The organism is Polynucleobacter sp. UB-Tiil-W10, assembly GCF_018881605.1.
GTDB lineage: Bacteria > Pseudomonadota > Gammaproteobacteria > Burkholderiales > Burkholderiaceae > Polynucleobacter.
The window spans coordinates 1,765,966-1,881,308 of record NZ_JACVPZ010000001.1; the positions used below are offsets into that span (position 1 = coordinate 1,765,966).

109 protein-coding genes, 7 tRNA genes and 1 riboswitch (1 of these 117 running past the window's edge) are annotated in these 115,343 nt (G+C 45.1%); of the genes, 73 read left to right on the forward strand and 43 right to left on the reverse strand.

Annotated features, from left to right (window positions below):
- The 12 genes from ICN33_RS09060 to ICN33_RS10500 all read left to right on the forward strand — a co-directional run.
- Nucleotides 1-1,185 carry the 3' portion of an HD-GYP domain-containing protein gene (locus ICN33_RS09060; protein ID WP_216196272.1) on the forward strand. Its footprint begins 96 nt before the window's first position, so the window shows 1,185 of its 1,281 coding nt (coding positions 97-1,281); its start codon lies off the left edge, out of view; the stop codon is at nt 1,183-1,185.
- 284 nt (nt 1,186-1,469) lie between these two features.
- Nucleotides 1,470-3,371 carry a bifunctional diguanylate cyclase/phosphodiesterase gene (locus tag ICN33_RS09065; protein WP_216196273.1) on the forward strand — a complete coding sequence of 634 codons (1,902 nt, stop codon included), beginning with the start codon at nt 1,470-1,472 and terminating at the stop codon, nt 3,369-3,371.
- 469 nt (nt 3,372-3,840) lie between these two features.
- Nucleotides 3,841-3,933: a K(+)-transporting ATPase subunit F gene (kdpF, locus tag ICN33_RS09070; protein WP_215277305.1), complete on the forward strand. Its 93-nt coding sequence runs from the start codon at nt 3,841-3,843 to the stop codon at nt 3,931-3,933.
- A complete protein-coding gene (gene kdpA / locus ICN33_RS09075) occupies nt 3,930-5,720 on the forward strand; it encodes a potassium-transporting ATPase subunit KdpA (protein ID WP_216196274.1) in 1,791 nt (596 codons plus the stop codon). Before kdpF ends, kdpA begins: the two co-directional genes overlap by 4 nt.
- 18 nt (nt 5,721-5,738) lie before the next feature.
- Complete coding sequence (gene kdpB, locus ICN33_RS09080) at nt 5,739-7,814, forward strand: potassium-transporting ATPase subunit KdpB (protein ID WP_216196275.1); 2,076 nt, start codon at nt 5,739-5,741, stop codon at nt 7,812-7,814.
- A 30-nt stretch (nt 7,815-7,844) separates the two neighbouring features.
- Nucleotides 7,845-8,414, forward strand: coding sequence for a potassium-transporting ATPase subunit KdpC (gene kdpC / locus ICN33_RS09085; protein ID WP_216196276.1), 570 nt, complete (start codon nt 7,845-7,847; stop codon nt 8,412-8,414).
- Between the two features lie 5 nt (nt 8,415-8,419).
- Entirely contained in the window at nt 8,420-11,113 is a 2,694-nt protein-coding gene (locus ICN33_RS09090; protein WP_216196277.1) for a DUF4118 domain-containing protein, read from the forward strand.
- Between the two features lie 19 nt (nt 11,114-11,132).
- Nucleotides 11,133-11,825 (forward strand): response regulator, encoded by a 693-nt coding sequence (locus tag ICN33_RS09095; RefSeq protein ID WP_216196278.1) that lies wholly within the window; start codon nt 11,133-11,135, stop codon nt 11,823-11,825.
- 369 nt (nt 11,826-12,194) lie between these two features.
- Nucleotides 12,195-12,614 carry a hypothetical protein gene (locus tag ICN33_RS09100; RefSeq protein WP_216196279.1) on the forward strand — a complete coding sequence of 140 codons (420 nt, stop codon included), beginning with the start codon at nt 12,195-12,197 and terminating at the stop codon, nt 12,612-12,614.
- Between the two features lie 2 nt (nt 12,615-12,616).
- Nucleotides 12,617-13,690 (forward strand): hypothetical protein, encoded by a 1,074-nt coding sequence (locus ICN33_RS09105; protein ID WP_216196280.1) that lies wholly within the window; start codon nt 12,617-12,619, stop codon nt 13,688-13,690.
- A 229-nt stretch (nt 13,691-13,919) separates the two neighbouring features.
- The gene (locus ICN33_RS09110) at nt 13,920-14,066 is read left to right on the forward strand and encodes a hypothetical protein (protein ID WP_216196281.1); all 147 of its coding nucleotides are present in this window, start codon (nt 13,920-13,922) and stop codon (nt 14,064-14,066) included.
- Nucleotides 14,067-14,077: 11 nt separating this feature from the next.
- Complete coding sequence (locus ICN33_RS10500) at nt 14,078-15,694, forward strand: recombinase family protein (RefSeq protein WP_370623254.1); 1,617 nt, start codon at nt 14,078-14,080, stop codon at nt 15,692-15,694.
- Here the strand turns inward: ICN33_RS10500 and ICN33_RS09125 are convergent.
- Nucleotides 15,653-15,728: transfer RNA gene (locus ICN33_RS09125), tRNA-Asn, on the reverse strand. The genes ICN33_RS10500 and ICN33_RS09125 overlap by 42 nt on opposite strands.
- Before the next feature lie 21 nt (nt 15,729-15,749).
- On the opposite strand from ICN33_RS09125, the gene thiD reads away from it, so the two are divergent.
- From thiD to ICN33_RS09140, 3 genes are all read left to right on the forward strand, one after another.
- Nucleotides 15,750-16,634, forward strand: a complete 885-nt coding sequence (gene thiD / locus ICN33_RS09130; protein WP_216196282.1) for a bifunctional hydroxymethylpyrimidine kinase/phosphomethylpyrimidine kinase — start codon at nt 15,750-15,752, stop codon at nt 16,632-16,634.
- 77 nt (nt 16,635-16,711) lie between these two features.
- Complete coding sequence (locus ICN33_RS09135) at nt 16,712-17,056, forward strand: nucleotidyltransferase domain-containing protein (RefSeq protein ID WP_216196283.1); 345 nt, start codon at nt 16,712-16,714, stop codon at nt 17,054-17,056.
- Entirely contained in the window at nt 17,053-17,439 is a 387-nt protein-coding gene (locus ICN33_RS09140) for a HEPN domain-containing protein (RefSeq protein ID WP_216196284.1), read from the forward strand. Before ICN33_RS09135 ends, ICN33_RS09140 begins: the two co-directional genes overlap by 4 nt.
- 6 nt (nt 17,440-17,445) lie before the next feature.
- Here the strand turns inward: ICN33_RS09140 and thiE are convergent, their stop codons facing one another.
- The 9 genes from thiE to ICN33_RS09185 all read right to left on the reverse strand — a co-directional run bounded on the left by thiE (nt 17,446) and on the right by ICN33_RS09185 (nt 26,607).
- Nucleotides 17,446-18,372: a thiamine phosphate synthase gene (gene thiE / locus ICN33_RS09145; protein ID WP_216196285.1), complete on the reverse strand. Its 927-nt coding sequence runs from the start codon at nt 18,370-18,372 to the stop codon at nt 17,446-17,448.
- Between the two features lie 35 nt (nt 18,373-18,407).
- Complete coding sequence (locus ICN33_RS09150; protein ID WP_216196616.1) at nt 18,408-19,226, reverse strand: thiazole synthase; 819 nt, start codon at nt 19,224-19,226, stop codon at nt 18,408-18,410.
- Between the two features lie 28 nt (nt 19,227-19,254).
- Nucleotides 19,255-19,452, reverse strand: a complete 198-nt coding sequence (thiS, locus tag ICN33_RS09155; RefSeq protein WP_216196286.1) for a sulfur carrier protein ThiS — start codon at nt 19,450-19,452, stop codon at nt 19,255-19,257.
- Nucleotides 19,443-20,591: an FAD-dependent oxidoreductase gene (locus ICN33_RS09160; RefSeq protein WP_216196287.1), complete on the reverse strand. Its 1,149-nt coding sequence runs from the start codon at nt 20,589-20,591 to the stop codon at nt 19,443-19,445. The genes thiS and ICN33_RS09160 overlap by 10 nt, the downstream gene beginning before the upstream one ends.
- Nucleotides 20,592-20,616: 25 nt before the next feature.
- Entirely contained in the window at nt 20,617-22,557 is a 1,941-nt protein-coding gene (thiC, locus tag ICN33_RS09165) for a phosphomethylpyrimidine synthase ThiC (protein ID WP_255530789.1), read from the reverse strand.
- A 37-nt stretch (nt 22,558-22,594) separates the two neighbouring features.
- Nucleotides 22,595-22,704: riboswitch (TPP riboswitch) on the reverse strand.
- Nucleotides 22,705-22,797: 93 nt separating this feature from the next.
- Nucleotides 22,798-23,631, reverse strand: a complete 834-nt coding sequence (locus ICN33_RS09170) for an NUDIX hydrolase family protein (protein WP_216196288.1) — start codon at nt 23,629-23,631, stop codon at nt 22,798-22,800.
- Nucleotides 23,632-23,855: 224 nt separating this feature from the next.
- Nucleotides 23,856-23,930, reverse strand: a tRNA-Arg gene (locus tag ICN33_RS09175).
- Nucleotides 23,931-24,148: 218 nt separating this feature from the next.
- The gene (locus tag ICN33_RS09180) at nt 24,149-25,381 is read right to left on the reverse strand and encodes an MFS transporter (protein WP_216196289.1); all 1,233 of its coding nucleotides are present in this window, start codon (nt 25,379-25,381) and stop codon (nt 24,149-24,151) included.
- Between the two features lie 5 nt (nt 25,382-25,386).
- Nucleotides 25,387-26,607 carry a CaiB/BaiF CoA-transferase family protein gene (locus tag ICN33_RS09185; RefSeq protein WP_216196290.1) on the reverse strand — a complete coding sequence of 407 codons (1,221 nt, stop codon included), beginning with the start codon at nt 26,605-26,607 and terminating at the stop codon, nt 25,387-25,389.
- Between the two features lie 79 nt (nt 26,608-26,686).
- Between ICN33_RS09185 and ICN33_RS09190 the strand changes: the two genes are divergently transcribed.
- Nucleotides 26,687-28,675, forward strand: coding sequence for a DNA topoisomerase IV subunit B (locus ICN33_RS09190; RefSeq protein ID WP_216196291.1), 1,989 nt, complete (start codon nt 26,687-26,689; stop codon nt 28,673-28,675).
- 71 nt (nt 28,676-28,746) lie between these two features.
- Entirely contained in the window at nt 28,747-31,122 is a 2,376-nt protein-coding gene (gene parC, locus ICN33_RS09195) for a DNA topoisomerase IV subunit A (RefSeq protein ID WP_255530841.1), read from the forward strand.
- Nucleotides 31,123-31,138: 16 nt separating this feature from the next.
- On the opposite strand, the gene ICN33_RS09200 is transcribed toward parC, so the two are convergent.
- A complete protein-coding gene (locus tag ICN33_RS09200) occupies nt 31,139-32,098 on the reverse strand; it encodes an XdhC family protein (protein WP_216196292.1) in 960 nt (319 codons plus the stop codon).
- 64 nt (nt 32,099-32,162) lie between these two features.
- Here ICN33_RS09200 and ICN33_RS09205 point away from each other — a divergent pair, with 64 nt between their 5' ends.
- Nucleotides 32,163-32,822, forward strand: coding sequence for an NTP transferase domain-containing protein (locus tag ICN33_RS09205; protein ID WP_216196293.1), 660 nt, complete (start codon nt 32,163-32,165; stop codon nt 32,820-32,822).
- A gap of 15 nt (nt 32,823-32,837) precedes the next feature.
- Here ICN33_RS09205 and ICN33_RS09210 read toward each other — a convergent pair whose 3' ends face one another.
- Genes ICN33_RS09210 through ICN33_RS09220 form a run of 3 tightly spaced genes read right to left on the reverse strand, consistent with a single transcriptional unit; the run spans nt 32,838 to nt 35,413 of the window.
- A complete protein-coding gene (locus ICN33_RS09210) occupies nt 32,838-33,296 on the reverse strand; it encodes a RidA family protein (protein ID WP_216196294.1) in 459 nt (152 codons plus the stop codon).
- Nucleotides 33,297-33,335: 39 nt separating this feature from the next.
- Nucleotides 33,336-34,511: a VWA domain-containing protein gene (locus ICN33_RS09215; RefSeq protein WP_216196295.1), complete on the reverse strand. Its 1,176-nt coding sequence runs from the start codon at nt 34,509-34,511 to the stop codon at nt 33,336-33,338.
- Between the two features lie 32 nt (nt 34,512-34,543).
- A complete protein-coding gene (locus ICN33_RS09220; RefSeq protein WP_216196619.1) occupies nt 34,544-35,413 on the reverse strand; it encodes a MoxR family ATPase in 870 nt (289 codons plus the stop codon).
- Between the two features lie 162 nt (nt 35,414-35,575).
- Between ICN33_RS09220 and ICN33_RS09225 the strand changes: the two genes are divergently transcribed.
- On the forward strand, nt 35,576-35,941 hold the full coding sequence (locus tag ICN33_RS09225) for a cytochrome c (protein ID WP_216196296.1): 366 nt from the start codon (nt 35,576-35,578) through the stop codon (nt 35,939-35,941).
- A gap of 31 nt (nt 35,942-35,972) precedes the next feature.
- Nucleotides 35,973-36,326, forward strand: a complete 354-nt coding sequence (locus ICN33_RS09230) for a c-type cytochrome (protein ID WP_216196297.1) — start codon at nt 35,973-35,975, stop codon at nt 36,324-36,326.
- Nucleotides 36,327-36,405: 79 nt separating this feature from the next.
- Here the strand turns inward: ICN33_RS09230 and ICN33_RS09235 are convergent, their stop codons facing one another.
- Entirely contained in the window at nt 36,406-37,044 is a 639-nt protein-coding gene (locus tag ICN33_RS09235; protein ID WP_216196298.1) for a GntR family transcriptional regulator, read from the reverse strand.
- Nucleotides 37,045-37,138: 94 nt separating this feature from the next.
- On the opposite strand from ICN33_RS09235, the gene scpA reads away from it, so the two are divergent.
- From scpA to ICN33_RS09275, 8 genes are read left to right on the forward strand one after another with little or no spacing between them, the layout of a single operon-like run.
- Nucleotides 37,139-39,313 carry a methylmalonyl-CoA mutase gene (scpA, locus tag ICN33_RS09240; protein ID WP_216196299.1) on the forward strand — a complete coding sequence of 725 codons (2,175 nt, stop codon included), beginning with the start codon at nt 37,139-37,141 and terminating at the stop codon, nt 39,311-39,313.
- Nucleotides 39,314-39,327: 14 nt separating this feature from the next.
- Entirely contained in the window at nt 39,328-40,353 is a 1,026-nt protein-coding gene (gene meaB / locus ICN33_RS09245) for a methylmalonyl Co-A mutase-associated GTPase MeaB (RefSeq protein WP_216196300.1), read from the forward strand.
- Nucleotides 40,354-40,363: 10 nt separating this feature from the next.
- Nucleotides 40,364-41,896: an acyl-CoA carboxylase subunit beta gene (locus ICN33_RS09250; protein ID WP_072582555.1), complete on the forward strand. Its 1,533-nt coding sequence runs from the start codon at nt 40,364-40,366 to the stop codon at nt 41,894-41,896.
- A 27-nt stretch (nt 41,897-41,923) separates the two neighbouring features.
- Nucleotides 41,924-43,948, forward strand: a complete 2,025-nt coding sequence (accC, locus tag ICN33_RS09255; protein ID WP_216196620.1) for an acetyl-CoA carboxylase biotin carboxylase subunit — start codon at nt 41,924-41,926, stop codon at nt 43,946-43,948.
- Between the two features lie 14 nt (nt 43,949-43,962).
- Nucleotides 43,963-44,430, forward strand: coding sequence for a VOC family protein (locus ICN33_RS09260; RefSeq protein WP_215324577.1), 468 nt, complete (start codon nt 43,963-43,965; stop codon nt 44,428-44,430).
- A 45-nt stretch (nt 44,431-44,475) separates the two neighbouring features.
- Nucleotides 44,476-45,180 carry a tRNA (adenosine(37)-N6)-threonylcarbamoyltransferase complex dimerization subunit type 1 TsaB gene (gene tsaB / locus ICN33_RS09265; protein WP_370623241.1) on the forward strand — a complete coding sequence of 235 codons (705 nt, stop codon included), beginning with the start codon at nt 44,476-44,478 and terminating at the stop codon, nt 45,178-45,180.
- Nucleotides 45,180-45,710 carry a ribosomal protein S18-alanine N-acetyltransferase gene (gene rimI, locus ICN33_RS09270; protein ID WP_216196301.1) on the forward strand — a complete coding sequence of 177 codons (531 nt, stop codon included), beginning with the start codon at nt 45,180-45,182 and terminating at the stop codon, nt 45,708-45,710. Before tsaB ends, rimI begins: the two co-directional genes overlap by 1 nt.
- Nucleotides 45,707-46,231 carry a DNA polymerase III subunit psi gene (locus ICN33_RS09275; protein WP_216196302.1) on the forward strand — a complete coding sequence of 175 codons (525 nt, stop codon included), beginning with the start codon at nt 45,707-45,709 and terminating at the stop codon, nt 46,229-46,231. Before rimI ends, ICN33_RS09275 begins: the two co-directional genes overlap by 4 nt.
- A gap of 42 nt (nt 46,232-46,273) precedes the next feature.
- Here ICN33_RS09275 and lplT read toward each other — a convergent pair whose 3' ends face one another.
- A complete protein-coding gene (lplT, locus tag ICN33_RS09280) occupies nt 46,274-47,593 on the reverse strand; it encodes a lysophospholipid transporter LplT (RefSeq protein WP_216196303.1) in 1,320 nt (439 codons plus the stop codon).
- A gap of 74 nt (nt 47,594-47,667) precedes the next feature.
- Here lplT and alr point away from each other — a divergent pair, with 74 nt between their 5' ends.
- The gene (alr, locus tag ICN33_RS09285) at nt 47,668-48,759 is read left to right on the forward strand and encodes an alanine racemase (RefSeq protein WP_216196622.1); all 1,092 of its coding nucleotides are present in this window, start codon (nt 47,668-47,670) and stop codon (nt 48,757-48,759) included.
- Between the two features lie 51 nt (nt 48,760-48,810).
- Here alr and ICN33_RS09290 read toward each other — a convergent pair whose 3' ends face one another.
- Nucleotides 48,811-49,698 carry an outer membrane protein assembly factor BamD gene (locus ICN33_RS09290; protein WP_216196623.1) on the reverse strand — a complete coding sequence of 296 codons (888 nt, stop codon included), beginning with the start codon at nt 49,696-49,698 and terminating at the stop codon, nt 48,811-48,813.
- 20 nt (nt 49,699-49,718) lie between these two features.
- On the opposite strand from ICN33_RS09290, the gene ICN33_RS09295 reads away from it, so the two are divergent.
- From ICN33_RS09295 to ICN33_RS09325, 7 genes are all read left to right on the forward strand, one after another.
- Nucleotides 49,719-50,759: an RluA family pseudouridine synthase gene (locus ICN33_RS09295; RefSeq protein WP_216196304.1), complete on the forward strand. Its 1,041-nt coding sequence runs from the start codon at nt 49,719-49,721 to the stop codon at nt 50,757-50,759.
- Entirely contained in the window at nt 50,756-51,523 is a 768-nt protein-coding gene (gene pgeF / locus ICN33_RS09300) for a peptidoglycan editing factor PgeF (RefSeq protein WP_216196305.1), read from the forward strand. The genes ICN33_RS09295 and pgeF overlap by 4 nt, the downstream gene beginning before the upstream one ends.
- 110 nt (nt 51,524-51,633) lie before the next feature.
- Nucleotides 51,634-53,268, forward strand: coding sequence for a class I poly(R)-hydroxyalkanoic acid synthase (gene phaC / locus ICN33_RS09305; RefSeq protein ID WP_216196306.1), 1,635 nt, complete (start codon nt 51,634-51,636; stop codon nt 53,266-53,268).
- A 32-nt stretch (nt 53,269-53,300) separates the two neighbouring features.
- On the forward strand, nt 53,301-54,041 hold the full coding sequence (locus ICN33_RS09310) for a 3-ketoacyl-ACP reductase (RefSeq protein WP_216196307.1): 741 nt from the start codon (nt 53,301-53,303) through the stop codon (nt 54,039-54,041).
- A 118-nt stretch (nt 54,042-54,159) separates the two neighbouring features.
- Entirely contained in the window at nt 54,160-54,720 is a 561-nt protein-coding gene (phaR, locus tag ICN33_RS09315; protein WP_216196308.1) for a polyhydroxyalkanoate synthesis repressor PhaR, read from the forward strand.
- A gap of 2 nt (nt 54,721-54,722) precedes the next feature.
- A complete protein-coding gene (gene rimO, locus ICN33_RS09320) occupies nt 54,723-56,081 on the forward strand; it encodes a 30S ribosomal protein S12 methylthiotransferase RimO (RefSeq protein WP_216196309.1) in 1,359 nt (452 codons plus the stop codon).
- Between the two features lie 92 nt (nt 56,082-56,173).
- Nucleotides 56,174-57,358, forward strand: a complete 1,185-nt coding sequence (locus ICN33_RS09325) for an acetyl-CoA C-acyltransferase family protein (RefSeq protein WP_216196310.1) — start codon at nt 56,174-56,176, stop codon at nt 57,356-57,358.
- 48 nt (nt 57,359-57,406) lie between these two features.
- Here ICN33_RS09325 and serB read toward each other — a convergent pair whose 3' ends face one another.
- The gene (gene serB, locus ICN33_RS09330) at nt 57,407-58,297 is read right to left on the reverse strand and encodes a phosphoserine phosphatase SerB (RefSeq protein WP_216196311.1); all 891 of its coding nucleotides are present in this window, start codon (nt 58,295-58,297) and stop codon (nt 57,407-57,409) included.
- A gap of 21 nt (nt 58,298-58,318) precedes the next feature.
- Nucleotides 58,319-61,861, reverse strand: coding sequence for a transcription-repair coupling factor (gene mfd, locus ICN33_RS09335; RefSeq protein WP_216196312.1), 3,543 nt, complete (start codon nt 61,859-61,861; stop codon nt 58,319-58,321).
- A 23-nt stretch (nt 61,862-61,884) separates the two neighbouring features.
- On the opposite strand from mfd, the gene ispD reads away from it, so the two are divergent.
- The 9 genes from ispD (at nt 61,885) to ICN33_RS09380 (ending at nt 71,150) form a co-directional block, all read left to right on the forward strand.
- Nucleotides 61,885-62,634 (forward strand): 2-C-methyl-D-erythritol 4-phosphate cytidylyltransferase, encoded by a 750-nt coding sequence (gene ispD / locus ICN33_RS09340; protein WP_216196313.1) that lies wholly within the window; start codon nt 61,885-61,887, stop codon nt 62,632-62,634.
- A gap of 14 nt (nt 62,635-62,648) precedes the next feature.
- On the forward strand, nt 62,649-63,152 hold the full coding sequence (gene ispF / locus ICN33_RS09345) for a 2-C-methyl-D-erythritol 2,4-cyclodiphosphate synthase (protein WP_216196314.1): 504 nt from the start codon (nt 62,649-62,651) through the stop codon (nt 63,150-63,152).
- Between the two features lie 78 nt (nt 63,153-63,230).
- Nucleotides 63,231-63,317 (forward strand) — tRNA-Leu (locus ICN33_RS09350).
- Between the two features lie 57 nt (nt 63,318-63,374).
- Nucleotides 63,375-64,712, forward strand: a complete 1,338-nt coding sequence (tig, locus tag ICN33_RS09355; protein ID WP_216196315.1) for a trigger factor — start codon at nt 63,375-63,377, stop codon at nt 64,710-64,712.
- A 42-nt stretch (nt 64,713-64,754) separates the two neighbouring features.
- Complete coding sequence (gene clpP, locus ICN33_RS09360) at nt 64,755-65,384, forward strand: ATP-dependent Clp endopeptidase proteolytic subunit ClpP (protein WP_216196316.1); 630 nt, start codon at nt 64,755-64,757, stop codon at nt 65,382-65,384.
- Nucleotides 65,385-65,412: 28 nt separating this feature from the next.
- Nucleotides 65,413-66,774, forward strand: a complete 1,362-nt coding sequence (gene clpX / locus ICN33_RS09365) for an ATP-dependent Clp protease ATP-binding subunit ClpX (protein ID WP_216196317.1) — start codon at nt 65,413-65,415, stop codon at nt 66,772-66,774.
- Nucleotides 66,775-66,964: 190 nt separating this feature from the next.
- The gene (gene lon / locus ICN33_RS09370; RefSeq protein ID WP_216196318.1) at nt 66,965-69,397 is read left to right on the forward strand and encodes an endopeptidase La; all 2,433 of its coding nucleotides are present in this window, start codon (nt 66,965-66,967) and stop codon (nt 69,395-69,397) included.
- A 106-nt stretch (nt 69,398-69,503) separates the two neighbouring features.
- Nucleotides 69,504-69,579 (forward strand) — tRNA-Val (locus tag ICN33_RS09375).
- Nucleotides 69,580-69,686: 107 nt separating this feature from the next.
- On the forward strand, nt 69,687-71,150 hold the full coding sequence (locus ICN33_RS09380) for a peptidylprolyl isomerase (RefSeq protein WP_216196319.1): 1,464 nt from the start codon (nt 69,687-69,689) through the stop codon (nt 71,148-71,150).
- 30 nt (nt 71,151-71,180) lie between these two features.
- Here ICN33_RS09380 and ICN33_RS09385 read toward each other — a convergent pair whose 3' ends face one another.
- The gene (locus ICN33_RS09385) at nt 71,181-71,798 is read right to left on the reverse strand and encodes an arylesterase (RefSeq protein WP_255530790.1); all 618 of its coding nucleotides are present in this window, start codon (nt 71,796-71,798) and stop codon (nt 71,181-71,183) included.
- 56 nt (nt 71,799-71,854) lie between these two features.
- On the opposite strand from ICN33_RS09385, the gene ICN33_RS09390 reads away from it, so the two are divergent.
- From ICN33_RS09390 to ICN33_RS09400, 3 genes are read left to right on the forward strand one after another with little or no spacing between them, the layout of a single operon-like run.
- Nucleotides 71,855-72,529, forward strand: coding sequence for an ABC transporter ATP-binding protein (locus ICN33_RS09390; RefSeq protein WP_216196321.1), 675 nt, complete (start codon nt 71,855-71,857; stop codon nt 72,527-72,529).
- A gap of 21 nt (nt 72,530-72,550) precedes the next feature.
- Entirely contained in the window at nt 72,551-76,588 is a 4,038-nt protein-coding gene (gene purL, locus ICN33_RS09395; protein WP_216196322.1) for a phosphoribosylformylglycinamidine synthase, read from the forward strand.
- Nucleotides 76,533-77,363: a spermidine synthase gene (locus ICN33_RS09400; RefSeq protein WP_255530791.1), complete on the forward strand. Its 831-nt coding sequence runs from the start codon at nt 76,533-76,535 to the stop codon at nt 77,361-77,363. The genes purL and ICN33_RS09400 overlap by 56 nt, the downstream gene beginning before the upstream one ends.
- Nucleotides 77,364-77,455: 92 nt before the next feature.
- Here the strand turns inward: ICN33_RS09400 and ICN33_RS09405 are convergent, their stop codons facing one another.
- The 3 genes from ICN33_RS09405 to ICN33_RS09415 all read right to left on the reverse strand — a co-directional run bounded on the left by ICN33_RS09405 (nt 77,456) and on the right by ICN33_RS09415 (nt 80,837).
- Complete coding sequence (locus ICN33_RS09405; RefSeq protein ID WP_216196323.1) at nt 77,456-80,041, reverse strand: bifunctional aconitate hydratase 2/2-methylisocitrate dehydratase; 2,586 nt, start codon at nt 80,039-80,041, stop codon at nt 77,456-77,458.
- A 234-nt stretch (nt 80,042-80,275) separates the two neighbouring features.
- The gene (locus ICN33_RS10505) at nt 80,276-80,560 is read right to left on the reverse strand and encodes a superinfection immunity protein (protein ID WP_370623242.1); all 285 of its coding nucleotides are present in this window, start codon (nt 80,558-80,560) and stop codon (nt 80,276-80,278) included.
- Nucleotides 80,442-80,837, reverse strand: a complete 396-nt coding sequence (locus ICN33_RS09415; protein ID WP_216196324.1) for a DUF2147 domain-containing protein — start codon at nt 80,835-80,837, stop codon at nt 80,442-80,444. The genes ICN33_RS10505 and ICN33_RS09415 overlap by 119 nt, the downstream gene beginning before the upstream one ends.
- Before the next feature lie 171 nt (nt 80,838-81,008).
- Between ICN33_RS09415 and ICN33_RS09420 the strand changes: the two genes are divergently transcribed.
- Genes ICN33_RS09420 through ftsB form a run of 4 tightly spaced genes read left to right on the forward strand, consistent with a single transcriptional unit; the run spans nt 81,009 to nt 85,208 of the window.
- The gene (locus tag ICN33_RS09420; protein ID WP_216196325.1) at nt 81,009-82,670 is read left to right on the forward strand and encodes a CTP synthase; all 1,662 of its coding nucleotides are present in this window, start codon (nt 81,009-81,011) and stop codon (nt 82,668-82,670) included.
- Between the two features lie 9 nt (nt 82,671-82,679).
- Nucleotides 82,680-83,543, forward strand: a complete 864-nt coding sequence (gene kdsA / locus ICN33_RS09425; protein ID WP_216196326.1) for a 3-deoxy-8-phosphooctulonate synthase — start codon at nt 82,680-82,682, stop codon at nt 83,541-83,543.
- A 40-nt stretch (nt 83,544-83,583) separates the two neighbouring features.
- The gene (gene eno / locus ICN33_RS09430; protein ID WP_216196327.1) at nt 83,584-84,870 is read left to right on the forward strand and encodes a phosphopyruvate hydratase; all 1,287 of its coding nucleotides are present in this window, start codon (nt 83,584-83,586) and stop codon (nt 84,868-84,870) included.
- Between the two features lie 32 nt (nt 84,871-84,902).
- Nucleotides 84,903-85,208 (forward strand): cell division protein FtsB, encoded by a 306-nt coding sequence (gene ftsB / locus ICN33_RS09435; protein WP_216196328.1) that lies wholly within the window; start codon nt 84,903-84,905, stop codon nt 85,206-85,208.
- Between the two features lie 4 nt (nt 85,209-85,212).
- Here ftsB and ICN33_RS09440 read toward each other — a convergent pair whose 3' ends face one another.
- On the reverse strand, nt 85,213-86,178 hold the full coding sequence (locus ICN33_RS09440; RefSeq protein WP_216196329.1) for an Hsp33 family molecular chaperone HslO: 966 nt from the start codon (nt 86,176-86,178) through the stop codon (nt 85,213-85,215).
- Nucleotides 86,179-86,243: 65 nt separating this feature from the next.
- Between ICN33_RS09440 and gltX the strand changes: the two genes are divergently transcribed.
- The 4 genes from gltX (at nt 86,244) to ICN33_RS09460 (ending at nt 88,032) form a co-directional block, all read left to right on the forward strand.
- Complete coding sequence (gene gltX, locus ICN33_RS09445; protein ID WP_216196330.1) at nt 86,244-87,641, forward strand: glutamate--tRNA ligase; 1,398 nt, start codon at nt 86,244-86,246, stop codon at nt 87,639-87,641.
- Between the two features lie 78 nt (nt 87,642-87,719).
- A tRNA-Ala gene (locus ICN33_RS09450) sits at nt 87,720-87,795 on the forward strand.
- Between the two features lie 32 nt (nt 87,796-87,827).
- Nucleotides 87,828-87,903 (forward strand) — tRNA-Glu (locus ICN33_RS09455).
- 52 nt (nt 87,904-87,955) lie between these two features.
- Nucleotides 87,956-88,032: transfer RNA gene (locus ICN33_RS09460), tRNA-Asp, on the forward strand.
- A gap of 37 nt (nt 88,033-88,069) precedes the next feature.
- On the opposite strand, the gene ICN33_RS09465 is transcribed toward ICN33_RS09460, so the two are convergent.
- Nucleotides 88,070-88,924: a carboxylesterase gene (locus ICN33_RS09465; RefSeq protein WP_216196331.1), complete on the reverse strand. Its 855-nt coding sequence runs from the start codon at nt 88,922-88,924 to the stop codon at nt 88,070-88,072.
- 59 nt (nt 88,925-88,983) lie between these two features.
- Here ICN33_RS09465 and ICN33_RS09470 point away from each other — a divergent pair, with 59 nt between their 5' ends.
- A complete protein-coding gene (locus ICN33_RS09470) occupies nt 88,984-89,454 on the forward strand; it encodes a DUF4118 domain-containing protein (protein ID WP_216196332.1) in 471 nt (156 codons plus the stop codon).
- 62 nt (nt 89,455-89,516) lie between these two features.
- On the opposite strand, the gene ICN33_RS09475 is transcribed toward ICN33_RS09470, so the two are convergent.
- Nucleotides 89,517-90,116: a hypothetical protein gene (locus ICN33_RS09475; protein ID WP_255530792.1), complete on the reverse strand. Its 600-nt coding sequence runs from the start codon at nt 90,114-90,116 to the stop codon at nt 89,517-89,519.
- Nucleotides 90,117-90,286: 170 nt separating this feature from the next.
- Here ICN33_RS09475 and hyi point away from each other — a divergent pair, with 170 nt between their 5' ends.
- The 5 genes from hyi to ICN33_RS09500 all read left to right on the forward strand — a co-directional run bounded on the left by hyi (nt 90,287) and on the right by ICN33_RS09500 (nt 94,233).
- Nucleotides 90,287-91,066 (forward strand): hydroxypyruvate isomerase, encoded by a 780-nt coding sequence (hyi, locus tag ICN33_RS09480; protein ID WP_216196334.1) that lies wholly within the window; start codon nt 90,287-90,289, stop codon nt 91,064-91,066.
- 19 nt (nt 91,067-91,085) lie between these two features.
- Nucleotides 91,086-91,985 (forward strand): 2-hydroxy-3-oxopropionate reductase, encoded by a 900-nt coding sequence (glxR, locus tag ICN33_RS09485; protein WP_216196335.1) that lies wholly within the window; start codon nt 91,086-91,088, stop codon nt 91,983-91,985.
- A gap of 9 nt (nt 91,986-91,994) precedes the next feature.
- Nucleotides 91,995-92,582 carry a YqiA/YcfP family alpha/beta fold hydrolase gene (locus tag ICN33_RS09490; RefSeq protein WP_216196336.1) on the forward strand — a complete coding sequence of 196 codons (588 nt, stop codon included), beginning with the start codon at nt 91,995-91,997 and terminating at the stop codon, nt 92,580-92,582.
- A gap of 80 nt (nt 92,583-92,662) precedes the next feature.
- Nucleotides 92,663-93,232 (forward strand): HNH endonuclease, encoded by a 570-nt coding sequence (locus ICN33_RS09495; protein ID WP_216196337.1) that lies wholly within the window; start codon nt 92,663-92,665, stop codon nt 93,230-93,232.
- Nucleotides 93,233-93,438: 206 nt separating this feature from the next.
- Nucleotides 93,439-94,233 (forward strand): DUF3108 domain-containing protein, encoded by a 795-nt coding sequence (locus ICN33_RS09500; protein WP_255530793.1) that lies wholly within the window; start codon nt 93,439-93,441, stop codon nt 94,231-94,233.
- Nucleotides 94,234-94,235: 2 nt separating this feature from the next.
- Here ICN33_RS09500 and ICN33_RS09505 read toward each other — a convergent pair whose 3' ends face one another.
- From ICN33_RS09505 to mltG, 6 genes are all read right to left on the reverse strand, one after another.
- On the reverse strand, nt 94,236-94,793 hold the full coding sequence (locus tag ICN33_RS09505) for an ion channel (protein ID WP_255530794.1): 558 nt from the start codon (nt 94,791-94,793) through the stop codon (nt 94,236-94,238).
- A gap of 70 nt (nt 94,794-94,863) precedes the next feature.
- Nucleotides 94,864-95,571, reverse strand: coding sequence for an ankyrin repeat domain-containing protein (locus ICN33_RS09510; RefSeq protein ID WP_216196338.1), 708 nt, complete (start codon nt 95,569-95,571; stop codon nt 94,864-94,866).
- Entirely contained in the window at nt 95,568-96,359 is a 792-nt protein-coding gene (locus tag ICN33_RS09515; protein ID WP_216196339.1) for a TatD family hydrolase, read from the reverse strand. Before ICN33_RS09515 ends, ICN33_RS09510 begins: the two co-directional genes overlap by 4 nt.
- 31 nt (nt 96,360-96,390) lie before the next feature.
- Nucleotides 96,391-97,512 carry a DNA polymerase III subunit delta' gene (locus ICN33_RS09520; protein WP_216196340.1) on the reverse strand — a complete coding sequence of 374 codons (1,122 nt, stop codon included), beginning with the start codon at nt 97,510-97,512 and terminating at the stop codon, nt 96,391-96,393.
- Nucleotides 97,513-98,151 carry a dTMP kinase gene (gene tmk, locus ICN33_RS09525; RefSeq protein WP_216196341.1) on the reverse strand — a complete coding sequence of 213 codons (639 nt, stop codon included), beginning with the start codon at nt 98,149-98,151 and terminating at the stop codon, nt 97,513-97,515.
- Nucleotides 98,152-98,163: 12 nt separating this feature from the next.
- Nucleotides 98,164-99,237: an endolytic transglycosylase MltG gene (mltG, locus tag ICN33_RS09530; RefSeq protein WP_216196342.1), complete on the reverse strand. Its 1,074-nt coding sequence runs from the start codon at nt 99,235-99,237 to the stop codon at nt 98,164-98,166.
- Nucleotides 99,238-99,257: 20 nt separating this feature from the next.
- On the opposite strand from mltG, the gene ICN33_RS09535 reads away from it, so the two are divergent.
- Nucleotides 99,258-100,265 carry a folate-binding protein YgfZ gene (locus ICN33_RS09535; RefSeq protein WP_216196343.1) on the forward strand — a complete coding sequence of 336 codons (1,008 nt, stop codon included), beginning with the start codon at nt 99,258-99,260 and terminating at the stop codon, nt 100,263-100,265.
- Between the two features lie 8 nt (nt 100,266-100,273).
- The gene (locus ICN33_RS09540; protein WP_216196344.1) at nt 100,274-101,131 is read left to right on the forward strand and encodes an NRDE family protein; all 858 of its coding nucleotides are present in this window, start codon (nt 100,274-100,276) and stop codon (nt 101,129-101,131) included.
- A gap of 2 nt (nt 101,132-101,133) precedes the next feature.
- Here ICN33_RS09540 and ICN33_RS09545 read toward each other — a convergent pair whose 3' ends face one another.
- A complete protein-coding gene (locus tag ICN33_RS09545; RefSeq protein WP_216196345.1) occupies nt 101,134-101,616 on the reverse strand; it encodes a PaaI family thioesterase in 483 nt (160 codons plus the stop codon).
- A gap of 54 nt (nt 101,617-101,670) precedes the next feature.
- On the opposite strand from ICN33_RS09545, the gene ICN33_RS09550 reads away from it, so the two are divergent.
- Genes ICN33_RS09550 through ICN33_RS09570 form a run of 5 tightly spaced genes read left to right on the forward strand, consistent with a single transcriptional unit; the run spans nt 101,671 to nt 105,282 of the window.
- Complete coding sequence (locus tag ICN33_RS09550) at nt 101,671-103,137, forward strand: YdiU family protein (protein WP_216196346.1); 1,467 nt, start codon at nt 101,671-101,673, stop codon at nt 103,135-103,137.
- Between the two features lie 36 nt (nt 103,138-103,173).
- Entirely contained in the window at nt 103,174-103,587 is a 414-nt protein-coding gene (msrB, locus tag ICN33_RS09555; RefSeq protein WP_216196347.1) for a peptide-methionine (R)-S-oxide reductase MsrB, read from the forward strand.
- Between the two features lie 23 nt (nt 103,588-103,610).
- The gene (locus ICN33_RS09560; protein ID WP_216196348.1) at nt 103,611-104,159 is read left to right on the forward strand and encodes a septation protein A; all 549 of its coding nucleotides are present in this window, start codon (nt 103,611-103,613) and stop codon (nt 104,157-104,159) included.
- Nucleotides 104,156-104,440 (forward strand): BolA family transcriptional regulator, encoded by a 285-nt coding sequence (locus ICN33_RS09565; RefSeq protein WP_216196349.1) that lies wholly within the window; start codon nt 104,156-104,158, stop codon nt 104,438-104,440. Before ICN33_RS09560 ends, ICN33_RS09565 begins: the two co-directional genes overlap by 4 nt.
- Nucleotides 104,441-104,487: 47 nt before the next feature.
- Complete coding sequence (locus ICN33_RS09570; RefSeq protein ID WP_216196350.1) at nt 104,488-105,282, forward strand: peptidylprolyl isomerase; 795 nt, start codon at nt 104,488-104,490, stop codon at nt 105,280-105,282.
- 16 nt (nt 105,283-105,298) lie between these two features.
- Here the strand turns inward: ICN33_RS09570 and ICN33_RS09575 are convergent, their stop codons facing one another.
- The 4 genes from ICN33_RS09575 to ICN33_RS09590 all read right to left on the reverse strand — a co-directional run bounded on the left by ICN33_RS09575 (nt 105,299) and on the right by ICN33_RS09590 (nt 109,008).
- Complete coding sequence (locus ICN33_RS09575) at nt 105,299-106,456, reverse strand: MFS transporter (protein ID WP_216196351.1); 1,158 nt, start codon at nt 106,454-106,456, stop codon at nt 105,299-105,301.
- Nucleotides 106,457-106,468: 12 nt separating this feature from the next.
- Complete coding sequence (aroC, locus tag ICN33_RS09580) at nt 106,469-107,581, reverse strand: chorismate synthase (RefSeq protein WP_216196352.1); 1,113 nt, start codon at nt 107,579-107,581, stop codon at nt 106,469-106,471.
- Nucleotides 107,582-107,624: 43 nt separating this feature from the next.
- Entirely contained in the window at nt 107,625-108,080 is a 456-nt protein-coding gene (locus ICN33_RS09585) for a CBS domain-containing protein (RefSeq protein ID WP_216196353.1), read from the reverse strand.
- Nucleotides 108,081-108,159: 79 nt separating this feature from the next.
- Nucleotides 108,160-109,008, reverse strand: a complete 849-nt coding sequence (locus tag ICN33_RS09590) for a YhjD/YihY/BrkB family envelope integrity protein (protein WP_216196354.1) — start codon at nt 109,006-109,008, stop codon at nt 108,160-108,162.
- A 22-nt stretch (nt 109,009-109,030) separates the two neighbouring features.
- Here ICN33_RS09590 and wrbA point away from each other — a divergent pair, with 22 nt between their 5' ends.
- The 4 genes from wrbA to ICN33_RS09610 all read left to right on the forward strand — a co-directional run bounded on the left by wrbA (nt 109,031) and on the right by ICN33_RS09610 (nt 111,734).
- Entirely contained in the window at nt 109,031-109,639 is a 609-nt protein-coding gene (wrbA, locus tag ICN33_RS09595) for an NAD(P)H:quinone oxidoreductase (RefSeq protein ID WP_216196355.1), read from the forward strand.
- A 17-nt stretch (nt 109,640-109,656) separates the two neighbouring features.
- Nucleotides 109,657-110,040 carry a DUF2069 domain-containing protein gene (locus ICN33_RS09600; protein ID WP_216196356.1) on the forward strand — a complete coding sequence of 128 codons (384 nt, stop codon included), beginning with the start codon at nt 109,657-109,659 and terminating at the stop codon, nt 110,038-110,040.
- A 2-nt stretch (nt 110,041-110,042) separates the two neighbouring features.
- Entirely contained in the window at nt 110,043-111,458 is a 1,416-nt protein-coding gene (locus tag ICN33_RS09605) for an FAD-binding oxidoreductase (RefSeq protein ID WP_216196357.1), read from the forward strand.
- 90 nt (nt 111,459-111,548) lie between these two features.
- On the forward strand, nt 111,549-111,734 hold the full coding sequence (locus ICN33_RS09610; protein ID WP_015420997.1) for a hypothetical protein: 186 nt from the start codon (nt 111,549-111,551) through the stop codon (nt 111,732-111,734).
- Between the two features lie 66 nt (nt 111,735-111,800).
- Here ICN33_RS09610 and ICN33_RS09615 read toward each other — a convergent pair whose 3' ends face one another.
- The 6 genes from ICN33_RS09615 to ICN33_RS09640 form a co-directional block, all read right to left on the reverse strand.
- Nucleotides 111,801-112,694 carry an alpha/beta fold hydrolase gene (locus tag ICN33_RS09615; RefSeq protein WP_216196628.1) on the reverse strand — a complete coding sequence of 298 codons (894 nt, stop codon included), beginning with the start codon at nt 112,692-112,694 and terminating at the stop codon, nt 111,801-111,803.
- A gap of 50 nt (nt 112,695-112,744) precedes the next feature.
- Nucleotides 112,745-113,008: a hypothetical protein gene (locus ICN33_RS09620; protein WP_216196358.1), complete on the reverse strand. Its 264-nt coding sequence runs from the start codon at nt 113,006-113,008 to the stop codon at nt 112,745-112,747.
- Nucleotides 113,009-113,017: 9 nt separating this feature from the next.
- On the reverse strand, nt 113,018-113,701 hold the full coding sequence (locus ICN33_RS09625; RefSeq protein WP_216196359.1) for a DUF3313 domain-containing protein: 684 nt from the start codon (nt 113,699-113,701) through the stop codon (nt 113,018-113,020).
- Between the two features lie 71 nt (nt 113,702-113,772).
- Complete coding sequence (locus ICN33_RS09630; protein ID WP_216196360.1) at nt 113,773-114,168, reverse strand: hypothetical protein; 396 nt, start codon at nt 114,166-114,168, stop codon at nt 113,773-113,775.
- A 185-nt stretch (nt 114,169-114,353) separates the two neighbouring features.
- Nucleotides 114,354-114,782, reverse strand: coding sequence for a nuclear transport factor 2 family protein (locus ICN33_RS09635; RefSeq protein WP_216196361.1), 429 nt, complete (start codon nt 114,780-114,782; stop codon nt 114,354-114,356).
- 17 nt (nt 114,783-114,799) lie between these two features.
- Nucleotides 114,800-115,282, reverse strand: a complete 483-nt coding sequence (locus ICN33_RS09640; RefSeq protein ID WP_216196362.1) for a cupin domain-containing protein — start codon at nt 115,280-115,282, stop codon at nt 114,800-114,802.
- Nucleotides 115,283-115,343: the final 61 nt, after the last annotated feature.

The window sequence follows — 115,343 nt, forward strand, 5'->3', positions numbered from 1 at the left end:
CTAGCCATCTATGGGGCCGAGAGATTTACGGTTGGCCTTGCCATACAAACTGCCCGTCAATTAATTGAAAAAGATGGTCCATTCGAGGGCGATACTGTTTTTACTAAAAAAGAGGCTGAAATTGCGGTTAAAAATCTAGTTATTTATGGCTTTTTTGATGTTGTGGAAATCTATGATAAAAACTGGATGAGACTGGGTGAGTATGGAAGTGATGCAAGTGAGGCGGTACATCAAGAGTTGGGTATGCATGGCTCCCTAAACGGATTAGTTTCTGAGGCTACTCATGAAGTCCGATATTTGAATGATGGACGTAGGGTTTTTAATGTCGTCGTGCCACTTGGAAAAGATGGTAATGCAAGTCCCAGAGGCTATCTTGAGGCTTTGCGAATCATTCCACCATGGCGAGAAAAGCAATTACTATCAATTGCTTATATTTGCGCTGTAATTGTTGCGATTTCTACGATACTCTCCGGTCTCGCTCTATACCCTTTTATTGCTTCATTAATTCGAGACAGGGAGGCAAAATCAAAAAGATTGCTTAAGTCCAATGTTTTGCTATTGAAGTCTCTTGGGGAGGCTGTGGCTAAACGCGACGGTGAAACCGGCATACATAACTATCGAGTAACGCTCCTTGCAGTCAGAATTGCTGAGGCCTTTGGTTTTGATGTAAGGAAAATGGAATCATTGATTGTTGGAAGTCTGTTGCACGATATTGGAAAGATCGCAATCCCAGATCACATTCTTTTGAAGTCAGGAAAGTTAAGTGAGCAAGAATTTGAAATAATGAAGACTCATGTGAGTCATGGCGAAGATATCGTTAAGAATCGTGAGTGGTTGCATGATGCGCACGATATCGTTAGCGGACACCATGAAAGATGGGATGGGGCTGGTTACCCTAGGGGATTAGCCGGCAATCAAATTCCCTTGGCTGCTCGTATATTTGCTGTTGCAGATGTATTTGATGCCCTATGTTCTAAGCGCCCCTATAAAGAAGCTTTTGATTATGAAACTGCTTTGTCTATTATTCAAAAGGGTAGTGGTTCGCATTTTGATCCAGAAGTGGTTCAAGCTTTTTTGACAATTGTCTACGAACAATATCAGAAACTTAAACGCTCTTCTGAGAAGGAAGTTCACCAAGATCTTGATGGTTGTATTAGTCGCTACCTCACAGCTCAACTTAGCTAAGTTTATCAATTCGGGCCATGACAGAGCCATTGAATATATCCTGACTATGGGGCACTGACTCAGGGTTGATTATGGGTCGGATTAGCTCTATTAGGAGCTTTTGGGTTTAACGGCTCAAACCGGACAATAAGATCTGCTTTGAGCCAACCTAGTCCGCCCATCCATCCTTGGTAGATCAGTACTTGATCTTATTTGCAGTAGCTTAAAGGATACTAAGGGAATTCTTGCATTGACCATATTCGAAACTGCAGTTATGTTGTTGCTATCAATACACTGAAATTTTTATGGTTAAAAGTCCTGCAAAGCGCCTGGTTTTAGTTCTTTCAGCTTCGATTTTTATTAGCGAGAGCTTGATCATGATTGCCCTCAGCCTCTTGCCTGAGCAGTCTATGCTTTCTAATCTTTTGTTGGATTCCTTTGGCTTAGTGATTCTTACTGTTCCAGCAATATACTTCTTGGTGTTTAAGCCCATCACTGAATACGTTAAGCAGTTGCAAAGCGCTCGTAATGAGTTGCGGATTACCTCATCGGCGTTTGAGACGCATGAGGCAATTATGATTACAGACGCCAATCAACAAATTATTCGAGTTAATCAAGCATTTGAGGCTATTACCGGTTACAGGGAAGATGAGGTGCTCGGACAATCTCCCAAAATCCTCCATTCAGATCGACATCCACCAGCATTTCATCAGCAAATTGCTCAAAGAATCAGCGCGACTGGTAAGTGGGATGGGGAAATGTGGTGTAAGCGCAAGGGTGATGAAGTTTTTATAAAGCGAGTAGCTATTTCTGTTATCAAGAACAGTTTGGGCGATGTTGCTAACTATGTTTATTCATTCGTGGACATCACAAAAGAAAAGAAGGCGCAAGAGGAGGTCCTCAGGCTTGCATTTCAAGATCAGCTTACGGGGTTATCTAATCGCAAGCTTTTGCAGCATGAGCTAACAGAGAGATTGGCGATAACACACAAAAACCAAGAATATAACGCCCTGGTTTTATTAGATATTGATTATTTTAAAAGTCTGAATGACACGCTAGGTCATGACTATGGCGATAGCTTCTTGGTGGAGGTGGCAAACCGTCTAAGGTTCATTGTCGATAGTAAGAAATGTATTTACCGCATTGGTGGAGATGAGTTCGTGGTGCTTTTGGATAATTTAGGGGTAGATCCAAAACAGGCGCAGAATAATCTGGCGATTTTGGCCGAGAGAATTCGAGAAGGCTTGGCTGAGGTTTATATTCTGCCGCCTTTTGAGCATCATGCACAAGCTAGTTTAGGTACCTGCCTCTTTACGGGTCATGCTCGCCCAACAAAAGAGCTACTCAAGTGTGTGGAAATTGCAATGTATGAAGCCAAAGGACAGGGCGGCAATAGGGTAGTGCATTTTGACCAGAATATGAAAGCGGGTCTAGAGGAAAAGGCCAATTTAGTGGCAGATCTGCATTCCGCTATCTCCAATAATCAGTTGCAATTGTTCTATCAAATTCAGGTTGATGCCAACCATAAGCCGATTGGCGCTGAGGCGCTGATGCGCTGGGATCATCCCACTTTGGGCATGATCCCTCCTAGCCAATTTATTGCGATTGCTGAAGAGAGCTCCCTCATCGTGGAGCTTGGTGATTGGGGCTTAGAAGTTGCTTGCCGCCAGCTTGGCACGTGGAGAGCAAGTGAGAGCACGCGTAAAAACTTAGTACTTGCCTATAACGTCAGTGCAAAGCAATTTAAGCAGCCCAACTTTGTGGAGAACTTAGAGACCCTGATTCATCGCTACGATGTAGATCCATGCTTGCTGAAGCTTGAGCTAACAGAGACTTTGGCTTTAGATAATCTAGATTATGTGATCTCTAAAATGCATGAACTGAAGGTAAGGTTAGGCGTTAGTCTTTCTTTGGATGATTTTGGTACTGGATACTCTTCACTCTCTTACTTGAAGCAAATGCCGTTCGATCAAGTGAAGATCGATCAAGGCTTTATTAGGGGAATGACATCGGATCCCGGGGATGCATCTTTAGTCAAAACTATGATCGACATGTCTAAAAATCTCAATCTTGAGGTGATTGCTGAAGGTGTTGAAACTCCTGAGGAATTTGCGTTGCTAGAGCAATATGGTTGTGCAAACTATCAAGGCTATTTATTTGGTAAGCCTCTTCCTATCAATGAGTTTGAGAGGATAACCATTCATTAAGTGGGTTGAGTTGGGGCGCATAATACTATGCACTCCTTACGCCGCCAAAGCGGTTGATTTATTGATTGAATCTAAACATAATCAACTAACACCAATTAACTTACTAGTTTGATGAAAGTTGGTGAAGTGAACTCCTAACATAATATGTTTCTCCAGTCTTTGGGGTAGCCTGTTCTTTTTAGAGGTTGTCTTCTATGGGTCGATAAGAGCCTAGTTGCAGAGTCTGCTACAGATGACTCAAATCGGCCATAAGCAGCCATATCCCAGATGACACCTTAAGGCATTATTTTCAGGATTTTTATACAAATCCACTCAAATCTTTATAACTTTTTTACATACTTCTTTATAAGATCAAACCATCTAATTGGATAGAGGTGGATATGAGCTTATTGTTTCTCGGATGCATTTTTATATTTCTTGCACTGACCATTGGTCTGGCTAAGGGTTGTGCACGATTGAGGGGTGAAAAATGAACTTTATTCAGATCATTAGTGGCTTAGCCGCTGTATTGCTTTTAATTTATTTAGTTGCTGCACTATTAAATCCAGAGGACTTCTCATGAGCACCCATGCTATTTTGACAATTGTTCTTTATGTTGGGGTCTTATTGCTTTTAGCTTATCCCCTTGGAGGCTTCATTAACAATGTGATGAGCGGTCAAGCCATTGCCTCTAAGAAACCTTTTAGATCAATTGAAGGTTTCATATACAAGGTATGTGGCATTGATCCAGATGTTGAGATGAGCTGGTTAAGCTATGCAATTGGATTAATTACTTTCAATATCCTTGGTGTTTTATTTGTCTTTGGATTGCAGTTATTTCAGAGTGTCCTTCCTCTAAATCCCCAGGGCTTAGCGAGCATTTCCCCTGATTCATCCTTTAATACAGCCATTAGTTTTGCCACGAACACTAATTGGCAGGCTTATGTAGGTGAGGGAACAATGAGTTATCTCACCCAAATGCTGGGCCTCACAACACAAAACTTCCTATCTGCTGCAAGCGGCATTGTTGTCGTGATTGCACTTATTCGTGGCTTTGCTAGAAATAGCATTAAGACAATTGGTAATCTTTGGGTGGATTTAACCCGCATTACCCTATACGTGTTGGTACCCATTGCAGTTGTATATGCAATCTTTCTAGTTGGTCAGGGCTCCATTCAGAACTTTGATGCATACAAGGATGTCAAAACAGTTGAGGTAACTAAGTTTGATGCGCCTAGGCTTGATGCCGATGGTCAACCACTAAAAGATGAAAAGGGCGCAGCTTTAACAGAGTCAGCTTCGACAGATCGGCAAACCTTGCCAATGGGCCCAGTTGCCTCTCAAGAGGCAATCAAAATGTTGGGCACTAATGGTGGCGGATTCTTTAATGCGAACTCCGCACATCCATACGAAAACCCAACACCTTTATCTAATTTCATTCAGATTCTGTCTATCTTTTTGATTCCAGCTGCATTGTGTTTTACCTTTGGGCGAATGGTTGGAGATAAACGACAAGGATGGGTAGTTTTAGTAACAATGCTACTCATTTTCTTAGCGGTGACTTTTACCGCCGTTCATTTCGAGTCTCAAGCGAATCCAGTTATTACTAGCCTAGGTGTAGATGGCGCTATGGGAAATATGGAGGGCAAAGAAACTCGCTTTGGAATCGATGATTCCAGTATTTTTGCAAGCATAACAACGCTTGCTTCCTGCGGTGCAGTCAATTCAATGCATGATTCTTTTATGCCAATGGGCGGCTTTGTTCCTCTTTGGAACATGATGCTTGGTGAGGTCGTATTTGGTGGTGTAGGAACAGGTCTTTATGGAATGCTTGTCTTTGCCATACTTGCGGTCTTTATTGCTGGCTTGATGATTGGCCGGACACCTGAGTATCTAGGTAAAAAGATTGAGTCATACGAAATGAAGATGGTCGCAATTGCCATCTTAGTTACTCCTATCTTGGTATTGGTGGGCACAGCAATTGCGGTGATGAGTGTCGATGGGGTTGCGGGAATTGCCAATCCTGGCGCTCATGGTTTTTCTGAGATTTTGTATGCGTTTACCTCGGCCGCTAATAACAACGGTAGTGCCTTTGCAGGTCTCTCGGCTAATACCCCTTTCTATAACAGCTTGTTAGCGATTGCAATGTGGTTTGGTCGTTTCGGAGTCATCGTGCCAGTGCTTGCGTTAGCCGGGGCATTCGCAGCCAAAAAGAAAATAGCGGTGAATGAGGGGACTATGCCTACGCACGGACCACTCTTTGTTGTCCTCTTGGCTGGCACCGTGATTTTGGTTGGAGCATTGAACTATGTGCCAGCCCTTGCTCTTGGCCCCATTGTTGAGCAGTTAATGCTCCCAGTGATTCATTAATTAATCTCGGAGATAAAAATGACTAAAAGAAAATTAGGCATGTTTGATGCCGAGTTAGTAAAACCAGCCATTGTGGATAGCTTTAGAAAGTTAAGCCCGTCAATTCAATGGCGAAACCCAGTGATGTTTGTTGTCTATATCGGCAGCATCCTGACTACCTTGCTGTGGATTCAGTCTTTATATGGTGAAGGTGAGGCCTCTTCTAGTTTTATCCTAGGCGTCATGCTTTGGCTTTGGTTCACAGTGCTCTTTGCGAATTTTGCTGAAGCATTAGCGGAGGGGCGTAGTAAGGCTCAAGCAGCATCGCTGAGGGGCTTAAAGAAAGAGACATGGGCTAAGAAGGTAAAAGCGGCCAATATTCCTGAAAATTGGGATAGCCGTCCAGCATCAGAGCTTGTCTCTGCAACACAGTTGCGAAAAGGCGATATTTTTATTGCTGAGGCAAATGATGTGATTGCTGCAGATGGTGAAGTGATTGCAGGGGTTGCGTCTGTTGATGAGTCTGCTATTACAGGTGAATCAGCCCCGGTTATTCGTGAGTCTGGAGGAGATTTTTCTTCAGTAACTGGAGGTACTCGTGTTTTATCTGACTGGATTGTGGTTCGCGTAACCGTTAATCCTGGCGAGACCTTCATTGATCGAATGATCTCGATGGTAGAAAACGCTAAGCGTCAAAAGACGCCAAATGAAATCGCTTTAACAATTTTATTGGTGGCGCTAACAATCGTTTTCTTGGTGGTGGTTGCAACTTTGCTACCGTTTTCTATGTTTAGCGTTGCTGCAAGTGGCAGCGGATCACCAATTCAGATAACAGTACTCATTGCGCTACTGGTTTGTTTGATTCCTACAACTATCGCGGGTTTGTTATCTGCAATTGGAGTTGCCGGAATGAGCCGTATGATGGCCGCCAATGTCATTGCAACCTCTGGCCGTGCTGTGGAAGCTGCAGGGGACGTCGATGTGCTCTTGCTAGACAAAACTGGCACTATCACCTTGGGCAATCGTCAGGCATCCAATTTTGTAGCTGCATCTGGAGTAACCGAGGCAGAACTTGCTGATATTGCCCAATTAGCATCATTGGCAGATGAAACTCCCGAGGGCAGAAGTATCGTTATCCTCGCCAAGCAGAAATTTAATATCAGGGAGCGGGAGATCAACTCCATTGGCGCTCAATTTGTGCCATTTACTGCTCAAACTCGTATGAGTGGCGTGGATATGAATGGCGAGCAAATCCGTAAAGGCGCTGCAAGTGCGATTCAAAAACATATTGAATCCTTGGGTAGCCAATTTCCTCAGGAAGTTCTAAAAGCGGTTGATGACGTATCTCGACGCGGAAGCACACCTTTAGTTGTATCGCAAGGTACACGTGTTATGGGCGTAGTTGAGCTCAAAGACATTGTTAAAGGCGGCATCAAGGAGCGCTTTAACGAACTTCGTCAGATGGGTATTCGTACCATCATGATTACTGGTGACAATAAATTGACTGCTGCTGCTATTGCTGCTGAAGCGGGGGTGGATGATTTCCTAGCTGAGGCAACACCAGAAGACAAGCTTGCTTTGATTCGCAAACATCAATCAGAAGGCCGTTTAGTGGCGATGACTGGAGACGGAACAAATGATGCTCCAGCGCTAGCGCAAGCAGACGTAGCCGTGGCCATGAACTCTGGCACTCAAGCCGCTAAAGAGGCGGGCAACATGGTTGATCTGGATTCCAACCCTACTAAGTTGATTGAGGTTGTGGAGACAGGTAAGCAGATGCTCATGACTCGTGGATCATTAACGACATTTAGTATTGCTAACGACGTAGCTAAATACTTTGCCATTATTCCAGCAGCTTTTGTGGCGACATATCCGCAGCTTGAGGCATTAAATGTGATGCATCTCTCTAGTCCGTCATCGGCCATTTTGTCTGCGGTGATCTTTAACGCCTTGATCATTATTTTCTTGATTCCATTGGCGCTAAAGGGAGTTACGTATAAGCCCTTGGGCGCAGCCGCACTCTTGCGCAGAAATATGACGATTTATGGCTTAGGCGGTCTTATCGCTCCATTTATTGGCATCAAGATCATTGATTTAATTATTTCAGTCATTTGATCGCTAGACGAAATATACAAAGGATAGAAAATGAAATCCATCATGAGAAGTTGTTTAGGGCTATTTGTTTTGTTAACTGTAATTACTGGTGTTATCTATCCAGTATTTGTCACGGGATTGGCGAAGACGCTTTTTCCAAGTAAGGCGGTAGGAAGCATTGTTTATCAAGGCGATCAAGCTATTGGTTCAGAGTTGATTGGGCAAAACTTTACTGATGCTAAGTACTTTTGGGGTAGGCCATCAGCTACTGGGCCCCAACCCTACAATGCCACCGCATCTAGTGGATCAAATCAAGGCCCATTAAATCCAGCCTTGGCAGATGCCGTTAAAGGAAGAATTGAAGCATTGCAGAGCGCTGACACTGCTAATAAATTGCCAATACCAATGGATTTGGTAACTGCCTCAGCTAGTGGCTTGGACCCTGAAATTAGTCCCCAGGCTGCACAATACCAGGCATCTCGAGTAGCAAAGGCTCGCAAAATGAGTATTGATCATGTCAATCAACTCATAGCAGCAAATACACAAGACCGCCAATGGGGAATTTTCGGAGAACCTCGTGTTAATGTATTAAAGCTTAATCTTGCTTTAGATGGAAATTAAACTTAATGCCTGAGTCACGACCAGACCCCGATCAATTACTTGCTCGTATACAGAGCCAAGAAGTTCAGTCTGGTCGAGGTAAATTAAAGATCTTCTTTGGAGCGAATGCTGGGGTAGGTAAAACCTATGCAATGCTTTCTGCCGCTCATGAGCAAAGCAAAAACAAGCGAGTGATTGCTGGTGTCGTAGAGACACACGGTCGAAAAGACACTATAGCATTGCTTGATGGCATAGAAGTTCTACCATTAAAGGAAATTGACTATAGGGGCAAGAAACTCAAGGAATTTGATCTTGACGAAGCCCTGATTGAAAAACCTGATTTAATCCTCATGGATGAGCTTGCTCATTCAAATGCAGTTGGCTCAAGGCATCCGAAGCGTTGGCAGGATGTTGAAGAGCTCTTGGCAGCTGGTATCGACGTCTACTCCACAATCAATGTGCAACATATTGAAACTCTGAACGATATTGTTGGTGGAATTACGGGGGTTAGGGTTTGGGAAACGGTACCAGACCATATATTTGACTCTGCAGACGAAGTTGTTTTAGTTGATCTGCCTCCCGACGAGCTGCTGCAAAGGCTTAAAGATGGGAAAGTGTACCTTCCGCAACAAGCTGAAAGAGCAACTCAAAACTTTTTCCGCAAAGGAAATTTAATTGCGCTACGAGAATTAGCACTACGTCGCTCGGCTGATCGCCTAGATGGCGAAATTATTAAATATCGAAAAGATAACTCGGTATCGAATGTTTGGAAAACGCGTGAGTCTATTTTGGCTTGTATCGGCCCTGGAGATGAGGCAGAGAATGTTATTAGAAGTGCTGCAAGAGTTGCTGCACAGCTTCAAATTCCATGGCATGCCATTTATGTTGAAACTCCTAAATTACAAAACCTCTCTCAAAAGTCTAGGGAACGCATTCTAAAAACTATCTCTATGGCAGAGGAGATGGGGGCAAAAGCAGTGACTGTTGGTGGAAATGATGCGGTTGAGTCCATCATTAATTACGCAAGAGAAAATAACCTTTCCAGGGTCATCGTGGGTACCGGCGCCCTTAGTAGATGGCAAATTTGGAGAAGGGCGTTTTCAGAATCAATTTCTAGACATGCCCCTGATTTAGATGTGCTAAAAATTGCTCAGGGTACAAATTCGACAAGCATTACGCGTGATGGCTTTGATATTGAATCCTTAGTTTGGCAATTAAAAGCTCCTTGGCAATCTTATGCATTGAGCTTGCTAATCTGCGGTATTGCTGGAGTTGTCGCAACACCTCTGAATACCATAGTGGAACTACCAAATATTGCCATGCTGTTTTTGCTGGCAGTCGTTTTGGTATCCGTTAAATTTGGCTTAGGACCATCTTTAATGGCCTCAGTTGTTAATGTACTTGTATTTGACTTCTTCTTCGTGCCGCCACGTTTTTCATTTGCAGTAACTGATGTCCAGTATTTATTTACCTTTGCAGTAATGTTAGTTGTTGGTTTGATTACAGCAAAACTGACTACTGGATTGACTTATCAAGCTAAAGTTGCCAATCGACGCGAACAAAGAGTGAAATCTCTTTACGAGATGTCTAGAGATTTATCGGGTGCCTTGATGACAGAGCAAGTGGCTGAGATTAGTCAGCATTTTGTTGAAATTGAATTCAAAGCTAAATCAACCTTGTTATTGGCTGACGATGATAATCAGTTGTTAGAAATTGCTATAGATAAGAAAGCCAATATTCAGGCAGATTTAGCCATTGCTCAATGGGCTTTTGATAATTCTAAAGAGGCTGGCAATGGCACTGATTCTTTGCCAGGTGCGCCTTTGCTGTACATTCCTTTGCGAGCACCAATGCGTACTCGTGGAATCTTGGTGATTGATGCTCCAAGTTCTACCCGCTTAAAGTCCCCTGAGCAGCGTAGATTACTCGATACATTTGCTCGTTTGCTGGCAATCTCGTTAGAGCGAATTCATTATGTTTCAGTCGCTCAATGTTCAACGGTACAAATTGAATCAGAACGCTTGAGAAACTCCCTGCTGTCGGCTATTTCACATGATTTACGAACTCCACTCACGGCATTGGTTGGATTGACTGATGCGTTGGAGATGTTAGATGCACCGCTGACTTCCGAGCAAAAAGAGATTGCAGTGCTTTTGCGTGAAAAAGCTTTAAAAATGAGTTCACAAGTAAGTAATCTATTAGATATGGCCCGACTTCAGTCTGGTACGGTCCAATTAAATAAACAATGGTTTCTGATTGAAGAGGCAATTGGTGCCGCCATCAAGGCTGTTGAGTCGGCGAGTGAAGGTAGGCATGTCACAGTGACGTTACCTCCTGATTTGCCCCTATTAAATTTTGATGCGGTTCTGATAGAGCGTGTCTTTATTAATCTTCTAGAAAATGCTTATAAATACACCCCTAAAAACAGCAGCGTATCTATAGGTGCTTCAGTCGCTTCTCCACACTCTGTCGAGATTTGGGTGCAGGATAATGGACCTGGTCTTCCCAGGGGGAAAGAGGAAGATATTTTTAGAAAATTTGAGCGAGGCAATAAGGAGGGTGCAATTTCTGGTGTTGGCCTGGGGCTCACTATTTGCAGGGCCATCATTGAGGCGCATGGCGGCAAGATTACTGGAAAGACAATGGAAGGTGGCGGTGCGCGGTTTACCTTTAGCTTGCCCCGGGGTAATCCCCCTAAAATTGATGTTGAAGATCAGTAGAAGTTGATAAGGTAGCTAGATGTCACAACCAATTCCCGTCGCAATCGTTATCGAGGATGAGCCAAATATTCGTAGGCTTATCAAGATGGCGTTAGAGGCGGAGCAATTTCAGGTATTTGAGGCAGCCACAGTTTCTCGTGGACTAATAGAGGCGGGCTCACGTCAACCGGATGTGGTGTTAGTTGACTTAGGTCTGCCTGATGGTTCGGGCATTGACTTCATTCGAGATATTAGAACTTGGTCAGACGTGCCAATTATTGTGGTTTCTGCCAGAACCCATGAGGATGACAAAATAGAAGCTCTTAATATTGGGGCTGATGATTACCTATCAAAACCTTTTAGCCCTGGGGAGTTAGTAGCAAGAGTCCGAGCGCAGCTACGTAGGCGTTCGATGGCATCCGATAAGGGTGAGACGGTTTTTAAATTTGGAAATATCAATGTTGATTTGACAACAAGGATCGTAAAGCGGGAAGAGGAAGTTCTTCATTTAACCCCCATTGAGTATCGTTTGCTAGCATTTTTAGTAACGCATCCAAATATTGTATTGACCCATAGACAGCTTTTGCTGGGTGTATGGGGACCTAACGATGTTGATAATCATCACTACGTGAGAATTTACATGGGGGCGCTTCGTAAAAAAATTGAAGATGATCCCGCGCAGCCAAAGCATGTCATTACTGAAACTGGTGTTGGATATAGGTTTCTTTTCTAGGGTGGCTTGCCGTGAGCGTCCGCTATGGGTCGATTTTTGACCGTCGCCAACATAACTGGAACGACCGCTTTGGCTGATTAACGGAAGGTGGAGAAGGGCTGAAATCTGATTCCTTTTGATTTTCTATCCGGCTCCAGTCTTGTATTTAACCCCCCGTCTAAGTAACACGGGGGTCTATAAATACATAAAGTAGAAAATATATAGAAAAAACAAGTAGTTAAGTATTTCTAATCCTTTTTGCTTCTCGCCCGAGCGCAGCGAGGACGGATGGCAAAAAGACAACACAACAAAATATTTCCTAAATTGATTGTTTATTTTTAAATAATTGTGTAATCTTATAGTCATACAGTTGTATTACAGGATAAATACATGAAAACAGACATTTTGCTAGCTATGTGGGGTGCTTTAGATAACGCTAATCAAGCAACAAAACCGTATTCATTCCGCCTCCCTATTAGCATTGGAGCCAAGATTGATGCGCTCTGTGAGATGTATCCCCAAAGAAATCGCACCCAACTGGTTGCAGATATTTTGAACGCTGCATTAGATGATCTAGAAAGAACCTTGCCGCACACCTTGGGGGAAGAGTTTGACCCAGAAGCTTTAGGGGTAGAGGATTTTGTCAGTCCTGATGAACCCAAGAGATATCACATCCAAGGCCCAAGAAAAGAGTTTAGAAGATTGGCTGATAAGCATTATGAAAAGCTTGAAGCCGAACTTAAATTGCCAATCAGTAGCTTCCTATATGGTGACTTGGTCATGACCAAAGATAGCTACGGCAAGAAATAGCCATGAAATTCAACCATCTCCTTGCGGGTTTTGACACTATTGAGTGTGCCTATTATTTGAGGGCAGATGGTAATGCTGGTTTTATTTTTCCGATGTTGGCTGTTGAAAAAGAACGCTTACAGCAGACTAAATCCAAGGTGCCTAAAGTGATTAAGCTGGGCACTGAAGAATTTTTGTTGTCTTCTCATGGAACAGCCAGTGGGTTTCCGTTTCTACTTGAGAACGAATTATTTCGAATTCAGTGTGGTGAGTTAAATAAACCCAATTTCTTTGTTACTTATTCTTCATATGCTCTTTGGCATCATGGGGCTATAACGCTCCATCAGCGATTCCTTGAATGGGCTCAGTCAGTCGGCTACATTCCATACCGCCCAGAATCCTTATCAAGATTAGATTTGACGTTTGATTATCAAGTTGATGAAATCGATTTTGATGAAGACTCTTTTGTATCTCAGGTCAGTAAAGATGCCCAGCATCGTAAAAATGGCAAGGTGCAAACCTTTCAATTTGGATCTGGCGATTTGGTTTTACGAATCTATAACAAATGCGATGAAATTGCTGAGCAGAGTAATAAAACTTGGTTCTTTCCAATCTGGGGAGCCGAGCATGACGTTTGGCGCATTGAGTGGCAAACTCGCAAGCCTATCCTCAAGCGATTTGGTATTCGTACCTTTGGTGATCTGTCTGAGCGACAAGGTGATATTTTGCGGTACTTAGTCAATGAGCACACTAAGTTAGCTATTCCAAGCGCTGACACCAATCGTTCACGTTGGAATATTCATCCATTATGGGTAGATTTACAAAATCGTATTGAGATGATCGAAGGTCTAGGGGTCTATCGTGAGTGCGATCCTCAAGCAAGACTTGCAGAGCGTGAGATGCGCGTAGCAATTAGTTTGTATGGTTACGCCAAACGCTTGGGAGCGATTCATAGCTTACAGCGTGGCTACAGTGAAATTGGTTTAGATCAAGTCACTGAGCGTATGGCTCTCTTGATGCATCGTGTTCATGATGAATTTGCATGGAAGGTCGACATTCAACAGCGAATTGATGAGATGCGGGTGGGTAAATCATGAATCCACTTGTTGAGCAAATTCAAAAGCTCGTGAACATTCACTTAGACAGAATTTTGGCTTCGGCTGAAGTTGGTCTACCAACACAGCATCAATTTTTAGCATTACGGAAAGTAGCACTAGATGAGTTTGGAAAGAAGGGGCTCTTACCGGAATTGGAGCTTCTCATAAAACGGCATTATGGATCGGATATAGGGCGGGCCAATACTGCACGAAAGGAGGTGCCCTATGAGTGAGCCAAGAACTCAAGATCGAAGTTATCTACATCGAAGGCGACAAACCCGAGACATCATCAGCGCAGGAAATTAGATTAATCAACCAAATCTTGCCCGAATTGCTTTTAATGATTCAGCAAGCCAGTAGCATGAATGACGAATAAGGAGAGGGAATATGGCAGTCGCACTTTACGCAAGAGTCTCAACTGTACGGCAGGCGGAAAAGAATCTGTCTATTCCCGATCAACTTCGCCAAATGCGAGAGTGGTGTGCCTCTAGAGGCTACAGTATTGGTCATGAATACATAGAAGCAGGGGAGTCTGCTACCGATGATCGCAGACCTGAGTTTCAAATAATGATGTCTGAAGCCACGATTAGTCCCTCTCCATTTGAGGCTATTATTGTTCACAGCCTTTCACGCTTTTATAGAGACTCTTTAGAGTTTGGACTGCATGAGCGAACTTTAAATCGTTCCAATGTAAGACTGATTTCAATCACTCAAGAAACGAGTAATGATCCTGCTGGTGAGATGGCAAGAAAAATATTTTCTGTTTTTGATGAATACAGTAGCAAGGAAAATGGCAAACACACTTTGCGAGCAATGAAAGAAAATGCTCGTCAAGGATTTTGGAATGGCGCTCCCGCACCTTTCGGGTATCGCATTATTGAGGTTGAAGTCGTTGGTAATAATGGAAAACGAAAAAGCAAAATAGCAATTGATCCCGTAGAGTCAATTCTAGTTAAGCGAATCTTTGATCTCTATCTGTATGGGGGCACTAAAGGCTCTATGGGTGCTAAGGATATCGCAACGCATTTGAATGAGACTGGGCAAACCTTAAGAGGCACTCTCTGGTCTAGGGCAAGAGTGCACGAAGTTTTGTCTAATGAAATCTACATTGGGCAGTACTATTTCAATAAGAAAAATAATAAGACTAAGTTGCTAAAACCAGAGTCAGAATGGGTGCCAGTGCCAGTAGATCCTATGATTGATAAGGCCATCTTTGAGGCAACTAAAGCTCGCAAGCAATCACGTTCTTTTGATGTAGTACCGCCAAGGGTAGTAACGACTAAAACACTGTTAACGGGCTTAGCCAAGTGTGGGCTTTGTGGCTCCAGCATGACCTTGATGACCGGTAAAGGTGGCAAGTACCGCTATTACAAATGCGCTACCCGCATTAATAAAGGAGCACGTCTATGTACCAATCCTGCTGTTCCTATGGAAAAGCTTGATCAACTGGTGCTTTCTAACCTTGCAAGCCAGGTTTTCTCAGAAAGCCGTGTGAAGTCCATGCTTGCAGAACTAAAACGTCAGATCAAAGATGGACAGGAAGCCGATGGTGCCGAAATCAAGGTATTGCAGAAGGAGCTCGATTTGCTTCAAACTAAGTCCAGTCGCTTGATGGAGGCCGTAGAAAACAATCTCATTCCAATGGATGAGGTATTGCAAAAGCGAAGCCATCAAATTTCTGCAAGACGGCAAGAAGTTTTGTTAGAGATGGCTGGATATAAGCGTAAGCAGTCAATTCCAGCCGTTAAGCCCAATCAGGTAGGCTTGTTCTGCAACGCTCTTCGTTCTAAGCTATTAGACCGTGATAGCGGCTTTGGTAAGGATTATTTGCGTCACTTGGTAAGTGAGATTCGAGTTACCGCGAAAGAGGCTCAGATCTCAGGCAGTAAAGCCGAACTAGCTAGGGCTGTTGGCTTCTCGAAAAGCAGTGCACCTTTGATGGTGCCCACTTCTGTGAATGGGTGGCTCCTCGACCTGGGCTCGAACCAGGGACCTACGGATTAACAGTCCGGCGCTCTACCGACTGAGCTATCGAGGAATAAGCCGATATTATAGCAAGATGAAATCACTTCTTCCCACTTCTGTGCAGATCCCTAAAGTACTGACCATTGCTGGGTCCGATAGTGGCGGCGGGGCGGGGCTGCAGGCCGATCTCAAGGTGATCACCGCCTTAGGTGGCTATGGGATGTCCGTCATCACCGCAATTACTGCTCAAAATACCTTGGGCGTTACGCGTATTCAGGATGTCGATCTTGATGTGGTTGAGGCTCAGATCGACGCTGTTTTGATGGATATTGGGGCGGATATTGTCAAAATAGGCATGTTAGCCAGTCCAGAAATAGTCCGAACAGTGGCTAAATCTTTACGTAAACACGGCGTCAAACGAATTATTCTGGACCCTGTTTTGCGTGCCACTTCTGGAGCAAGCTTAGGTGGTGACGATACCGCCCAGGCAATGATCTCCGAATTATTTCCGCTTGCCTCACTCGTTACACCAAACTTGGATGAAGCCTCCTTATTGCTAGGTCGTGAGATTAGCGGTCCTAATGATTTCAAATTGGCTGCAGAAGATTTGCTCGAAATGGGACCACAAGCAGTTCTGATTAAAGGCGGTCATTTAGATAGCACGCATACCCAAATTACGGATTACTTAATGTGGCGCACGATTGAAGACGGTTTGGAAGTTTTGCAGACTAAGGAATTCAAGCACTATCGCGTGAATACCGTAAACACTCACGGCACTGGATGCTCTTTAGCGTCTGCAATTGCTACCTACCTTGCTGACAGTCATGATCTGGCTCATGCGGTTGCTAAGGCGATCGCCTATGTAGAAGCTGGTTTAGAGGCGGGCCGCTTCTTAAGTATTGGTGAAGGCCCAGGACCTTTGTGGCACATGCATGACTTTTATCCAACTGCTTTGCTGGATGAAAAAAACAAGCTCTAGAGGTGCTTTTAACCTCAAACCAGCGTGGATATAGACCTTGTTTGCTTTGGCGCCTCTTTCTTTGGATAATAGAGGCTATGAGCAATTTCTTCATTGACGATCAAACAAAAGCTGCTACATCAGCTTTTATGGATAAGGTCGCTCAATACTTTCCAATAGCAAAAGCATTGTTGTTTGGAAGTCGAGCTAGGGGTAGTCATCACGCAGAGAGTGATGCTGATGTTGCTATTCTTTTGAAGGGTCTAGCAACTCCGTTTATGGCGACAAAATTTGCCATGGATGATCTTGCTTACGAGGTTCTTTTGGAGACTGGCATACGTATTCAGCCGCTTCCAATATGGCAGGAAGAATGGGATCATCCAGAGGTTTATTCAAATCCAAGTCTTATTAACAATGTGCGAAACGAAGGCATTGTGCTTTGAAGGCAAAAGAGCTTTTTAGTAAAGCTACAACAGCAGCTGCCTCGGCAAAAATACTATTAAATGCTGGTGATTTTGATGGAGCATGTAATAGAGCCTATTACGCAATGTTCGACGCTGCTCGTGGGGCTTTGCTTGCTTCCGGTGAGGTTCAGTCGGTTGAACATACAAAAACCCATAGCGGCCTCATATCTGTTTTTAGCCTTAAATTAGTAAGAACAGGCCATGTCTCAATTGAATTTGGTAAAGCATTAAATAAGGTCGAGGATCTTCGTTTAATGGGTGATTACAAGGGTGATTTGGTAGCTAAAGAAGATGCTCAATGGGCGGTGGCTCAAGCAAGTGCATTTGTTGAGCATCTTTTAGGAAAATTTGATAAGCGCTAATTCGATTTAAGCCTGCATTAATTCTTGTAAATGCTTAACTGCAGCTTGAGGATCTTTGGCTTGGGTAATGGCTCTCACAACAGCTACTGAACCAACACCACTTTTAGCTACCGCATGAATGCTATCTTGATCAATGCCACCGATCGCTACCAGTGGGTAGTGACTCATTAATTTGACGTACTGATAGAGGCGACCTAAGCCTTGCGGTGCAGTAGGCATTTTCTTCAAATTCGTCGGAAAGACTGCGCCCATCGCAATGTAGCTTGGACAAAAGCGATCTGCATAAGCAAGTTCAGCATAGCCATGCGTACTCAAACCCAGTCTTAAGCCTGCAGAACGAATCTCTTCAAGATTAGCGTCTACTAAATCCTCTTGACCTAAATGCACACCATAAGCGCCAGCATCTATTGCTTCTTGCCAATAATCATTAATGAATAAGAGGGTCTTGCTATCTTTTGCAGCAGCTACGGATTCTTTTATCTGTTTTCTGATCTTGGATTTTTCGTCTGACTTAAAGCGCAGTTGTACGGTTGGTAATTCAGCGTCAACCATGCGTTTGACCCAGTCAGCATCGGGCATAACGCCATACAAGCCTAAGCGTTTTGGACACTCTTTAAAGGCGTTGGGATTCATATTGCGAGTCCAAGGCAGCAAATCAAAATGCTCTGGCCTATTAGGCCATTTAAAGGGATTAAACCCACCATCCTGAGTTGTCATGCGGGACCAAGCTTTACCCAATACTTTTGCATCCGGTTCAATAAATCCCATTTCAATACTAGCTAATGCACCCGCCAATTCGTAATGATCAACCGCCGCTTCGTTATCGATGAGTGGAGGCGGGGAGTTGAGGCTAAAGGCCGGAATAGGTATGCACAAATCTTCATTGCGATGCGCGGCAACAATTTGGTCGGCTAGGTCACGAATCAGGCTCATAAGCTCAGTGTACTTAACTTAGTATCTTTATAAAACTACGATTGATGCCAAAAAGGAGTGCCCACCAAAGGAGTACTTGCTTGGGCTGATTCTTGGGGTTTCATGGCGCCAGATAAATAGGCTGCGCGCCCTGCATCCACTGCCATCGCAAAGGCTTTGGCCATCACGACAGGATCATCTGCCAGGGCTACTGCAGTATTGAGTAATACACCATCAAATCCCCATTCCATGACGGTGCAGGCATGCGAAGGAAGCCCAAGACCAGCATCTACCAAGAGCGGAACCTTCAGCCGATCGCGCAATAGTTTCATGGCATAGGGATTTAAAGGTCCTTGACCAGTACCAATAGGGGCTGCCCAAGGCATGATCGCCTGACATCCAACATCAACCAGTCGTTGGCACAAAATCAGATCTTCAGTGCAATACGGCAACACCTTAAAACCATCTTTAATCAAAGTCTCTGCTGTTTGTACTAAACGCAAGACATCGGGTTGCAAAGTGTAATCATCACCAATGAGTTCTAACTTGATCCAATCCGTTTCAAAAACTTCTCGGGCCATTTGAGCTGTTGCAATGACTTCTTGTGGACTATGGCAGCCAGCAGTATTCGGTAGGACAGGTACGGCCATCTTCTTGAGTAAATGCCAAAAGCCACTATGCGCCTCTGCAGTTGAGCTACCTTGACGGCGCAAACTCACAGTAATCATGGCGGGATTAGATGCCTGCACGGCGTTCTCTAAAACCTGCGGTGAAGGATAGCGCGAGGTACCCAAAAGCAATCGACTCGCAAAGCTCTCACCATAGAGGACAAGAGTATCAGCGCTATTGAGCTTGCTTGGTAGGGGTGCGTTCATTTCAACTTCACTCTTATATTCATCGAGATCAGCCACCAGTAACTGGGGCGATGACTTCAATTTGGTCATTCTCATTCAAGACAAAATCAGCGTGCTTCGTCTTGGGAACAAAATTCAGATTTACTGCTACAGCGTATGGTGGTTTTGCATTAATCAAAGCTAGCGCATCGGCAACCATGCTTTTGCTTGGCATCTCATACTCTACTTGATTGACGATTACGCGCATACCGCCTCTATACGATTATTGTCATGGGTAATGCTCAAACCCAATTCCAATGCAGTCTTGCTAGATCCTTGCTCTAAAACTTGCAAGGCGCAATCGAGCACCGCTGGTGAAATCATAAAACCATGGCGATATAAGCCATTGATCATGATCAAATCAACCAGCCCTTTATCTTTTATGGTTCGTATTTCTGGGAGATTATTTTTGAGAGTCGGGCGACACTGCGTAGCCATCTCCAGAATACGTGCCTCAGCAAAGCCACTATGCACTGTGTAGACCGCGCTAAGCAATTCCATGGCCGAGCGCACACTCATTTCCGATAAGTCATCGGATTCAATCTCAGTAGCACCCACTACATAAATATCATTTTCTTTTGGGGCAATATAAATCGGGTAGCGCGGATGAATGAGGCGTGTAGGGCGGCGCAACTTCACTTCTGGAGCATAGAGTCGCACAACTTCGCCACGCACGCCACGTAAGTTATTCGGTGTCTCACTAGAAGACCAAGACGCTTTAGCGCCCGTACCGCGGCAATCAATCACCGCTCTATAGGCAGTTTGTTTGCGCAACTCCTGTGGGTCAATCTCGGTGTGCCAGTGGCATTGAACCTGAAGCACTGCTAATTCATCGACTAGTGCATCCAGTAATTGGCGATTATCCAATTGCCCTTCATGCGGTAAATACAACCCCTGATTAAAGCGATCCGCAACGCCAGGTTCAAGTTCACGCAATGCTTCATTATTGAGTCTTAGCGGTGCACTTAAGTCAGAGTTGCTGCGACAGTTTTTTTCCAGATGCGCAGCAAAGCGTTCTGCATCACTAGCATCTTGTCGATGCCACAAAATTAATGTGCCATCTTGCTGAAAGTAAACCGGCTTAGTCAAACTTGCGATGATCTCTTTCCAGCGAGGCAGACTATGCAAACCCATGCACACCACAGAATCTTCGGTAATTGCAGATTCGGCTAATGGCGCTAACATCGCCGCCGCAATCCGCGCAGCAGCATGGGCTCCATCAGGACCACCCTTATCAAATAGATCAACTTGAGCGCCACCTCTAGCAAGCGCAAGAGCTAGTAAGCGACCCATGAGGCCGCCACCAACAATCGCGTACTTGCTATTAGAGAAGCTTGCGCTAGTCATCAATTACCTAATCACTCCAGATTGCTTACTGATAAATTTCACTACCGCGCTTACGGAACTCAGCAGACATTTCTTCCATACCCTTTGAAGCATCGGTCACTTCGGTAATGGGAATCACCTTAGCTTTAGGGTTGCCATCGGCATCTAAGGTTGCTGCGTAGTCGCGAACTTCTTGCGTGATCTTCATAGAGCAGAACTTAGGACCACACATTGAGCAGAAGTGAGCAATTTTGGCACCTTCAGCTGGCAGTGTTGCATCGTGATACTCACGCGCACGCTCAGGATCTAAGCCAAGATTAAATTGGTCTTCCCAGCGGAACTCGAAGCGGGCTTTAGACAGGGCGTTATCACGTACTTGTGCGCCAGGTAAACCTTTGGCTAAGTCTGCACCATGAGCTGCAATCTTGTAAGTGATGATGCCTTCGCGCACATCCTCTTTATCCGGCAAGCCTAAATGCTCCTTTGGTGTGACATAACAAAGCATCGCTGTACCGTACCAACCAATTTGTGCAGCGCCAATACCACTGGTAATGTGATCATATCCAGGGGCGATATCGGTAATCAATGGTCCGAGTGTGTAGAAGGGGGCTTCTAAGCAATGCTTGAGCTCTTCAGTCATATTTTCTTCAATGCGCTGCATTGGAACGTGACCAGGACCCTCAATCATGACTTGCACATCATGCTTCCAGGCTTTAGCAGTCAACTCGCCAAGCGTATGGAGTTCACCAAACTGAGCAGCATCATTGGAGTCAGCAATACAACCAGGACGTAAGCCATCGCCTAAGCTAAATGACACGTCATACGCTTTCATGATTTCGCAAATCTCATCAAACTTTGTATAGAGGAAGTTCTCTTTGTGATGGGCGAGGCACCACTTGGCCATGATCGAGCCACCACGAGAAACAATGCCAGTAATGCGATCAGCCGTTAGTGGTACATAGCGCAGCAGTACACCCGCATGAATAGTGAAGTAATCAACACCTTGCTCTGCTTGCTCAATTAAAGTGTCGCGGAACATTTCCCAAGTGAGATCTTCAGCAATGCCACCGGTTTTATCTAAAGCTTGATAGATTGGAACTGTGCCAATCGGAACTGGGGAGTTGCGAATAATCCATTCGCGTGTCTCATGAATATGCTTACCAGTAGAGAGATCCATGATGGTGTCTGCACCCCAACGAATAGACCACACCATCTTTTCTACTTCTTCATTGATGGAGGAGGTCACAGCAGAGTTACCCAAGTTGCCGTTAATCTTGACGCGGAAGTTACGGCCAATAATCATTGGCTCTAATTCTGGGTGATTAATGTTGGCAGGAATAATCGCTCGGCCGGCAGCAATTTCAGAGCGAACAAATTCACCAGTAATGATTTCAGGTAAGTTAGCGCCGTAGCTTTTGCCAGGGTGCTGCTTTAAGAGTTGCTTATAAGCTGGATCTTTGCGGAGTTGCTCAAGGCCCATGGATTCGCGCAAGGCGATGTATTCCATTTCAGGAGTAATAATTCCTTGGCGGGCGTAATACATTTGACTGACGTTATGGCCAGATTTGGCTACGCGTGGTGCACTAATGTGAGAAAAGCGTAATTTTTGTGTGGCTTCATCTTGTGAGCGCGCCACGCCATACTCGGAACTAGGTCCGGATAGTTGTACGGTGTCATTACGTTCTGTAATCCAAGCGTCACGCAGTCTTGGCAAACCTTGCTCGAGATTGATGACAACATCTGGATCGCTATATGGACCTGAAGTGTCATAGACAGGTACTGGTGGGTTCGCCATCAACTCTTCACCTACGCGAGTCGGTAATTGCTCAATCATGCGGATTGGCGCTTTAATATCGGGTCTCGAACCTTGCAGGTAAGTTTTTGTCGATGCTGGATAGGCAAACTTTTGCCCAAAGTCGCGTTCCAAACTTTTTAAACTTGGAATCTCGTGTTTAGCGTTTTTAGTTGAGGTATTGCCTGTACTCATGTCCATCTCCTAGCTGTTTTAGATGGACGAAACCGGGTGTCGGTCTGATGTAACTCCCCACGCCAGCATTACCTGGATCGGGTTCTAGGGTCTTTCTCAGCGCCTTCTAAGCTAAATCCGCTTTGAAGGGCACCCCTGTTTCATCCTTAAGTACGATTTAACCACGAATTGACTGATTGCTACATGACGCCAGTCAAGCGGGGTGGATTAAGCTCAAAAAGCTGAATCAGTTCAAATGGACTATTTATTGCGGCGCAATATAAAGTCTGCAGTCACAAAAGCGGCATCAGAAGTAAATTCATCGGCCAAGATACGAGCGGCGGCCTCTAGGAGTGAGATTTCAATAAAGCCACTCACTTCACCATCATGATTGGTGGGAACAAAGTTATCGGCTAATTCCAGGTCGTAAATGTAGAGCTGCTCATCATGAAAACCTCGATCAAGTGAAGGGCGGCGCATATGAATACGCCCCACAGGCTCAATCTGATCTGCAATTTGCTCGGGCACACCAGCTTCTTCCCAAAGTTCGCGACGCGCACTGACCCAAGGGGTTTCATCAGCAGTAATCCCGCCAGCAGCTAAGTTATCTAGCTTGCCAGGATCAGTGGGCTTAGTCTCACTACGTCTTCCCAGCCAAATCGTGTTGCCTTGCGTATAGCCATTGATATGCGTTGCCATACTGCGAAAGCCAAAGGTGCGAAACGCGGCGCGCTCCATGCGAAAGTATTTGTGACCATTTTGATCAACCCAAGCAAAATCCTCGTTACGCCAGCCTGGAATAAATCCGCCCAAGCGCATGCGGTTAGCCAATTGATAAAGGCTATTGGATAAATCTCTGGGCTTGCTTAATTGAATCGTGAGCTTTTCATGGCCCATCACAATCAGTGGAATAGTTTCTTTTTGGAGCGACTCTTGCAAGTAGGGTATGAAATCAGGATTGAGATGACCAATCAGTTGTTCACCTATTGCACCACGGGATAAATAGATCGGCAGATAATCGGCGGGAGCAGAACGTGCCGTGTTTTGGAGCATTTCCTCGAGGGCGGCAAGTGTGCTGGTAGATAGACTGGTCATGGCACTCAGTGTAAGGGAACTTCGCGTTCTATGCCCTTATTGATAAATTGCTTAGCACATAAATACAGAGACACTCATTAAAATATTTATAAGTGAATACGGAAAATAATGAAATACATTCTGCACACAAATTAGGCAAGCTAGGTCAGCCTATACAAATCTGAGACTTACGAAAACTTTTAGTGATTTATCCACAAAACCTGTGGATAAGTATGAGGAAATTTTGGTCCCGCCGACAGGAATCGAACCTGTATCCCACGCTTAGGAGGCATGTGCACTATCCATTGTGCTACGGCGAGTCAGTTGCAAAGCTAAAAATATGCTAAGGAAATTATAAGAGCTGTAAATAAAAGATCATGCACAGCATTCACTCTCATGAAGTCACCATCCACACAATGCCCACACTTGATTTGTCACAGCGATCATCATATCGGGTGCAAAGTACATCGAAAAAATAAATAGCAATACAAGCAAAACAAACCCATAGGAAACAATCTTCCTGATTGCGGGTTTTTTCTTAAGCATTCGCCACTCTATGAATTGCTCGTTCTTTTACTGGAAGGTTAACTAGGAAGGCAAATACGCCTAATCCTATGGCGATTTCCCAAACAATTAAATAGGAGCCAGTCTTATCAAATAAATAACCACCTAGGAAGGCTCCACAGAAACTACCCAATTGGTGCGAGAAAAAGATCAGACCTGAAAGCATCGTCAAATACTTCACACCAAAAATTTGCGCAACGATGCCGTTGGTAAGGGGGATGGTTGAGAGCCACAAGAACCCCATGATGGCAGCGAAGATATAAGTGCTCATCGGTGTGGGCGGCAATAACAAAAATGCCACAATCGCAATGGAGCGCCCAATATAGATTGCAGATAGTAAATAGCGCTTAGGAAAGCGTTGCCCCAAGATTCCCGAACTATAGGTGCCGAAGATATTAAATAGACCAATTAAGGCAAGGGCAGTAGTTGCTACTACTGGAGCACCAACAGCGGGATAGCTAGAGGAAAGATCTTTGAGGTAGGGCGCTAGGTGAACTGCAATAAACACCACCTGAAAGCCGCAAACAAAATAACCTAAGGTGAGATAGCGAAAGCTGGGATTACCAATGGCTTCTTTTAATGCCTGTTTGATGGTTTGATCACCCAATTTATGGTTGTGAGTGAAATTCTTTTCACGCAACATAAATGCGGTTGGAATCATGAGGCTGGCCATCAATGCCAACATGAGAAGTGCATCTTGGGTGCCAAGCGTACTGAGTAAACCTTGCTCAGCTGGAATCATGAGGAACTGACCAAATGATCCAGCGGCTGCAGTAATACCCATTGCCCAAACCCGTTTTTCTGCTGATACATTGCGACCCAGAATTCCGTAAATCACGCTGTAGGTAGTGGCAGTTTGTGCCAAACCAATCAGCAAGCCGCCCGCAAGAGTGAAGTTCATCACATCGGTGGAAACTGCCATGCCCGCTAAACCTAGGGCATACAAAATCCCGCCAGCAACCATGATTTTGAATGCGCCATAACGATCCGCAAGCGCGCCAGTAATCGGTTGCACTGCACCCCAAATCAGATTTTGGAGGGCAATAGTTAGAGCAAATGTTTCACGACCCCAACCATTGGCAGAGGTAATTGGGAGATTAAAGAGGCCAAAGCCATGACGAATACCCATCGATAAGGTGACCATGAGACCGCCATAAATCAGGACATCCTTCATCGATAGTCCCGCTTTGGATGTTTGCGTAGTCATGTGCTTTAAATGATTCCCTTGGTGCGTAACTCTTCAATCGCTTGATCATCTAGCTTGAGACGTTCATGCAAAATTTCTTGGGTATGTTGACCTAGTGTCGGTGGTGCCATCCGTGCTTCAGTCGGCGTCTTTGACAAGCGCATTGGGCTAGCAACCAATTTCATCGTCCCAGCAGTTGGGTGGGGAACATCAATCTGAACACCACGATGCATTACCTGCTCATTTTCAAAGACTTCTTTAAAGTTATTAATGGGCCCACAAGGTACATTGGCTTTCTCAAGTAATGCAATCCATTCGCCTTTAGTCATTTTGCGAGTCATCTGCTCTAAAAGAGGGATGAGTTGCTTGCGGTGCTCAACGCGCAGTGGATTCGAAGCAAATAGCGGGTTATCTGCTAATTGGGCTTCACCGCCTGCTGTAACAAACTGACGAAACTGACCGTCATTGCCAGCACCAACAATCATCCAGCCATCAGAAGTAGGGAAGGTTTGGTAAGGAACAATGATCGGAGAAGCATTGCCCCAGCGTTTGGGAACTTCTCCTGAGGTTAGGTAGGCGCTGGATACATTGGCCATCACCGCCACTTGTGTATCCAGTAATGACATATCGATGTATTGGCCTTCACCGGTGCGGTCACGATGAACAATGGCTGCGAGGATGGCGGTGCTGGCATACATGCCAGTAAAGATGTCTGCAATCGCTACCCCAGATTTTTGCGGGCTTGCGCCTTCAAAATCATGTGCTTCACCAGTCACGCTCATGAAGCCACCCATGCCTTGAATGATGAAATCGTATCCAGGACGATTGGCATAAGGCCCAGTTTGCCCAAACCCGGTAATTGAGCAATAGATCAAATCCGCTTTTACCTTTTTGAGGCTTTCATAGTCCAGACCATATTTAGCCAGGTCGCCAACCTTGTAGTTTTCAATCACTACATCAGAGTCCAAAGCCAGTTTTCGGATGAGTTCTTGGCCTTCAGGTTTGGCAATATCGACTGTAATCGAGCGTTTATTGCGGTTAATGCAAATAAAATAGGCAGATTCTTCTGTTTCCTTGCCATTAGCATCTTTGGCAAAGGGAGGGCCCCAATGGCGGGTATCGTCCCCTGCGCCCGGTCTCTCGACTTTAATGACATCAGCACCCAAATCGGCCAGATTTTGAGCGCACCAAGGACCGGCCAAGACTCGGCTAAGGTCTAAAACGCGAATATGACTTAAGGCTCCCATTCCCCGATTTTGGCATGGATGACAGGGTAATACTCGAAAAATTCGGTCTGGATCTCAGACATGACTACAATTTGCGCGCATGGCTACCCGTAAAACTTCCGAATACAGCGAATCGTCGATTCAGGTCCTAAAAGGACTTGAACCAGTCCGTCAACGGCCTGGAATGTACACCCGCACTGATAATCCACTCCACATCATTCAAGAGGTGCTGGATAACGCATCCGATGAGGCTTTGGGCGGGTTTGGTAAGCAAATTATTGTCACTATGCATACCGATGGCAGCGTTAGTGTCGAAGATGATGGTCGCGGTATTCCGGTGGGGATGCATCCTACTGAGAAATTACCTGTAGTGGAGATTGTGTTCACTCAGCTTCATGCGGGTGGTAAGTTTGAAAAAGGCACTGGTGGTGCATATGCTTTCTCCGGTGGTTTGCACGGAGTAGGCGTTTCAGTAACCAATGCCTTATCTAAAAGATTAGAAGTGACTGTTTGGCGCGATAGCCAAATGTCAACATTGACCTTTGCTGATGGCAAAGTAATTGAAAAACTCAAAACGATTGCTTCTTCAAAAGAAGATAAATCCCACGGTACTCGTGTTCGCGCTTGGCCAGATGGCAAGTATTTTGATAGCTCAGTTATACCTATGCCTGAGCTCATTCGCTTATTGCGTTCCAAAGCTGTTTTATTGCCCGGCGTTAAGGTAACCCTGATTCAAGAGAAGACAGGCGATACCCAGACTTGGCAATATGCACAAGGCTTGCGCGGCTATTTAAATGAAGCGATTGCACAAGCAGGTCACGGCGCTGAAGTCATTCCCCCATTTGAAGGCGAGCAATATGCTACTGGCACTGGTGAGGATGACTCTTTTGCTGAAGGCGAGGGCGCAGCGTGGGTAGTGTGCTGGACCGAAGACGGCGCACCAGTGCGCGAGAGTTATGTGAACTTGATTCCAACACCTGCGGGTGGTACTCATGAGAGTGGTTTGCGTGAAGGTCTATTTAATGCCGTTAAAGGCTTTATTGAGATGCACGCATTGCAACCAAAGGGTGTCAAGTTGATGCCTGAAGACGTATTTGCACGCGCATCATTCATTTTGTCTGCCAAGGTATTAGATCCCCAGTTTCAAGGGCAAATTAAAGAGCGTCTTAATTCACGTGATGCAGTGCGTTTAGTTTCTGGCTATGTGAAATCTGCTTTAGAGCTTTGGCTCAATCAACATGTTGACTATGGTCGCAAATTGGCTGATTTGGTCATTAAGCAAGCTCAAGCTAGAACACGTGCGGGCCAAAAGGTTGAGAAGAAAAAGTCCTCTGGCGTAGCGGTACTCCCAGGCAAACTCACTGATTGTGAGAGTCAAGACATCGGCATGAATGAGATCTTCCTGGTGGAGGGGGATTCCGCAGGTGGGTCAGCCAAGATGGGGCGCAATAAAGAATATCAAGCCATCCTGCCATTGCGTGGCAAGGTGCTCAATACATGGGAAGCAGAGCGCGATCGCTTATTTGCCAATAATGAAGTGCATGACATTGCTGTAGCGATTGGGGTTGATCCTCATGGAGCCAATGACAATCCTGATCTATCTAATCTGCGTTACGGCAAAGTGTGCATTCTTTCTGATGCGGACGTCGATGGTGCGCATATTCAAGTATTGCTCTTAACGCTCTTCTACAAGCATTTTCCTAAGCTAATTGAGTTGGGACATGTGCATATTTCTAGGCCACCACTATTTAGGGTTGATGCGCCAGCGCGCGGTAAGAAACCTGCGCAAAAAATTTATGCCTTAGATGCTAATGAGCTACAGGCTATTGAAGATAAATTGCGTAAAGACGGTGTAAAAGAAAGCGCATGGCAGATTTCTCGCTTTAAAGGTTTGGGGGAGATGAGTGCGGAGCAGCTTTGGGATACCACTTTGAATCCGGATACTCGCCGCTTGCTACCAGTTACCTTAGGCACCTGGACCGAGGATGAAACATTTAAAACAATGGATATGTTGATGGGTAAATCCGAGTCTGGCGCACGTCGTGATTGGCTTGAAGAGCGTGGCAACGAAGTGGAGGCAGATATCTAATGGTAACGAAAAAGACCCCTGGAAAAAATACTCCAGAAGATCAGGCTGACTTGTTCTCCAATCCAATTGAAATGGACATTGTTGAAGTTGACGAGGCTCCTGCAGTAACTGCCTCTTCTGGTGGTGGATCGGATGCACATGATCCAAAAACAATTGACCTGAATGAAGATGGTAAAGATAGCCTAACGCTGGCGGTATACGCAGAGCGTGCCTATTTGGATTACGCCATTAGCGTAGTGAAGGGTCGCGCTCTCCCGGATGTATCCGATGGGCAGAAGCCTGTACAGCGCCGCATTTTGTTCTCCATGAGCGAAATGGGGCTGCGTGCTGATGCTAAGCCAGTGAAGAGTGCTCGTGTGGTTGGTGATGTACTTGGTAAATTCCACCCGCATGGTGACCAATCTGCTTACGATGCATTGGTTCGTTTGGCTCAAAGCTTCTCCTTGCGCTATCCATTAATTGATGGTCAAGGAAACTTCGGCTCACGCGATGGCGATGGAGCGGCGGCAATGCGTTATACCGAAGCGCGTTTAACGAAGATTGCTAGCTTGCTTCTAAGTGAGATTGATGAAGGTACGGTCGATTTTGCGCCGAACTACGACGGCTCATTCCAAGAGCCTAAATTATTGCCAGCTCGCTTACCGTTTGTTTTGCTTAATGGTGCATCTGGCATTGCGGTAGGTATGGCAACCGAGATTCCTTCACATAATTTACGTGAAGTTGCTACCGCTGCAGTCGCCTTAATGAAGTCTCCCAAGATGAGTACTTCAGAGTTGTTAGAAATCATGCCTGGCCCTGACTATCCAGGTGGCGGCCAAATTATTTCTTCTGCAGCAGAAATTGCGCAGATTTATGAAGCAGGGCGTGGCAGCATCAAAGTGCGCGCACGTTGGTCTGTTGAAGAATTGGCTCGTGGTCAATGGCAAATCGTTGTCAATGAATTGCCGCCAGCAACTTCCTCTCAGCGCGTACTGCAAGAAATTGAAGAGATTACCAATCCAAAGGTCAAGGTTGGTAAAAAGACGCTGACGCCTGAGCAAAACAACCTGAAATCAACCATTCTGAATGTGCTTGATGGCGTTCGTGATGAATCCAGTAAAGATGCTGCAGTGCGTTTGGTATTTGAGCCTAAGAGTAAAAATATCGACGTGAATGAGTTTGTCAATCTGCTGTTGGCACACACCTCACTTGAGTCCAATGCGCCAATGAATTTGGTGATGATTGGTAATGATGGTCGCCCGCGTCAAAAAGGCTTAAAAGAAATCCTATCTGAATGGGTTGCGTTTAGGGTTGCCACCGTTACACGGAGAACGCATCATCGTTTAGGCAAAGTCAAAGATCGCATGCATATCTTGGAAGGGCGCTTAACTGTTCTTCTCAATATTGATAAGGTGATCAAGATCATTCGCAATAGCGATGAGCCTAAAGCAGATCTGATTAAAGAATTCAAGCTAAGCGACCGCCAAGCGGAAGATATTTTAGATATTCGCTTGCGTCAGTTGGCTCGCTTAGAGGGTATCAAGATTGAGCAAGAGCTCAAAGAGCTCAAGACTGAGCGTGATGATTTAGAAGGCTTGCTGCAAAACGATACTGTGCTGCGCAAGCGCATCATCAAAGAAATTGAATCTGATATGAAGGATTTTGGTGATGATCGTCGCACCCTGATTCAGGAAGATAAGCGCGCCGTAGCTGAGACCAAAGTTATTGACGAGCCGGTCACAGTGATTGTTTCCCAAAAAGGTTGGGTACGTGTTCGTCAAGGTCATGAGCACGATGCAACGCAATTCGGCTTTAAGGCGGGCGATGCTTTGTATGCCACCTTTGAAGTGAGAACCATTGATGTGATTCAAGGCTTTGGCAGTGACGGTCGTGTGTATACCGTTCCCGTGAGTGAGCTGCCTGGGGCCCGTGGTGATGGCTCACCATTGACTAGCTTTGTGAACTTGGCTTCTGGCTCACAAATGGTCGCTTATTACGCTGGCCAGACGGATGATTTGGTATTGCTTTCTACTAAAGCGGGCTATGGTTTCTTGGCGAATGTTGCCGACATGACTACTCGTAATAAGGCTGGTAAATCATTCTTGAGTATGGATGCCAAAGTTCCTGGTGATGCGCCTTTAGGTGCGGCCAAGGTTAAAGTAGGCATGAAACAGGTTGCCTGCTTATCCGCAGCCTCCAAGCTATTGGTTTTCCCCTTGGATGAGCTCAAGCGTCTGCCAACAGGCGGCAAGGGTGTCATTTTGATGGGCTTGGATGATAAAGAGCACTTAGCATCTGCAATCGCGGTTGGTCCGGATGGGGCTACTTATTCAGGTGCTGGACGTGCTGGCAAACCAACCGAATTGAGTTTGGATGCTAAAACCTTGAAATCATTTGCGGGTAACCGTGCACGAAAAGGTCATTTCGTTGAGCCACGCTTAAAAGATGGCAAGTTAACAGCGAACTAAATTTCTAGACTAATCGTTAAGTTTTCTTTGGAACACTAATACCGTATTTAACAGCAATCACTTCCGCCAGAATCGATACAGCGATCTCTGGTGGGGTGAGGGCGCCAATATAAAGCCCAACAGGGCCATGCAATTTTTCAACCTGTTCTTGGCTAACATCAAACTCTAGCAAGCGCTCCTTGCGTTTCTGGGTGTTTTTGCGGCTACCAAGTGCGCCAACATAAAAGGCGGGAGACTTTAGGGCCTCCATCAAGGCCATGTCATCAAGCTTGGGATCATGCGTTAGGGCGACAACTGCAGTATGAGAATCAACGCCGATCTCCAGCAAAACATCATCTGGCATTCCTTGTGAAAAGGTGATGTCGGATCGGTTTAATCCTTCGGCATATTCTTCTCTTGGATCGATGACGATCACTTCAAAGTCTGAGGCTAATGCAAAATCGGCCGTGTACAAGGAAAGTTGTCCAGCACCAATAATCACCATGCGCCAACGTGGCCCATAAGTCGTTTGCATTTCTTGTTCAGTACAAGAAAATTCATCATTACGATCACCAGCACTAAGAGTGGATTTACCGGTTGTTAGGTTGATAGTGCGACGACTGATTTGATGGGTAGAAATATTCTCCAGTAGCTTTTCTAACACTGCTAGTTCAGGTTTTGGCTCAACTAGCAAACGTAAGGTGCCGCCGCAAGGTAAACCAAAGCGCGCAGCCTCCTGTTGAGTCACGCCATAAACGACCATTTCTGGAGTGTTGCGTGTGAGGATTTCAGTCTGTACCCTGCGTATCAGATCATCTTCAACGCAACCCCCTGAGACGGATCCAGCCACCTGCCCGTCAGCCCGAATAGCGAGCCAGGAACCCACTGGACGTGGTGCTGAGCCCCAGGTCTGCACAACGGTAGCAATAGCAACGGATTGACCCGATTGGAGCCATTCAACGGCAGATTTGAGGACGCTTAAATCGGTGCTGTTCATGCGTTTTCTTCTTTTTACGTTCTTTTGTGAATGCTTTTATTAATAACTATTTATTATCACTCTAATGACTGTTTCTAGTGAACCTTCCAAAAGCTCAGCATTGCGCCTTGCCGTCTTAATATTGGCTGCAGGTGAGGGAAGTCGCTTGGGAGGTTATCCCAAAGCGCTACTAATAAAAGATGGCAGCAGCTTGTTAAGACGTTTTATCCATTCAATGCAGGATCTGAGTCCAACAGAGACTGTGATTGTTACTGGTTTTTACGCCGATGAAGTTGAATCTGAAATTCAATCTATCCAAAAGAACTTTCAGGATATTCAAAACCTGATCACATGGGTCAGAAATCCAAAACCTGAGGCAGGACAATCATCGTCAGTGCGACTTGGGCTTGAGTCTCTCAAGAGTGATTACGATGTTTTATTGATTGCTTTATGCGATCAACCTCATGTAGGCGCATCAGAAATTGAATCTTTGTTAGAGCAATTTAAACAAAGAAGCGCGGAGCAGGAGATTGTCTTGCCGACTGTGAATGGCCAAAGGGGTAACCCAGTACTGTTTTCGAAAGAGGTGATCCAAAAGATTTTAGGAATACCTCGCTTGGTATGCAGAGCCTATATGGATCAACATCCCGAACAGATTAGAATCTTTGCTACTGATAATGCTGCCTATGTATTGGATGTCGATACGCAAGTCGACATCCAGATACTCGGTTTGGATCCTCTTTAATCGCAATAAAGCAATTTATATCTCGGCGATTAATTCAATCTCAACACAAGCGCCCAGCGGAATTTGCGCAACACCAAAAGCACTACGGGCATGTTTTCCGGCATCACCAAACACTTCAAATAGTAACTCTGAGCAGCCATTCACAACTAAGTGTTGTTCTGTATAGCTATCGGTGGAATTCACCAAGCCCATGACTTTAACAATCCGCTTTACCTTATCTAAAGAGCCTAGATGATTTTGTAGCGTGGAAATTAAATCCATTGCGATTGAGCGGGCGGCTGCTTTACCAGTTTCGGTGTCCATATCTTTGCCAAGCTTTCCAACCCAAGGCTTGCCATCGCGTTTAGCAATATGGCCTGAGAGAAAAACAGTGTTACCGGTAGTTGCTGCCATCACATAGGCTGCAGCAGGGGGTCCCGGTGGGGGTAAATCAATGCCGAGGGTTTTAAGGCGTTCGCTAATCTTTGTGCTCATATTGACTATCTGTAATTGAATTAAATTGAATAGAGAATCTTACTTGGAAAGTTGACGCATAGCGCTTTCAAGGCCATTTAGGGTGACTGGATACATGCGATCTTTCATAAGATTTTGCATAATATCGATGGATTGACGATATTGCCAAATGGATTCAGGTTCTGGATTGAGCCAAGCAAAATGCGGGAAGTGATCAATCAGGCGATTAATCCAAACGGCACCTGCTTCCTTATTGTTGTATTCAACGGAGCCATTAGGACTCAGAATTTCATAAGGTGACATGGTGGCATCACCAACAAAAATCAGCTTGTAGTCAGCCCCATATTTATTGATGATTTCTTGAGTTGGCGTCACTTGATCCCGTCTACGACGATTACTTTCCCATAGATTGTCATATACGCAGTTGTGAAAATAGTAGTGCTCTAAATGTTTAAATTCTGCTTTGGCGGCAGAGAATAATTCAGCAATGCGCTGAATATGATCATCCATCGAGCCACCGACATCCATGAGAAGCAACACTTTGACTTGGTTATGGCGTTCGGGCCGCATTTGAATATCGAGCATGCCAGCATTTGCTGCTGTTGAATGAATCGTCTTATCCAAATCAAGCTCAAGCGTTGAGCCTTCACGTGCGAAGCGTCTTAAGCGTCGTAATGCCACTTTGATGTTACGAGTGCCTAAAGCGAGATCGCTGTCATAGTCTTTAAATTCTCGAGCCTCCCAAACTTTGATGGCCGTTCGGTTTCCTGCACTTTCACCGCCAATACGAATGCCTTCGGGGTGATAGCCGCCATGACCAAATGGAGACGAGCCTCCGGCACCAATCCATTTATTGCCGCCACCATGCCACTCCTTTTGCTCTTTTAAAAGCTCTTCGAGGCGTTTCTTTAAAGCATCTGGGCCGCCTAATTTTTTAAGCGCTGCCTTTTCTTCATCGGTGAGAACGCGCTGTAGTTTTTTCTCAAGCCAGTCGAGTGGGATATCTGGTGAGAGAGCAATAATTTGCTCAACCCCATTAAAGTAAGCCCCAAAAACTTGATCAAAGCGATCAAAATGTTGCTCATCTTTAACTAAAGTCATGCGCGAGAGTTGATAAAACTCATCAATCGATGGATTAATCACTCCTGCTTTTAAAGCCTCCAAGAGAGTTAAAAACTCCCGCACCGAAACAGGCACCTTGGCCTCTTTCAGATTAAGAAAAAATTGAATCAACATGAAAATACTTGTCGCTAATGTGTGACTGTGGATTAGCGATGATTGCGATTCATCATGACTAAACGCTCAAACAGGTGAATATCTTGTTCGTTCTTAATTAGTGCGCCGTGCAAGGGTGGAACCACAATTTTTTCGTCATTACTGTAGAGCGCCTCAGGGGGAATATCTTCGGCTAATAGGAGCTTGAGCCAGTCAATCAATTCCGAAGTACTAGGCTTCTTTTTAAGGCCCGGTAAGGAGCGAATTTGATAGAAGGCCTTGAGGGCTGCATCCAGAAGATCCTGCTTGATATTGGGGTGATGTACATCCACGATGCTTTGCATCGTATTTGCATCGGGAAAGGTGATGTAATGAAAAAAGCAGCGTCGTAAGAATGCATCAGGCAATTCTTTTTCATTATTCGAGGTGATGATGACGAGTGGACGATGTTTGGCCTTAATTAATTCGCGAGTTTCATAGACGTAAAACTCCATACGATCAATCTCACGCAACAAGTCATTCGGAAATTCAATATCTGCTTTATCAATTTCATCAATGAGCAATACCGTAGGCTCGTCTGCCTCAAAGGCTTGCCAAAGAACACCCTTAACAATGTAGTTCCGAATATCGTTTACTTTCTCATCACCTAGTTGTGAGTCACGTAATCGGCTTACAGCGTCATATTCATAAAGACCCTGTTGCGCTTTAGTGGTGGACTTGATATGCCACTGCAGAAGCGGCATATTGAGTGCAGCAGCCACTTCTTCGGCAAGCATTGTTTTGCCAGTGCCTGGCTCACCCTTAATTAAGAGAGGGCGTTGGAGCGCAATGGCCGCATTGACTGCTAACTTGAGATCTTCCGTGGCAACGTAGCTTTGGCTGCCGTCAAAGCGGTTTTGGTGTGAAGTGCTGGGTTTGTTCATCGTGTTATCTAAATAGGCCTGAGTTAAGCGTTCCAGTATAGGTAAATGAGGCAAATTTTTCAGTGTTTCTACTGATTTTGGCCTCTGAAATGGCGAGAAGGGCGTCTGTCCGCTATACTCTCTCCAAATTGATCTAAATCAAACTCATTAATACTGATTTCTATGAAAAAACTCTCAATTCTTCCTCATTTGGCTGTTGCCGCAACTTTAGCTTTTGCTGGCTCTGTTGCCCAAGCCGATGAAGTAAAAGGTAACGCTGCTGCTGGTAACGCCAAGGTTTGGCTTTGCGTTGGCTGCCACTCCATCCCGGATTACCGTGCTGACTATCCTTTTGTATATAAAGTACCTATGTTGGGCGGTCAAAATGGCCCCTACATTGCAAGCGCCTTAGCAGCTTACAAAAAGGGCGAAAGAAAGCATCCAACAATGCGCTCTATTGCTGCCAGTTTGTCTGACCAAGATATGGCTGATATTGGCGAATACTATGCTGCGCAAACTGCCAGCACACCTAACAACCCATTGAAGTGATTCATTGATAAAGATACATAGAGATACTTTTATGAAATTCGCCCTCATTACAGCAGTTTTGCTCTCAAGCATTGGTTTGGTAAACGTAGCAAATGCTGCCAACGTAGAAAAAGGTCAAGCATTGGTAGAGAAGGCTAATTGCGCTTCCTGTCATGGTGCAGGACTAAACGCTCCAATCTTGCCTGCCTATCCAAAGTTGGCTGGCCAATACTCCGAATATGTTTATTACGCATTAAAGGCATATAAAGTGGGTAACGGAAACCCTCAGTTTGGCCGTAACAATGCAATCATGGGATCACAAGTTCTCAACTTTACCGATGCTGATTTGCATGACATTTCAGCTTATGTCGCTTCATTGCCAGGAAACTTTGTTATTAAAAAGTAAACCTCGCTAGCTTAGGCTACATACAACAAAGGCTTAGAATAATCTTCTAAGCCTTTATTTTTTATAGCTTTCTTTCAATTTAACGAAGTGCCTCGAGACCTCTGGCAAGGTGATTGCGCATGGCCAATTCCGCAGCCTGTTCATCACGCTTCAAAAGCGACCTGAGAATCTCCCGATGCTCAACGAGTGAGTTTTGCAGTCTACCAGTGCTAGTTAGCGAGTCTCTGCGATGTAATTTAAGAACTTTACGCAGGTCGGCTATTACGCCATTCATCCAGCGATTTCCTGCAATTTCTTGTATTAGTTCATGAAATTTGCCATTTATCTCAAAAAATTGCTCAAGATCGCGATCAGCCGCTGCTTTTTCTAGGCGGTGGTGGAGGTGGTCCAGGAGATTTAACTCAGCTTCCGTCGCTTTAAGCGCTGTTTCTTTGGCTGCCTGGCCCTCTAAAAGTGAGAGGATAGTGAAAATTTGCTCTAAATCTATCCTGGCAACCTCAGTTACATAGGCGCCACGACGCATCTTGATGGTTACAAGGCCCTCTGAGGCTAAAACCTTGATTGCTTCACGCATTGGCGTTCTGCTAATGCCAAACTGATCTGCTAGCGATTGTTCATCGAGCCAGCTTCCGGACGCCAATTGTTTGTTAAAGATCTGCTCCCGAAGTCGATCGGCAACATCTTCGTACAGAGGCCTATTATTCAGTTTTGTATTCATAATTATGAATACATTATGTAGACAAATGAATAATTGTCAAGCAGAATGTAAGGACATTTCGACGCAGTGCAACAAAAGTTAATCAGGAGTTTTTGTGAGTTCTAAAGAAAACAACTCGTGGCCCTCATTTCCAGAAGTCAATCTGGAGGCTTGGAAAAAGTCGGCGCAAAAATCAGCACCCAATGGTGATGTTGATTCCTTGGGCTGGAAAACGCCAGATGGAATTCATTTAAAAGCTTTGTATACCTCGTCAGATGTCGAAGGTCTTAATTACACAAATACATTGCCGGGATTCGAGCCATTCGTTCGGGGCCCACAAGCGACGATGTATTCAGTTCGTCCTTGGACTATTCGTCAATACGCTGGCTTTTCTACTGCCGAAGAATCCAATGCCTTTTATCGCAAAGCATTGGATGCGGGTGGTCAAGGCGTTTCCGTTGCATTTGATTTAGCTACTCATCGCGGTTACGACTCAGATCATCCTCGTGTTACAGGTGACGTTGGTAAGGCCGGTGTTGCAATTGATTCTGTAGAAGACATGAAGATCTTGTTTGATGGCATTCCATTGGACAAAGTATCGGTATCAATGACAATGAATGGCGCAGTATTGCCAGTTTTGGCTGGATACATTGTTGCAGGTGAAGAGCAAGGCGTTAAGCAGGAGCAACTATCCGGAACTATTCAGAACGATATTCTGAAAGAGTTCATGGTGCGTAATACCTATATTTACCCACCTGAGCCTTCGATGCGAATCATTGGTGACATTATTGAATACACCGCAAAGCATATGCCCAAGTTCAACTCGATTTCAATTTCGGGTTATCACATGCAAGAAGCGGGCGCTAATCAGGTTTTGGAATTGGCATTCACTTTGGCTGACGGCCGAGAGTATGTGAGGACTGCGCTTGCTAAGGGGCTAGATGTTGACGGCTTCGCTGGACGGCTATCTTTCTTCTTCGCCATTGGGATGAACTTCTATCTTGAGGTTGCTAAATTGCGTGCCGCTCGTCTGTTGTGGTGGCGCATTATGAAATCCTTTGAGCCAAAGAATCCAAAGTCATTGATGTTGCGGACGCATTGCCAAACATCAGGCTGGTCTTTGACTGAGCAAGATCCCTACAACAACGTAGTGAGAACAACGGTAGAGGCTATGGCGGCTGTATTTGGGGGCACACAGTCCTTACATACCAACTCTTTAGATGAAGCGATTGCTTTGCCTTCTGAGTTCTCAAGCCGTATTGCGCGTAACACCCAGTTGATTTTGCAAGAAGAAACACACATTCCGAGCGTAATTGATCCATGGGCAGGTTCCTACATGATGGAGAACCTTACTCAAGAGATGGCTGACAAGGCTTGGGAAATCATTCAAGAAGTAGAAGCAATGGGTGGTATGACTAAAGCGGTTGAGAGCGGCTGGGCTAAGCTCAAAATTGAAGCCGCGGCTGCTGAAAAGCAGGCCAAGATTGACTCAGGTTCTGATGTGATTGTTGGCGTGAATAAATACAAACTGGGCAAAGAGGATCTGGTTGACGTATTAATGATCGACAACGATAAAGTTCGTGAGGGTCAGGTTGCTCGACTGAAAGAGATCAAGGCAAAACGAGACACTCAAAAAGTTCAAGCTGCGTTAGAGGCGTTAACGAAAGCTGCTGAAGATAACTCTGGAAACCTGTTGGAGTTAGCAGTTAACGCAATTCGTTTACGTGCAACAGTAGGTGAAGTTTCTGATGCATTAGAAAAAGTTTACGGGCGCCATCGCGCCGATACTCAAAAGGTGACCGGTGTGTATGCAGCTGCTTATGACTCAGCCGAAGGTTGGGCAAAACTCCAAACAGAAATTGCTGACTTTGCAAAAGACTTTGGACGTCGTCCACGTGTGATGATTGCCAAGCTAGGCCAAGATGGCCACGACCGTGGTGCGAAAGTAGTTGCGACTGCTTATGCCGACTTAGGCTTTGACGTTGATATCGGACCATTGTTCCAAACGCCGGAAGAGTGTGCTCGTCAAGCGATTGAGAATGACGTCCATGCATTGGGTGTTTCTACATTGGCGGCTGGTCACAAGACATTAGTGCCAGCCATCATCGCTGAGTTGAAGAAGCAGGGTTCAGACGACATCATCGTGTTTGTTGGCGGCGTGATTCCAAGGCAAGACTATGAGTTCCTTTACGAGGCTGGTGTAAAAGGTATTTATGGTCCAGGTACTCCGATTCCGGCTTCGGCTAAGGATGTGCTTGAGCAAATTCGCAAGTCAGTTAAACCCGCTTAATACGGATCACAGGCATGCTAGAAGCCGCTGATCAGGCGCTGGTAAATGATCTCACCGATGCGCCTTCGCTAAAACAGCGACGCGCGTTGGCAAAGATCATTACTTTGCTTGAATCAACTCGCCTTGATCATCGTCATCGTGCTGATGACGTATTGAATTCTTTATTGCCTAAAACAGGTAAATCATTTCGGCTTGGCATTTCAGGGGTTCCTGGAGTGGGTAAATCAACCTTGATTGAATCTTTGGGTCTTTATCTAATCGAAAAAGGTCATCGAGTTGCTGTATTGGCGATTGATCCCTCTTCAAGCATCTCTGGCGGTTCAATTTTGGGTGATAAGACTCGCATGGAGCGCTTATCTGTTCTCGAGAATGCCTTCATTCGCCCCAGTCCATCGTCTTGTACTTTAGGCGGTGTTGCTGAGAAGACTCGTGAAGCTATGTTGGTTGCAGAAGCCGCAGGCTTTGACATCATTATTGTGGAGACGGTCGGCGTAGGGCAGAGTGAAATCGCTGTTGCTGGTATGACAGACATGTTCTTGTTATTGCAACTGCCCAATGCAGGTGATGATCTACAAGCCATTAAAAAAGGCGTAATGGAAATTGCCGATTTCATTGTGATTAATAAAGTAGATATCGATCCTGATGCCGCCATGCGCGCTCAGCTATTTATCACTAGCTCATTACGTCTTTTGGGCTTTCAGGGCAACCCTGATCACGCATCACATGACAAGGAGTTATGGCATCCACAGGTAATGACCTTGAGCGCCCTAGAGGGCAAAGGCGTTCCAGAGTTGTGGGATAAGGTTACACATTTTGAGCGTCTTCAAAAAGCGAATGGAAAGTTTGACTCTCGTCGCAAAGAACAAGCAGGCGCATGGATGTGGGACCGCATCGATGCAGGATTAAAAAACGCATTTCGTAGCAATGTGGCAGTGCAAGAGCTTCTACCAAGTTTGAGCGCACAAGTAAACCAAGGAACTATGGCAGCTTCAGTAGCGGCAAGACGACTACTAGAGGCCATGGGGCATGAATTTTTCTAAGGAGCAGGAAATGAAGGAAATCATTCAACAACTGGAAGCCAAGCGTGAGCTTGCCCGTTTGGGTGGCGGGCAAAAACGCATTCAGGCTCAACATGCCAAGGGCAAGCTAACGGCCCGTGAGCGTATTGAGCTCTTGCTAGATGCCGGCACCTTCGAAGAATGGGATATGTTTGTTGAGCATCGTTGTCATGACTTTGGCATGGCCGATCAGACTGTTCCTGGTGATGGCGTGGTTACTGGTTATGGAATGATTAACGGCCGTTTGGTATTTGTGTTCTCACAGGATTTCACAGTATTGGGCGGCTCCTTATCTGAAGCTCATGCTGAAAAGATTTGCAAGATCATGGATCAGGCTCTTAAAGTTGGTGCTCCCGTGATCGGTTTGAATGACTCTGGTGGTGCACGTATTCAAGAAGGTGTTGCCTCACTTGGCGGCTATGCAGAAATCTTCCAGCGCAATGTGACTGCTTCTGGCGTGATTCCCCAAATCTCCCTGATCATGGGTCCTTCAGCTGGTGGTGCTGTGTACTCTCCCGCTTTGACGGATTTCATCTTTATGGTTAAAGACAGCTCGTACATGTTCGTGACTGGTCCTGAAGTAGTCAAGACCGTTACTCATGAAGATGTGACTGCTGAAGAATTGGGTGGCGCAGTAACCCATTCAACAGTTTCTGGTGTTTGTGATTTAGCATTTGATAACGATGTTGACGCCATCATGATGTTGCGTCGCTTCTTTAACTACTTGCCACTATCAAACCGCGAAAAACCACCTTTGATCAAAGGTGCCAATCGCACTGAAGAGCCGGACTTCTCTTTGGATACCCTGGTCCCATCCAATCCAAATCAACCTTATGACATGAAAGAGTTGATTGAGAAGATTGTGGATGATGGTGAGTTCTTTGAATTGCAACCGGACTACGCAAAAAATATTGTGATTGGCTTTGCTCGTATCGAAGGCCGTTCCATCGGTATTGTTGCCAATCAACCATTGATCCTAGCTGGTTGCTTAGATATCAAGGCCTCCATTAAAGCTGCTCGTTTCGTGCGCTTTTGTGATGCCTTCAATATTCCTGTAGTGACTTTAGTTGACGTACCTGGTTTTATGCCTGGTACGGCCCAAGAGTACGGCGGAATCATTAAGCATGGCGCGAAATTACTGTATGCCTATGCTGATTGCACTGTACCGAAAGTGACTTTGATTACCCGCAAGGCCTATGGTGGCGCCTATGACGTGATGGCTTCTAAACATTTGCGTGGTGACGTTAACTTTGCTTGGCCTTCAGCAGAAATTGCCGTGATGGGACCTAAAGGAGCTGTAGAAATTATTTTCCGTGAAGAGAAATCGGATCCAGAAAAAATTACTGCACGTGAAGCCGAATACAAGTCTAAGTTCGCTAACCCATTTGTAGCCGGTCGTCGCGGCTATATTGATGACGTCATTCTTCCACATGAAACCCGCAAGCGTATTGCCCGTTCCCTAGCAATGCTCAAAGATAAAGACTTGAAGAATCCTGCGCGTAAACACGGCAATATTCCTCTGTAAAGGCGCTGACAAATAATGACTACGAAAATGTTTAAGAAAATATTGATTGCTAACCGCGGTGAAATTGCATGCCGCGTGATGATGACCGCTAAAAAAATGGGCATCAAGACTGTTGCTGTTTATTCTGAGGCAGATAAAGAGGCTCGCCACGTGCAGCTTGCTGATGAGGCAGTTTGTATTGGCCCCGCACCATCGCGTGAATCCTATCTGGTGATGGATCGGATCATTCAAGCTTGTAAAGACACTGGTGCAGAGGCGGTGCACCCAGGCTATGGCTTCCTATCTGAAAACGAGCAATTCGCTAAGCGCTGTGAGGAAGAGGGCATTGTCTTTATTGGCCCTAAGCATCAATCTATTGCGGCAATGGGCGACAAGATTGCCTCCAAGAAGCTTGCCCTAGAAGCAAAAGTAAATACCATACCTGGCTACAACGAAGCAATTGATACCACTGAAGAAGCGGTCAAGATTGCTCAAGGTATTGGCTATCCCGTCATGATTAAAGCTTCTGCGGGCGGCGGCGGTAAGGGCTTACGCGTTGCCTTCAACGATAAAGAAGCTGCCGAAGGCTTTGCAGCCTGCAAAACTGAGGCGATGAATAGTTTTGGCGATGATCGTATCTTTATTGAGAAGTTCGTAGAAGGCCCGCGTCACATTGAGATTCAGGTATTGGGCGACTCTCATGGCAACGTGGTTTATCTAAACGAGCGCGATTGCTCAATTCAGCGTCGCCACCAAAAGGTGATCGAAGAAGCGCCATCACCATTTATCGATCCCACAACTCGTAAAGCCATGGGCGAACAAGCGGTTGCGTTGGCAAAGGCTGTGAACTATCAGTCTGCGGGTACGGTTGAATTTGTTGTTGGTAAAGATAAGTCTTTCTACTTCTTGGAAATGAATACCCGCTTGCAAGTAGAGCATCCAGTAACAGAAAGCATTACTGGTCTTGACTTAGTCGAGCAAATGATTCGTGTTGCCGCTGGTGAGAAATTGGCATTTAAACAAGAAGATGTGAAATTGGATGGTTGGTCAATGGAGTGCCGTATTAATGCCGATGATCCATTCCGCAACTTCCTGCCTTCAACCGGCCGGTTAGTGAAGTACCGTCCACCAGAGGCAGTTAACGGAGTCCGCGTTGATACTGGTGTGTATGAGGGCGGCGAGATCCCGATGTATTACGACTCGATGATTGCTAAGTTAATTGTGCACGGCAGGGATCGTACGGAAGCCATTGAAAAAATGCGTGCAGCATTAAATGATTTTGTGATTCGTGGAATTCATTCCAATATCCCATTTCAAGCTGCCTTATTGCAGCACCCACGATTTGTGAATGGCGATTTCACAACGGGCTTTATTGCTGAAGAGTATCCAGAGGGCTTCAAAAAGGATTCTGTGCAGCCTGCGGATCCGAAGCGATTGGCTGCATTAGCTGCATTTATGCGTTATCGCTACCTTGAGCATATTCAAATGATTGATGGCCAATTAGCTGGTCATGAAATGATCATCGGTAAGAAGTTTGTCGTAGTTACTGGCAAAAAATCAGGCTCAATGGATGACCCGTATGAAGTACCTATTCGCGTTGAACTCAAGGATGGTATTTATTCTGTCTACATCGACGAGGCAGATGGTGTAAGCCGCTATGACATTGTCAGCAATTGGCGACCAGGACAAATTTGTCTGCATGCCACCATTAACGGTACTCATAAGATCACCGCACAAGTTGAGCGCCGTGGCGTGAGATATGTCTTGATTCTTGACGGCGTACATTACGAGTGTATGGTTCTGAGCCCATTGGGAGCAGAGCTTCAGCGTCGTATGCCCGTGAAGTTACCACCGGATACTTCTAAATTGGTTATGTCTCCGATGCCTGGTCTCTTAACCAAGATAGCCGTTAAAGTTGGTGAAGCGGTTACCGCTGGACAAAAATTGGCCTCGATTGAAGCGATGAAAATGGAAAATACCCTGTCTGCTATGCAAGACGGTGTAGTTGCTGAGATTTGTGCCAAAGAGGGCGATAGCTTAGCGGTTGATCAATTGATCATTCGCTTCGAATAATAGGGTTGATGACGATGAGCGCTAAGCCATTCAAAATTTTAGGTATTCAGCAAATTGCCATTGGCGGTGAAAATAAAGATCGACTCAAGAAGTTATGGGTTGATATGCTGGGATTTGAATACAAAAGTACTTTTGTCTCTGAACGTGAAAATGTTGATGAAGATATCTGTGCCATTGGTTCTGGTGCGCATGAGATTGAAGTTGATCTCATGCAGCCCTTTGATATTGAAAAGAAGCCAGCCGTTCATCAAACACCGCTTAACCATATAGGTTTGTGGGTAGATGATTTGCCAAAGGCGGTTGAATGGCTTTCCGCAAATGGTCTGCGTTTTGCCCCTGGGGGCATCCGTAAGGGCGCTGCCGGCTATGACATCACGTTCGTTCACCCCAAGGGAAATGATGAGTTTCCAATTAGTGGAGAAGGGGTCTTAATTGAGCTGGTTCAAGCTCCTCCCGAAGTCATCGCGGGATTAAGTTCATAATTTGGCTTATCAATTCAATAAATTAGTAAGCAAATAAGGCTTAATGTGGCAAATCTACTGGCCATCGACACCTCCTCTGCCTGGTGTTCGGTGGCTTTATCTTTAGGTGATCAAGCACCAGAGCTCAGACATGAAGCGGTCTCAGCTGGCGCTAGCCAGCTACTATTGCCATGGATTGAGTCAATGTTAAGCACAGCAAATATTGCTTTAAAAGACCTTGATGCTATTGCCGTAGGCATTGGGCCAGGCGCATTTACGGGTGTGAGGTTGGGTGTAGCGGCAGTTCAAGGTCTAGCCATTTCACATAATCTCCCAGTTATCTCTGTCAGTAGCTTGGATGCAATAGCGGCTCAATTGGTTGGCACAAGGAACTTTAAAAAATCTAACCCGCAACGATTTTGTATTGCTATTGATGCGCGCATGGAAGAGGTCTATTGGGCTCAATATGAAACTCAACTTGATCGGCTACCTCAGCGCATTGGCGACATACAACTCACTAGGCCTGAAGATATTGATCTTGAGGGCATGGAGTTCTTGGCTGGCAGCGCCATTAGCGCTTATGGCGAACGTTTACCGGGCTTTAAGGGCGTCTTAGATGCGGACATTGCGGTATCCGCATTAGGAATCTTCGATTGCGCCAAACAATTGTTTGCGCAAGGGAAGCAACATGATGTTCGCCAACTTGAACCTCTGTATGTCCGTAATAAGGTGGCATTAACTACTGCTGAGCGCAAAGAGGCCTTTAAGTAATGTCCGAACATTTAGCAGTTGAAGGCGAAGCGGAGCTCTCATTCTTGCCGATGCAAGTTGCAGATCTTGATGAGGTCTTGAAGATTGAATCCGTCTCGCATATTCATCCCTGGACTAAGGGTAACTTTTCTGACTCTTTAGCTGCTGGACATTGGGCATATTGCATTCGGCCTCAAGTTGAACAGGTGGTGAAGGGATCTTATTTGGATCCAACAATCCTGTGGGCTTATTGCATTTTATTTCCTGCTGTCGATGAATTGCACCTGCTCAATATTACGGTTTCGCCTCTTTTGCGCAAACTTGGCTTGGGCAAAAGAATGATGGCTGCAATCGAAGGCGTTGCCACTCAACAAAAAATGCCGCGCATCATTTTAGAAGTTAGACCAACCAATGCCGCCGCTTTGGCGCTTTATCAAAAATTAGCTTACGAGCAAATTGGGGTGCGCAAGAATTACTATCCCGCTAGTCCAGAGACCGGTTCTCGAGAGGATGCGCTGGTGATGGCTAAATCGATTAAGCTAGAGTTATGACCAATAATCATTCAACCTTCTTGAAAGAAATGGGTATTACCGAATGGACCTCACGGGATGCTGTGAAGCCCCTTGCTGAAGTCGCTGTGGCTGCAAGCATCCAAAATGTTGCCTCGGACGCTGACTCGGCACAGCGCTCCTCATATGGATCCTGGTGGTTTTTCGGTAATGAGCCGCAGGGCGATGCTCAAATTTTGTTCCAAAATATCATCCGTGTTTTGGGCTTAGCCAGAAATGAATGGTCCTGGAAAAGTGCCTCGGATAATTTAAGTCAATTATCCAGCCCCGAGTCGCCAGTGGTAGTGGTTGCTTTTGGGGGATCGGTAGCCCAGAAGATTACTGGAGAAAGAGATCCACTGCCACAATTGCGTGAAACGGTGTTAGCTCTGAAGACTGGAAATGACGAAGAAATTCCGGTGATTGCTTCTTTTGAATTAAATCAAGTCCTCACTAAGCCTAAAGAAAAGGCTTTGCTATGGCAGGACTTATTACTCGCTAGATCTGTACTGCAAAATAGTTGATCACTCAGTTTTGACTAAGTGATGATGAAATGGTGACCGAGCTTAATGCTTGTGCTCACCAATCAAGTGCATGGAGTCGTACTCCGCTTGATTTCTAGCGTGACGTTTAATAACTAGCCACATGATGAGGCTCACAGTGACGCCAAATCCAATAATGACTATTTGGATAGGAATATCTAACCAGATCAGCAGCGAATAGATCAGCAACATCATCAAGACAGAAATGTTTTCGTTAAAGTTCTGTACTGCAATAGAGTGACCTGCAGACATCAGTACATGGCCGCGATGCTGCAATAAGGCATTCATCGGAACAACAAAATAACCTGCTAGCCAACCTACTAAAATTAATAAGAAATAAGCAGGTAATAAGTTCAGGGTGACCTGTAATTTTCCAATGGAGAAAATGCTCGTATCGGGAAGCATGTCTGAGTTATAGACAGCCAAGACACAAACAACTAGACCCATTGCAATGCCGTAGGGAAGGACGTTTAAAGACTTGCGTAGGGGAATTCGCCAAGCAGCGTACATTGCGCCACCAGCTACGCCCACAGCAGATATCGCTTGAAGAATTGCGCCTTGCGAGAGATTCATATGAAGAGCCACTTGCGCCCACTTAATCACTATAAATTGCAGGGTTGCACCAGCACCCCAGAACAAAGTAGTAACCGCTAAGGAAATTTGACCAAGGCGGTCATTCCAAAGTGTCTTGAAGCAAATGGCAAAATCTTTTACCAACTCAATCGGATTGGTTTTCTGAGAGACGTAACGGGCTCCGGTATCTGGTATCTTTAAGTTAATCAGTGCAGCAACCACGTAAATCATCATGATGATCAGAATGGCTGATTCTGCGGGGGTATCAATACCTGTATCGAAAGCTGGCATGTCAAAAGCTAACAGGCTTTGGGATACCGTGTTGCTAATGAGGACACCGCCTAAAACTGTGCCCAAAATAATAGAGCCCACAGTAAGGCCTTCGATCCAGCCGTTGGCGGCAACTAATTTTTCAGGGGGAAGTAATTCAGTGAGGATGCCGTACTTAGCAGGGGAGTAAGCGGCGGCTCCTAGGCCAACAATGGCATAAGACATGAGTGGGTGACTACCAAATAGCATCACCACGCAACCAATGAACTTAACTGTATTGGTGATAAACATCACATTTCCCTTGGGGCGGGAGTCTGCGAAAGCTCCAACAAAGGCTGCCAAGAGAACATAGGACAATACAAAGAACAATTTGAGCAATGGCGTCATCCAGGCCGGCGCGTGGAGCTGGGCCAAGAGGGCGATAGCCGCAATTAGGAGTGCATTATCAGCAAGCGACGAAAAAAATTGCGCCGCCATAATGATGTAAAAGCTACGGTTCATTCGTACAATCTAGTCATTAATGCAATTAAAACATGAAAGGAGGGGTGAATATGGGTGAATCAGCTAACGGCCTGATTAATAGACCAATTTTGGCATCTATTCATACAGCTGCCTTTCAGCATAATTTAAACCGAGTTCGTGAATTGGCACCAGAGTCTAAGATTTGGTCTGTCATTAAAGCTCGGGCTTATGGTCATTGCTTTGATGCTGCCCTGAAGGGATTGGCCTCTACCGATGGTTTTGCCTTGCTGGATATTCAGGATGCAGCCTGGTTGCGTGAGCATGGCTGGGAAGGTCGAATCCTACTTTTAGAAGGGTTTTTTCATGAAAATGAGCTAGCTCGTGCAGAAGAGTTAGCTTGTGACCTAGTGGCCCACTGCGACGCGCAAGTTGAGTGGCTTGAACGCTTCAAAGCAAAAAACCATAAACGTTTTAATGTTTTTCTAAAAATGAACACTGGGATGAACCGCTTGGGTTTTAAGCCTGATGCTTATCGAACTGCGTTTCATCGTCTGCATGCTGCTGGCTATCAGATGCACCACATGACCCATTTTGCAAATGCCGATCAAGTCGACCAATTACCTTCTGTTGGTGGGCAACAAGAAATATTTAATGAAACCATCGCAGGTTTAGAGGGCTCCACCTCCTTGGCGAACTCGGCTGCTATTTTGTGGCACCGTAATGCTTTAGGGGATTGGGTACGTCCTGGAATCATGTTGTATGGGGCATCACCAACTGGATTGCATGCCGATATCAAGCATGCCAATCTTCAAGCAGTGATGCAGCTTCATAGTGAAATTATTGATATTCAGGACCTTCAAAAGGGCGATCGTATAGGTTATGGAGGACGCTATGAGGCGCCTGATGCTATGCGGATCGGCATTGTTGCCTGTGGCTATGCTGATGGCTACCCGCGTCACGCAAAAGATGGCACGCCAGTTTGGGTGGCTTCTGGTGAGCGTGGCATTATTTGCCCATTGGTAGGCAGAGTTTCGATGGACATGCTGGCGATTGATTTGCGTAATGCTCCAAATGCAAAAATTGGTAGTGTTGTTCAGCTATGGGGCGATAAAGTGCCCGTGGATGATGTGGCACAAATGAGCGATACGATTGGCTATGAATTGCTCTGCGCTGTAGCACCTAGGGTGCCAGTAACCATCAAATAAAAAATCCTCCGCACTGGAGGATTTTTTAATGAGACACAAGATTAAATTAGATTACTTATTCCAGAACTGCCACCATTTGCGTTCTTTTTGCACACGTTGGCCTGTCGTCATCATTTGGCTATCAGGGAAGTTCAGCTTAAAAACGCGGGCAGTGTCATTGCTTAGCTGAACCATGCCCATTTTTTCATAAGACTTTGTGAGGATGTAAAGCGCCTCTTCAACTGCTGGTGCGCGGTCATAGTCACGGATAACGAGTTGCGCGCGGTTGGCTGCAGCTAAATAGGCGCCACGCTGATAGTAAAAGCGCGCAACGATGACATCAGCCTCTGCAAGAGAGTTCACGATATAACGCATACGGTCCAGGGCATCGGGCTCGTATTTACTATCCGGGAAGCGCTCCACAACAATCTTAAAAGATTCAAATGCTTCTTTAGCCGCCTTAGGGTCACGCTCACTCAGATCTTGGCCTGTGAACTTTCCAAGCCATCCTAAATCATCATTAAAAGTTATTAAGCCTTTTAAATAGTAGGCGTAATCTAGGCTAGGGCTGCCTTGATGTAATTTGATAAAGCGATCAATCGCAACTAGAGCTTGTGCTTGCTCTTGGGCTTTCCAATAGCAATAGGCGGCATTAATTTGAGCTTGTTGAGAGTAAGGGCCAAAAGGAAAGCGCGCTTCTAATTTCTCAAAATATTTTCCGCATTTAGCAAAATCAGCATCGTTGAGTTTGTCGGTGGCCTCCGAGTAAAGTTTCGCCTCAGACCAAATATCGGTGTCATCCTTGGTACCCTCACTACCTGCGCATCCACCTAAAAGCATTAATGCAGTAATAAGGGCAAAAAGCAGGGCAATGAGATTGCTATAAAAATGGGATGTCTTTTTTTGTGAGGAAGAATTCCCAGCAAGCCTTAAACTGGCGTCTGATATTACGTCGGACATAACTGAAAGGCTCTCTAAGCGTGGCATTGCCGCAAACTCCTGAATCGAATCCCATTGATTATATCGATGATGAGGATTTCATCTCCCTAGATATCCCTTTGGAGATGGCGGGAGAGCGCTTGGACAAGGTACTAGCAGGGTCTTTGCCTGATTATTCGCGTAATCGCCTGAAGGCTTGGGTTGAGGCTGGGGCGGTGATGGTGGACGGAAAAGTGACCAAAGCTCGTTATTTGCTGCATGGCGGCGAGAGCGTCAAGGTGTTCCCACAAGAAATGCCGGAACAATTTGCCTTCAGTCCAGAAGACATCCCTTTGGATGTGGTTTATGAGGATGACGCCATTATTGTCGTCAATAAGCCTCCTGGCCTGGTGGTTCATCCTGCCGCTGGCAATTGGTCTGGAACCCTCTTAAATGGGCTCTTATTTCATTATCCCGAGCTAAAGCTGCTTCCTAGGGCAGGAATTGTGCACCGTCTAGACAAAGATACGTCGGGACTGATGGTGGTTGCCAGAACATCTCAGGCTCAAACTTCATTGGTGCGCCAACTTCAAGAAAGAACTGTGGGACGCCGATATTTAGCCTGGGTATGGGGCGACGCCCCAAGTCAAGGCAAGGTTTTGGCGTCAGTCGGTCGCGATCAACGAGATCGTCTCAAAATGGCAGCCGGTAGTCCACAGGGTAAGCCTGCCGCTACTTTGTACCGACGCTTGGCAAAGGGGTTGGTTGGGGAGTCAGCTGTAGCCCTCTTGGAGTGCCGCCTTGAGACTGGTCGCACCCATCAAATTCGAGTTCACCTAGAGTCGCTTGGCTTTCCTTTGGTTGGTGACCCGGTGTATCGCAAAAAAGCACCAGGCGCCGCTAAAAATCTTTTATTTAATCGCCAGGCCTTGCACGCCTTCGCGTTGAGTCTTCAACACCCCGTCAAAAATGAGTTGATGACTTGGTTTCGTTTGCCACCCCAAGACTTACTCGATTTATTGCCGCAACTCGGAATGAATGATGAAGTTCTTCCTAAGGAGTCGGTAGTATTGGCCTCAATTGAAAACGAGTTGCGCCCATGAGCTTTATTGCTCCTCAATGGCCGGCTCCAATATCAGTTCATGCTTTGGTGAGCACTCGTGCGGGTGGCGTCAGTCAGGCGCCATTTGATTCTTTGAATCTGGCTGATCACGTAGGCGATCAGCCTGCTGATGTTTTACGAAATAGAGCCATCTTTGTCAAAGGTTTACCAGCAGAACCTATTTGGCTAAAACAAACCCATAGCACTAGAGTCAGCACGCCACACAGCCGTCAATCAAGCCTAGAAGGGCCGATTGAAGCAGATGCTTCAGTGACCAATATTCCGGGAGAAGTATTGGTCATCATGACTGCCGATTGCTTGCCAGTTTTGTTTGCAAATTCCACTGGGACCGTAATAGGCGTTGCACATGCTGGATGGAGAGGGCTTTGCGCCGGTGTTCTAGAAAATACTGTTGCCGAGCTCTTAAACATTTCGAACGATCAAAATCCAGCCGATTTGTTGGCTTGGTTAGGACCAGCAATTGGTCCAGAGTCATTTGAGGTCGGAGAAGATGTTGTTAAGTCATTTAAAGACGCTGGCTTAGCGCTGCCCATGAACGCATTTAAAGCTATTCACAATAAGCCTGGAAAGTTCTTGGCAGATATATACCAATTAGCAAGGGCGCGCCTGGAGGCTTGTGGTGTGACGATGATTTATGGCGGGCAATTTTGCACCGTTCGAGACCAAGAGCAGTTCTTTTCTTATCGTCGCGATGGCCAGACTGGTAGATTTGCTTCTGCAATTTGGATTGCCAAAAAAGTTTAGCGATAAAGCGTACGGGTTATTACTAGCCTTTGCACCAAGCTAGGGTTATTGCGTATAACTCTATAGCGCTTAAGGGCGGAGAATGTCTCTAACTAATTGAAGAGACTACTATGTTTGCAGGCATGAATACCGGTGCAACGCCATCCTTGGCGCCGCACCATATGGCGTTAATTCCGCCAGAGCGTTTATCTGAAATTCAAAAAGAATATTTCACAGAGCTAGCTCACATCGCAACCAATCCTGAGGCGATTGAAGTGAAAGATCGTCGTTTTTCAGGTAAGGCGTGGCACTCATCCTGGAGCAAAGTTATTGCTGCTACCTATTTGCTAAATTCTAAGCATTTAATGGAGTTAGCAAAAGCAGTTGAGACGGATGAAAAGTCTAGGCAAAAAATTCTATTTACAACCGAGCAAATGATCGATGCGCTTTCGCCATCGAACTTTATTGCTACCAATCCAGAAGTATTAGAAAGCATTATTAGCTCACAAGGACAATCTATCCAAAAGGGAATTGTCAATTTGTTGGGGGATATGAAAAAAGGCAAGGTCTCACAAACAGATGAGTCTGCATTTGAGGTGGGTAAAAATATCGCCACCACAGAAGGTCATGTGGTGTTTCGTAATGAGTTGTTTGAATTAATTCAATACACACCATTAACTGAGCAAGTGTTTGAGCGCCCTTATTTGATGGTGCCACCTTGCATTAATAAATATTACATTCTGGATTTGCAACCCGATAACTCGGTGGTGCGCCATATGGTAAGTCAAGGTCACACCGTTTTCTTGGTGTCTTGGAAAAACCCAGACGCTTCTATGGCTCAAGTCAGTTGGGATGATTATGTTGGCAAGGGCGTAATCAAAGCAATTGAGGTTGTTAAAGAAATCGGCGACACCAAGCAAATTAATATCTTAGGATTTTGTGTTGGCGGTACGTTGACAACTTCTGCATTGGCAGTTTTGGCAGCTCGAGACGAGCACCCAGCCGCAAGCTTGACTCTTTTCACTACCTTATTGGATTTCACCAACACCGGCATTCTTGATGTCTTTATTGATGAAGGCATGGTTGAGATGCGTGAGAACTCTATTGGCGGTAAGGGCGGCAAGTTTGGCATGATGTCTGGGTTAGATTTAGGTAACACCTTTTCTTTCCTACGCCCCAATGACTTAGTCTGGAACTACGTAGTCGAGAACTACCTCAAAGGGAATTCACCACCGCCATTTGATCTGTTGTATTGGAATGGCGACTCGACCAATTTACCGGGTGCAATGTACTGTTGGTATTTGCGTCACACCTATTTGCAAAATGACTTGGTGAAGCCTGGCAAAGTCAAAATTTGCGGTGAGAAGATTGACCTAGGAAAAATCAAATGCCCTGCATATTTGTATGCCTCACAAGAGGACCATATTGTTCCTTGGCGGTCTGCTTATGAATCAACCCATCTTCTTAAAGGCAAAAACCGTTTTGTTCTTGGAGCATCAGGACATATTGCGGGTGTGATCAATCCACCTGCTAAAAATAAACGTTATTACTTTGAAAATAGCAAGATTGCAGCAACGGCTCAAGAGTGGCTAGATGGTGCAAAACAAATACCAGGAAGTTGGTGGCCTGATTACACCAAATGGCTCGAGAAATTTGGTGGTGAACGGAAGCCTGCAAGCACTACTTTTGGTAATGCCAAGTACAAAAAAATGGAAGCTGCACCGGGCGTGTATGTAAAAGAAAAAGCTGCGGCAGAAATCAAATAACAATTAACGAAGGTTTTTAAAAGGGGAAAGTAATGTCTCAAAAAGTCGCATATGTAACTGGTGGTATGGGTGGTATTGGTACCGCTATTTGTCAGCGTTTAGCTAAAGATGGTTTTTTGGTGATTGCCGGCTGTGGCCCAAATTCACCGCGTAAGGACCGTTGGATTGGCGAGCAAAAAGTTTTGGGCTATGACTTTATTGCTTCTGAAGGTAATGTATCTGACTGGGATAGCACTGTTGCCGCCTTTGAAAAGGTTAAGGCTGAAGTTGGTCGTGTCGATGTCTTGGTTAACAATGCTGGCATCACCCGTGACAGCGTTTTCCGCAAAATGACACCGGATGCCTGGAAAGCAGTGATTGATACCAACTTGAACTCCTTGTTTAACGTTACTAAACAGGTGATTGATGGCATGGTTGAAAACAATTGGGGTCGTGTAATTAACATTTCCTCTGTGAATGGACAAAAAGGTCAATTTGGCCAAGCAAACTATTCCACAGCTAAGGCTGGATTGCATGGCTTCACCATGGCTCTAGCGCAAGAAGTAGCTACCAAGGGCGTTACTGTAAATACAGTTTCTCCTGGTTATATCGGTACCGATATGGTTAAAGCCATTCGCGAAGATGTTCTTGAAAAGATTGTTTCTGGCATTCCAGTCAAGCGTTTAGGTACGCCGGATGAGATTGCTTCAATCTGCTGCTGGATTGCTTCTGAAGATGGTGGCTATGCTACTGGTGCAGACTTCTCATTGAACGGTGGTATTCACACTGGTTAATATTGCACTGCAGCAATTATGCAGTCCTTGCAGTAGGCAACACAGCGTATTTACCTTTTGGTCAAACAAAGGCTAAACTACGCTGATGTTGCGATGCAGTAAAGAGTAAGGAAAATAAATGGTTACCCGCGCTAAACGAGCTGGCGAAGATCGGCTCATCAAGAAGTACCCAAATCGTCGTCTATACGATACGCAGACAAGCACCTATGTCACTTTGTCTGACATTAAGAGCTTAGTCATGGCGAGTGAAGTATTCAAGGTTGTTGACGCTAAAACGGATGAAGATTTAACGCGCAACATCTTGCTGCAAATTATTCTTGAAGAAGAGGCTGGTGGCGCGCCAGTGTTCTCCACTCAAATGCTTTCGCAAATCATTCGCTTCTATGGAAACTCCATGCAAGGCTTGATGGGCAACTATCTTGAAAAGACAATGCAATCTTTTGTGGATATTCACAACAAGCTTGGAGATCAAACCAAAGGACTTGGTGCGGGCAGTACTCCAGAAGCTTGGTCACAGATGATGAATCTGCAAAATCCCCTCATGCAAGGCTTGATGGGTAATTACATGGAACAAAGCAAAGATCTTTTTATCAAAATGCAAGAGCAAGTACAAGGCTCGCAAAATATCTTTGGAAACTTTCCATTCTCACCTCAGCCCAACAAAACTGAAAAAGAATAGTTGTGGCTGGAAAAATTGGATTTGTATCCTTAGGCTGTCCTAAGGCGCTTGTAGATTCTGAGCTTATCCTGACGCAACTAAGCGCAGAAGGATATGAGACCGCCAAAGATTATTCTGGCGCCGATCTCGTGGTCGTCAATACCTGTGGCTTTATCGATTCAGCAGTGGAAGAGAGTCTCTCTGCCATTGGTGAGGCACTAGCAGAAAACGGCAAGGTCATTGTGACTGGTTGTTTGGGAGCCAGAAAAAATGCCGACGGCAGCGATCTCATTTCTAGCATTCACCCTAAAGTGCTTGCTGTTACAGGGCCGCACGCAACTGCGGAAGTAATGCAAGCAATTCATTTGCATCTACCTAAGCCGCATGACCCATTTATTGATTTAGTTCCGCCAGCTGGTGTGAAGCTCACGCCAAAGCATTACGCCTATCTCAAAATCAGCGAAGGTTGTAACCATCGATGTACTTTTTGCATCATTCCGAATATGCGGGGCGATTTAGTGTCGCGGCCGATTGGCGATGTATTGCTTGAGGCTAAACGATTATTTGAGTCTGGCGTAAAAGAATTACTAGTTGTCTCGCAAGACACTAGCGCTTATGGTGTTGATATTCAATACCGCACCGGCTTTTGGGATGGCAAGCCCGTTAAAACCAAAATGTTTGATTTGGTTAATGCCTTAAATCAAATTGCACGCGAACATCAGGCTTGGGTACGATTGCATTATGTCTATCCCTACCCACATGTAGACGATGTACTGCCTTTGATGGCTGAGTTCTCAGAGTATGGCTATGGCGTTTTGCCGTATTTGGATATTCCGCTGCAACATGCGCATCCCGATGTTCTTAAGCGCATGAAGCGTCCAGCCAGTGGCGAAAAGAACTTAGAGCGGATCTTGGCATGGCGCGAAGCTTGTCCTGATTTAGTAGTTCGCAGCACCTTTATTGCAGGATTTCCTGGTGAGACTGAGGAAGAGTTCGATTATCTTTTGAACTTCTTAGATGAGGCTCAAATTGATCGGGCTGGTTGCTTTGCTTATTCACCTGTCGAGGGCGCTACTGCCAATCAATTGGATAACCCTGTTCCTGAAGATCTGCGGGAAGAGCGCCGTGCCAGATTTATGGCAAAAGCAGAGGAAATTTCGATTAAGCGGCTTGCTAAAAAAATAGGCAAACGCATTCAGGTCATCATTGATCGAGTAGATGACCAAGGTGGAATTGGCCGAAGCATCGGTGATGCCCCTGAAATTGATGGTTTGGTGAGGGTTTTGCCGCCTAGCAAGCCCTCTAAGCGCTATCGTGCCGGTGAAATCATCAAGGTAACTGTTATTAGCTCCCAAGGGCATGACCTAATAGCCGAAACTTGACGAATGTATTAAAAATGAGAGTTGTATTACTTATTTAGTACTAATTTAGTACAAAGTCAGCCTAATAATTAGGCTTAGCAAAGGGGATTGATATGAGTCGTGATGTCGTTGTCTTAAGTGCAGTTCGTTCCGCAATTGGTACCTTTAATGGCTCCCTCAGCAGCTTTGAGCCTTCTGAGCTCGGCGGCATTGTGATGAAAGAAGCGGTAGCCCGCTCAGGTGTTGATCCAGCACTGATTAATTACGTTACTGTCGGAAATACCATTCCTACAGATAGTCGTTACGCCTATGTTGCTCGCGTCGCATCCATTCAAGCTGGCTTGCCAATGGAATCCGTAGCAATGGCATTGAATCGTTTATGCAGCTCTGGCTTGCAAGCGATTGTGACCACTGCACAGCAAATTATGTTGGGTGACTGTGATTACGGAGTTGGCGGTGGTGTTGAAGTGATGTCACGCGGTATGTATGGCTCACCAGCCATGCGCAGTGGTGCTCGTATGGGCGATACCAAGATGCTCGACTTGATGGTTGCTGTATTGACTGATCCATTTGGTGTTGGTCATATGGGTGTTACAGCAGAGAACCTTGTTGAAAAATGGAAGCTTACTCGTGAAGAGCAAGACGCACTGGCGGTTGAATCTCATCGTCGTGCTGCTCATGCAATTAAAGAAGGTCGTTTCAAATCTCAAATCGTTCCTATTACGATTAAGTCTCGTAAGGGCGATGTAGTTTTTGATACTGACGAACATTGCAAGCCAGAAACCACAATGGAAACATTGGGCAAGATGAAGGCCGTGTTCAAAAAAGAAGGTGGTTCTGTTACGGCTGGTAATGCATCAGGTATTAATGACGGCGCTGCGTTCTTTGTATTGGCGGATGCTGAAACAGCCAAGAAAGCTGGTCACAAGCCGATTGCACGCTTGGTATCTTATGCAGTTGCTGGTGTACCAAACCACATCATGGGCGAAGGTCCTATTCCTGCAACTAAGATTGCACTTGAGCGTGCTGGTCTTACATTAGATCAAATTGACGTAATTGAATCTAATGAAGCTTTTGCTGCGCAAGCGCTGGCCGTTACTAAAGGTTTGGGTTTAGATCCAGCTAAGACAAACGTCAATGGTGGTGCAATTGCTTTAGGTCACCCAATTGGTTGCTCAGGTGCTGCGATTGCTACTAAAGCTATTCATGAGTTACATCGCGTTCAAGGCAAATATGCTTTGGTAACCATGTGTATCGGTGGTGGCCAAGGTATTGCGACAATTTTTGAGCGTCTATAAGCGTGTCAATAGACGCGTCACTATTACCCTGATCTCTTGGGTAAAAGCTTAAGAGATCAGCAGTAAAGCAGCATCTAAGCCGACTCGGTCAAAAGCCGCGTCGGCTTTTTCTTTGACGACAGGTTTAGCTTGATAGGCAATGCTAATACCTGAGCCATTCATCATGATGAGATCATTGGCGCCATCGCCCATGGTGATGGCGTTGGCTTTAGTACAACCAAGACGAGCACAAGCTTCATCCAAGTGGGCGGCCTTAGCCGCACCATCAACAATATCGCCAATCACTTGACCGGTTAGCTTGCCATCAATGATTTCCAGAGTGTTGGCTTGAGTTTGCTTAAAACCTAATTGCTGTTGGAGTTTTTCTGTGAAGAAGGTAAATCCGCCAGAAACAAGAAGCGTATAAATGCCGCGCTCGTTTGCTCCGGCTAAAAGCTCTGCAGCCCCAGGGTTGGGTCGTAATCGTTCACGATAAACTGACTCAAGTGCGGCGGCATTTACCCCCTCTAAAAGGGCAACCCGTCTTCTTAAGCTTTCCTTAAAATCTTTAATCTCACCACGCATAGTAGCTTCGGTAATTTCAGCAACGGCAGATTTTTTCCCTGTGAAGTCAGCAATCTCATCAATGCATTCAATATTGATGAGTGTGGAATCCATATCCATGGCTAGTACACGAATATCTCGCGCTATGAGATCTGGTTTCAAAAAACAGAGGTCAACATTAAAGTTTGCAGCAATAGCGCGCAGTTGCTCGCGTTGGTTTATGTCGAGGTGGGCACTGGATTCGAAGCGCTCAGAATAATAGCTACCATTTCCTATTTGACCGCCAATCGAGTGCAAGGAAACGCCAAAGGTCAGGGCATGATCTTTTAATGAAAAGATGAGCTTCTCCGCGATTGGATCTCTAGATAGAGCTACAAGGGCTTGGTGTTTAGACATGACTTAATAATAATCGGATGGTTAGCTTACTTTTGCAGTGCTCAGTACCGCGGATTCATTGAGGCGTCGCAAGATATTGCGAATAGCATCTAGGCGTTGCTCTAGCTTCTCAAACTCACGCTCTTTCTGAGGGAGTACTTTTAACTTATCTTGGCCATTGAGTTGGATATATTTTGAAGACTGGATTAGCTGAATAATCTTCATCGGATCAATGGGTGGATTTGGGATAAATTGAATTTGTATTGAGGCAGGCGTCGCATCAATTTTTTTAATTCCAAACCCAGCCATTTCAAGTCGCAAGCGGTGAGTCTCATAAAAAGACTTAGCTTGGTCTGGTAGGTCGCCAAAGCGATCAACCAACTCTTCACGTAAGCCCATTAATTCAGAGAAGTCATTGGTGCCAGCAAAGCGCTTATAAAGAGATAAGCGCTCGTGCACATCGGGACAATAGTCCTCTGGAAGGAGGGCTGGAACCCCAAGATTGACGTCGGTAGTTGCTTGCAATGGCGAAAGCAGGTCTGGCTCTTTGCCACTGCGAAGCGATTTGACTGCACGATTGAGCATCTCGGTATAAAGCTGAAAACCAATCTCATGGATTTCACCGGATTGTTTATCACCCAAAACTTCGCCAGCACCACGAATCTCCAAGTCATGCATGGCTAAATAGAATCCGGAGCCAAGTTCTTCCATTGCTTGGATGGCATTGAGACGCAACTGCGCTTGCTTGCTAAGCGCTTCAGGATCGGGCACCAGTAAATATGCATAAGCCTGGTGATGTGAGCGACCTACACGACCGCGTAATTGATGCAATTGAGCCAGACCAAATTTATCGGCGCGATGCATGATGATGGTATTGGCTGTTGGAACGTCGATACCCGTTTCAATAATCGTAGTACACAGCAAGATATTGGTACGTTGAGTAACAAACTCACGCATGACGGATTCCAGCTCACGTTCATGCATTTGGCCGTGAGCCACGCTAATACTAGCCTCAGGAATAAGCTCTTGTAATGCGTGTTTACGATTCTGAATCGTTTCTACTTCGTTATGTAAGAAATAGACTTGCCCACCACGTTTAATTTCTCGAAGGACGGCTTCACGAATAATGCCGTCACCCTCGCGCCTGACAAAGGTCTTAATCGCTAGACGCTTCTGTGGCGCAGTAGCAATGATTGAGAGCTCACGTAAACCTTCCATTGCCATGCCAAGCGTTCTTGGAATAGGCGTTGCAGTCAGAGTCAGAATATCGACTTCTGCGCGCAGTGCTTTAAGAGCATCTTTTTGTCGAACGCCAAAGCGATGTTCTTCATCAACAATGACTAAGCCCAAATTAGCAAATCGAGTCTCTTTGGAGAGCAGCTTATGCGTACCAATAATGATGTCAGCCTCTCCTTTTGCGATGGCTTCTAGAGCTGCATTAATCTCTTTCGTGGTTTTAAAACGCGAGAGCTCAACAATCCGTACTGGCCAATCTGCAAAGCGATCCTTCCATGTGGCTACGTGCTGTTCTGCAAGAAGAGTGGTCGGGGCCAGAATGGCAACTTGCTTTCTACCCATAACGGCTACAAAGCTGGCGCGCAATGCGACTTCGGTTTTTCCAAAGCCAACATCACCACAAACTAAGCGATCCATTGGTGTGCCACTAGTCATATCTCCAATAACCGCAGCAATCGCATTGGCTTGGTCTGGGGTTTCTTCAAAGCCGAAGCTTTCTGCAAAAGCAGCATAGTCATGGGCTGAAAATTCAAAAGCATGACCCTTGCGTATGGCTCTAGCTGCGTATAGAGCTAGAAGTTCTGCGGCAGTATCGCGAATTTGTTGTGCCGCTTTACGCTTAGCTTTATCCCACTGTCCGGAGCCTAGTTGATGTAAAGGGGCCGAGTCTGGGTCGGAGCCTGCGTAGCGTGTCACCATCTGCAACTGCTGCACGGGAACGTATAAGGTAGCCTGACCTGAATATTGAAGATGTAGGAATTCTTCAAAAACAGGCGCTTCTTTTGGAGGCGCTAGATTCAGTAGGACCAGTCCTTGGTAGCGCCCGATACCATGCTCTGCATGCACTACAGGATCGCCGATCTTGAGCTCAGAGAGATCCTTAAACAGCATGTCAGGGTCGGCATTCTCATTTGCTTTGCCTTTACGTCGCTGTCTTGCTGTGGTGGTGAATAATTCTGCTTCAGTAATGACAAGCAAATTTTCTGCTGGCCAAGAAAATCCATTGAAGAGTGGGGCAGTTACTAGGCCAAATAAAGAATTGCTTTTAATAAACTCGGCAATGCTATCAAAGCCTTCTGGTTTTAAGGGGTGGAGTGGTTTGCCATCCTGACCAGCAACCGAATTACTCTCATCAAAGAGTTGTCGTATGGATTCCTTGCGTCCGGCACTATCACTGCACACTAGTACACGAACCTTTTCTGATGCCACTACTTTGCGAAGAAGGTTGATAGGGTCGGCATCACGACGATGAACTGCAATATCAGGAACTGCGAGGAATTGACTCTTCTCTGTGGCGTCCTTTTCGAGTGTTAGTCGTGCGTACGGTTTGGAGGTGGTGAAGAATTCATCGACATCAAGAAATAATTCTTTTGGCGGAAGAATGGGGCGATCAAGATCATGTTTAAGGAACTCATAGCGAGAAAGCGTATCTTTCCAAAAGCCTTTGATGGTTTCTTCTACATCACCAATGCTTACTAACCAAACAGGATCGCCTGAGCGAGGAAAGTAATCAAAGAGATTGGATTGTTCTTCAAAGAAAAGAGGCAAGTAGGATTCAATCCCTGCACTTGGTATTCCCAAATTAGCATCTTTGTAAATGGAGCAGCGGCTTGGATCGCCTTCAAAAACCTCTCTCCAACGACCTCTAAATGCAGTGCGAGAGGCATCGTCAAAGGGAAACTCATGTCCGGGCAGGAGGCGAATTTCCTTGACGGGATAGAGGCTACGCTGAGTGTCAGGATCAAAGGCGCGAATTTGCTCAATCTCATCACCAAATAAATCCAGGCGGTAGGGTAGATTGGATCCCATGGGAAATAAATCAAACAAGCCGCCACGAATACTGTATTCACCGGGACGCATCACGGCACTCACGGGGTCATAGCCAGCTTGTTGTAGTTGAAGCTTTAAGGCAGCCTCGTTAAGCTTATCTCCCTGCCTAAAGAAAAAGGTGTGACCAGATAAAAAATTAGGAGGGCCCAGTCTTTGCAATGCGGTGGTAACTGGGACTAAAACAATGTCGCAACTTCCATTGAGTAATTCATAGAGGGTTGCAAGTCTTTCTGAGACCAAATCCTGATGAGGGGAAAAATGGTCGTAAGGAAGAATCTCCCAATCGGGGAGTAACCGTGCTTTTAATTGCGGTGCAAATGCAGGAATTTCATCTACAAGTCGCTGTGCTTCCTGTGCTTGTGCGCAAAAAATCACCATGACCGAAAACTGACTGCGATAGCGTAGGGCGGTTTGAGCGATGAGAGCGGCATCTGCCGAGCCGATTAGACCTGAAAAGGTAAAGCGCTGCCCAGCCCGGGGTACGGGTATGGGGGCTGCTAGATTTAATGCGTCAGACATCTACGCTCATTATAGAATCAGACATGGATTCTGGAAATCAATCTAAAAAGAAGTGTCATGCACTACTACCTACGGCAGGCACAGGCTCTCGTTTGGGCGGAGAATTGCCCAAACAGTTTCAGGAGTTGTCTGGTAAACCTATGCTCTCTTATGCTCTAGGGGCATTTAAGGAAACACCTCAGATTGACTCCATTTGGATCGGTGTGAGCCCAGGTTTTATCGAGCATCCCATATTGCAGACTATTGCTAAGACTGGGGCAAATATTCATGTTGTTCCGACAGGCGGTCCAACCCGTCAAGAAACTGTTCGGAATACTTTGGCTGCAATGATGAAGTCGGGCATTGCTGAAGATGACTGGATACTGGTCCATGATGCGGCCCGGCCGGGGATTACCCCCTCACTCATTGCGAAGTTAATTGGCTCAGTGCAAAGTTCTCATGTTGGCGGTATCTTGGCTGTACCACTGGCCGATACCTTAAAGCAGGCGGATCTTGATTCAGTGGTTGCTGGAAACATCCCGCATGCCGAGAGAACCATTCCACGCAAGCATCTTTGGCAAGCACAAACCCCCCAGATGTTTGGTTTAAAGCAGCTGCATGAAGCGCTTGAGAATGCCATTCGCCTTGAGGCCGACATTACCGATGAGGCTAGCGCAATTGAATTGGCTGGAGCTAAACCTTTGTTAATTGAGGGTGCTGCACGTAACTTTAAGGTGACTCACCCAGCAGATTGGGAATTAATGCAACTGCTCTTAAGTTCAAGCGCTAAATAAATGAGGGCTCCAATATGACTCAAAGCAATTCCCATATTCCGCAATTTCGTATTGGTCAGGGTTACGATGTTCACGCATTGGTTTCTGATCGAAAGCTGATTCTGGGAGGCGTCCATGTCCCCTTTGAAAAGGGCCTATTAGGACATTCTGATGCTGATGCCTTATTGCATGCTTTAACAGACGCCTTATTGGGCGCTGCAGGCTTAAATGATATTGGGCAGCTATTTCCGGATACCGATCCCCAATTTAAGGATATGGATAGTCGAATTCTGCTCCGGGCGGCCTTGCAAAAGATTCAGGCAGCAGGGTTTCAGATCGGCAATGTGGATGCCACCATCATTTGCCAAAAGCCCAAATTAGCGGATTTTTTACCAGAAATGGTCCGCAATATTGCCGCTGATTTGGCTGTGACCCCCAGCCACGTCAATCTTAAGGCTAAGACCAATGAATCGCTGGGCCATTTAGGTAGAGGCGAGGGTGTCGCTGTCCATGCAGTAGCTTTGCTCTTCAAGGCCTAAAAGATTCTCTAAAACCCTAGGCATTGTAGAATTACGGTCTTTAGAGTGAAGTCTAGGCTTGGCAGTTTGCGGATATTTGCGAGGATGGCGAAATTGGTAGACGCACCAGGTTTAGGTCCTGACGCCAGAAATGGTGTGGGGGTTCGAGTCCCCCTCCTCGCACCACAAGATTGCTACTTGGCTTGGACTTCACATTTCCAGATCTTCAATTAAGAGACGAGAATGGCTGTGCAGATAGAAAATTTAGGTTCACTAGACCGCAAAATGACTTTGGAGTTCGCTCGTGCCGATTTGGCTAAAGCGCGCGAATCCCGTTTGGCTCACGTTGGTAAGACCATGAAAATGGCAGGCTTCCGTCCAGGCAAAGTTCCAAAGAATATCGTTGAAAAACAACACGGCATGCAAGTGGACTTTGAACTCCAGTTTGATAAAGCCTCTGAACTTTTTTATGATCAAGCTCAAAAAGAAGGCTTGGCCTTAGCTGGCCAACCACGTCTTGAGCCAAAGAGTGAGCTCGATGCCGACAAGATTGTGTTTGATGCTTTCTTTGAAGTTTTGCCTGAAGTGAAGATTGGCGACTTTAGCAGTGCAGAAGTTACTAAGTACACAACAGATATTGGCGAAGCTGAAATTGATCGTGCCTTAGATGTATTGCGCAAGCAGCAAGTTCATTACCATGCGCGCGGTGAGGCTGGTGCCCACGGCGACGGAGGCTCTAATACTGCAGCACAAAACGGTGACCAAGTTGTGATTGATTTTGTTGGCAAGATTGATGGGGTTGAGTTTGCTGGTGGTAAAGCAGAAAACTTTGAATATGTTTTGGGCGAAGGTCGCATGCTTCCTGAGTTTGAAGCTGCAACTTTAGGTCTCAAAGTGGGCGAAAGCAAATCATTCCCTTTAAGCTTCCCAGCGGATTACCACGGCAAAGATGTTGCCGGTAAAACTGCCGAGTTCACTATTACTGTGAAATCCGTTAACTGGCCACACCTGCCAGCTGTTGATGACGCGTTTGCGTTGTCATTAGGTGTAGCTGAAGGTGGCGTTGCCAAAATGCGCGCTGAAGTTAAAGAAAATTTAGATCGTGAAGTGAAGCGTCGCATCACTGCTTTGTTGAAAAATGAAGTAATGGAAAAGCTTAACGGCTTATGTGAACTTGATGTTCCTAAATCTTTGGTTGCTTCTGAGCAAGAACGTTTGGCCGAAGGTGCGCGCCAAGATCTGATTCAGCGCGGTGTTCCAAATGCGAAAGATGCTCCTATTCCTGCTGAGATCTTTGCAGAACAAGCTACTAAGCGTGTTCGTCTTGGTTTGATCTTGGGTGAGTTGGTGAAGAAACAAAACTTGGCTGCTACTGTTGATCAAATTAAAGCTGAAATCGATGAGCAGGCTGCTACCTACGAAGATCCAAAAGAAGTTGTACGTTGGTTCTATAGCAACCCAAGTCGCTTAAAGGATATCGAGAACCTCGTGCTTGAAGACAACGTGATTAAGTATTTCACATCCCAGGCTAAGGTAAGCGATAAAGCAATTACCTTTGAAGAGCTCAGCAAGCTAAACTAATTTATTCAATAAGTCATCCATTTACCCACAAGAGGTTTCAAAATGATCTATAACCATTCTCAGTCTGAAAATCTAGAACCTAAAGGCTTGGGCTTGGTTCCAATGGTGATTGAAACCTCTGGTAGAGGTGAGCGTGCTTACGACATCTACTCTAGATTGTTGCGTGAGCGGGTTGTTTTCTTGGTTGGCGAGGTCAATGATCAAACTGCCAATTTGGTTATTGCGCAGCTATTGTTTCTTGAGAGCGAAAATCCAGACAAAGAGATTTCTTTGTATATCAACTCTCCAGGCGGATCTGTTTCTGCCGGCTTAGCTATTTACGACACCATGCAATTCATTAAGCCTCATGTCAGCACATTGTGTATGGGTATGGCTGCTAGTATGGGCGCATTTTTATTGTGTGCTGGCGAAAAGGGTAAGCGTTATGCCTTGCCGAACTCGCGGGTCATGATTCACCAGCCGCTGGGTGGTGCGCGTGGTCAGGCGTCTGATATCGAGATTCAAGCCCGTGAGATTTTGTATCTTCGTGAACGACTTAACAAAATTTTGTCTGACCGTACTGGTCAAACAATTGAAACGATTGCCAAGGATACTGATCGCGATAACTTTATGTCTGCAGAGCAAGCTCGTGAATACGGCTTGATCGATAAAGTTATTGAGAAGCGTCCCTAATTCGTAACAGAAATATATTGAGCCCATTTTGAGCGATACCAACACTACTAATTCAGCAGATAAAGTTCTGTATTGCTCTTTTTGCGGCAAAAGTCAGCATGAAGTTAAAAAATTAATCGCCGGCCCATCTGTATTTATTTGCGACGAGTGTATTGATCTTTGTACCGACATTATTCAAGAAGAAATCGCTAAGCTTCCTAAGGAAGAGGGTGATGATTCATTACCAACGCCCCACCAAATTCGCGAGAACTTAGATCAATATGTGATTGGTCAGGAGCACGCCAAAAAAACACTAGCTGTTGCTGTCTATAACCATTACAAGCGCTTACAGTATTTGCCTAAGCCTAAAAAAGAGAAGTTAGATAAAGACGGTAAGCCAGTAGAAAGTGCAGATAAAAAAGAATCTAAGCTTCCAGCTAAGGCGATGGTGGATGGTGTGGAGCTGGCAAAGAGCAATATTCTCTTGATTGGCCCTACAGGTTCAGGCAAAACTCTACTAGCTCAGACCTTGGCTCGTATGCTCGATGTGCCATTTGTAATGGCTGATGCAACCACCCTTACTGAAGCAGGATATGTAGGTGAGGATGTTGAAAATATCATTCAAAAATTATTGCAAGCTTGCGACTACAACGTAGAAAAAGCGCAACGAGGCATTGTCTATATCGATGAGATCGATAAGATTTCACGCAAGTCAGATAACCCATCCATTACTCGTGATGTATCGGGTGAGGGTGTGCAGCAAGCGCTATTAAAGCTAGTTGAAGGCACCATGGCTTCTGTGCCGCCACAAGGTGGTCGCAAGCATCCTAACCAAGACTTCTTGCAAGTTGACACTACCAACATTTTGTTTATTTGTGGCGGTGCATTTGATGGCTTGGAAAAAGTGATTCAGCAGCGCACTGCTAAGACCGGTATTGGATTTAACGCAACCGTTCCCGGTAAGGATGATCGCGGAGTTAGCGATCTTTTAATTGAGGTTGAGCCCGAAGATCTGATCAAGTTTGGCTTGATTCCAGAGTTAATTGGTCGCCTCCCGGTTGTTGCTACTTTGGCGCAACTGGATGAAGAGGCTTTAATTCAGATTCTGACTGAGCCTAAAAACGCTTTAGTGAAGCAATATCAGGCGCTTCTCACCATGGAAGGCTCTGAGCTTGAAGTGCGTCGCGAAGCTCTGTCAGCGATTGCTAAAAAGGCAATTGCCCGTAAAACTGGTGCTCGTGGCCTTAGATCCATCCTCGAAGGTTCTTTGATGGATGTGATGTATGACCTGCCGTCACTCAAGAATGTGCAAAAGGTAGTGATCGACGAAAGCAGCATTGCTGCTGGCGGAAAACCACTTTTGGTCTACAAACAGGATGCCGATCAGACGGATTTGAGCAAAAAAGCCTAATTTCTTAGGGTTTTCGCTATTTTTGGGGCATTTTTGCCCCATTTTTGTCTTTTTACCCCTTGTTTTTCTCTAAAGCCTACCCATATAGGTAGTATGCTACTCATGAATAATGTCTGTATTTAGTGGCTCAGAAATTTGACCGCTACTAATTGAGACTTTTGAGGATTGATAACTTTGGAGGATTTGCCCCATGCCTGGCCACTTATTACTACCCTCTGAACCGATTCAACTACCTTTACTCCCATTACGGGACGTAGTTGTCTTCCCCCATATGGTGATCCCGCTGTTTGTGGGTCGCCCAAAATCGATTAAAGCCCTCGAGGCTGCGATGGAAACGGGTAAAAACGTCCTGCTAGTAGCCCAAAAAACGGCCGCTAAGGATGAGCCTGTCATTGAAGACCTTTATGAGGTTGGCTGCATTGCCAATATTTTGCAGATGCTGAAGTTGCCTGACGGCACTGTAAAAGTGCTCGTTGAGGGTGTGCAGCGTGCAGAAGTAAGTCAAATAGAAGATAGTCTTGGTTACTTCAATTGCGAAGCAACTCCAGCACCGATTAATGCGATCGATGCCCATGAAACTGAGGCTTTGCGTCGTGCGATCATGGCGCAGTTTGACCAATACGTAAAACTAAATAAAAAAGTACCGCAGGAGATTCTCTCCTCATTAGGCGGCATTGATGATCCAAGTCGATTGGCCGACACCATCTGTGCACATTTGCCAGTAAAACTTGAGCAGAAACAACGCTTGCTCGAAATGATGGATGTTGTTCAGCGTTTAGAGAGCTTGCTTGCCGATCTCGAGAGCGAGATCGATATTCTGCAAGTCGAGAAGCGGATTCGTGGACGCGTTAAGCGTCAGATGGAAAAGAGTCAACGCGAGTACTACTTGAACGAACAAGTCAAAGCGATTCAGAAAGAGTTAGGCGAAGGTGAGGAGGGTGCAGATCTCGAAGAACTTGAGAAGCGCATTAAAGCCGCACGCATGCCTAAGGAAGCGTTGAAAAAAGCGGAATCTGAGTTGAAGAAACTCAAGCTGATGTCGCCAATGTCTGCAGAGGCCACCGTTATCCGTAACTTTATTGATACCTTAGTCAATCTGCCTTGGAAGAAGAAAACCAAGATTAACAACGACCTCACTAATGCTGAAAAAGTATTGGATGAAGATCACTACGGCTTGGATAAAGTCAAAGAGCGCATCTTGGAGTACCTCGCAGTTCAACAACGCGTTGATCGTGTTAAGGCCCCCATTCTTTGTTTGGTAGGCCCACCTGGTGTTGGTAAGACATCCTTAGGTCAATCTATTGCACGCGCAACCAACCGTAAGTTTGTACGTATGGCTTTGGGTGGCGTGCGTGATGAATCCGAGATTCGTGGTCACCGTCGTACCTATATAGGCTCGATGCCTGGCAAGATTTTGACTAGCCTTACTAAAGTGGGCGTTCGCAATCCTTTGTTCCTCTTGGATGAAGTAGACAAGATGGGTATGGACTTCCGCGGAGACCCTGCTAGTGCCTTGTTGGAAGTATTAGATCCTGAGCAAAACCACACATTCCAAGATCACTATGTTGAAGTTGACTTTGATCTTTCTGATGTGATGTTCGTAGCGACCTCGAATTCTTTAAATATTCCAGGTCCGCTCTTAGATCGTCTTGAGATTATTCGTTTGGCTGGTTATACAGAGGATGAAAAAACTAGTATTGCAGTTAATTATTTGATTCCAAAACAAATCAAAAATAACGGCTTGAAAAAAGACGAACTCAAGATTGAAGATAGTGCTGTACGAAGCATGATTCGCTATTACACCCGCGAGGCTGGCGTGCGTTCTTTAGAGCGCGAAATTAGTAAGATTTGCCGTAAGGTAGTCAAACTGTTGCTCTTGAAGAAAGAGGCTGTGCCTATCGTTGTGAATGCGGATAACTTGGAGAAATTCCTATCCGTTCGCATGTATGACTTTGGTTTGGCTGGTAAAGAGAATCAAGTTGGACAAGTAACAGGATTGGCATGGACTGAGGTTGGCGGTGATTTGCTCACGATTGAAGCTGCTGTGATGTCAGGTAAGGGTGTGATTACTCGTACCGGCTCTATTGGTGACGTCATGAAGGAGTCCGTTGAAGCAGCTCGCACCGTGGTTCGATCTAGAGCTAAACGCCTTGGTATTGCTGATGATTCATTTGAGAAGAAGGATATTCATATTCACTTCCCGGATGGCGCAACTCCTAAAGACGGTCCATCTGCAGGTATCGCTATTACAACGGCTTTAGTTTCCGTTCTTACTGGAATTCCTATTCGCTCTGATGTTGCTATGACAGGTGAAATTACTCTGCGTGGAGAGGTTTTACCTATCGGCGGATTAAAAGAAAAGCTCTTAGCTGCTCATCGGGGCGGTATTAAGTTGGCCTTAATCCCAGAGGAAAACGTTAAGGATCTAATTGATATTCCGGATAACGTCAAAAATGCAATCGAGATTATTCCCGTACGCTGGATTGATAAGGTTTTGGAATTGGCGTTAGAGCGTATGCCAGAAGCTTTGTCAGATCCTACGCCTGAAGAGTTGGCCAAAAAGGCTGCTGAAGCCAGTAAGGCTATTGAAAAGGGGTCATCTGCAGACGTTCTTAAGCATTGATAATCAGGTGATTTTTCGCTTAATGTTCCACATCTAATGGGGTTCATTCAGCGGAAAATCCACCTTAAATCCACGCTTAGGTTACAATCTTAGCTGTAATATTTTGGGGCGCTTAGCTCAGTTGGTAGAGCGTCTGCCTTACACGCAGAATGTCGGGAGTTCGAGCCTCTCAGCGCCCACCAAATTATTACCTTCAATTTTCTTTGCGCCTACTCAGGCATTTCAATACCCAGCAGCTACACCCCTAGTACACTCGTGGTATTGATATTTTTTACTAGCGAATCTTTACATGTTTGATACCGTCCGTAAGCACCAACGAATTCTGCAGCTTGTATTACTGCTCTTGATCGTTCCGTCTTTTGCATTTTTTGGAATCTCAAGCTATTCCAGTTTTCTAGATAAAGAGACTGATCTCGTCAAAATCAATGGCAAGCCGATTACTGCTCAAGAGGTAGATTCTGCTGCAAAACGTCAAGCGGAGCGTGTTGGTGGGAATGCGCAGATCGCTCAAAGTCTACAATTTAGACAGGCTATTCTCAATGAGTTATTGCAGCAGCGTATTCTGGGATTTGCTGTAAATAATTTACATCTGCAGGTTGGTAAAGATGCTCTTGTAAAGAGCTTACAAAATATTCCACAGATTCGTGCCCTCTACAAACAAGACGGTAGTTTTGATGACGCACGATTCAAACAGTTATTGGCTAGCAACGGTTTGAATGAAGAGCAGTTTTATGCAAGTCAGGCATATGATTTAAAGATTGGTCAATTCGTTAACTCTGTAGCGCGTACTGAAATTGGTAGCCCAAAGTTATCTGAAATTGTTTCAACGCTATATGAAGCTGAGCGACAAGTACAAGCCCTATCCTTTGATGCCAAAGATTATTTGTCCAAGGTAAGCCCTTCCCAAGAAGATCTTCAGACTTTCTATAACAGCAACGCCAAGCTCTTTGAGAGTCAGGAATACGTTGATGTTGAATACATTGTTCTTAAAGCAGACCCCAAAGAAGACGCCAAAGTATTTAGTGAAAAAGCAGATCAATTTGCCAATATGACTTATGACCAGTCAGATAGCCTTAAGCCAGCTGCTGATAAATTAAAGTTGAATGTACAAACACAAAAGGGCGTCACTCGCTTTGGTGCAACAGGTGTGGCAAAAGATCACCCATTAGCCAATCCAAAAGTAGTTCAAGCATTGTTTGGCGATGAAGCTGTTAAGAACAAACGTAACATTGAAGCGGTACAGACATCTCCTGGTATTTTTGTTTCTGCTCGAGTGATCACTTTTCACCCTGCGCAAATTTTGCCGTACAAAGATGTTGCCGCAGAGGTCAAGCGACAAGTTTCTCAACGCATGGCTGAGAAGCTTGCGGTAAATGCTGCTGCTGAACGTTACGCTGCATTGGAAAAGGACCCTAAAAGCACTGCTGGATTTGCTAGCCCTACTTGGGTTTCTCGTAATAAGCCTGGAAACTTAGTTGGCGGAGCGCTAGATGATGTGATGTCCATCAATCCCGATAAATTTCCTGCACTTGTATCCGTTCAAAACCCCGGCATTGGCACGATCCTTTATCGCATTGACCAAGTGCGCCAACCCACAGGGTTGGATGCAAAGGTGCATAAAGCGCAAGCTCAACAGATTCAGGCACTTGCTGCTCAGTCTGAATTCGCAGGTTTTATGGCTTACTGGCGTGATGTGGCTGGCGTTAAGGTGATTAACCCCCTGAAGCCTCCATCCTCTAGCTCAGGTAGTTAAGCTTAGGAGCTGGAGGCGCTTCCAAGTTCATTATTTACTTTTAAGCATTATTTGATATGGGGCCATGGCGTCCCATACGTTTTTGTAGAGTATGACTTGCGCTTTTTCATTGGGATGCATGCGATCAGCTTGAAACAACGTGAGTTCAGAGGCAACACCCTTTAGAAAGAAGGGGAGTAGCTGAACTTGCTCTTGACGAGCCAGCTTTGGAAATAATTCCTGAAATTGCTTGGTGTAATCATGTCCATAGTTTGGTGGAATTTGCATGCCAAATATGAGAACTTTTGCTCCAGAGTTCTTGCTCATCTGAATCATCTTACGTAAATTGTTTTCTGATTCCCTTATTGATAGCCCACGCAATGCATCATTTGCTCCTAGCTCCAAAAGAACAATTCCTGGCTTCTTTTGCTCTAAGAGCCTTGGCATTCTAGACAAGCCACCAGCACTTGTTTCGCCGCTAATGCTGGCATTAAAAATGATCCAAGGACTAGCGTCCCTGTGTAGCCGATCCTCTAGAAGCCTTACCCAGCCAGTCCCACGCGCTAAGCCATATTCTGCGGAAAGACTGTCACCCATCACTAAAATAGTAGCGTTCGTCTGGGCCTGTGTGCCAAAGGGAATAAACAGGCAAAATAGAGCAAATGCCATTGATATGGCTCTTAGTTTTCTACTCAAGAAGCTCAACCAAATAATTTGATTCATTTATGAGTATTCCAGTAAAGGTCCTTAGTGCGATACACCTAGGTAAACACGTTTTATCTAGCGATGGATCCTTAACTATTTTGCACGACATTAGCTTTGATGTCTGTGAGGGCGAAAGTATTGCTATAACAGGCGCCTCTGGCTCTGGGAAAAGTACTTTGCTTGGTCTCTTAGCGGGCTTGGATACTCCAACTAGCGGGCATGTTGAATTAGACAAACATAACCTGAACCAGTTAGATGAGGATGGACGGGCTAAGTTACGGGGTCAAAAGGTGGGATTTGTATTTCAATCCTTTCAATTGCTCCCACATTTAACAGCCCTTGAAAATGTGATGCTTCCAGCTGAGCTCAATGGCCTAAAAATGGCCAAAGAAAATGCGCTGTTATGTCTAGAGCAAGTGGGTTTAGGTGATCGTGCCAATCATTTCCCCAAAACCCTCTCCGGCGGGGAGCAACAGCGGGTTGCCCTAGCAAGGGCCTTCATCATGAAACCTGCCATTCTTTTTGCAGATGAGCCCACTGGCAGTCTGGATGAGGTTAGTGGAAACCGTGTTATTGAGCTACTTTTTGAGCTAAATCGGGCCAACCACTCAACCCTTGTTTTGGTGACCCATGACCAGACCTTGGCTGATCGGTGTCAGCGGCAATTACACCTTCAGGGCGGACGATTGCTGTAGGCAAAACCTTATAATCTAGGGATGTCTTTTTTCCACTTTTTGCCTGGCGCTGATGCGCTTTCCCCCTTCCGCCAACAGCGACTTTTAGCTACTTTGGCAGCACAAGGGGTTGATCTTGAGTCTATCGAAGCTCAATACATCCATTTCATCTGGTCTGATGCTGAGCTTAGCTCTCGCAATCAAGAGATTTTGGCTAGCTTGTTGACCTACGGTCAGCCTTTTCATTCCAAAATCAACCCAGGTAAGTCTTGGTTTGCAAAAGATAAGTCAGAGGGGCAGGGCGCTATCGTCATTCCTCGGCTGGGAACAGTTTCTCCGTGGGCAAGTAAAGCCACGGATATTGCCCGTCAATGCAATCTAGATATTCTGCGTCTTGAGCGTGGCGTTCAATTTGCTTGGAAAAGTAAAAAAGCACTTACCGCAGACCAAAAACAATTCGTGCTCGCAGCAGTTCATGATCGAATGACTGAGGCGGTGATTGAGTCAATTGAAGGCGCTAATGCGCTATATCAATCTTTAGAAGATAGGCCTTTGGCCCGCATCCTTGTGATGACTGAGGGTAGAGCGGCCCTAGATAAGGCCAACCAGGAATTGGGTCTTGCCTTATCCGATGATGAGGTTGCATACCTTGCAGAAAATTTTACTCGACTGCAACGCAACCCATCTGATGTTGAGTTGATTATGTTCGCACAGGCAAATAGCGAGCATTGCCGTCACAAGATTTTTAATTCTAGCTGGACGATTGATGGCGACGATCAAGAGCGTTCTTTGTTCGCCATGATTCGCAATACCCACCAATTGCAACCGGAAGGAACGATTGTTGCTTATTCCGATAACTCAGCCGTTATGGTTGGTTGTGAGGCAGAAACTTGGGTACCTCAGGGCGACCATCACCGCTATGAAAAAGATACACGCTTAGTTCACACTTTAATGAAGGTGGAGACTCATAACCACCCAACAGCGATTGCTCCATTTCCTGGAGCATCTACAGGTGCTGGTGGTGAGATCCGTGATGAGGGTGCAACTGGCATAGGCGGACGCCCTAAAGCGGGCCTTACCGGCTTCTCAGTCTCAAATCTGAACATTCCTGGCACTGACCTTCCTTGGGAGGGCGAGCAATACGGTAAGCCTGAACGTATTGCTACCCCATTACAAATCATGATTGATGGTCCATTGGGTGGGGCGGCATTTAATAATGAATTTGGTCGTCCAATCTTGGGCGGGTATTTCAGGGTCTTTGAGCAAACTTTAGATGGCACGCGTCGCGGTTATCACAAGCCCATCATGATTGCTGGTGGTATCGGTAGCATCGATTCTATTCATACTGAGAAAAAAGCAATTCAATCAGGGCATCTATTGATTCAACTTGGTGGTCCCGGCATGCGCATTGGCATGGGCGGAGCTACTGGCAGTTCTGTAGCAACCGGTACCAATACTGCTGATCTTGATTTTGATTCTGTACAACGTGGCAATCCTGAAATGGAACGCCGCGCTCAAGAAGTGATCAACGCATGTCGCGCTTTAGGTGACAATAATCCAATCGTTTCTATTCATGACGTCGGCGCAGGCGGATTGTCTAATGCCTTCCCTGAGCTTGCTGATGGTGCTGGGCTAGGTGCAAAATTTAAATTGCGCAACGTGCCCCTTGAAGAAAGCGGGATGAGTCCTGCAGAGATTTGGTGCAATGAGTCTCAAGAGCGTTATGTTCTAGCAATTGATCAAAAAGATTTAAACCTCTTCAAGTCTTTTTGCGAACGTGAGCGCTGTCCCTTTGCGGTAGTGGGTGAAGCAACTGCAGAACGTCAATTGCAATTAAGTGACTCAAAGCAAGCTCCTAACGATGATGCAGCCTTACCAATTGATATGCCTATGGAAGTATTGCTAGGTAAACCTCCAAAGATGCATCGCAATGTCACAAGGGTGGCACAAGAATTTAAAGAATTGGATGTTACTGATGCTGACCTAGCACAATCGATTGCCTGGGTGCTACAACAACCTACTGTAGCTAGCAAATCATTCTTGATTACGATTGGCGACCGGACTGTGGGTGGTTTGAATGCTCGAGATCAGTTTGTCGGCCCATGGCAGGTTCCTGTAGCTGATTGTGCTGTCACCTTGATGGATTACAGGGGTTATCGTGGCGAGGCAATGTCGATGGGGGAGAGAGCTCCATTAGCAGTGATCGATGCTCCGGCTGCAGCCCGAATGGCGGTAGGTGAAGCAATCACCAATCTCTTGGCTGCAGATATATCTAGTTTGGAAAGTGTAAAACTCTCTGCTAACTGGATGGCAGCATGTGGTGCTCCCGGTGAAGATGCCAAGTTGTATGACTCTGTCAAAGCAATAGGGATGGAATTGTGCCCAGCTCTTGGCGTCTCGATTCCAGTTGGTAAAGATTCTTTGTCAATGTCTACCGCATGGCAAGTTGGTAACGAAGCCAAAAAAGTGGTTGCTCCAGTTTCCTTAATTATTTCTGCTTTTGCATCAGTGCAGGATGCACGTAAAACTTTAACTCCTCTTTTGAAGTTAAAGGCTAAGGATGGCTCTCCTCAGGAGACCGAACTTATTCTGATTGACCTGGGTCGTGGCAAGAATCGTATGGCTGGCAGTATTTTGGCCCAAGTGCTCGATCAATCTGGAAAGTTGGCTCCCGATATTGATCATCCTGAAGATCTCAAAGCATTGGCTGCTGCGATTATTCAGTTGCGTAACGAAGATAAGCTCTTGGCCTATCACGACCGCTCAGATGGTGGTTTACTGGCATGCGCTGCTGAAATGGCTTTTGCTTCCCACTGTGGAATTTCGCTAAACGTAGACATGATTGCGATGGATGTAGGGCAAGAGCCTGATTATGGCGATGCTAAAAATTGGGCACAACAGATATCTGGTCGTCGCCATGAGCAAACCATGCGTGCTCTATTTAATGAAGAGTTGGGCGCAGTGATTCAGGTTCGTAAAGCTGATCGCGATGCCGTATTTGCAGTATTGAGAAAATTAGGCTTAAGTGCGTTTAGCCATGTAATTGGGAAGCCAAATACAAATGGCCGTATAGAAATTTGGAGTGATGCCAAAAATATATTTGCTGAACCACGTGAGTTACTGCAAAAGTTGTGGACGAACACCAGCTATCAAATTGCGCGTCTTCGTGATAATCCTGCTTGTGCCGATAGTGAATTTTCATTATTGGACAACGTAGCTGATGTGGGCATGAGTCCAAAGCTGACTTTTGATGCATCAGAAGATATAGCGGCACCTTATATTTCTAAAAATGCACGACCTAAAGTGGCAATCTTGCGCGAGCAAGGTGTTAATTCCCACGTAGAGATGGCGTATTCCGTTAATTGGGCTGGATTCGATAGTTACGACGTCCATATGTCTGATCTGCTTAGCGGCAAAGCGAAGCTAGATGACTTTAGGGGTTTGATTGCTTGTGGTGGCTTTAGTTATGGGGATGTATTAGGTGCTGGTGAAGGCTGGGCTAAGACCATCTTATTTAATCAGCAATTACGTGATCAGTTTTCAGCATTCTTTAATCGCCAAGAGAGTTTTGCATTAGGTGTTTGCAACGGCTGTCAAATGATGAGCAATCTTTCCGGAATTATTCCAGGTGCAGAAGCTTGGCCCAAATTTACCCGTAATCAATCAGAGCAATACGAGGCTCGCTTGGTGATGGCAGAAGTCATGGCTTCTCCATCAATCTTTACACAAGGTATGGAAGGCAGCCAGATTCCTATTGCTATTGCCCACGGCGAAGGATTTGCCAACTTTAGTCAACAAGGCAATTTAGAGCAGATCCAAAATGGTGGCTTGGCTTCATTCCGTTTTGTAGATCACCAAGGAAATCCAACTGAAACCTATCCGATGAATCCCAATGGATCGCCTGGAGGATTGACTGGCGTTACTACGCCAGATGGTCGCTTTATGGTCATGATGCCGCACCCAGAGCGTGTTTTTAGAGCTGCACAGATGAGCTGGTGCCCACCAGAATGGCTTGATACGCCTGATGGTGCAAGCCCATGGTTGCGTCTATTCCGTAATGCTCGTCGTTGGGCTAATTAAGTTGTCTACCGAAGAGCTAATGGAGGCAGTTACTTTTTCTGAAAGTGGCGGTATTCGCTATCTTCATTTTGGTACCGAATTAATTCAGGGGGCAATGCGTTTGCGTGACCCCGATGAGATTTACCTCGAGTACAACCAGCAAATGATGGCTTGGTTACTATTTTTAGAGACAAAGCCTGGGATGCGGATTGCGCAACTTGGCCTAGGCACGGGGGCGCTAACCAAGTTTCAGCATCGTTATTGCCCTGCTGTTAAAACTACCGTGGTGGAACTAAATCCAGCGGTAATTGTTTCTGCCAGATCGATGTTTTTTACACCTGACGATGATCGCAGACTTGAAACTCTGCAAACTGATGCCAAATTTTTTGTTCAAAACAAAAAATATACGGAACAGTTTGATGCAGTTCAGGTGGATTTATATGATGCGATCTGTGATGGACCATCAGCGAGCTCCTTAGATTTCTATAAAGGTTGCTACAACCTTCTTAAGGGGCCGGGAGTGATGACGGTAAATCTTTTTTCAAGGCATAAGAGCTTTGACTTGAACCTCAAGAACATCTGTGAAGCTTTTGATAATAGGGTTCTTTTATTTCCTGAGTCCCATGATTGCAACGTTGTGGCGATTGCGTTTAAGGGTCCTAAACTTGAGGCGGAGTGGAAGGATGTGTCCAAGAGAGCAAAACTCATTCTTGAAAAGACAGGCCTTCCAACGAACAAGTGGATTTCTGGGATTAGTCGTGAAAATGCCCGCCAAGAGAATAAGCTTTCGATTTGAGGTAAGCCGAGATTCTAGAAAAGAAAAAGGCGATCATTAGATCGCCTTTTTTTGTTTCCTCGGCCCGGTTAAAGACTGAGGCTTATAGCCAATTAAACCGTTACAGTATCTGCAACATCGCTAAATGACTTGAGCTTGTCAAAACTCATGTATTTATAAACTTCACCAGCTTTAGAATCGAGAGCCTTTACTTGCTCCAAATATTCTGCAGGAGTAGGTAGGCGACCCAAGAGGGCGGCAACAGAGGCCAGCTCAGCAGAAGCTAAATACACGCGAGTATCAATACCTAAGCGATTAGGGAAGTTCCGTGTTGAGGTCGATACAGCTGTTGAGCCCTTGCGGATCTGCGCTTGGTTGCCCATGCAAAGTGAACAGCCTGGGCTTTCCATGCGGGCACCAGCTGCGCCTAACATGCCGTAGTAACCTTCTTCCATCAAAACCATAGCGTCCATTTTGGTTGGAGGTGCAACCCATAAACGGGTTGGCATATCTTTCTTGCCTTGCAATACCTGACCAGCCGCACGGAAGTGACCGATATTGGTCATGCATGAACCAATAAACACTTCATCAATCTTATCGCCAGCAACTTCTGACAATACTTTGACGTCATCTGGATCGTTAGGGCATGCAAGGATAGGTTCTTTGATTTCATCGATATTGATTTCAATGATCTCTGCATAGTCAGCATTCGCATCAGCCTTGAGAAGTTGTGGATTAGCAATCCAAGCTTCCATCGCTTTGATGCGGCGGCCAAGGGTGCGCTTATCTTCGTAACCATTAGCAATCATCCACTTCATCAAAGTGATATTAGATTGCATGTACTCAATAATCGGCTCTTTATTTAGGTGAACTGTGCAGCCACCTGCTGAGCGCTCAGCAGAAGCATCAGATAATTCAAATGCTTGCTCAACTTTCAGATCGGGTAGACCTTCAATCTCAAGAATACGACCTGAGAAAATATTCTTCTTACCTTGTTTTTCAACAGTCAACAAACCTTTTTTGATTGCATACAAAGGGATTGCATTTACGAGATCACGCAAGGTGATGCCTGGCTGCATCTTGCCTTTGAAACGTATCAATACAGACTCCGGCATATCCAATGGCATCACCCCAGTCGCGGCCGCGAAAGCAACTAAGCCAGAGCCCGCAGGAAAGGAAATACCAATTGGGAAACGTGTATGGCTATCGCCACCAGTTCCACAGGTATCCGGCAGGAGTAAGCGATTCAACCAGCTATGGATCACGCCATCACCTGGACGCAAGGCAACACCACCGCGATTCGTCATGAATGGTGGCAACTCATGTTGAGTGCGAATATCTACAGGCTTAGGATAGGCAGAGGTGTGACAGAACGACTGCATTACGAGATCAGAAGAGAAGCCAAGGCAAGCCAAGTCTTTTAACTCATCACGGGTCATAGGACCTGTGGTGTCTTGTGAACCAACAGTAGTCATATGCGGCTCGCAGTAAGTACCAGGGCGAACGCCTTGGCCTTCTGGTAAGCCACATGCGCGACCAACCATCTTTTGAGCCAAACTAAAGCCTTTTTTGTTATCCACGGGATTAACGGGTAAGCGGAATTCTGTAGAAGCAGGCAAACCAAGAGCAGCACGTGCTTTAGCAGTTAGTCCACGACCAATAATCAGAGGAATACGACCACCAGCACGCACTTCATCCAAAATCACTGGAGATTTCAATGAAAAGTTAGTGATTTCGTTACCATTTTTAAATACTTTACCTTCGTATGGGCGCAGTTCAATTTCATCGCCCATATTCATCTGGGAAACATCGAGCTCAATTGGTAATGCGCCTGAATCTTCCATCGTGTTGAAGAAGATAGGGGCAATATTCGTCCCTAAGCACACGCCACCAAAACGCTTGTTTGGTACAAAGGGAATATCTTGACCCGTCCACCAGAGAACTGAGTTCGTAGCGGATTTACGTGAAGAACCTGTACCAACCACATCACCAACGTAGGCAATTTGATTGCCTTTTTTCTGGAGGGCGGCAATTTGTTTCATTGGGCCGCGAACACCAGTCTCATCAGGCTCAATGCCAGGACGAGGGTTCTTGAGCATGATCGTGGCATGCAGTGGAATATCAGGACGACTCCAGGCATCTGGTGCAGGGGAGAGATCGTCGGTATTCGTTTCACCGGTTACCTTGAAAACAGTGAGTTTCATGCTTTCTGGAACTGCAGGACGGCTAGTAAACCACTCAGCATTTGCCCAGCTCTGCATTACGGCTTTTGCATTCGCATTGCCTTTTTCAGCAAGTTCTTGAACGTCGTTGAAGTAATCAAACATCAAGAGTGTTTTCTTGAGTGCTTCAGCAGCTGCCGCACCACATTCTGCGTCAGCAAGGAGTTCTACTAATGGTTTGATGTTGTAGCCACCAAGCATTGTTCCCAATAATTCCGTAGCGCGTACGCGAGAAATCAATGGTGATTTCTCAGTGCCTTTAGCGATTGCATCTAGAAATTCAGCCTTGACTTTTGCGGCCTCATCAACGCCCGCAGGTACTCGGTTTGTAATTAATTCCACTAGTTCAGCTTCTTTGCCAGCTGGCGGATTTTTTAACAATTTAACCAACTCAGCAGTTTGATCTTTGGTTAAGGGTAAGGCTGGAATTCCAAGAGCTGCGCGTTCGGCAACTAGGGCGTTATAGGCTTCTAACATTGTGTTTCCTATGAGGTAAAAGTGGTCAATAGAAAGGCCAAAAGGGAATTTTCTCCCGATTAGCTAAATTATAGTTGCTTATTTAAGTCTTATATAAGAGTTTAAAGCTCAAAATTGACTCCAAAATAGGGCATTAAGTTAAAAATAAGGGTTTTTCCGCAAGCTTTCCTCGGGTTCGAGGTTTCGGTCATGCCTAATCCGCGCTGTTTACAGGATTTTCTCGTCCTTCATAGCCTATACCAGGGCAACCACCCAACCTATGAGGGACCAGCCTAAAAAGAGGTTTAGGGCAAAAATGGCCCCTGAATTAGCCCTTTTCTTGTTAAATGAGATGGCAAAGGGGAGAAAATAGAAAAGCGACAAAATCGTTATAAGCGTTGCGATTAGAAGACGCATCAGTTTATTTCTCTCTAACCCAGGTTTGAGTTCTGCCAAGCAAAGGAATGCCAATGTATGCACGCAGATCAACTTTGGACCCTTGATCTTTGAGGCGCATCTCTGCGCGGTAAGTTTCCCCATTATCTGGGTCAAGGATTTGACCGCCACTGAAGGAATCGCCATTTCTTTTAAGGCCAGAAAGTATCTCCATGCCCAATAAAGGTTTTCCTCTTCGAGCATCCGTACATTTATCGCATGTAGTTGCTGAATTGGGATCCAAGACTTTGGTGATTACGCCACTAAAGGAGCCGCTTTTTTCGGTAATAAGAATTATTGCGGCAGGCTGATTTGTATCGTCGTCATAGGATGTCCATGAGCCAACTATCGAGTCTGAGATTTGGGGGTAGGCGTTTGACATAACCAGATTAAGTAGGGTTATGCTCAAAAATATGTAAAAACATGCCTTTTTTAGCGATTTCATGAAATTGGGCTTTTTTATAGAGAGGTATTAGCGATTATTGCCGTTTATGAATTTAAGGAATCTTAGTCCTCTGTCGTTATAATTACTTTTTCCAACAGAGCTTAAGCGATGACCAAATACGTTTTTGTCACTGGTGGTGTGGTTTCTTCTTTAGGGAAAGGAATCGCAGCTGCCTCGCTTGCCGCGATTCTCGAATCCCGCGGCCTGAAAGTCACCCTCCTAAAATTAGACCCCTATATCAACGTTGATCCGGGAACCATGAGTCCACTCCAACACGGTGAGGTTTTTGTAACCGAAGATGGCGCAGAAACTGATTTGGACTTGGGTCACTATGAGCGCTTCGTTTCTGCGAAGATGCGTAAAAGCAATAACTTCACTACTGGCCAGATTTATGAGTCAGTGATTAGTAAAGAGCGCCGCGGCGAATATCTTGGAAAAACAGTTCAAGTTATTCCACACATTACTAATGAAATTCAGGCCTTTGTAGAGCGGGGCGCCAAGGCCAGTCACGATGGTAAGGTTGATGTTGCTATATGCGAAATCGGCGGAACTGTTGGTGATATTGAATCCCTCCCATTTTTAGAAGCTGCGCGGCAAATGAGTTTGCGCTTGCCTGTGCATGACTGTGCTTTTGTTCACCTGACCCTTGTGCCTTATATCAATAGTGCTGGTGAGTTAAAAACCAAGCCTACCCAACATTCAGTCCAAAAGCTTCGCGAGATAGGCATTATGCCAACCGTATTGCTCTGCCGTGCTGATCGCCCCATTCCAGAAGATGAGCGCGCAAAAATTTCTCTCTTCTCAAACGTTCGTGAGGAAGCGGTAATTTCTGTATGGGATGTAGACACAATCTACAAGATCCCTGAAATGCTTCACGCACAGGGAATGGATGATTTGATTTGTCGAGAGCTAGATCTCAAAGCAAAGCCAGCAGACCTCTCTGTATGGGCTAATTTAGTTTATGAAATGGCAAACCCACAACATGAAGTGACCATTGGTATGGTCGGAAAATATGTTGAGCTAACTGAATCTTATAAATCACTTATTGAAGCCTTGCGACACGCTGGCATTCATACACATACTCGAGTCAACATTAACTATATTGACTCAGAAGTCATTGAAAAAGATGGTATTGATTGTTTGCAAAACTTAGATGCTATTTTGGTTCCGGGCGGCTTTGGCAAACGCGGAACAGAAGGCAAGATCGCAGCTATTCGTTATGCCCGTGAAAACAATGTGCCTTATTTAGGCATTTGTTTAGGAATGCAATTGGCTGTGATTGAATTTGCTCGCCACGTCGCTAATCTTACTAAAGCAAACAGTACTGAATTTGATCCACAGTCCGAACAGCCTGTTGTGGCGCTGATTACTGAGTGGCTTGATAGAGAGGGCAACGTTGAAAAACGTAGCAATGACTCTGATATGGGTGGAACTATGCGACTTGGCTCACAGCGTTGTCCCGTGAAAGAGGGCACCTTGGCACACCGTATTTATGGCGCTGAAGTAAATGAGCGTCATCGTCATCGTTATGAAGTAAATAATACTTACGTGCCACAGTTGGAGCAGTCTGGCTTAATAATCTCAGCCAGAACACCTAATGAAGAGCTGCCAGAGATGATGGAGTTGCCTGCATCCATTCATCCTTGGTTCTTTGGAGTTCAGTTTCACCCTGAATTTACTTCAACACCGCGTGATGGCCATCCCCTGTTCTCCGCATTTATTAGCGCCGCACTTGAGCACCAAAAAGCTGCTGAGAAGCAAGCTGCATAAAGGAAGAATATGAGCGCATTCAAACTATGTGGATTTGATGTTGGTTTAGATCATCGCTTCTTTTTGATTGCTGGTCCTTGTGTGATTGAATCAGAGCAATCTGCGATTGATATTGCTGGCCAGTTAAAAGAGATCACATCCACATTAAAGATTCCATTTATTTATAAGTCCTCATTTGATAAAGCGAATCGTTCTTCAGGCACCTCTTTTCGCGGGCTGGGGATGGATAAAGGCTTAGAGATTTTGGCTAAAGTCAAAAAACAAGTTGATGTTCACGTGCTTACTGATGTTCATGACATTAGTGAGATTGCTGATGTAGCAAGTGTTGTTGATGTATTGCAGACACCAGCATTTTTATGTAGACAAACTGATTTTATTCGCGCCTGTGCACAAAGCGGCAAGCCTGTGAATTTCAAAAAAGGACAGTTTCTTTCGCCGCATGAAATGCTCAACGTGATTGATAAGGCTCGTGCTGCTGCAACTGAAAAAAATCTTGCTGATCAATTTATGGTGTGTGAACGCGGAGCTTCCTTTGGCTACAACAATCTTGTTTCGGACATGCGTAGCTTGGCAATTTTGCGCGAATCAAGAGCCCCAGTAGTTTTTGATGCAACGCATTCAGTTCAACTGCCTGGGGGCCAAGGCAGCTCTAGTGGTGGGCAGCGTGAATTTGTTCCGGTTTTAGCCCGTGCTGCTATGGCAGTCGGCATTAGTGGGCTCTTTATGGAGACTCACCCAGACCCAGCAAAAGCATTGTCTGATGGCCCTAATGCGGTTCCTCTGAATCGCATGAAAGAGTTGCTTGAGTCTTTAGTGGCTATAGACAACGTTGTTAAGTCAACGGGTTCATTTTTAGAAGACAGCTTTAAGTAATTATTTAAACCCATTTCATATTGTTTTAAGGAGAAGGTGCATGAGCGCCATTGTTGACATCATCGGTAGAGAAGTTTTGGATTCACGTGGCAACCCAACGGTTGAGTGCGATGTTTTGCTTGAGTCTGGCGTTATGGGCCGTGCAGCCGTACCATCAGGCGCTTCAACTGGATCACGAGAAGCAATCGAGTTGCGTGATGGCGATAAGACTCGTTACTTAGGCAAGGGTGTTCTTAAGGCAGTTCAAAATATTAATATTGAGATTGCAGAATCTATTCTTGGTCTGGATGCAAGCGAGCAGGCTTTTTTAGATCGCACCTTAATTGAACTGGATGGTACTCATAACAAAGCGCGCTTAGGTGCTAACGCAACTTTGGCTGTATCGATGGCGGTTGCTAGAGCGGCTGCAGAAGAGGCTGGCTTGCCTTTGTACCGTTACTTTGGTGGTTCAGGTGGCATGCAATTGCCGGTGCCAATGATGAATATTGTCAATGGTGGCGCGCACGCAAATAACAGCTTAGATATTCAAGAGTTTATGGTGATGCCGGTTGGTGCAGAGAATTTCCGTGATGCATTACGCTGTGGCGCTGAAATTTTCCATGAATTGAAGAAGATTTTGGGTGCTCAAGGTATGCCAACAACCGTTGGTGATGAGGGCGGCTTTGCACCAAACTTTAAGAGCAATCACGAGTGCTTGCAGACCATTATGAAGGCAATTGAAGGCGCTGGCTATCAGGCGGGTGAAGATGTAGTTTTGGCCTTGGATTGTGCTGCTAGCGAGTTCTATAAAGATGGTAAATACCATTTGTCTGGTGAAGGCCTGCAACTCAGCTCAAGCGAGTTCTCAGATTACCTTGGTAATTTAGCGGATCAGTTCCCAATCGTTTCGATTGAGGATGGTATGCATGAGGGCGATTGGGATGGTTGGGCTGATATCACAAAAAAACTCGGTAAGAAGATTCAATTAGTGGGTGATGATTTATTTGTTACCAATACCCGCATTCTCCAAGAAGGAATTGATAAGGGAATTGCAAATTCCATCTTGATTAAGATTAACCAAATTGGCACTTTGACAGAAACATTCGCTGCAATTGAAATGGCTAAACGTGCAAATTACACTGCAGTAATTTCACATCGCTCAGGCGAGACTGAAGACAGCACGATTGCAGATATTGCTGTTGGCACGAATGCTGGTCAAATCAAGACAGGCTCTTTATCTCGCTCTGATCGTATTGCTAAATACAATCAACTCTTGCGCATTGAAGAGGATTTGGGTGATGTTGCAACTTATCCAGGAAAGTCTGTTTTCTATAACCTCAAACGCTAAGTTTGAGTTATAGCTGAGCTCTTAAATAGCGTATGCGGATAGTCATTTATTCCATGCTGGTATTGCTAATTGCAATCCAGTATCCGCTTTGGCTTGGGAAGGGTGGATGGCTTAAGGTATATGAGATGGAGAGACAAGTTGAGCTTCAAGAGGCTAAAAATAGCCTCTCGGCTCTCCGTAATGCCAAACTATCTGGTGATGTAAAAGATCTCAAAGATGGAACTCGTGCCATCGAAGAACGAGCCCGTGTTGAGCACGGTTTAATTAAAGAGGGCGAGTTTTTTGTGCAAATATTGCCAGCAGATAAACCATCTGGCACACAGGCTACGAAGCAATGATTTTTTAATGTCCGCTAGATGGCGGTCTAGTAGCATCACTCAATAAATCGGTTTTAAATACCTGCAGACAATCGACCGCATCAAAGCGGTAGGGCTTTGCACAGAAATCACAAACGGTCTCTACGGCACCTTGTTCGGCAAGAATACTTTGAATCTCTTCTTCACCTAGCATCCGCAAAATATCAGCAACCTTGGTGCGAGAACATCTACAAGCGAAGCGAATAGGTCTTGCGGGGAAGCTTCGTACGCCATTTTCTGCGGACTCCTCCAAAAAGAGGCGTCTTAAAATAGTTTCCGGGGGAAGGGTGAGTAATTCTTCATTGGTAATGGTTTCTCCAAGTGCTTGAATGCGCGACCAGCCTTCGGCTGCTGTCTGTGGATCCAAATGTGCATGGCCGCCCGAATTTGGCAAGCGCTGCAGCAGTAATCCTCCTACATGGGTATCGCTTGATGTCAACCAAATGCGGGTATCTAACTGTTCAGAATTTTGCATATACAAAGCTATCGCCTCAGCAGCGCTGGTGACAGGCTTAATAATCGACCCTTGATGGTCTTGAAGGGCTACGATACCTTGGTAAGGGGCTTGTCCAGGTTCACGATCAGCGGGATCTAGGGTGATAACTAATCTTCCGCTCCCACTGACATCCAATAGCTCAGCTAGGCTTGCATCGACCCCTATCTCCGAAGGGTCAACAGACAGCTTTACTGTCGCCCGCATAGATAAATCAGACTTACATTCCACCACGAGTAGTTGAATAGGGCCCTTGCTTTGCGCTTGAATGATTAGAGTTCCATCAAATTTCAGGCTAGCGCTTAAAAGGGTGGCCGCCCCAACAAAGTCGCCTAGAATCCGACGAACGGCAGGGGGGTCATTGCGACGCTCTAAAACGGCCTGCCAGGCGCTGCCGATTGACACAATTTCCCCACGTACCGGGGCACCATCACACATAAAGACTAGTAATTCATTCATAGTCCAAAGTATCCTCGTTTTTTTAGATTTAGTCCTGGTATTCCCGACCTGAGATAATGTAAGTTATGCATATTCGTACACGATTCGCCCCTAGTCCCACGGGCTTTATTCATCTGGGAAATCTTCGCAGCGCACTCTATCCATGGGCTTTTGCGCGCCACAATAAAGGTGACTTTATTCTCCGTATCGAGGACACCGATTTAGAACGCTCCACCCAGGAGGCTGTTGATGTCATTATCGAAGGAATGGCATGGCTTGGCCTGGATTTAGATGAGGGCCCAATCTATCAAATGCAGCGCATTGATCGATATCGTGAAGTAGTTAAGCAAATGCTTGATGCTGGTTTGGCTTACCCCTGCTATATGAGTGAAGAAGAGCTCAACCGCTTACGTGATCAGCAAATGGCGAACAAGGAAAAGCCACGTTATAACGGCTTATGGAGACCGGAACCAGGTAAAACATTGCCTCACATTCCAGAGGGCGTGAATCCAGTAATTCGTTTTAAGAATCCGATTGGTGGTTCAGTTATTTGGAATGATGCCGTTAAAGGTCAAATTGAAATTAGCAATGATGAGTTAGACGACCTTGTCATAGCAAGGCCAGATGGAACGCCTACCTATAACTTCTGTGTAGTGATTGATGATATGGATATGAGTATTACTCATGTCATTCGTGGTGATGATCATGTCAACAATACCCCAAGACAAATCAACATTATGAAGGCGCTAGGTGGCACGCCCCCTGTATACGCACACTTGCCAACTGTCTTGAATGACGTTGGCGAAAAGATGAGTAAACGCAACGGAGCAATGAGCGTTCGTGACTATCAAAAAGCAGGGTACTTACCAGAGGCTATCCTCAATTACCTGGCACGCTTAGGCTGGTCACACGGCGATGCTGAAGTATTTACCAAAGAACAATTCGTTGATTGGTTTGATCTAGAAAGTTTAGGGCGCTCACCAGCTCAACATAATCCAGAAAAGTTGCTTTGGTTAAATCATCAATATATACAGAATGCGGATCCAGTAAAGTTAGCAGTAGCAACAAAACCATTTGCGCATGAGTTAGGTATTGATACCGAATCGGGGCCAGACTTTGTGCAAGTAGTGGGATTACTAAAAGATCGTGCCAATACATTGATTGAAATTGCTGAAGGGGCGAAGTTGTTTTACTTACCAGCGCCTCATTTAAGTCCTGATCAAATTAAAGAAAATATTGCGGAAGCGGTCATTCCTGCGCTAAAAGATTTAACTGAAGCAATCTCCGCTGCTGAGCCAACTAAAGAAGCTTATGCTGCTGTTTTTAAGCAAGTATTGGCAAAATACCAAATCAAAATGCCGGCCCTAGCAATGCCCGTCAGATATGCTTTATTCGCCACAACACAGACACCTGCTATCGATTCCGTATTGGTAGTTTTGGGTAAAGAAGAGGCCGTGAACAGGCTCTCCAAGGTAATTCAGTAAGGAATTTGCGCACCTGCACAAAAATAGGATAAAATCTTGGATTGTTTTGGATGTCTTGTAGTTTTATCGTGAGATTTCGGGGGTATAGCTCAGCTGGGAGAGCGCTTGCATGGCATGCAAGAGGTCAGCGGTTCGATCCCGCTTATCTCCACCAAGCATTTAAAATAGATGTATGTTGTAGTCCAGGTCCCCATCGTCTAGAGGCCTAGGACATCACCCTTTCACGGTGAGTACGGGGGTTCGAATCCCCCTGGGGACGCCAGATTATTCTGGTAGCTGTAAAGATGTATGATGTTGCGTTACTTGATGCATATGGAGCGGTAGTTCAGTTGGTTAGAATATCGGCCTGTCACGCCGAGGGTCGCGGGTTCGAGTCCCGTCCGTTCCGCCAAGACAATTAAAAAGCCCCCTTAACAGGGGGCTTTTTTCTATTCGTAGCCAGCTCTTAACTTCAGTACTTTGCGGTTATCGCTGGTAGTTGGATTCATTGCATGTTTTTCAACAGCGCTAGTTTGAGCAATAAAGTTTAAAACTTCATTCAGCACAATTTCCCGCTCGTTATCAATCGTCACAATATGGTAACTATTACCAAGCCAAATAACGCGACGTACCTCTGACTTGCAGCGCTCAAGAATTTCATTTGCAGACCATACCGAGCATGTATCGTCTTCTACAGACTGTATTAAGAGCAATCTGCAAGTAAGGTTGTGAAGACTATTTTTAACGCTTGTCATCAAGCCTTTGGCTTCATGGAGATGTCGCGCAGAGATTGAGGCAGCACCAACCTCAGACACCTTAGAAGTTTTAAATTTCTCGCTGATGCGACGACGCAAGTCGATATTCTTAACGCCAAAAGGCTCACGCTCGGAATATTCCCAGCTCCTTAAGCCAAGAAAGTAAAAAAAATCGAGAATAGGGCGATAGAAAGGCACTGACCAACCATCGTATTTAAGTACTGGTGACATGAGCACCAAAGAGGATATATCCGTCCTTTGGGTGGCAACCAAGGTGGCCAAGGTAGCACCCATGCTAATTCCCGCAAGATTGACTGCTGAATAGATTTCTTTCTGGGCATCAATGATTTGATGAAGCTCTTGTACCCAGCTATTAAATTTACTAGCTGAACTCCCAAATAAGTAGCCAGGAATGTCTGGAATCAAAACATCATGGCCAGCCGCCTCTAAAAATCGTGGAAGCTGTCCCAGCTCCAGCCCACTTCCATTAAGGCCGGGTATAAGGATGGTCAGATCATGTTTGGATTGGTTAATGACTTGCTCTAACATCGAAATATGGGCTTATTCAAATAAGATGAGTTAGGATACACCGAAATAGGTAAAAAATAATGAGACATAACTTAAATGCAAAACGTTGGTGCTCAAATAAGAGACATGGCTATTTGGTAGCAATATTTGGTGTATTGCTAGCATTTTCTCTGCGTTATATTCTTCATCCCTTTTTAGAAGGATCTCTCCCCCTATTTTTCTTTCAAATTAATACCATTGTGGTTGCATTTTTTTTTGGTCTAATGCCGGCACTCCTCACGCTTGTATTGAGCGCACCATTATTAATATTTTTCTTTATAGCACCCTTTGGAGAGTTTTCAATTCTTGATCAAAGAGATGTAACCACCTTATTTGTTTATCTCTCTTACACACTTCTAACTGGGGTGTTGGTAGAGCTTTTGCGACGCGAACAATACAACGCAAAAATGGCCTATTTGGTAAGCGAAACCAGATTAAAGTTGATGGTTGAGGGTGATCAGAAAATGCGTAGGGTTATGCATAAGTCAATTTCCAAGACTAATCTCGAGTAACTTACTTGCGACTGTTTTCAGATAAGAGGCCCTGATCTCGGTGATAAGATCAGGGCTGAGGTTTACTTCTTAGGGGTTGTGATAGATGCTGCCATGGCATCAAAGTAAATTACCTTCACTTGCTCGCCTACATTAACATCCGCTAAGAGCGCAGGATTCTTCACTGTTACGGTGGTGATCTTACCGCTAGGACCTTTAACAGAAACCAATTTCTTCTCGCGGTCAACTTCCACGATATCAGCAACAATAGTTGTTTTATTGGTAATTTTTTCAGATGGCTTCTCGTCTGCTTTAGATTTGGTAACTGTATTGGTCTCAACCTTAGTACGAATGCCATCACTCTTGGTTTTGATCAATTCAATTGCTACAGCCAATTCATAGCTTACATTGACTCGATCGCCTTTTTTGATCAGTGCAAAGTTAGTAATTTCCGGACCTGCAACAAATTTGGACTCACCTTCTTTATTCTTAAAAGTAATGGTGCGAGTTTTTTTGTCAATCTTGACCACTTCACCTTCATATAGCTGATAGCGATTGTCAGTTACAGCGGCATCGATTACGACTGGCTTTGCTGCACCAGCATTGGGAGCGGGTTGGGCATTGACCAGCGAAGTACCAGCAAAAAGGGCTGCAAGCGCTAAGGCAATTGGTGCATATTTCATATTCATTATTTTCCTTATGTATAAAAAGCTACTAAATTCAATCTTAGCCTATTTTTATGGCTAAAAATGGCCTAATGACCCTGATATTCCATGCCGAGGTCGAAATAGATATCTTTTGTTAATATCTTCCATCCCATTGATTTGCCTGATTTTGTTTATAAGGATTTGAAATGCCACAGTTTGCTGCCAATCTCACCATGCTATTTAATGAATCCCCATTTATGGAGCGATTTGAAAAGGCAGCCAATTCTGGATTTCAGGCCGTTGAATTCCTTTTTCCTTATGCGTTTCCAGCGCAAGAGATTAAGCAAAAACTCGAACAATATCAGCTTCAGTTAGTTCTTCATAATTTGCCAGCGGGTGACTGGGATGCCGGCGAACGCGGAATTGCTTGTTTGCCAGATCGCGTTGCAGAATTTCAGACTGGCGTTGGAAAGGCTATTGAGTATGCAAAAGCGCTTGGTGTGAAACAGTTAAATTGCTTGGCTGGAAAAATTCCTGCTAATGTTGATGCAGTCTTAGTGCAAGAAACATTTATTTCAAATTTGCGTTATGCAGCTGCTGAGCTCAAAAAAGCCAATATAAAACTACTGATTGAGCCAATTAACACCTTCGATATTCCCGGTTTCTATTTATCCAAGACGCAGCAGGCCATTGATATTCTCAATGAAGTTGGCTCTGATAATTTGTACATTCAATATGACATATATCATGCGCAGCGCATGGAAGGCGAGCTCTGCAAAACCCTAGAGACCAATCTTTCAAAAATTGCCCATATTCAATTAGCAGATAACCCTGGGCGCAACGAACCAGGTACTGGTGAAATTAATTATGCGCATCTATTTCAATTTATCGATAGCATTGGCTACAAGGGATGGATTGGTTGTGAATACAAGCCCGCATCCAATACCGAAGCTGGCTTAGGTTGGATTAAAGCACTTAACAAATAAATATTAATACGGAGACAACATGAGTAATCAATTAAAACTAGGATTTATTGGCCTTGGAATTATGGGTGGACCAATGGCTGGCCATCTTGTCAATGCAGGTCATAAAGTATTTATTCATACTCGTAGCAAGGTTCCTGAGGGTTTGGCAACCACGGCAGCGGTGCAATGTAATTCTCCGCAAGAAGTGGCAAGTAAAGCTGACATTATTTTCACGATGGTGCCAGATACTCCAGACGTGGAAAAAGTATTGTTTGGTGATAAGGGTATAGCTGCAGGCCTCTCCAAGGGAAAAGTGGTTGTGGATATGAGCTCCATATCACCAATTGCTACCAAAGAATTTGCTAAAAAAATTAATGCTCTCGGATGTGATTATCTTGATGCACCAGTATCTGGTGGCGAGCTTGGTGCAAAAAATGCAACGCTCTCAATCATGGTTGGCGGGGACGATAAAGTCTTTGAAATGGTGAAGCCTGTATTTGATTTAATGGGTAAAAATATTAATCTCGTAGGTGGAAATGGTGATGGCCAGACTGCAAAGGTTGCCAATCAAATTATTGTTGCTTTGAATATTGAGGCTGTAGCAGAAGCCCTTTTGTTTGCTTCTAAAGCTGGTGCAGATCCTGCAAAAGTACGTCAGGCTTTAATGGGTGGTTTTGCAAGCTCGAAGATATTAGAGGTTCATGGTGAAAGAATGGTGAAGCGCACTTTTGATCCTGGATTCAGAATTGAGCTCCATCAGAAAGACTTGAATCTTGCTCTCAATAGCGCACGGGCTCTCGGCGTCTCATTACCAAATACTGCAACGGCACAGGAATTATTCAATTCCTGTTCAGCGCACGGGGGCAAAGCTTGGGACCATTCTGCAATGGTGAAGGCCTTAGAGAAGCTTGCCAATTTTGAAATTGGGCAAAAGGCCTAAGTTAGCTCCATGTCCTCTACTTTAATAGTGTATTTGCACGGCTTTCGTTCTTCACCAAGATCAAGTAAGGCAGTCATGACGGGTGAAGCCATCAAGGCGCTATCAACTTTGGAGCATCCAATTGAATGGTATTGCCCCCAGTTATTAGCATCACCAAAAGCTAGTATGGATATGGTTGTTAAGCATATTGATGAATCGACTCATGATCGATTAATTGTGGTTGGTTCATCTTTGGGTGGTTACTACACAAATTATTTGGCCGAAAAGTATGGTTGCAAAGCTATCGCACTGAATCCTGCAGTAAGGGCTCCTAAGGAGTTAGCGTCTCATGTTGGGATGCTAACTTCATATGATACGGATGAGCCTTATGATTTTCGTCCAGAATATATTGAAGAACTCAAGGCTCTTCAGGTTGAAGTAATCAGTAACCCCACGCGCTACTTTTTGATGGCGGCAAAAGGTGATGAGCTTTTAGATTGGCAAGAAATGGTTGATTTCTACCCAGGCGCCCATCAATTGGTGCTAGAAGGCAGCGATCATGGAATTGCAGACTATTCAGAGCACTTGCCAAAAGTCTTAAAGTTTATCGATCAATAGTGGATTGATTGCCGCTTACTTCTTCTGTAAGATGAATTAAACGATTGTCGCTAATTTGCGCTGTCTAGAAAGGAGAGTTTGTGCTGAGCATCTTGAAATTAGACGCAGGTGGAATTCCCCAAGGCTGGGTTAATGCAGAAGAAGCCACTAAGCAATACGCCGACAATAGTGTGTTGTGGACTCTAGGCGAACCAATTTTTCAAATGCGTGGTGGTATCTCTCGTGCCACTGGCAAGCAGTCTTTCATCGAGCTGCACTCTATCATTGCAGTGAAAGGTAGCGCAAAGATCAATTTGTTTGATGTGGTACCGGTCATCACTAAACATAAACTTTTTAAGCGTGATCGTGGTCTTTGTGCTTATTGCGGTGATGCCATTCATGAAAACCAGTCAGAGGCAGAACACATCATTCCCAATAGTCGTGGTGGTAAGTACAGTTGGATGAATTTGGTAATCTCCTGCAGGCCATGCAACCAACGCAAAGGTAACCGCACGCCGGAGCAAGCGGGAATGGGTTTGTTATACACCCCTTACTTACCTAGCTTGTATGAAGACATGATACTCAAGGGGCGCAATATCTTAGCTGACCAGATGGATTTTCTAGCTGCAAATCTACCGAAGAACAGTCGCCTCTTAGAGAGTTTGCCCTGAATCTGAAAATAGGGCGAGAACATTTTTTTCATCCGCCCAAGATCAATTCCCTGAGAATTATTGTCGCTGCCTTGCTGTTATCAATAGCAGGTCATCTCATATTATTTTTTGGTTTGCCCTTCATATCCCTCTCCTCAGCACCGCCCATTGCTGATGATTTAATCATTAGGACTGAACTAAAGGTTGAACCCCCAAAAAAAATACAGATGGCGAAAGATTTAAAGAGGCCCCCCAAGCAAACCACATCAAATAGCGCTTCTGAAGACCTCAAGTCCAACCTTGTCGGCCAGCAGGGCGGCTCTAACGATCAATCTAGTGCTGCCTTTAAGTTGCCAGAATCAGGGATCATTTATTACGATTCCTATGTTGATGGGCAAAAGTACCAAACTGGTGAAATTGATTGGATTGTTGAGGGTAATAACTATCGTCTTTATATAAACATTCCTTATGCATTTGTAGGTCCCTTTGTATTTGAATCACGCGGGACAGTGGATGCTTACGGAATCGCCCCCAGTATTTATTGGACTCAACGTGGCACAAAACCACCCCGGTATTCACGCTTTGATCGTAATGAAAAGGGGGAAGGGCAGATGTTTTTCTCTGAAAAACCTGATTTCACCCCTGCATTACTCCCGGGAACTCAAGATCGCTTTAGTCTGATGTTTCAACTTGCCTCATTATTAAATGGCGATAGCAAAATTGATGAGGCGGGATCCATACGAGCAATTCCAGTGGTTGATTACAACACGCTGGAAATGTGGAACTTCAAAAGTTATGGTGAGACAACATCTGAAGACATTCCAAGCCTTGGTAAGGCCGTTAATCGTCATTACGCCTTAATGCAGCGTGAGAACGATCCATATAAGCGTCAGGTTGATATCTGGCTAGCAAAAGACCTAGAGTGGCTTCCGGGTCGTATTCGCTCCCTGGAGTCGAATGGTAGGGTGCTTGAGCTGATTTTCAAGCAAAAGAACCCTGTTCCAGCTGGGACCAGGCCTTAGCCCTAAAACCCAGATCCTGACTTTGGGTTCTGGCTTGGCCTATTCAGCAATGCGCCCATCATTGAATACAGAGCTGCTCCAGACATGGAGACGGCAAAAATCCCTGAGAATGAGATGATGATAGGCAGGATTCTCCAGTGCTCCGAAAGCGTATAGTCACCATATCCAACCGTCGTATACATTTCCCCGGCGAAATAAAAGGTTTGAGGATTGGTGGGAAATACCTTCAAGGCTACGCATATGTAGGCCCAGGCGATGATTTCTATAAAGTGACTGCCAATAATCAATAGAATGGCAATGAAATAGGAAAGAAAGTTGGCGCCATAGATGCGCTTGTTTTCTAGCTTGTGATCTAGCCAATGAAATGCGCCAGCAATCATCAGTACTGCCATGCCATGAAATGTCAGCATTAGGCAGGACAAAATTAATACGATCCAGATCTGACTATTTCCCATGTCCGTATTGATCTCGGAAAATAGCGTGTAAAAGCTTGGAAGATCGGCATTCTGAAATAAATCAATCACAGGGAACTTGTGATCATGAAAGAAGTTCATTGTCATGGGAGCAAGGGTGATAAATTAACAAAAATATCTTGTTTGACATAATAATGATTATGCGCAATCTAGGATGTTATGAGTTTGGCTGCTTAGGTGCTTTAGGACCTACATATGGTTGCTTATAAAGCTTTAACCAACGTGAGCTAAGTCCTTCTACTATCCATGGTTTCTCATAAATTACCGCAATATCTATTGCCGTAAAACCCTGAGAATTTTTCATCCGCAGATCAGCTCCTTTATCAAGCAAAAGCTTAATCAATTCTTCATTTCCCGATTGAACGGACATCATTAGCGGCGTTGTATTACCGGGGCTTAAGGAGTCAATGATCGCGCCATTGCTGATTAAGTATTGCGCAACCTCTAACTGTCCTTTAGCGCTTGCATAGTGCAATGGAGTCCAGCCAATATGATCAATACGAGCATTTCTTTGTTTGATGAGTGTCTTCACTACGGGCAAATTACCCTCAATTGAGGCAATCATGAGTGGTGTTTCTCCATACTTATTCGATAAATCAACATCTGTAGCCTTATTGAATATCAAAAGCTGAATCACATCATCAGACCTATCTTTGATGGCCAGATTCAGCATTGGCTCGCCCTTGGGATCGGTAGTGTTTGGGCTAACGCCTTTAGAAAGCAATGACTTAACGGTGGATACATCATTAAATTTGGCAGCTTTTACGAAATCCGTGATTTGTTCTTCGGATTGGGCCAAGACATAGCCATTTAAGCCAAATAATATACTTAAAACACTAACTAAATATCTAATTTTATTTCTCATGAATAGTTTCTATCTATATGAAAACATTCATAAAAATTACTTGAAGTTTTTTGCGCTAGATCCTCAACGGAGATGCCCTTAAGGTCTGCTATAAATTCCCCAACCTTTGCTACCCATGCAGGCTCATTAGTCTTGCCACGATAAGGAATGGGCGCCAAATAAGGAGAGTCTGTCTCAATGAGCATTCGTTCTAAGGGGACCTGTTTGCAGGTTTCCTGAAGATCTTTAGCACTCTTAAAGGTCACAATGCCAGAAAAAGAGATGAAAAACCCCATTTCCATGGCAGCTTTAGCAACTTCGAAAGACTCGGTAAAGCAATGCATGACTCCACCAATTCGCTGAGCACCCTCCTCTTTAAGGATTTTGATGGTGTCCTCAGATGCTGATCGGGTGTGGATGATCAATGGTTTCTTGCAGGCAATCGAAGCTCTAATATGCGTTCTAAAGCGTTCTCGTTGCCATTCCATGGACTCATAACTGCGTTCGCCCATCCGAAAGTAATCAAGACCCGTCTCACCAACTGCAACAATTTTGCTATGTTTTAGGGCAGTTTCAACCAAAAATTCAAGCGAAGGCTCAGGGGTATCTTCGTAATCGGGATGAACGCCTACTGATGCAAACAGGTTTTGATGATCTTGCGCCAACTTTAGTACATTGGGAAAGTCAGGCAAATCAACGGATACACACAAAGCATGACTTACTTTGGCTGACTCCATATTACCCAAAACCTCTGGCAAACGAGATTGAAATTCTGGGAAGTCGAGATGGCAATGGGAGTCGATGAACATGACTCGCTATTTTAGACTGCCTGAGCTATATTTATGTCCCAAAAATCTGTTGGTATTGAGAAAGCAATGCCTCTAACTGGATTCTGTTGGCTAAAGGGCGATTTTCATGGCGACGGGCCTGAACAAGTGACTTCCAAAACTGAAGTAATTTCTGCACGTTTACCGTTGTTGATAAGCCCAGAAGAGTGGATAAATGCTTAGGGTAATAGCGGGGATTGCCGCCCTGAGTCACGGACTGCAAGTCGGAAACCCAGCGCTGCATGCTGGCCAACAAAAACGAATATTGGGCTTTATGGGTTTTCTCCGCTGTTTCAAGCCAATTCATTCTGAAGCCCTGAGCCATGGCTTGGAGTAAATAACGAGAAGCTTGAATAGCTATTGTTAGCTCATCCTTTTCGTCTTTGTTATGCCTTGCAACAAGAGACTCGAGCACAGAAAAAGGAGCCCCGCCCTGTTCGTCGTAGATAGTCTCAATATCGCCATCACTAACTTTTAGCCCGCTGACTTTATGCAACTGGGTCTTTAACCAAATTAAGCCTTGTTCGCGATCTGGTCGAGGAGCACTCAATAAGCGGCAGCGTGATCGTATTGTTGGTAAAACGCGATCTACACGATCAGCCAGCAATATAAAGATGGTATTTTTTGGAGGCTCTTCCAATGACTTCAATAATGTATTGGCGGAATCTGGACGAAGCATCTCTAAGGGATAAATTAATATCACACGATTTCCGCCGCGGTGAGAGCCGATGGATAAGTTTTCTATTGCGTGACGAGTTTCCTCAATCGAAATATTTTTTTTCTCTTTTTTATCGCTTGATTCACCGTCGTCATCACGGGCAACTTTTCCTTTTTTGGGTGAATCGTCACCCTCATAGTCTGCATGAGGTAAAAGTTTTCGATGTGTTTCAGGCACCAGAGAGATAAAGTCAGGATGATTGCCGGTATCAAACCAATGGCAGGCCTCGCATTGATTGCATGGTTTTATGGCGCTACTAGAGTTTTCGCAGATAAGCGCCTTGGCAAGCTCTAAGGAAAAAGCAAACTTTCCAATCCCGGACTGCCCATGCAACAAAATTGCATTCGGAAAGTTGGCAAAATCCAACCCCTTCCATAAGGGCTCAAGCCATGGTGCTATCTGGTTCTCGTGGCTCACTTACAGCGCAATCTGAATCAATTTCAAGCCATTCCAAATAGCTTCAGGAGTTTGCGTGGCATCAACTAAATGAAAACGCTCAGAATCGGATCTAGCTCGACGCAAGTATTCTTGACGCACTCTTTCGAAAAAATCTAAATCCATCTTTTCAAATTTATCTGGAGCCCGAACCTTTGAACGTCGTGCTTCTGCTACCTCGCCAGGTAAATCGAACAAGATTGTTAAATTGGGCTGCAAGAGCGAGCCGTCAGGACGACCCTGAACCCAACGCTCTAAGCTATTTAATTTTTCCAGACTCAAGCCGCGGCCTCCACCTTGATAGGCAAAGCTGGCATCTGTAAAGCGATCGGATATCACAATCTTGCCCGCTGCAAGCGCAGGTTCAATTACTTGGGCCAGGTGTTCACGCCGTGCAGCAAACATTAATAGCGCTTCGGTTTCTAAATTCATAGGGGCTTCTAGAAGTAGATTGCGAAGTTGCTCACCAAGAGCTGTTCCGCCCGGCTCCCGAGTCATTACCACTTCTTTATTTGGATAACGCTCTTGCATCAGGTTTCGAAACGCATCTATATGTGTACTTTTTCCTGCACCATCGATGCCTTCAAAGCTAATGAAATATCCGGTTTTTGTTAATGACATATTTAAATGAATTTAGTTGCTGCTATTTTTGGGCGTAATCTTGCGTTGATATCGGTCTACTGCTGTCTCATGCTCTTTTAGACTTTGAGAAAAATGGCTACTTCCATCACCTTTAGCTACAAAGAATAATGCATTGCTTTTTGCGGGATGGGCGGCTGCCAAAATGGACTCTTTACTGGGCATTGCTATGGGGCTAGGAGGTAAACCTTTGTGCAAATAGGTATTGTAGGCAGTGTCCTTGCGTAAGTCGGCTTTCCGTAAATTACCATCAAATCTAGGACCAATTCCGTAAATAACCGTAGGGTCGGTTTGCAGCGGCATACCCCTATTGAGGCGGTTAATAAATACGGCTGCGACCATATTTCGATCACTAGCCCGCCCGGTCTCTTTTTCAACAATAGAGGCCAATATTAATAACTCATAGGAGGTTTTGAGGGGGAGTCCCCCTTCTTTCTGATCCCATATTTGGGATAGTTGCTTTTGCATGGCCTGTGCAGCCCTTCGATAAATATTTAAATCGGGCTCATCTGGATCAAATATGTAGGTATCAGGCAGAAAAATTCCCTCATCACTTGGGTAGTTCAGATTGAGACTTTGCAATAGCTCTCTATTGCTCATACCTTTGGTTTGATGAATGAGCACTGAATGAGAGTCAACAATGCTCCGCAGCTGCCAAATAGTCATTCCCGGAATAATTGCGATACTTTCTCTTACCCGATCACCGCGAGCAATCTGCAGTAGAGCCTTCCCAAGACTTCCTCCGCTTGGAAGCAAATAAGTGCCTGGTTTTAGTTTTGAGCCAACGAATAAACTTCTAGCTCCAACTTGCAAGATCAAGCCATTAATTGATAAACCTTGCTCGCTCAATTGAGTGGCAATGCTCGATAAGCTTGATTGCGGATTAATCTTAACTTTGTATAAGGCAGCATTTTCAACATTCGACTTGTTGGGAACCACTGGGATTAAAAAAATGCCCCCATAAAGCAGAACCAAAAGTGCAACAAAAAGGCCTAACCAATACTTCAGGCCTCGATCCTTAGACTTTTTCTTAATAAATAGCGATCTACCCTGAATTTTTCTGCTCATCAGGCTATGATAAAAGGGTCATGACTAATACCTCGCAAATTCAGCAAAACTGGCTGAAAAACCCCTCTTCCCTACCCTGCAATTTGCCGCAGTGGGGCTTAATCGTAGTTGAGGGCCCAGATGCCGCCAGTTTTTTACAAAATCAATTGACGAATTCCGTACTAGGACTTCGGCGTATATTGCCGGGGTCAATTGCCCAAGCTTATGACGCCGTTCGCTTGGTCGGCTATTGCAATCCCAAAGGTAGGTTAATGGCAAGCGCCTGGTGTGGCCTATTTCCTTCCAGCGCAGAATCTGAAGAACGCTATGCTTTATTTATATCAAAAGATATTGCCGCCAGCATTGCTAAACGTTTGTCGATGTATGTATTGCGTTCAAAAGTAAAGGTTGTCGATCTTTCTGCGGACTGGGTAATTTCCGGGCTCTACGGCTCAGATGAACAAATTTCTGATTTTGAGTTTGATGACAGTTGTATCGCCTTGAGAATGCCAGATGTTATGGTGAACGATCAAGCCATTGCACGCCTACTCGTAGCTCGCCATCAAAATAGTTCGCCGAACTCAATCAATAACAATGAAGTTCTTGATGTTTGGAATGCGCTAGAAGTCTTAAGCGCAATTCCGCGCATTGTTCAAGCCACGCAAGAGCAATTTGTACCGCAAATGATCAATTTTGAATCGGTTGCTGGTGTAGATTTTAAAAAGGGTTGCTATCCTGGCCAAGAAATTGTCGCACGCAGCCAATACCGTGGTGCTATTAAGAGACGATTGCAGCTTGCTCACCTGAATGATGTTGAGCCTTGCGATAGTTTTGTCATGCCAGGAGTGGAGCTGTTTCACTCCAAAGATCCTAGCCAGCCGGCAGGAATGGTGGTTCTATCTGCCCGGAGTCCAATTGAGCTAGAGCGGACTGACTTACAAATTGAATGCAAGTTGGAAGCACTTGAAGACGGTGAAATTCATCTTGGTAGCCCCGAAGGACCTGTGTTAAAAATAGATTTATTGCCATATCCCTTGATCGAAATTTAATAATTCTTATGTGCCTTATCCTTTTCGCCTGGAATTCTCATCCAGACTACTCGTTGGTGGTAGCGGCGAATCGCGATGAGTTTTATGAACGCAATACTGATGGTGTTGCATGGTGGCCAGAACACCCCCATGTATTGGCTGGTAGGGATCGGGCTGATGTCTTGGGCAGTCCTGGTACATGGCTTGGATTTACAAAGACCGGAAAATTTGCAGCCTTAACCAATGTTCGGGCGCCTAGTGAAAAAAATCCTGACTCCAGAACCCGTGGTGAACTTTCTTTAATGTATCTCACCGGTCAAGATAGACCTACTGATTTCATTCAAGATAATGCGAAACGTTTTCAGCAATACAACGGTTTTAATCTCTTAATGGCTGATCTGAGTAATCCAGAAAATGCAGAAATGCATTGGGTTAGCAATCGTATGATGATGGGTCAAAGCATCCGTCCACGTAAGGTCTTTCCAAAGCAAGCTCTAGCGCCTGGGGTGTATGGACTATCTAACGCAATGCTAGATACTCCATGGCCCAAAGTAAATCACCGCGTTGCTGCGTTTGCCCAGGCATTGGCAATGGATCAGGGGCAACTTAAAAATGCGGATCAATACTTAAAGCTATTGGCCGATAGCCATCATGCTAGCGATAACGAACTTCCTAGTACTGGGGTAAGCAAAGAATGGGAGAAGGCGCTCTCCCCTGCTTTTATTAAAACTGCCGCCTACGGAACGCGGTCAAGCACCATCCTTAGAGTTCGCAAGGATGGTCAGTTTGAGTTAGTAGAGCGTCGCTTTGATGCATCTGGAACCGTGGGTCATGATGTAGTAACTGGCGCCCTGAATTCGGCGTCTGATTCTAATTTATCTGTTTAGGATTAACTAGTACGTCCATCGTCGTTGACAACGCGTTCACCATCAGCATTGCGGCTTGGTAAACGCTTCAGATATTTAAAAGTGCCTGTAGCCATGCAGCAAACCTCACCCTGATCGTTGTATAACTTAGCTTCACAAAAAGCCATCGTTGCGGTTCTACGTACAGTATCCGCCTTTACTCTCAGTACACCAGTAGCAGCCTGCATGAAATTATTCTTCATTTCGATAGTGACCACACTTCGATCGCTAGGATCTCCAGATCGAGCAGCAACAGCCATAGCCACATCCATCAGCGTTAATAAAACTCCGCCGTGAGCCACTTCCCAGGTATTGTTGTGCTCCGGCCTGAGGGCAAGCAAAATCTCACCCTTACCCATTTCAGCACTAATGCATCGAACCCCTAAAAGCTTTAAAAAAGGAACATTTAATTCCTCGCCTAAATTGGCTAGCTGGGTCTGCGGATTCATTTGGACTTGTTTGTTCATCGTCTAATTCTAAGGGCATGTGCGCGATTTAGGAAATCCTCCTAGAATACCCTTATGGCCTTTATTTTAAGCGGCGATGATGTCTGCCAAGCAACCCTACCTACACCTATACCCGATCCTTACTGGGTTGCATTTTCACCCTCTTCGGCAAAATTAGTAGGTATCACTCTTGATGAAGCTAATTTACCTTTAGATAAAACTTGGCTAGAGGTTTTAGCCGGAAATCAGCTCAGGGTCACAAGCCACCAATTTTTGAATCCGATAGCAACTGCCTATAGCGGACATCAATTTGGTGTGTGGGCGGGACAACTGGGTGATGGTCGCGCAATTTTATTGGGCGATATAGCTGATCAAGAGCTGCAACTCAAAGGTGCAGGCAAAACTCGCTTCTCTCGTATGGGTGATGGTCGTGCAGTACTCCGCTCCTCTATCAGGGAGTTCTTATGCAGTGAGGCAATGCATTCTTTGGGAATCCCCACAACGAGAGCGCTATCGATCGTTGGCTCAGATTTGCCTGTAAGAAGGGAAACCATGGAAACCGCAGCAGTTTGTGCACGATTGGCACCAAGCTTTATTCGGATTGGTCACTTTGAACATTTCGCCGCGCTCCAGAATCATGCAAGATTAAAAGAGCTCGCAGATTCACTGATCCAAAATCATTATCCCGAATCCCTCGAGGCTGAAGAGCCCTACTTGGACTTATTTAAAAGAATCTGCAAACGTAATGCGAAATTGGTAGCGCAGTGGCAGGCAGTCGGTTTTTGTCATGGCGTTCTCAATAGCGACAATATCAGCGCACTCGGTTTAACCATTGACTATGGCCCATTTGGATTTTTAGATCAATTTCAGATTGATCATATTTGCAACCATAGCGATCAAGGCGGACGCTATGCCTATCATCGCCAGCCCCAGATCATGCATTGGAATATGGCCTGCCTAGCTAGTGCCATGATTCCACTAATTGAGCTCCGCTGCGATGAAAAAGAAGCGCAAGAGCAATTACGTGCAGCGATTGAAGAGTTCCCAATCATTTACGCACAATCGTGGCAATCCTTGTTTCGCAAAAAGTTGGGGTTCGTTACGGAACAGGATGGTGACATTACCTTGGTTGAGCGACTATTGCAGGCTATGCATGACTCAAGAGTAGATTTCACAAGCTTCTTTCGCAAGCTTGGTCAACTAAAGACAGATGCGCCTATTGAGCAGATTTCATTGCGAAATGAATTTGTTGACCGAGCATCAATTGATCAATGGTTTTCCGATTATCAAGCGCGCCTACAGAGTGAATCCAGTAGTGATTCATCGCGCCAAAAAGAAATGAATCAAGTAAACCCAAAGTATGTATTGCGAAATCATCTGGCACAACAAGCTATAGAGCAGGCTCAGAAGAAGGACTTTTCCGAGGTAACCAAGCTTCTTAATATTTTGAGCAAACCTTTTGACGAGCAACCAGAGCATGAGTCTTATGCCATGGCGCCACCGCCAAATCTAGAATCAATTGAAGTAAGCTGCTCATCATAAGTTTTTTGATTAGCAAATCATTTTCCCGGGGTAATAATGAAAAAAACAGGTCAAGAATATAAGCACTCATTAAGTGAGATTGAATATCGTGTTACCCGCGAGGCTGCAACCGAGCGCCCTTTTACCGGTAAATATTGGGATCATTGGGATCAGGGTCGATATAAGTGTATTTGTTGCGACACCCCCCTTTTCCTTTCGGATACCAAGTTTGACGCTGGGTGTGGATGGCCTAGCTATAACGCCCCAGAAGTTGAGTCTTCAATTAAAGAAATCCGAGATACAACCCATGGCATGATTCGAACAGAAGTCCGCTGTGCCAACTGCGATGCTCATTTAGGCCACGTTTTTGAGGATGGGCCGATGCCAACCGGATTGCGTTATTGCATTAACTCTGCTTCTTTGAGTTTTGAGCCCAGCATCAATGCTATTCCCTCAAAAACAGAAGAATAAGTAAATAGCTGGATAATCACTTTATGAAATTTTTATTCGACCTTTTTCCCATCATTCTATTTTTTATCGCCTTTAAGTTTGGCGATATCTATACCGCAACCATCGTTGCTATGGTTGCCACCATCGGTCAAATTCTTTGGGTTTATTATCGCCATCGAAAAATTGATGCCATGCAATGGGTAAGTCTGGCGATGATTCTAGTGTTTGGCAGTCTCACCATTTTCCTACATGACAAAACATTTATTCAGTTAAAGCCAACAGCGCTTTATTGGCTATTTTCTGGAGCGCTTTTCATCAGCGCTCAGTTTTTCCAAAAGAATTGGATACAAGTTTTGATGGGCAAGCAAGTAACCCTCAAAGCCGAAAGTGCATATTCAGTTTGGCGTAGCCTGAATATGGCTTGGGCCATTTTCTTTTTCTTTATGGGCGCACTCAATCTTTACATCGCCTTTGAGTATTCAGAAGAGACATGGGTCAATTTTAAATTATTTGGCAGCACTGGATTGTTATTGGTCTTCGTTATTGCTCAAGGTGTTTGGCTCTCTAAACATATGGAGCATCCCAGCGAATGAGCGTTAATCAACAGCGAATTGCAGCATTTGATGAAGACCTACGCAAAGTCTTTCAGGTTCAGAGCTTAAAGATTGAAGATGAAAGCCATCTTCATGCCGGACATGCTGGGGCAGCTAGCGGCGGCGGTCACTTTAGATTGGAAATGACTTCGCCAGATTTTAAGGGTTTAAACCTAGTGGCCCGTCACAGAGCGGTTTATGCAGCCCTAAATAGGCATATACCAAAAGAAATACATGCCCTGACTATTATTGCTTTGGCGCCTGATGAGGTTGCCAGTTAAGGCTGACTTAAAATAATCCCATCCTACAATTTAATTACCTAATTACCATGTTCACTACACGTCAAATCTTCTCATTCAGCATTCTTAGTGCTGCCCTTTTTTCTGCCAATGTGATGGCTCAAAATGCCGTAATTGTAAATGGCAAAGCAATTCCAAAAGCACAACTCGATAAGCTAGTGCAGCGCTCTGGACAACCTGATAACCCTCAGGTTCGTGATCAAGCGCGCGAGATGTTAGTAACACGGGAACTGGTTTTACAAGAAGCTGATAAACGAGGTGTGATCCAAAAGGAAATGGTTCGCGAGCAACTTGAGCAGGCGCGCATTGGCGTCTTAGTTGCAGCCGTATTTGAGGATTATGTTGAAAAAGAAGGTGTGGCAGAAGCAGAGTTGAAAGCCGCTTATGAATCTGTAAAAGCACAATACACCGGCAAGGAATATCACGTAGAGCATATTTTGGTAGAAAAAGAAGCCGATGCTAAGGCCATTACCGCCCAATTAAAGGCTGGCGCAAACTTTGAAGATATTGCTAAAGCCAAATCACTTGATCCTGGCTCAGCAAAGAATGGCGGCGATCTTGGTTGGGTTAGTGATAAAGCTTTAGTGCCAGAGTTTTCCAAAGCAATGGTTCAACTAAAGAATGGTCAGATTACTGATAAGCCTGTGAAATCACAATTTGGTTGGCACATTATTAAGATGATTGATTCTCGTGATATTAAAGCTCCCAGCATGGAAGAGATGAAGGATCAGCTCAAGCAAATGATCATGGCTGATAAGAATTGGCAAAAAGCGAAGTTCTCAGAGATGATGCAAAAACTGCGCACCAAAGCAAAGATTCAGTAAGAAAGAATTCAATACTTTATCTGGCGGGGTAACGGCGAGGCCTGAGTTTTTGGATAGCCATGCCCGCCAGTCCGCATGCAAATGCGGACATCACAAAGACATCTCTTGGCTGTGAAGATTCCCATATCCATCCGGCACACAATCCCCCAAAGGTTCCACCCAATCCGTAAGAAATAGTAGCCATTAAAGCCTGGCCTCTAGCTTGCAAAGGACCTGTAAACCAACGTTGCAGCAGTTTTGTAGCGGCGCTATGGTGTGCGGCAAAGGTTCCAGCATGCATGAGTTGTGCAACGATTAGTATGGAAGTGATTGGTAAAAAAGCAATTAGGACAAAACGAACCACGCCAATTCCAAAGGCAGCCTGCAGGATCACCTCGGCATCAAGCCTACTGAGAACCTTGCTTTGGAAGTAAAAGAAAATGACTTCAGCCGTTACACCTAGCGCCCAAAAGAGTCCGATCTGTAATTTATCGTAACCTAGATTAGCAAGATATAGAGAATAAAAAACATACAAAGCGGCATGCGCAAAGATCATGAAAAATCCAGAAACCAAGAACCACCGAACATCTGGATTAAAGAGTACTACCATGAGCTCTCCTTTGACCAGTTTGCGACGTTCCATTTTCGACTCATGCAAGCAAAAGGTAATTAAGGCTAAAGCCAGCAAGACAATGGTGCCTACAATAGGATAGAGTTCAATGGACTTGCGCTGAAATAACTCGCCTGCTGCAAGAACCATTGCAATAAAACCAATAGAACCCCATAGCCTCAAACGACCATATCGTTTATCAAAGGAGTTGTCTTTGTAAAGTGCATGGATGGTAGCGGATTCACCTAGAGGCATTAAGCTACTAAGGATGGTGTGCAAAACAAACATCCAAATAAAAAATCCAATATAACTTTGCAAAAAATAGACGCATAAAAAAACTACTGCAGCTAAACAGGCGCAGAAACGAATAATGCTGATCCGATTGGAGAGATAGTCCGATAACCAGCCCCAAGAAAATGGCCCAATAATTCGGGTGATCTGCAACATAGACATCAATGCCGCAATTTCAATAACACTAAAGCCCCTCTCTAGAAAAAAGAGGCTGGCATATGGGGATACCAATCCAACATAGGCAAAATATAAAAAGAAAAAGGACCCGAAGGCCCAGCGAATCGAAGGTGTCATCTAATAAACCAATTAGTCGCGGAAAGCGTCAGGTTTCGAAGCTGGGATGGATGCAGTCTCAGGCACATCAGCGCACTGCGCACGATGACGTAGAGCATGATCCATTAAGACAAGTGCCAACATTGCTTCTGCAATTGGGGTAGCACGAATGCCAACACAGGGATCGTGACGACCCTTAGTCTGAACGGTAATAGGCTTGCCATCCAAATCTATAGATTGCTTGGGACTCATAATGCTAGAGGTCGGTTTAATGGCGATCGAGACACGCAAATCTTGACCGCTGCTAATGCCACCGAGAGTGCCGCCGGAGTTATTTGTTGCAAAGCCATCAGGATGTAATTCGTCACCATGATCGCTGCCGCGCTGTGAAACCGATTTAAAGCCAGCACCAATCTCGACACCCTTAACTGCGTTGATACCCATCATGGCATGCGCAATATCGGCATCTAACTTATCAAACAAAGGCTCGCCTAAACCAGGAGGAACATTGCGAGCACGAACTTCTATACGAGCCCCACATGAGTCCCCTGCTTTGCGCAATTCATCCATATAGTTTTCTAGCTTTGGAATGATTTCTTCGTTTGCAGCAAAAAATGGATTTTGCTCAATGTGAGCTACATTTTTAAAAGGAACTTCAAGTTCACCCAATTGGCTCATATAGCCATAAAACTCAGTGCCATATTTCTCGTGAAGCCATTTTTTGGCAATAGCTGCAGCTGCTACAACAGGTGCAGTAAGGCGAGCAGATGAACGACCACCACCACGGGGATCACGAATTCCATATTTATTTTGGTAAGCATAGTCGGCATGACCTGGGCGGAAAGTTTGCAATAGATCGCCATAGTCTTGGCTGCGTTGATCCGTATTGCGTATCAATAATGCAATCGGGGTTCCGGTTGTCTTGCCTTCAAATACCCCGGAAAGAATCTCCACCTTATCTTCTTCTTTGCGTTGGGTAACGTGACGCGATGTGCCCGGTTTACGGCGATCCAAATCCAGTTGGATATCAGCTTCAGACAGTTTTAAACCCGGGGGGCAACCATCAACAACAGCCCCAATAGCGGGACCGTGAGATTCACCAAAAGTGGTAACAGTAAAAAGGAGGCCTAAAGTATTTCCTGACATACCGACATTATGTCATTTGTAAGAAAATGATGGCTAGAACGGGTTAGGAAGCAGCTTTTTCGGTGTCTTCCGGCCAATCGCGGATGTAAGCCTTCAGCATTGTATTTTCGAAGTCTTGGGCCTCTACTACCGATTTGGCAACGTCATAGAAAGAAATAACGCCCATCAACATTTTCTGGTCGACCACTGGCAAATATCGCGCGTGATCCACCAACATCATGCGACGGACTTCATCAATCTCTGTTTCCATGTTGCAGGTCAAAGGTTTTTGATTCATTACTGAATTCACTTGAAGACCTTCAAGCTTGCCATGATGTTTGGCTAAGGCGGCGATGACTTCGCGAAAAGTCAGGATACCTACCAGCTTGTCGTACTCCATGACCACCAAAGAACCAATGTCGTGCTCACTCATCACTAGAACTGCAGTTTGCAGCGCAGTATCAGGGGCTACTGTAAAAAGGGTGCTTCCCTTGACGCGTAATATGTCGCGAACTTTCATTTGGTCTCCGTAAAACAATGCATTTATAGCCCCAATATAGACTTAAGACCTCTTTGAATCAAGGGCTTAGGCGCAACTTTTAGTAACGAATAACCCTAATGACTCCACTGCGGATATCAGGCAGATTGGCCACCAAGACCGCCCCGGTTAAGGTAATCCACCAAGTTAAATAGATCCACATTAGACCCAGAGGGAAGATGGCAAAAGCGCCATAAACCGTTTTGTAGAAGGCTGTATGACTTAAAAAAATGGCAAAACCAAGCTTCATTAACTCAAATGCAAGTGCTGCCACCAGGGCACCAGCAAACGCATCGCGCCACAAAATCTTGGCGTAAGGAAGGATTTTGTAGACAACTGCATAGACAAGAATTGCCAGGCAGATTGGGGTAATCGTTGCTACTAATTGAAAGCCAACTGAAACCGCACTAATCCACCCTTCCGAAGCGCTAAATAAAATACCGCTTAAGTAGATGCCAACACCCAGCAGTATTGGACCCAAGATTGTTGCTGCACTATAAATAGCAACCTTCTTGTAGAAGGGTCGTCTTGAGGTGACCTTAAAGATTTGATTGAAAGCACCCTCAATCACAACTAGCGTCATGATTGTTGTAACGGCAAGGCCAGCTAAACCTACAAAGGTTAAGCCTCTTGCTTGGGATGAAAATTGATCTAAATAGATAAATACCTGTTGGTTGATGCCGCCAGGCATATAGGTATCTAGAAGCCATGCCTTAAAGGCATTTTTTACTTGAATAACGCTTGGAAGATAGCCGATCAGTATGGTGGCAATTGTCACCATAGGCACCATCGATAAGGTTGTTGTAAACGCAAGGCTAGCGGCAATTTGTTTTAAATTTTGACCACGATTGCGCTCCCAGATCTCTTTGGCAAGAGAGAGCCATAATTGGGGGTTACGAATAAGGCGCATCGCCGTATCATAAGAGATCTATATGAGCCAACACGATATTTTAGTTTTGTACTACTCCCGTTATGGTGCAACCAAGGATCTTGCGCGCCTGATCGCCGAGGGTATTGAAACTGTTCCCGGGGCAAATGCCCGCCTAAGAACGGTTCCACCTATATCTACCGTTTGTGAAGCTACGGAAGCAGCCGTACCCCAAGATGGCGCTCCTTATGCCGAATATTCCGATTTACAGGAATGCATTGGCCTTGCATTGGGTTCACCAACTCGATTTGGCAATATGGCCGCCCCGATGAAATACTTTTGGGATGGGAGTTCTTCGGAATGGCTCAATGGGGCTCTGATTGGAAAACCTGCTTGTGTCTTTACAAGTACGGGCAGCATGCATGGTGGACAAGAAAGTACCCTGATCACCATGATGATTCCCCTGCTCCACCACGGCATGTTCCTCATGGGCATTCCCTATAGTGAACCAGATCTCATGTCTTCCAATACGGGAGGCAGTCCATATGGCGTGACTCATCTTGCCCATGCGGATGGACGAGCGCCTATTAGCCCCGAAGAGCAGCGTTTAGCAAAGGCGCAAGGTAAACGCTTGGCCGAAACTGCATTAGCACTCCATACAAATAAAAGGTAATGCAATAAGCATTGATCATGATTAAAAAGATTCTAGAAAAAAATCCTTACCAACTCATCGCTACAGCTGCTTTTATTGATTTGTTTATTCTGTGCGTCTCTTGGGAATGGTTCATTTCACCCCTGCATCCTGGAGGATCCTGGTTGATTCTCAAAGGAGTACCTTTGTTATTTGCTATTCCCGGAATATGGAAAGGCAGGGTTTACACAATGCAGTGGGCCTCGATGTTGATATTGCTTTATGTAACCGAAGGCTTGGTTCGTATTTTGGAAACAGGTGCTAATTTTTGGCTTGCAGTTCTCGAGGTCATTCTTTCAACTGTGGGTTTTGTCTGTTTGCTCATGTATTTGAAGCCGATTAAAAAAGAAGCTAAGGCCTTGAAAAAACTTTCCACAAAGTAAGTATGCAAAACTTTATCAATCAACTATCTACGGTTCTAGAACAAAAATATATTCTGACCAAGGATGAAGATAAAGCGCCTTACTTAACTGACTGGCGCAAACGCTTTATTGGGAAAGCATTAGCAGTTCTGCTACCTTGTAATAGTGCTGAAGTATCAAACATCGTCAAGCTCTGTGCTGAGCATCAGATTGCCATAGTCCCTCAAGGCGGTCATACGGGTTTTTGTGGCGGCGCAACACCCGATAACAGTGGCACACAAATCATCCTCAACCTCAAGCGCATGAATCAAATTCGTGAGATCGATATTGCCAATCAAACTATTACAGTCGAGGCGGGGTGTATCTTGCAAACCCTACAAGAAAAAGCAGTCGAACAAGGTTTTTTATTTCCACTGAGCCTTGGCGCTGAAGGCAGCTGCATGATTGGGGGCAACTTAGCAACTAATGCTGGCGGAACAAATGTACTGCGCTACGGTAATGCACGCGATCTCTGCTTAGGTCTAGAAGTTGTCACTGCCAAAGGCGAGGTATGGAATGGCATTAAAGGATTGCGTAAAGATAATACTGGTTACGATTTACGAGATTTATTTGTTGGATCTGAGGGTACCCTGGGAATCATTACTGCCGCAGTGATGAAGTTATATCCACTGCCGATTTCTCAATGGACGACCTTAGTTGCGTGTCAAAGTATCGCCTCATCAATTGCCCTCTTAAATTTATTTCAAAAACGTGCGACATCTCTATTAACTGGTTTTGAAATGATGACGCAAGAGTCTTTGGATTTAAATGAGAAGCACTTTCCCCACATGGCAAATCCTTTACAGGGAAATCCTCCCTTCACGATCCTGATCGAATTATCCGATCATGAAAGCGAAGAACATGTCAGGCAGCTTCTTGAGACTATTTTGGAAGAAGCTTTTGAGTCTCATTTGATCAGTAATGCCGTAATTGCCAGCAATTTAGGTCAAGCAAATGCCTTTTGGCATATGCGTGAACATATTACGCTTGCACAGGCTGAGGAAGGTGCCAACCTAAAGCATGACATCACTATCCCCCTATCCTCGCTAGATAGCTTTATTAAAGAAACGGATGCATTGATGAGGGACAAGTATCCAGGCGTCAGAATCATTAATTTTGGGCATTTAGGTGATGGTAACCTCCACTACAACATTGCCCCACCCTTAGGTTTAGACCCCAAGATCTTTAATGAAAGCAATGAAAAGCCAATTCATGAGCTTGTTTACGCCCAAGTAGAGCGGTGCCATGGATCCATATCAGCAGAACACGGCGTTGGACAGCTTAAATTGGACGACCTAAGGGCTCATAAGGGGGAAGTCGCCCATGAGCTCATGAAGACCCTAAAAAGAGCCTTGGACCCCCAAAATATCCTTAATCCCCATAAAGTTGTCTCGATTTAAAGAAAAAAGCGGATTTTTTAGTAAATATTTTGTAATTTGTGTCATCTCCGCCCTATTTCCATGCGTTGTAAGCACATGGAGGTGACAAATATGTCAACAAGACTCAAACGTTGGGCCCGTGCAATACAACAGATCGACTTGTCCAAAAGGACGCCTGAAGTAGCTATTGGCTATTTGGATAGCAAATATCGCGATATCGCTTGGCGCTATATCCGTATCCTAGGCTTTGAGCGCACCATTAGCTTCATGGCTAGCAATAATTTTCACCCAGAGTGATCGTTAAAAACCCTAAATAATTGATTTATTTAGGGTTTTTTGTTTTTTCTGCATTGCATTGCAGATTTAGCTAAAGAATTCCTTAGCTTCCGCTATCAATAGCTCTGGAGTCTCCTCAGGGATGTAGTGTCCGCTTGGAACCGCCCTACCGGTGACCACCATTGACACTTCTTTCCAATCCTCTATTGGCTTGAAGCATTTATTCACCAAGCCATGCTCGCCCCACAAAACCCTCAGAGGTATCTTCAATTTCTTGCCCGAAGCACGATCAGCACGATCGTGAATCAAATCAATTGATGCGGCAGCTCGATAGTCCTCACACATTGCGTGCATGCTCTTTGGATCGCTAGCTCCTGCTAAATATTCAGCCCATCGATCTGGTGAAAATATTCCCGTGCCCGCATGACGACCCATATGATTTTTGAGCCAATATTCTGGGTTCGCTCCAATCATGGTTTCCGGAACGGGCTCCGGTTGAATTAAAAAGAACCAATGCCAATAGCCCTTAGCAAATTCCATTGAAGTTTTGTCATACATCGTTAATGTGGGAGATATATCCAAAACCATTAAACGTAGAACACTTTCAGGAAAGTCCATTGCTAGGCGATGAGAAACTCTTCCCCCTCTATCGTGGCCGAGTAAGAAGAATTGATTGAACCCTAAACTCTTCATTAGTGCATGCTGATCTGCTGCCATTGATCGTTTTGAGTATGTAGAGTGATCTACCTCTCCATGGGGTTTGGATGACGCTCCATAGCCTCTTAAGTCTGCAGCAATAACGGTAAAGTGCTTTGCTAATTCAGGAGCTACTTGACTCCAGATGGCTTTGGTTTGTGGGAAGCCATGAAGCAATAATAATGGGGGCCCACCTCCACCGATTAAATAGGAAATCTCAATAGACCCTTCTTCCGAGTCAACGGAGAACTTTTTAGCATCAAACCCAGGAAAAGAAATAGACATCATTCACCCAATAAAAAAGAGTCTCCTAAGAGGCTCTCGTCATTTCGAAACTATCGATTGGCCATTGCCTGAATTTCAGCAACAGTCACATAACCCTTATTCGTAGCATCAATATAGTTAAAGTTGCTGTAGATGCGGGGCATGCATCCCTTGGCCTCTTCCGGAGTTAGCTTGCCATCGCGATTGGTATCGCATTTCGCGAAACGTTCAGCAATCTCTTTATCACGCGCGGCATCATCCGCATATGCCACGAGCGCAATAGATAAAAAAGAGCTTAAGCCAATGGCAATCAATAATTTAGAGAGTAATTTCATATAAATTTTTTATTTACCAGTGGGCGTTGGATTTGCGGATGTCTCCATGGCAGAGCGAACCACCTTCTTGGCCATTGCCACAAATGAATCCGCTGAACCAGAATTTGTTCTGAAAGACTCACCCTGAACAGTAATTAAGCCTTCACCCAGTAACTGTTTAGATTGACTATCGGTAATCTTGCTCTCAACTAAGAGCGCTGGCGTTTTGGAATTCACGCCACCAGCATAAGCAGCTGCATTCATAGCCAAGCCGATTGGAGTGAAATTCCAAGGCTGCAAGCTGTCGGTAGAGCTCTCTGCTCCGGTAATGCCAACTGAAATACGTGCAACACCTGGACCAGGCTGAGAAACGATCTTAATATTCCCGCGCGCATTAACCGCTTCAACCATAGATGATTGCAATGCAGCTTTTGCCTTATTGATGTCATCAATACTTACAGACTTGGTAGCATTTTGATTTAGATAAATTGGGTCCAAGATCACCGCTGAGTAAGATCCAGGATTAACGCCTGAGATGCGATATCTCCACACACGCGTATCTGTATCGTTTGTTGACATTGGCACCAGGAGATTGTAGTCAGGCAAGAATCCTGACCTTGGCATTGGTTGCGTTGCCAACTTAGGCGCATTGCTACACGCAGCTAAAGTGATTGCCGCAGCAAAGGAAGCCAACAATACATTTATTTTTTTCATTCTGATTCCAAGGGGTTGATTGAAACATCTAAAGGACTAAATTGGGTAAAGGACATCATACCTATATCTCATTAGTCTGGTGCAGGGCAAGGCAATGTTCCGCCCGTCTTTTTGTGTATTTGTGGTTTGCAATCAACTGGAGTTTGAGTGGATTTAGTTGGGGCTGCGGGTGATGTTGTTGACGTGCTTGAGGATGCAGGGGCAGTTGCTGTTGAACCCGCAGGAACAGCTACAACCGCTGGGCTATTCGCAGCAGGAGCCGGTTTTGCTGGAGCTAAGCCTACCTCTCTATAAAACGCCTTTTCTGACCCGGGACATGGCATTAATGCCCCTGTTTTTGGATTCACGATATCTTTGCATTGCGGATTAGCCTCAAGACGTGCCTCTAGCTTGGCGACTGAGCAAGCAGATGACAGTAAAACAGCTCCAAGCGCTAGGAAGCAAACCCTGATTAATTTGATATTCATCAAAGCATTCTAAGGCAAAAGGCACGATGCAAATGAACGCCCAGATCTTTATTGGGGCATTCCCAATACAAGGGCTGGCTTAGCCAGCAGGATTCGATCGAAAGACGTGTGCCCTAAAAAAGGTTTGATCTACCTAACTGAGCCAAGATGGTCCATGCAGCGCTTCAAGGGGGTCTCTGAAAAATTTAAATGGGGTTGAGATTGGCGTGCGAAATAATCTGCCAGCCTGAGTCATTTTTTGCCCAAACATCCAAACGATAGTGCAGTTTCGAGGACATTTTTTTACCAAGATAATTCTCTGGCACTTTAATTTGGTAAGAGACAATCAAATTATCTTGTGCTTGCGTGACTTTAATGTTCGCCAGCTCATAGTTACCCAACTTCTCCGCTTTAATAATGGCCATATTGAGGGCTAAATCTTGGGCCCCTTTTGTATTGATGGATTGAAAGGCGGGAGACATGATTTTTGTCAAACCGGCTATATCCTGATTTTTTTGCTGATCCCACCAAAGTCTTTCGAGACGTTCGCCCTCGGCCTGAGGATTTAAAGCTGGCTGAGCAAATGCGGAGAATGCGATGCAAAGACCAAAGCAAAGGGATGTAATGTATTTCATAAGTAGGTACCTTAAATTTAATTGAGTTTTGCGCAAGACTCAGGCTTTATTTGATCGGGCTTCTGCTCGCCCAAATAAATACCTATGATCTTGACGGGATTTTTTCCGGCTACTTTACCCACGTGACACCATTCAATAGCTTCGATATAGGAAGTGCCTGGTTTAAAGATTTTCTTACCCTTGCTACCGTAATCAACCTCTAAATCACCAGAGACTACATATATGAATAATGGAATGGCATGCTTATGTATGGAGGTTTGTTTGCCTGCTGGAATTAAAATATCAAATGCCTTGATCAATGGCTGCCCTGCTGGGTATTTAAAATCTTGCCCCAAAATAGTTTTGGGCGATTGTTCAATCGGAATTATTGACGCCTCAATATCCTCGTAAGGATTGCTTCCATCAACGTGCGTTAAGGCTGCTGCATGAGATGAAAATACTGCAACAGTCGTGAGGAATAAGAGCTTAAATAAATTTTGCATAAATTGGTTATTTTTCATTCAGGGCGCCTTCTAATTTCTTTTGCAATAGGTTCTAAGTTGTCCATAAAACTAATGCTAA

What these genes read in the sequence shown, in the direction of transcription:
- ICN33_RS09065 (WP_216196273.1), top strand. Translation starts at nt 1,470, where the DNA reads ATGGTTAAAAGTCCTGCAAAGCGCCTGGTTTTAGTTCTTTCAGCTTCG.
- kdpF (WP_215277305.1), top strand. Translation starts at nt 3,841, where the DNA reads ATGAACTTTATTCAGATCATTAGTGGCTTAGCCGCTGTATTGCTTTTA.
- kdpA (WP_216196274.1), top strand. Translation starts at nt 3,930, where the DNA reads ATGAGCACCCATGCTATTTTGACAATTGTTCTTTATGTTGGGGTCTTA.
- kdpB (WP_216196275.1), top strand. Translation starts at nt 5,739, where the DNA reads ATGACTAAAAGAAAATTAGGCATGTTTGATGCCGAGTTAGTAAAACCA.
- kdpC (WP_216196276.1), top strand. Translation starts at nt 7,845, where the DNA reads ATGAAATCCATCATGAGAAGTTGTTTAGGGCTATTTGTTTTGTTAACT.
- ICN33_RS09090 (WP_216196277.1), top strand. Translation starts at nt 8,420, where the DNA reads ATGCCTGAGTCACGACCAGACCCCGATCAATTACTTGCTCGTATACAG.
- ICN33_RS09095 (WP_216196278.1), top strand. Translation starts at nt 11,133, where the DNA reads ATGTCACAACCAATTCCCGTCGCAATCGTTATCGAGGATGAGCCAAAT.
- ICN33_RS09100 (WP_216196279.1), top strand. Translation starts at nt 12,195, where the DNA reads ATGAAAACAGACATTTTGCTAGCTATGTGGGGTGCTTTAGATAACGCT.
- ICN33_RS09105 (WP_216196280.1), top strand. Translation starts at nt 12,617, where the DNA reads ATGAAATTCAACCATCTCCTTGCGGGTTTTGACACTATTGAGTGTGCC.
- ICN33_RS10500 (WP_370623254.1), top strand. Translation starts at nt 14,078, where the DNA reads ATGGCAGTCGCACTTTACGCAAGAGTCTCAACTGTACGGCAGGCGGAA.
- thiD (WP_216196282.1), top strand. Translation starts at nt 15,750, where the DNA reads ATGAAATCACTTCTTCCCACTTCTGTGCAGATCCCTAAAGTACTGACC.
- ICN33_RS09135 (WP_216196283.1), top strand. Translation starts at nt 16,712, where the DNA reads ATGAGCAATTTCTTCATTGACGATCAAACAAAAGCTGCTACATCAGCT.
- thiE (WP_216196285.1), bottom strand. Translation starts at nt 18,372, where the DNA reads ATGAGCCTGATTCGTGACCTAGCCGACCAAATTGTTGCCGCGCATCGC.
- ICN33_RS09150 (WP_216196616.1), bottom strand. Translation starts at nt 19,226, where the DNA reads ATGAACGCACCCCTACCAAGCAAGCTCAATAGCGCTGATACTCTTGTC.
- thiS (WP_216196286.1), bottom strand. Translation starts at nt 19,452, where the DNA reads ATGCGCGTAATCGTCAATCAAGTAGAGTATGAGATGCCAAGCAAAAGC.
- ICN33_RS09160 (WP_216196287.1), bottom strand. Translation starts at nt 20,591, where the DNA reads ATGACTAGCGCAAGCTTCTCTAATAGCAAGTACGCGATTGTTGGTGGC.
- thiC (WP_255530789.1), bottom strand. Translation starts at nt 22,557, where the DNA reads ATGAGTACAGGCAATACCTCAACTAAAAACGCTAAACACGAGATTCCA.
- ICN33_RS09170 (WP_216196288.1), bottom strand. Translation starts at nt 23,631, where the DNA reads ATGACCAGTCTATCTACCAGCACACTTGCCGCCCTCGAGGAAATGCTC.
- ICN33_RS09180 (WP_216196289.1), bottom strand. Translation starts at nt 25,381, where the DNA reads ATGACTACGCAAACATCCAAAGCGGGACTATCGATGAAGGATGTCCTG.
- ICN33_RS09185 (WP_216196290.1), bottom strand. Translation starts at nt 26,607, where the DNA reads ATGGGAGCCTTAAGTCATATTCGCGTTTTAGACCTTAGCCGAGTCTTG.
- ICN33_RS09190 (WP_216196291.1), top strand. Translation starts at nt 26,687, where the DNA reads ATGGCTACCCGTAAAACTTCCGAATACAGCGAATCGTCGATTCAGGTC.
- parC (WP_255530841.1), top strand. Translation starts at nt 28,747, where the DNA reads ATGGACATTGTTGAAGTTGACGAGGCTCCTGCAGTAACTGCCTCTTCT.
- ICN33_RS09200 (WP_216196292.1), bottom strand. Translation starts at nt 32,098, where the DNA reads ATGAACAGCACCGATTTAAGCGTCCTCAAATCTGCCGTTGAATGGCTC.
- ICN33_RS09205 (WP_216196293.1), top strand. Translation starts at nt 32,163, where the DNA reads ATGACTGTTTCTAGTGAACCTTCCAAAAGCTCAGCATTGCGCCTTGCC.
- ICN33_RS09210 (WP_216196294.1), bottom strand. Translation starts at nt 33,296, where the DNA reads ATGAGCACAAAGATTAGCGAACGCCTTAAAACCCTCGGCATTGATTTA.
- ICN33_RS09215 (WP_216196295.1), bottom strand. Translation starts at nt 34,511, where the DNA reads ATGTTGATTCAATTTTTTCTTAATCTGAAAGAGGCCAAGGTGCCTGTT.
- ICN33_RS09220 (WP_216196619.1), bottom strand. Translation starts at nt 35,413, where the DNA reads ATGAACAAACCCAGCACTTCACACCAAAACCGCTTTGACGGCAGCCAA.
- ICN33_RS09225 (WP_216196296.1), top strand. Translation starts at nt 35,576, where the DNA reads ATGAAAAAACTCTCAATTCTTCCTCATTTGGCTGTTGCCGCAACTTTA.
- ICN33_RS09230 (WP_216196297.1), top strand. Translation starts at nt 35,973, where the DNA reads ATGAAATTCGCCCTCATTACAGCAGTTTTGCTCTCAAGCATTGGTTTG.
- ICN33_RS09235 (WP_216196298.1), bottom strand. Translation starts at nt 37,044, where the DNA reads ATGAATACAAAACTGAATAATAGGCCTCTGTACGAAGATGTTGCCGAT.
- meaB (WP_216196300.1), top strand. Translation starts at nt 39,328, where the DNA reads ATGCTAGAAGCCGCTGATCAGGCGCTGGTAAATGATCTCACCGATGCG.
- ICN33_RS09250 (WP_072582555.1), top strand. Translation starts at nt 40,364, where the DNA reads ATGAAGGAAATCATTCAACAACTGGAAGCCAAGCGTGAGCTTGCCCGT.
- accC (WP_216196620.1), top strand. Translation starts at nt 41,924, where the DNA reads ATGTTTAAGAAAATATTGATTGCTAACCGCGGTGAAATTGCATGCCGC.
- ICN33_RS09260 (WP_215324577.1), top strand. Translation starts at nt 43,963, where the DNA reads ATGAGCGCTAAGCCATTCAAAATTTTAGGTATTCAGCAAATTGCCATT.
- rimI (WP_216196301.1), top strand. Translation starts at nt 45,180, where the DNA reads ATGTCCGAACATTTAGCAGTTGAAGGCGAAGCGGAGCTCTCATTCTTG.
- ICN33_RS09275 (WP_216196302.1), top strand. Translation starts at nt 45,707, where the DNA reads ATGACCAATAATCATTCAACCTTCTTGAAAGAAATGGGTATTACCGAA.
- lplT (WP_216196303.1), bottom strand. Translation starts at nt 47,593, where the DNA reads ATGAACCGTAGCTTTTACATCATTATGGCGGCGCAATTTTTTTCGTCG.
- ICN33_RS09290 (WP_216196623.1), bottom strand. Translation starts at nt 49,698, where the DNA reads ATGTCCGACGTAATATCAGACGCCAGTTTAAGGCTTGCTGGGAATTCT.
- pgeF (WP_216196305.1), top strand. Translation starts at nt 50,756, where the DNA reads ATGAGCTTTATTGCTCCTCAATGGCCGGCTCCAATATCAGTTCATGCT.
- phaC (WP_216196306.1), top strand. Translation starts at nt 51,634, where the DNA reads ATGTTTGCAGGCATGAATACCGGTGCAACGCCATCCTTGGCGCCGCAC.
- ICN33_RS09310 (WP_216196307.1), top strand. Translation starts at nt 53,301, where the DNA reads ATGTCTCAAAAAGTCGCATATGTAACTGGTGGTATGGGTGGTATTGGT.
- phaR (WP_216196308.1), top strand. Translation starts at nt 54,160, where the DNA reads ATGGTTACCCGCGCTAAACGAGCTGGCGAAGATCGGCTCATCAAGAAG.
- ICN33_RS09325 (WP_216196310.1), top strand. Translation starts at nt 56,174, where the DNA reads ATGAGTCGTGATGTCGTTGTCTTAAGTGCAGTTCGTTCCGCAATTGGT.
- serB (WP_216196311.1), bottom strand. Translation starts at nt 58,297, where the DNA reads ATGTCTAAACACCAAGCCCTTGTAGCTCTATCTAGAGATCCAATCGCG.
- mfd (WP_216196312.1), bottom strand. Translation starts at nt 61,861, where the DNA reads ATGTCTGACGCATTAAATCTAGCAGCCCCCATACCCGTACCCCGGGCT.
- ispD (WP_216196313.1), top strand. Translation starts at nt 61,885, where the DNA reads ATGGATTCTGGAAATCAATCTAAAAAGAAGTGTCATGCACTACTACCT.
- ispF (WP_216196314.1), top strand. Translation starts at nt 62,649, where the DNA reads ATGACTCAAAGCAATTCCCATATTCCGCAATTTCGTATTGGTCAGGGT.
- tig (WP_216196315.1), top strand. Translation starts at nt 63,375, where the DNA reads ATGGCTGTGCAGATAGAAAATTTAGGTTCACTAGACCGCAAAATGACT.
- clpP (WP_216196316.1), top strand. Translation starts at nt 64,755, where the DNA reads ATGATCTATAACCATTCTCAGTCTGAAAATCTAGAACCTAAAGGCTTG.
- lon (WP_216196318.1), top strand. Translation starts at nt 66,965, where the DNA reads ATGCCTGGCCACTTATTACTACCCTCTGAACCGATTCAACTACCTTTA.
- ICN33_RS09380 (WP_216196319.1), top strand. Translation starts at nt 69,687, where the DNA reads ATGTTTGATACCGTCCGTAAGCACCAACGAATTCTGCAGCTTGTATTA.
- ICN33_RS09385 (WP_255530790.1), bottom strand. Translation starts at nt 71,798, where the DNA reads ATGGCATTTGCTCTATTTTGCCTGTTTATTCCCTTTGGCACACAGGCC.
- ICN33_RS09390 (WP_216196321.1), top strand. Translation starts at nt 71,855, where the DNA reads ATGAGTATTCCAGTAAAGGTCCTTAGTGCGATACACCTAGGTAAACAC.
- purL (WP_216196322.1), top strand. Translation starts at nt 72,551, where the DNA reads ATGTCTTTTTTCCACTTTTTGCCTGGCGCTGATGCGCTTTCCCCCTTC.
- ICN33_RS09400 (WP_255530791.1), top strand. Translation starts at nt 76,533, where the DNA reads ATGGTGCAAGCCCATGGTTGCGTCTATTCCGTAATGCTCGTCGTTGGG.
- ICN33_RS09405 (WP_216196323.1), bottom strand. Translation starts at nt 80,041, where the DNA reads ATGTTAGAAGCCTATAACGCCCTAGTTGCCGAACGCGCAGCTCTTGGA.
- ICN33_RS10505 (WP_370623242.1), bottom strand. Translation starts at nt 80,560, where the DNA reads ATGGGGAAACTTACCGCGCAGAGATGCGCCTCAAAGATCAAGGGTCCA.
- ICN33_RS09415 (WP_216196324.1), bottom strand. Translation starts at nt 80,837, where the DNA reads ATGTCAAACGCCTACCCCCAAATCTCAGACTCGATAGTTGGCTCATGG.
- ICN33_RS09420 (WP_216196325.1), top strand. Translation starts at nt 81,009, where the DNA reads ATGACCAAATACGTTTTTGTCACTGGTGGTGTGGTTTCTTCTTTAGGG.
- kdsA (WP_216196326.1), top strand. Translation starts at nt 82,680, where the DNA reads ATGAGCGCATTCAAACTATGTGGATTTGATGTTGGTTTAGATCATCGC.
- eno (WP_216196327.1), top strand. Translation starts at nt 83,584, where the DNA reads ATGAGCGCCATTGTTGACATCATCGGTAGAGAAGTTTTGGATTCACGT.
- ftsB (WP_216196328.1), top strand. Translation starts at nt 84,903, where the DNA reads ATGCGGATAGTCATTTATTCCATGCTGGTATTGCTAATTGCAATCCAG.
- ICN33_RS09440 (WP_216196329.1), bottom strand. Translation starts at nt 86,178, where the DNA reads ATGAATGAATTACTAGTCTTTATGTGTGATGGTGCCCCGGTACGTGGG.
- gltX (WP_216196330.1), top strand. Translation starts at nt 86,244, where the DNA reads ATGCATATTCGTACACGATTCGCCCCTAGTCCCACGGGCTTTATTCAT.
- ICN33_RS09465 (WP_216196331.1), bottom strand. Translation starts at nt 88,924, where the DNA reads ATGTTAGAGCAAGTCATTAACCAATCCAAACATGATCTGACCATCCTT.
- ICN33_RS09470 (WP_216196332.1), top strand. Translation starts at nt 88,984, where the DNA reads ATGAGACATAACTTAAATGCAAAACGTTGGTGCTCAAATAAGAGACAT.
- ICN33_RS09475 (WP_255530792.1), bottom strand. Translation starts at nt 90,116, where the DNA reads ATGAAATATGCACCAATTGCCTTAGCGCTTGCAGCCCTTTTTGCTGGT.
- hyi (WP_216196334.1), top strand. Translation starts at nt 90,287, where the DNA reads ATGCCACAGTTTGCTGCCAATCTCACCATGCTATTTAATGAATCCCCA.
- glxR (WP_216196335.1), top strand. Translation starts at nt 91,086, where the DNA reads ATGAGTAATCAATTAAAACTAGGATTTATTGGCCTTGGAATTATGGGT.
- ICN33_RS09490 (WP_216196336.1), top strand. Translation starts at nt 91,995, where the DNA reads ATGTCCTCTACTTTAATAGTGTATTTGCACGGCTTTCGTTCTTCACCA.
- ICN33_RS09500 (WP_255530793.1), top strand. Translation starts at nt 93,439, where the DNA reads ATGGCGAAAGATTTAAAGAGGCCCCCCAAGCAAACCACATCAAATAGC.
- ICN33_RS09505 (WP_255530794.1), bottom strand. Translation starts at nt 94,793, where the DNA reads ATGACAATGAACTTCTTTCATGATCACAAGTTCCCTGTGATTGATTTA.
- ICN33_RS09510 (WP_216196338.1), bottom strand. Translation starts at nt 95,571, where the DNA reads ATGAGAAATAAAATTAGATATTTAGTTAGTGTTTTAAGTATATTATTT.
- ICN33_RS09515 (WP_216196339.1), bottom strand. Translation starts at nt 96,359, where the DNA reads ATGTTCATCGACTCCCATTGCCATCTCGACTTCCCAGAATTTCAATCT.
- tmk (WP_216196341.1), bottom strand. Translation starts at nt 98,151, where the DNA reads ATGTCATTAACAAAAACCGGATATTTCATTAGCTTTGAAGGCATCGAT.
- mltG (WP_216196342.1), bottom strand. Translation starts at nt 99,237, where the DNA reads ATGAGCAGAAAAATTCAGGGTAGATCGCTATTTATTAAGAAAAAGTCT.
- ICN33_RS09535 (WP_216196343.1), top strand. Translation starts at nt 99,258, where the DNA reads ATGACTAATACCTCGCAAATTCAGCAAAACTGGCTGAAAAACCCCTCT.
- ICN33_RS09540 (WP_216196344.1), top strand. Translation starts at nt 100,274, where the DNA reads ATGTGCCTTATCCTTTTCGCCTGGAATTCTCATCCAGACTACTCGTTG.
- ICN33_RS09545 (WP_216196345.1), bottom strand. Translation starts at nt 101,616, where the DNA reads ATGAACAAACAAGTCCAAATGAATCCGCAGACCCAGCTAGCCAATTTA.
- ICN33_RS09550 (WP_216196346.1), top strand. Translation starts at nt 101,671, where the DNA reads ATGGCCTTTATTTTAAGCGGCGATGATGTCTGCCAAGCAACCCTACCT.
- msrB (WP_216196347.1), top strand. Translation starts at nt 103,174, where the DNA reads ATGAAAAAAACAGGTCAAGAATATAAGCACTCATTAAGTGAGATTGAA.
- ICN33_RS09560 (WP_216196348.1), top strand. Translation starts at nt 103,611, where the DNA reads ATGAAATTTTTATTCGACCTTTTTCCCATCATTCTATTTTTTATCGCC.
- ICN33_RS09565 (WP_216196349.1), top strand. Translation starts at nt 104,156, where the DNA reads ATGAGCGTTAATCAACAGCGAATTGCAGCATTTGATGAAGACCTACGC.
- ICN33_RS09570 (WP_216196350.1), top strand. Translation starts at nt 104,488, where the DNA reads ATGTTCACTACACGTCAAATCTTCTCATTCAGCATTCTTAGTGCTGCC.
- ICN33_RS09575 (WP_216196351.1), bottom strand. Translation starts at nt 106,456, where the DNA reads ATGACACCTTCGATTCGCTGGGCCTTCGGGTCCTTTTTCTTTTTATAT.
- aroC (WP_216196352.1), bottom strand. Translation starts at nt 107,581, where the DNA reads ATGTCAGGAAATACTTTAGGCCTCCTTTTTACTGTTACCACTTTTGGT.
- ICN33_RS09585 (WP_216196353.1), bottom strand. Translation starts at nt 108,080, where the DNA reads ATGAAAGTTCGCGACATATTACGCGTCAAGGGAAGCACCCTTTTTACA.
- ICN33_RS09590 (WP_216196354.1), bottom strand. Translation starts at nt 109,008, where the DNA reads ATGCGCCTTATTCGTAACCCCCAATTATGGCTCTCTCTTGCCAAAGAG.
- wrbA (WP_216196355.1), top strand. Translation starts at nt 109,031, where the DNA reads ATGAGCCAACACGATATTTTAGTTTTGTACTACTCCCGTTATGGTGCA.
- ICN33_RS09600 (WP_216196356.1), top strand. Translation starts at nt 109,657, where the DNA reads ATGATTAAAAAGATTCTAGAAAAAAATCCTTACCAACTCATCGCTACA.
- ICN33_RS09605 (WP_216196357.1), top strand. Translation starts at nt 110,043, where the DNA reads ATGCAAAACTTTATCAATCAACTATCTACGGTTCTAGAACAAAAATAT.
- ICN33_RS09610 (WP_015420997.1), top strand. Translation starts at nt 111,549, where the DNA reads ATGTCAACAAGACTCAAACGTTGGGCCCGTGCAATACAACAGATCGAC.
- ICN33_RS09615 (WP_216196628.1), bottom strand. Translation starts at nt 112,694, where the DNA reads ATGTCTATTTCTTTTCCTGGGTTTGATGCTAAAAAGTTCTCCGTTGAC.
- ICN33_RS09620 (WP_216196358.1), bottom strand. Translation starts at nt 113,008, where the DNA reads ATGAAATTACTCTCTAAATTATTGATTGCCATTGGCTTAAGCTCTTTT.
- ICN33_RS09625 (WP_216196359.1), bottom strand. Translation starts at nt 113,701, where the DNA reads ATGAAAAAAATAAATGTATTGTTGGCTTCCTTTGCTGCGGCAATCACT.
- ICN33_RS09630 (WP_216196360.1), bottom strand. Translation starts at nt 114,168, where the DNA reads ATGAATATCAAATTAATCAGGGTTTGCTTCCTAGCGCTTGGAGCTGTT.
- ICN33_RS09635 (WP_216196361.1), bottom strand. Translation starts at nt 114,782, where the DNA reads ATGAAATACATTACATCCCTTTGCTTTGGTCTTTGCATCGCATTCTCC.
- ICN33_RS09640 (WP_216196362.1), bottom strand. Translation starts at nt 115,282, where the DNA reads ATGAAAAATAACCAATTTATGCAAAATTTATTTAAGCTCTTATTCCTC.